Source organism: Salipiger bermudensis, assembly GCF_020171625.1.
GTDB lineage: Bacteria > Pseudomonadota > Alphaproteobacteria > Rhodobacterales > Rhodobacteraceae > Salipiger > Salipiger bermudensis_B.
Window position 1 is genome coordinate 1 of sequence record NZ_JAIUZY010000008.1, and the last position, 110,543, is coordinate 110,543.

The 110,543-nt window shown below is 68.3% G+C and carries 108 protein-coding genes and 1 tRNA gene (1 of these 109 running past the window's edge); 61 read left to right on the plus strand and 48 right to left on the minus strand.

Features of this window, described 5'->3' with window-relative positions; genetic code table 11:
- Positions 1 to 56: 56 nt before the first annotated feature.
- A complete protein-coding gene (locus LCM15_RS14685; RefSeq protein ID WP_224857692.1) occupies positions 57 to 668 on the minus strand; it encodes a thymidine kinase in 612 nt (203 codons plus the stop codon).
- Positions 669 to 1,082: 414 nt separating this feature from the next.
- Entirely contained in the window at positions 1,083 to 2,447 is a 1,365-nt protein-coding gene (gene rimO / locus LCM15_RS14690) for a 30S ribosomal protein S12 methylthiotransferase RimO (RefSeq protein WP_224857694.1), read from the minus strand.
- A gap of 202 nt (positions 2,448 to 2,649) precedes the next feature.
- On the opposite strand from rimO, the gene LCM15_RS14695 reads away from it, so the two are divergent.
- On the plus strand, positions 2,650 to 3,402 hold the full coding sequence (locus tag LCM15_RS14695; RefSeq protein WP_224857696.1) for a L,D-transpeptidase: 753 nt from the start codon (positions 2,650 to 2,652) through the stop codon (positions 3,400 to 3,402).
- A gap of 86 nt (positions 3,403 to 3,488) precedes the next feature.
- A complete protein-coding gene (locus LCM15_RS14700; protein ID WP_224857698.1) occupies positions 3,489 to 4,046 on the plus strand; it encodes a L,D-transpeptidase in 558 nt (185 codons plus the stop codon).
- A gap of 13 nt (positions 4,047 to 4,059) precedes the next feature.
- Here LCM15_RS14700 and arfB read toward each other — a convergent pair whose 3' ends face one another.
- The 6 genes from arfB to LCM15_RS14730 form a co-directional block, all read right to left on the minus strand.
- Entirely contained in the window at positions 4,060 to 4,482 is a 423-nt protein-coding gene (gene arfB, locus LCM15_RS14705; protein ID WP_224857700.1) for an alternative ribosome rescue aminoacyl-tRNA hydrolase ArfB, read from the minus strand.
- 340 nt (positions 4,483 to 4,822) lie between these two features.
- Entirely contained in the window at positions 4,823 to 5,464 is a 642-nt protein-coding gene (locus tag LCM15_RS14710; protein WP_224857702.1) for a queuosine precursor transporter, read from the minus strand.
- 67 nt (positions 5,465 to 5,531) lie between these two features.
- Positions 5,532 to 6,443: an esterase-like activity of phytase family protein gene (locus LCM15_RS14715; protein ID WP_224857704.1), complete on the minus strand. Its 912-nt coding sequence runs from the start codon at positions 6,441 to 6,443 to the stop codon at positions 5,532 to 5,534.
- Positions 6,416 to 7,336, minus strand: coding sequence for a penicillin-insensitive murein endopeptidase (gene mepA / locus LCM15_RS14720; RefSeq protein WP_224857706.1), 921 nt, complete (start codon positions 7,334 to 7,336; stop codon positions 6,416 to 6,418). The genes LCM15_RS14715 and mepA overlap by 28 nt, the downstream gene beginning before the upstream one ends.
- On the minus strand, positions 7,333 to 8,670 hold the full coding sequence (locus tag LCM15_RS14725) for an MFS transporter (protein ID WP_224857708.1): 1,338 nt from the start codon (positions 8,668 to 8,670) through the stop codon (positions 7,333 to 7,335). The genes mepA and LCM15_RS14725 overlap by 4 nt, the downstream gene beginning before the upstream one ends.
- A gap of 73 nt (positions 8,671 to 8,743) precedes the next feature.
- Positions 8,744 to 9,277, minus strand: coding sequence for a thioesterase family protein (locus LCM15_RS14730; protein WP_224857710.1), 534 nt, complete (start codon positions 9,275 to 9,277; stop codon positions 8,744 to 8,746).
- A gap of 134 nt (positions 9,278 to 9,411) precedes the next feature.
- Between LCM15_RS14730 and LCM15_RS14735 the strand changes: the two genes are divergently transcribed.
- The 3 genes from LCM15_RS14735 (at position 9,412) to yaaA (ending at position 12,690) form a co-directional block, all read left to right on the plus strand.
- Positions 9,412 to 9,696, plus strand: a complete 285-nt coding sequence (locus LCM15_RS14735; RefSeq protein WP_224857712.1) for a YggT family protein — start codon at positions 9,412 to 9,414, stop codon at positions 9,694 to 9,696.
- A gap of 90 nt (positions 9,697 to 9,786) precedes the next feature.
- Positions 9,787 to 11,841 carry a DNA helicase RecQ gene (gene recQ / locus LCM15_RS14740; protein ID WP_224857714.1) on the plus strand — a complete coding sequence of 685 codons (2,055 nt, stop codon included), beginning with the start codon at positions 9,787 to 9,789 and terminating at the stop codon, positions 11,839 to 11,841.
- 78 nt (positions 11,842 to 11,919) lie between these two features.
- Positions 11,920 to 12,690, plus strand: coding sequence for a peroxide stress protein YaaA (yaaA, locus tag LCM15_RS14745; RefSeq protein WP_224857716.1), 771 nt, complete (start codon positions 11,920 to 11,922; stop codon positions 12,688 to 12,690).
- Here yaaA and LCM15_RS14750 read toward each other — a convergent pair.
- Positions 12,678 to 15,254 (minus strand): response regulator, encoded by a 2,577-nt coding sequence (locus LCM15_RS14750; RefSeq protein ID WP_224857718.1) that lies wholly within the window; start codon positions 15,252 to 15,254, stop codon positions 12,678 to 12,680. The two genes, yaaA and LCM15_RS14750, sit on opposite strands and share 13 nt — an antisense overlap.
- A 169-nt stretch (positions 15,255 to 15,423) precedes the next feature.
- Here LCM15_RS14750 and LCM15_RS14755 point away from each other — a divergent pair, with 169 nt between their 5' ends.
- The 7 genes from LCM15_RS14755 to LCM15_RS14785 all read left to right on the plus strand — a co-directional run bounded on the left by LCM15_RS14755 (position 15,424) and on the right by LCM15_RS14785 (position 27,430).
- Positions 15,424 to 20,853 carry an alpha-2-macroglobulin family protein gene (locus LCM15_RS14755; protein ID WP_224857720.1) on the plus strand — a complete coding sequence of 1,810 codons (5,430 nt, stop codon included), beginning with the start codon at positions 15,424 to 15,426 and terminating at the stop codon, positions 20,851 to 20,853.
- Positions 20,850 to 21,401 (plus strand): putative glycolipid-binding domain-containing protein, encoded by a 552-nt coding sequence (locus tag LCM15_RS14760; RefSeq protein WP_224857723.1) that lies wholly within the window; start codon positions 20,850 to 20,852, stop codon positions 21,399 to 21,401. Before LCM15_RS14755 ends, LCM15_RS14760 begins: the two co-directional genes overlap by 4 nt.
- A complete protein-coding gene (gene pbpC / locus LCM15_RS14765; protein WP_224857725.1) occupies positions 21,394 to 23,412 on the plus strand; it encodes a penicillin-binding protein 1C in 2,019 nt (672 codons plus the stop codon). The genes LCM15_RS14760 and pbpC overlap by 8 nt, the downstream gene beginning before the upstream one ends.
- 117 nt (positions 23,413 to 23,529) lie before the next feature.
- Positions 23,530 to 24,702 carry a M24 family metallopeptidase gene (locus LCM15_RS14770; RefSeq protein ID WP_224857727.1) on the plus strand — a complete coding sequence of 391 codons (1,173 nt, stop codon included), beginning with the start codon at positions 23,530 to 23,532 and terminating at the stop codon, positions 24,700 to 24,702.
- 11 nt (positions 24,703 to 24,713) lie between these two features.
- Positions 24,714 to 26,507: a gamma-glutamyltransferase family protein gene (locus LCM15_RS14775; RefSeq protein WP_224857729.1), complete on the plus strand. Its 1,794-nt coding sequence runs from the start codon at positions 24,714 to 24,716 to the stop codon at positions 26,505 to 26,507.
- Between the two features lie 13 nt (positions 26,508 to 26,520).
- Positions 26,521 to 26,874, plus strand: coding sequence for a RidA family protein (locus LCM15_RS14780; RefSeq protein ID WP_224857731.1), 354 nt, complete (start codon positions 26,521 to 26,523; stop codon positions 26,872 to 26,874).
- 211 nt (positions 26,875 to 27,085) lie between these two features.
- Positions 27,086 to 27,430: a hypothetical protein gene (locus LCM15_RS14785; RefSeq protein WP_224857733.1), complete on the plus strand. Its 345-nt coding sequence runs from the start codon at positions 27,086 to 27,088 to the stop codon at positions 27,428 to 27,430.
- Between the two features lie 33 nt (positions 27,431 to 27,463).
- Here LCM15_RS14785 and LCM15_RS14790 read toward each other — a convergent pair whose 3' ends face one another.
- Genes LCM15_RS14790 through LCM15_RS14800 form a run of 3 tightly spaced genes read right to left on the minus strand, consistent with a single transcriptional unit; the run spans position 27,464 to position 29,491 of the window.
- Positions 27,464 to 28,123: an SOS response-associated peptidase gene (locus LCM15_RS14790; protein WP_224857735.1), complete on the minus strand. Its 660-nt coding sequence runs from the start codon at positions 28,121 to 28,123 to the stop codon at positions 27,464 to 27,466.
- Positions 28,124 to 28,136: 13 nt separating this feature from the next.
- Positions 28,137 to 28,745, minus strand: a complete 609-nt coding sequence (locus LCM15_RS14795) for an enoyl-CoA hydratase/isomerase family protein (protein WP_224857737.1) — start codon at positions 28,743 to 28,745, stop codon at positions 28,137 to 28,139.
- Complete coding sequence (locus LCM15_RS14800) at positions 28,742 to 29,491, minus strand: SDR family oxidoreductase (protein ID WP_224857738.1); 750 nt, start codon at positions 29,489 to 29,491, stop codon at positions 28,742 to 28,744. Before LCM15_RS14800 ends, LCM15_RS14795 begins: the two co-directional genes overlap by 4 nt.
- Positions 29,492 to 29,625: 134 nt before the next feature.
- On the opposite strand from LCM15_RS14800, the gene LCM15_RS14805 reads away from it, so the two are divergent.
- Positions 29,626 to 31,149 (plus strand): DUF2125 domain-containing protein, encoded by a 1,524-nt coding sequence (locus LCM15_RS14805; protein ID WP_224857739.1) that lies wholly within the window; start codon positions 29,626 to 29,628, stop codon positions 31,147 to 31,149.
- A gap of 303 nt (positions 31,150 to 31,452) precedes the next feature.
- On the opposite strand, the gene LCM15_RS14810 is transcribed toward LCM15_RS14805, so the two are convergent.
- Together LCM15_RS14810 and LCM15_RS14815 are read right to left on the minus strand one after the other, a co-directional pair.
- Complete coding sequence (locus LCM15_RS14810; protein WP_224857740.1) at positions 31,453 to 32,472, minus strand: LLM class flavin-dependent oxidoreductase; 1,020 nt, start codon at positions 32,470 to 32,472, stop codon at positions 31,453 to 31,455.
- Between the two features lie 180 nt (positions 32,473 to 32,652).
- Positions 32,653 to 33,906, minus strand: a complete 1,254-nt coding sequence (locus LCM15_RS14815) for a UbiH/UbiF/VisC/COQ6 family ubiquinone biosynthesis hydroxylase (RefSeq protein ID WP_224857741.1) — start codon at positions 33,904 to 33,906, stop codon at positions 32,653 to 32,655.
- Positions 33,907 to 33,957: 51 nt separating this feature from the next.
- Here LCM15_RS14815 and LCM15_RS14820 point away from each other — a divergent pair, with 51 nt between their 5' ends.
- On the plus strand, positions 33,958 to 35,286 hold the full coding sequence (locus LCM15_RS14820) for an amidase (RefSeq protein WP_224857742.1): 1,329 nt from the start codon (positions 33,958 to 33,960) through the stop codon (positions 35,284 to 35,286).
- 120 nt (positions 35,287 to 35,406) lie between these two features.
- Here the strand turns inward: LCM15_RS14820 and LCM15_RS14825 are convergent, their stop codons facing one another.
- Positions 35,407 to 36,285, minus strand: coding sequence for a mechanosensitive ion channel family protein (locus LCM15_RS14825; RefSeq protein ID WP_224857745.1), 879 nt, complete (start codon positions 36,283 to 36,285; stop codon positions 35,407 to 35,409).
- Between the two features lie 152 nt (positions 36,286 to 36,437).
- Here LCM15_RS14825 and map point away from each other — a divergent pair, with 152 nt between their 5' ends.
- A complete protein-coding gene (map, locus tag LCM15_RS14830; RefSeq protein WP_224857747.1) occupies positions 36,438 to 37,286 on the plus strand; it encodes a type I methionyl aminopeptidase in 849 nt (282 codons plus the stop codon).
- Positions 37,287 to 37,773: 487 nt separating this feature from the next.
- Here map and rsmD read toward each other — a convergent pair whose 3' ends face one another.
- Positions 37,774 to 38,331, minus strand: a complete 558-nt coding sequence (rsmD, locus tag LCM15_RS14835) for a 16S rRNA (guanine(966)-N(2))-methyltransferase RsmD (protein WP_224857749.1) — start codon at positions 38,329 to 38,331, stop codon at positions 37,774 to 37,776.
- Complete coding sequence (locus tag LCM15_RS14840) at positions 38,328 to 39,536, minus strand: NAD(P)/FAD-dependent oxidoreductase (protein ID WP_224857751.1); 1,209 nt, start codon at positions 39,534 to 39,536, stop codon at positions 38,328 to 38,330. Before LCM15_RS14840 ends, rsmD begins: the two co-directional genes overlap by 4 nt.
- 87 nt (positions 39,537 to 39,623) lie before the next feature.
- Between LCM15_RS14840 and LCM15_RS14845 the strand changes: the two genes are divergently transcribed.
- Positions 39,624 to 40,112 carry a peroxiredoxin gene (locus tag LCM15_RS14845; protein WP_224857753.1) on the plus strand — a complete coding sequence of 163 codons (489 nt, stop codon included), beginning with the start codon at positions 39,624 to 39,626 and terminating at the stop codon, positions 40,110 to 40,112.
- A gap of 19 nt (positions 40,113 to 40,131) precedes the next feature.
- The gene (locus LCM15_RS14850) at positions 40,132 to 40,668 is read left to right on the plus strand and encodes a hypothetical protein (RefSeq protein WP_224857755.1); all 537 of its coding nucleotides are present in this window, start codon (positions 40,132 to 40,134) and stop codon (positions 40,666 to 40,668) included.
- A gap of 25 nt (positions 40,669 to 40,693) precedes the next feature.
- Here the strand turns inward: LCM15_RS14850 and LCM15_RS14855 are convergent, their stop codons facing one another.
- Entirely contained in the window at positions 40,694 to 41,296 is a 603-nt protein-coding gene (locus LCM15_RS14855; RefSeq protein ID WP_224857756.1) for a phospholipid-binding protein MlaC, read from the minus strand.
- Entirely contained in the window at positions 41,296 to 42,048 is a 753-nt protein-coding gene (locus LCM15_RS14860) for a VacJ family lipoprotein (protein ID WP_224857758.1), read from the minus strand. Before LCM15_RS14860 ends, LCM15_RS14855 begins: the two co-directional genes overlap by 1 nt.
- A 199-nt stretch (positions 42,049 to 42,247) precedes the next feature.
- Here LCM15_RS14860 and LCM15_RS14865 point away from each other — a divergent pair, with 199 nt between their 5' ends.
- From LCM15_RS14865 to LCM15_RS14890, 6 genes are all read left to right on the plus strand, one after another.
- Positions 42,248 to 43,978: a type I secretion system permease/ATPase gene (locus LCM15_RS14865; RefSeq protein ID WP_224857760.1), complete on the plus strand. Its 1,731-nt coding sequence runs from the start codon at positions 42,248 to 42,250 to the stop codon at positions 43,976 to 43,978.
- Positions 43,975 to 45,282 (plus strand): HlyD family type I secretion periplasmic adaptor subunit, encoded by a 1,308-nt coding sequence (locus tag LCM15_RS14870; protein ID WP_224857762.1) that lies wholly within the window; start codon positions 43,975 to 43,977, stop codon positions 45,280 to 45,282. The genes LCM15_RS14865 and LCM15_RS14870 overlap by 4 nt, the downstream gene beginning before the upstream one ends.
- 75 nt (positions 45,283 to 45,357) lie before the next feature.
- Positions 45,358 to 45,819 (plus strand): RidA family protein, encoded by a 462-nt coding sequence (locus tag LCM15_RS14875; RefSeq protein WP_224857764.1) that lies wholly within the window; start codon positions 45,358 to 45,360, stop codon positions 45,817 to 45,819.
- A gap of 5 nt (positions 45,820 to 45,824) precedes the next feature.
- A complete protein-coding gene (locus tag LCM15_RS14880; protein WP_412103293.1) occupies positions 45,825 to 46,574 on the plus strand; it encodes a glycerophosphodiester phosphodiesterase family protein in 750 nt (249 codons plus the stop codon).
- A 46-nt stretch (positions 46,575 to 46,620) separates the two neighbouring features.
- On the plus strand, positions 46,621 to 47,820 hold the full coding sequence (locus LCM15_RS14885; protein WP_224857767.1) for a GNAT family N-acetyltransferase: 1,200 nt from the start codon (positions 46,621 to 46,623) through the stop codon (positions 47,818 to 47,820).
- Positions 47,817 to 48,107, plus strand: coding sequence for a 4a-hydroxytetrahydrobiopterin dehydratase (locus LCM15_RS14890; protein ID WP_224857769.1), 291 nt, complete (start codon positions 47,817 to 47,819; stop codon positions 48,105 to 48,107). Before LCM15_RS14885 ends, LCM15_RS14890 begins: the two co-directional genes overlap by 4 nt.
- A 51-nt stretch (positions 48,108 to 48,158) precedes the next feature.
- Here LCM15_RS14890 and LCM15_RS14895 read toward each other — a convergent pair whose 3' ends face one another.
- Genes LCM15_RS14895 through zigA form a run of 3 tightly spaced genes read right to left on the minus strand, consistent with a single transcriptional unit; the run spans position 48,159 to position 52,282 of the window.
- Positions 48,159 to 50,693: a cation:proton antiporter gene (locus LCM15_RS14895; protein ID WP_224857771.1), complete on the minus strand. Its 2,535-nt coding sequence runs from the start codon at positions 50,691 to 50,693 to the stop codon at positions 48,159 to 48,161.
- Between the two features lie 60 nt (positions 50,694 to 50,753).
- On the minus strand, positions 50,754 to 51,062 hold the full coding sequence (locus LCM15_RS14900) for a DUF6525 family protein (protein ID WP_224857773.1): 309 nt from the start codon (positions 51,060 to 51,062) through the stop codon (positions 50,754 to 50,756).
- Complete coding sequence (gene zigA, locus LCM15_RS14905; RefSeq protein WP_224857775.1) at positions 51,062 to 52,282, minus strand: zinc metallochaperone GTPase ZigA; 1,221 nt, start codon at positions 52,280 to 52,282, stop codon at positions 51,062 to 51,064. Before zigA ends, LCM15_RS14900 begins: the two co-directional genes overlap by 1 nt.
- A gap of 199 nt (positions 52,283 to 52,481) precedes the next feature.
- Here zigA and LCM15_RS14910 point away from each other — a divergent pair, with 199 nt between their 5' ends.
- Together LCM15_RS14910 and LCM15_RS14915 are read left to right on the plus strand one after the other, a co-directional pair.
- On the plus strand, positions 52,482 to 54,206 hold the full coding sequence (locus LCM15_RS14910) for a tetratricopeptide repeat protein (protein WP_224857777.1): 1,725 nt from the start codon (positions 52,482 to 52,484) through the stop codon (positions 54,204 to 54,206).
- Positions 54,196 to 55,077, plus strand: a complete 882-nt coding sequence (locus LCM15_RS14915) for a 4-(cytidine 5'-diphospho)-2-C-methyl-D-erythritol kinase (RefSeq protein WP_224857779.1) — start codon at positions 54,196 to 54,198, stop codon at positions 55,075 to 55,077. The genes LCM15_RS14910 and LCM15_RS14915 overlap by 11 nt, the downstream gene beginning before the upstream one ends.
- Here LCM15_RS14915 and LCM15_RS14920 read toward each other — a convergent pair.
- A complete protein-coding gene (locus tag LCM15_RS14920) occupies positions 55,071 to 56,072 on the minus strand; it encodes a polyprenyl synthetase family protein (RefSeq protein WP_224857781.1) in 1,002 nt (333 codons plus the stop codon). The genes LCM15_RS14915 and LCM15_RS14920 overlap by 7 nt on opposite strands.
- A 55-nt stretch (positions 56,073 to 56,127) precedes the next feature.
- Between LCM15_RS14920 and LCM15_RS14925 the strand changes: the two genes are divergently transcribed.
- The 3 genes from LCM15_RS14925 (at position 56,128) to LCM15_RS14935 (ending at position 57,393) form a co-directional block, all read left to right on the plus strand.
- Entirely contained in the window at positions 56,128 to 56,343 is a 216-nt protein-coding gene (locus tag LCM15_RS14925) for a DUF2007 domain-containing protein (protein WP_224857783.1), read from the plus strand.
- Complete coding sequence (locus LCM15_RS14930) at positions 56,333 to 57,106, plus strand: tRNA1(Val) (adenine(37)-N6)-methyltransferase (RefSeq protein WP_224857785.1); 774 nt, start codon at positions 56,333 to 56,335, stop codon at positions 57,104 to 57,106. Before LCM15_RS14925 ends, LCM15_RS14930 begins: the two co-directional genes overlap by 11 nt.
- Positions 57,107 to 57,219: 113 nt before the next feature.
- Positions 57,220 to 57,393, plus strand: a complete 174-nt coding sequence (locus LCM15_RS14935; protein WP_007794044.1) for a YdcH family protein — start codon at positions 57,220 to 57,222, stop codon at positions 57,391 to 57,393.
- A gap of 196 nt (positions 57,394 to 57,589) precedes the next feature.
- Here the strand turns inward: LCM15_RS14935 and LCM15_RS14940 are convergent, their stop codons facing one another.
- The 5 genes from LCM15_RS14940 to LCM15_RS14960 form a co-directional block, all read right to left on the minus strand.
- Positions 57,590 to 58,510: a VOC family protein gene (locus LCM15_RS14940; RefSeq protein WP_224857787.1), complete on the minus strand. Its 921-nt coding sequence runs from the start codon at positions 58,508 to 58,510 to the stop codon at positions 57,590 to 57,592.
- Positions 58,511 to 58,680: 170 nt separating this feature from the next.
- Positions 58,681 to 59,403, minus strand: a complete 723-nt coding sequence (phbB, locus tag LCM15_RS14945; RefSeq protein ID WP_224857789.1) for an acetoacetyl-CoA reductase — start codon at positions 59,401 to 59,403, stop codon at positions 58,681 to 58,683.
- Between the two features lie 84 nt (positions 59,404 to 59,487).
- Positions 59,488 to 60,318, minus strand: coding sequence for a patatin-like phospholipase family protein (locus tag LCM15_RS14950; RefSeq protein WP_224857791.1), 831 nt, complete (start codon positions 60,316 to 60,318; stop codon positions 59,488 to 59,490).
- A 44-nt stretch (positions 60,319 to 60,362) separates the two neighbouring features.
- Positions 60,363 to 61,538, minus strand: a complete 1,176-nt coding sequence (locus tag LCM15_RS14955) for an acetyl-CoA C-acetyltransferase (RefSeq protein ID WP_224857793.1) — start codon at positions 61,536 to 61,538, stop codon at positions 60,363 to 60,365.
- A 198-nt stretch (positions 61,539 to 61,736) separates the two neighbouring features.
- Positions 61,737 to 62,558, minus strand: coding sequence for an EAL domain-containing protein (locus LCM15_RS14960; protein ID WP_224857795.1), 822 nt, complete (start codon positions 62,556 to 62,558; stop codon positions 61,737 to 61,739).
- Between the two features lie 253 nt (positions 62,559 to 62,811).
- Between LCM15_RS14960 and rpsD the strand changes: the two genes are divergently transcribed.
- The 3 genes from rpsD (at position 62,812) to preA (ending at position 66,271) form a co-directional block, all read left to right on the plus strand.
- The gene (gene rpsD / locus LCM15_RS14965) at positions 62,812 to 63,432 is read left to right on the plus strand and encodes a 30S ribosomal protein S4 (RefSeq protein ID WP_224857797.1); all 621 of its coding nucleotides are present in this window, start codon (positions 62,812 to 62,814) and stop codon (positions 63,430 to 63,432) included.
- 197 nt (positions 63,433 to 63,629) lie between these two features.
- Positions 63,630 to 64,952: an NAD(P)-dependent oxidoreductase gene (locus LCM15_RS14970; RefSeq protein ID WP_412103294.1), complete on the plus strand. Its 1,323-nt coding sequence runs from the start codon at positions 63,630 to 63,632 to the stop codon at positions 64,950 to 64,952.
- A gap of 14 nt (positions 64,953 to 64,966) precedes the next feature.
- The gene (preA, locus tag LCM15_RS14975; RefSeq protein ID WP_224857801.1) at positions 64,967 to 66,271 is read left to right on the plus strand and encodes an NAD-dependent dihydropyrimidine dehydrogenase subunit PreA; all 1,305 of its coding nucleotides are present in this window, start codon (positions 64,967 to 64,969) and stop codon (positions 66,269 to 66,271) included.
- Between the two features lie 65 nt (positions 66,272 to 66,336).
- Here the strand turns inward: preA and LCM15_RS14980 are convergent, their stop codons facing one another.
- The gene (locus LCM15_RS14980) at positions 66,337 to 66,597 is read right to left on the minus strand and encodes a hypothetical protein (RefSeq protein WP_224857803.1); all 261 of its coding nucleotides are present in this window, start codon (positions 66,595 to 66,597) and stop codon (positions 66,337 to 66,339) included.
- 23 nt (positions 66,598 to 66,620) lie between these two features.
- The gene (locus LCM15_RS14985) at positions 66,621 to 67,253 is read right to left on the minus strand and encodes a TetR family transcriptional regulator C-terminal domain-containing protein (RefSeq protein WP_224857805.1); all 633 of its coding nucleotides are present in this window, start codon (positions 67,251 to 67,253) and stop codon (positions 66,621 to 66,623) included.
- 188 nt (positions 67,254 to 67,441) lie between these two features.
- On the opposite strand from LCM15_RS14985, the gene LCM15_RS14990 reads away from it, so the two are divergent.
- From LCM15_RS14990 to LCM15_RS15020, 7 genes are all read left to right on the plus strand, one after another.
- A complete protein-coding gene (locus tag LCM15_RS14990) occupies positions 67,442 to 68,692 on the plus strand; it encodes a Zn-dependent hydrolase (protein ID WP_224857807.1) in 1,251 nt (416 codons plus the stop codon).
- A 99-nt stretch (positions 68,693 to 68,791) separates the two neighbouring features.
- Positions 68,792 to 70,246 (plus strand): dihydropyrimidinase, encoded by a 1,455-nt coding sequence (hydA, locus tag LCM15_RS14995; protein ID WP_224857809.1) that lies wholly within the window; start codon positions 68,792 to 68,794, stop codon positions 70,244 to 70,246.
- Between the two features lie 207 nt (positions 70,247 to 70,453).
- Positions 70,454 to 71,245 carry an ABC transporter ATP-binding protein gene (locus LCM15_RS15000; protein WP_224858076.1) on the plus strand — a complete coding sequence of 264 codons (792 nt, stop codon included), beginning with the start codon at positions 70,454 to 70,456 and terminating at the stop codon, positions 71,243 to 71,245.
- Positions 71,238 to 71,675: a GNAT family N-acetyltransferase gene (locus LCM15_RS15005; RefSeq protein WP_224857811.1), complete on the plus strand. Its 438-nt coding sequence runs from the start codon at positions 71,238 to 71,240 to the stop codon at positions 71,673 to 71,675. The genes LCM15_RS15000 and LCM15_RS15005 overlap by 8 nt, the downstream gene beginning before the upstream one ends.
- A complete protein-coding gene (locus LCM15_RS15010) occupies positions 71,672 to 72,532 on the plus strand; it encodes an ABC transporter permease (protein WP_224857813.1) in 861 nt (286 codons plus the stop codon). Before LCM15_RS15005 ends, LCM15_RS15010 begins: the two co-directional genes overlap by 4 nt.
- The gene (locus LCM15_RS15015) at positions 72,529 to 73,368 is read left to right on the plus strand and encodes an ABC transporter permease (RefSeq protein WP_224857815.1); all 840 of its coding nucleotides are present in this window, start codon (positions 72,529 to 72,531) and stop codon (positions 73,366 to 73,368) included. The genes LCM15_RS15010 and LCM15_RS15015 overlap by 4 nt, the downstream gene beginning before the upstream one ends.
- 53 nt (positions 73,369 to 73,421) lie before the next feature.
- Positions 73,422 to 74,414, plus strand: coding sequence for an ABC transporter substrate-binding protein (locus LCM15_RS15020; RefSeq protein WP_224857817.1), 993 nt, complete (start codon positions 73,422 to 73,424; stop codon positions 74,412 to 74,414).
- A 316-nt stretch (positions 74,415 to 74,730) separates the two neighbouring features.
- Here the strand turns inward: LCM15_RS15020 and LCM15_RS15025 are convergent, their stop codons facing one another.
- Positions 74,731 to 75,093 carry a hypothetical protein gene (locus LCM15_RS15025; protein WP_224857818.1) on the minus strand — a complete coding sequence of 121 codons (363 nt, stop codon included), beginning with the start codon at positions 75,091 to 75,093 and terminating at the stop codon, positions 74,731 to 74,733.
- 92 nt (positions 75,094 to 75,185) lie between these two features.
- On the opposite strand from LCM15_RS15025, the gene LCM15_RS15030 reads away from it, so the two are divergent.
- Positions 75,186 to 75,920, plus strand: coding sequence for a Crp/Fnr family transcriptional regulator (locus LCM15_RS15030; protein ID WP_224857820.1), 735 nt, complete (start codon positions 75,186 to 75,188; stop codon positions 75,918 to 75,920).
- Between the two features lie 14 nt (positions 75,921 to 75,934).
- Here LCM15_RS15030 and LCM15_RS15035 read toward each other — a convergent pair whose 3' ends face one another.
- Entirely contained in the window at positions 75,935 to 76,957 is a 1,023-nt protein-coding gene (locus LCM15_RS15035; RefSeq protein ID WP_224857822.1) for a LacI family DNA-binding transcriptional regulator, read from the minus strand.
- A gap of 137 nt (positions 76,958 to 77,094) precedes the next feature.
- On the opposite strand from LCM15_RS15035, the gene LCM15_RS15040 reads away from it, so the two are divergent.
- From LCM15_RS15040 to LCM15_RS15050, 3 genes are all read left to right on the plus strand, one after another.
- Positions 77,095 to 77,171, plus strand: a tRNA-Arg gene (locus LCM15_RS15040).
- A 132-nt stretch (positions 77,172 to 77,303) separates the two neighbouring features.
- Positions 77,304 to 77,990 carry a YoaK family protein gene (locus tag LCM15_RS15045; RefSeq protein ID WP_224857824.1) on the plus strand — a complete coding sequence of 229 codons (687 nt, stop codon included), beginning with the start codon at positions 77,304 to 77,306 and terminating at the stop codon, positions 77,988 to 77,990.
- 131 nt (positions 77,991 to 78,121) lie between these two features.
- The gene (locus LCM15_RS15050; protein ID WP_224857826.1) at positions 78,122 to 79,372 is read left to right on the plus strand and encodes a lytic murein transglycosylase; all 1,251 of its coding nucleotides are present in this window, start codon (positions 78,122 to 78,124) and stop codon (positions 79,370 to 79,372) included.
- A gap of 23 nt (positions 79,373 to 79,395) precedes the next feature.
- Here LCM15_RS15050 and LCM15_RS15055 read toward each other — a convergent pair whose 3' ends face one another.
- From LCM15_RS15055 to def (LCM15_RS15070), 4 genes are all read right to left on the minus strand, one after another.
- Entirely contained in the window at positions 79,396 to 81,639 is a 2,244-nt protein-coding gene (locus LCM15_RS15055; RefSeq protein WP_224857827.1) for a hypothetical protein, read from the minus strand.
- A 165-nt stretch (positions 81,640 to 81,804) separates the two neighbouring features.
- Complete coding sequence (gene def / locus LCM15_RS15060; protein ID WP_224857828.1) at positions 81,805 to 82,299, minus strand: peptide deformylase; 495 nt, start codon at positions 82,297 to 82,299, stop codon at positions 81,805 to 81,807.
- Positions 82,296 to 82,793: a peptide deformylase gene (gene def / locus LCM15_RS15065; RefSeq protein WP_224857829.1), complete on the minus strand. Its 498-nt coding sequence runs from the start codon at positions 82,791 to 82,793 to the stop codon at positions 82,296 to 82,298. The genes def (LCM15_RS15060) and def (LCM15_RS15065) overlap by 4 nt, the downstream gene beginning before the upstream one ends.
- A 73-nt stretch (positions 82,794 to 82,866) precedes the next feature.
- The gene (gene def / locus LCM15_RS15070) at positions 82,867 to 83,388 is read right to left on the minus strand and encodes a peptide deformylase (protein ID WP_224857830.1); all 522 of its coding nucleotides are present in this window, start codon (positions 83,386 to 83,388) and stop codon (positions 82,867 to 82,869) included.
- Positions 83,389 to 83,513: 125 nt separating this feature from the next.
- On the opposite strand from def (LCM15_RS15070), the gene LCM15_RS15075 reads away from it, so the two are divergent.
- Positions 83,514 to 84,692 carry a MalY/PatB family protein gene (locus tag LCM15_RS15075; RefSeq protein ID WP_224857831.1) on the plus strand — a complete coding sequence of 393 codons (1,179 nt, stop codon included), beginning with the start codon at positions 83,514 to 83,516 and terminating at the stop codon, positions 84,690 to 84,692.
- 143 nt (positions 84,693 to 84,835) lie between these two features.
- Here the strand turns inward: LCM15_RS15075 and LCM15_RS15080 are convergent, their stop codons facing one another.
- From LCM15_RS15080 to ispH, 6 genes are all read right to left on the minus strand, one after another.
- The gene (locus tag LCM15_RS15080; RefSeq protein WP_224857832.1) at positions 84,836 to 85,456 is read right to left on the minus strand and encodes a trimeric intracellular cation channel family protein; all 621 of its coding nucleotides are present in this window, start codon (positions 85,454 to 85,456) and stop codon (positions 84,836 to 84,838) included.
- A 12-nt stretch (positions 85,457 to 85,468) separates the two neighbouring features.
- Positions 85,469 to 85,933, minus strand: coding sequence for a ribonuclease HI (gene rnhA / locus LCM15_RS15085; protein WP_224857834.1), 465 nt, complete (start codon positions 85,931 to 85,933; stop codon positions 85,469 to 85,471).
- Positions 85,926 to 86,222, minus strand: a complete 297-nt coding sequence (locus LCM15_RS15090; protein WP_224857837.1) for a hypothetical protein — start codon at positions 86,220 to 86,222, stop codon at positions 85,926 to 85,928. Before LCM15_RS15090 ends, rnhA begins: the two co-directional genes overlap by 8 nt.
- The gene (locus LCM15_RS15095) at positions 86,219 to 86,674 is read right to left on the minus strand and encodes a DUF3429 domain-containing protein (RefSeq protein ID WP_224857839.1); all 456 of its coding nucleotides are present in this window, start codon (positions 86,672 to 86,674) and stop codon (positions 86,219 to 86,221) included. Before LCM15_RS15095 ends, LCM15_RS15090 begins: the two co-directional genes overlap by 4 nt.
- A complete protein-coding gene (locus tag LCM15_RS15100; RefSeq protein WP_224857841.1) occupies positions 86,671 to 87,285 on the minus strand; it encodes a LysE family translocator in 615 nt (204 codons plus the stop codon). The genes LCM15_RS15095 and LCM15_RS15100 overlap by 4 nt, the downstream gene beginning before the upstream one ends.
- Positions 87,286 to 87,356: 71 nt before the next feature.
- Entirely contained in the window at positions 87,357 to 88,304 is a 948-nt protein-coding gene (ispH, locus tag LCM15_RS15105) for a 4-hydroxy-3-methylbut-2-enyl diphosphate reductase (RefSeq protein ID WP_007793926.1), read from the minus strand.
- Positions 88,305 to 88,437: 133 nt separating this feature from the next.
- On the opposite strand from ispH, the gene LCM15_RS15110 reads away from it, so the two are divergent.
- The gene (locus LCM15_RS15110) at positions 88,438 to 88,905 is read left to right on the plus strand and encodes a c-type cytochrome (protein WP_224857843.1); all 468 of its coding nucleotides are present in this window, start codon (positions 88,438 to 88,440) and stop codon (positions 88,903 to 88,905) included.
- A gap of 3 nt (positions 88,906 to 88,908) precedes the next feature.
- On the opposite strand, the gene LCM15_RS15115 is transcribed toward LCM15_RS15110, so the two are convergent.
- Positions 88,909 to 89,355 carry a YqaA family protein gene (locus LCM15_RS15115; protein ID WP_224857845.1) on the minus strand — a complete coding sequence of 149 codons (447 nt, stop codon included), beginning with the start codon at positions 89,353 to 89,355 and terminating at the stop codon, positions 88,909 to 88,911.
- A 42-nt stretch (positions 89,356 to 89,397) separates the two neighbouring features.
- Entirely contained in the window at positions 89,398 to 89,973 is a 576-nt protein-coding gene (locus LCM15_RS15120) for an NYN domain-containing protein (RefSeq protein WP_224857847.1), read from the minus strand.
- Between the two features lie 145 nt (positions 89,974 to 90,118).
- Here LCM15_RS15120 and folK point away from each other — a divergent pair, with 145 nt between their 5' ends.
- From folK to LCM15_RS15145, 5 genes are all read left to right on the plus strand, one after another.
- On the plus strand, positions 90,119 to 90,679 hold the full coding sequence (folK, locus tag LCM15_RS15125; RefSeq protein ID WP_224857849.1) for a 2-amino-4-hydroxy-6-hydroxymethyldihydropteridine diphosphokinase: 561 nt from the start codon (positions 90,119 to 90,121) through the stop codon (positions 90,677 to 90,679).
- Positions 90,680 to 90,758: 79 nt separating this feature from the next.
- Positions 90,759 to 91,112: a DNA-directed RNA polymerase subunit omega gene (gene rpoZ / locus LCM15_RS15130; protein WP_224857851.1), complete on the plus strand. Its 354-nt coding sequence runs from the start codon at positions 90,759 to 90,761 to the stop codon at positions 91,110 to 91,112.
- 37 nt (positions 91,113 to 91,149) lie between these two features.
- Positions 91,150 to 93,288: a RelA/SpoT family protein gene (locus tag LCM15_RS15135; RefSeq protein ID WP_224857853.1), complete on the plus strand. Its 2,139-nt coding sequence runs from the start codon at positions 91,150 to 91,152 to the stop codon at positions 93,286 to 93,288.
- Positions 93,289 to 93,367: 79 nt separating this feature from the next.
- On the plus strand, positions 93,368 to 94,021 hold the full coding sequence (locus LCM15_RS15140) for a DUF2062 domain-containing protein (RefSeq protein WP_224857855.1): 654 nt from the start codon (positions 93,368 to 93,370) through the stop codon (positions 94,019 to 94,021).
- A 47-nt stretch (positions 94,022 to 94,068) separates the two neighbouring features.
- On the plus strand, positions 94,069 to 94,920 hold the full coding sequence (locus LCM15_RS15145) for a DMT family transporter (RefSeq protein ID WP_224857857.1): 852 nt from the start codon (positions 94,069 to 94,071) through the stop codon (positions 94,918 to 94,920).
- A gap of 89 nt (positions 94,921 to 95,009) precedes the next feature.
- Here LCM15_RS15145 and LCM15_RS15150 read toward each other — a convergent pair whose 3' ends face one another.
- Positions 95,010 to 96,494: an ABC transporter substrate-binding protein gene (locus LCM15_RS15150; protein ID WP_224857859.1), complete on the minus strand. Its 1,485-nt coding sequence runs from the start codon at positions 96,492 to 96,494 to the stop codon at positions 95,010 to 95,012.
- A gap of 131 nt (positions 96,495 to 96,625) precedes the next feature.
- On the opposite strand from LCM15_RS15150, the gene panB reads away from it, so the two are divergent.
- Positions 96,626 to 97,459, plus strand: coding sequence for a 3-methyl-2-oxobutanoate hydroxymethyltransferase (panB, locus tag LCM15_RS15155; protein WP_224857861.1), 834 nt, complete (start codon positions 96,626 to 96,628; stop codon positions 97,457 to 97,459).
- Positions 97,456 to 98,298, plus strand: coding sequence for a pantoate--beta-alanine ligase (panC, locus tag LCM15_RS15160; protein ID WP_224857863.1), 843 nt, complete (start codon positions 97,456 to 97,458; stop codon positions 98,296 to 98,298). The genes panB and panC overlap by 4 nt, the downstream gene beginning before the upstream one ends.
- 14 nt (positions 98,299 to 98,312) lie before the next feature.
- Here panC and LCM15_RS15165 read toward each other — a convergent pair whose 3' ends face one another.
- Positions 98,313 to 99,452, minus strand: coding sequence for an alpha-D-ribose 1-methylphosphonate 5-triphosphate diphosphatase (locus LCM15_RS15165; protein ID WP_224857865.1), 1,140 nt, complete (start codon positions 99,450 to 99,452; stop codon positions 98,313 to 98,315).
- Between the two features lie 104 nt (positions 99,453 to 99,556).
- Between LCM15_RS15165 and LCM15_RS15170 the strand changes: the two genes are divergently transcribed.
- From LCM15_RS15170 to LCM15_RS15200, 7 genes are all read left to right on the plus strand, one after another.
- Positions 99,557 to 100,000, plus strand: coding sequence for an NUDIX domain-containing protein (locus tag LCM15_RS15170; RefSeq protein WP_224857867.1), 444 nt, complete (start codon positions 99,557 to 99,559; stop codon positions 99,998 to 100,000).
- 39 nt (positions 100,001 to 100,039) lie between these two features.
- Positions 100,040 to 100,984, plus strand: coding sequence for an ABC transporter permease (locus LCM15_RS15175; RefSeq protein WP_224857869.1), 945 nt, complete (start codon positions 100,040 to 100,042; stop codon positions 100,982 to 100,984).
- Positions 100,981 to 101,796: an ABC transporter permease gene (locus LCM15_RS15180; RefSeq protein WP_224857872.1), complete on the plus strand. Its 816-nt coding sequence runs from the start codon at positions 100,981 to 100,983 to the stop codon at positions 101,794 to 101,796. Before LCM15_RS15175 ends, LCM15_RS15180 begins: the two co-directional genes overlap by 4 nt.
- Positions 101,793 to 103,505 carry an ABC transporter ATP-binding protein gene (locus tag LCM15_RS15185; protein WP_224857874.1) on the plus strand — a complete coding sequence of 571 codons (1,713 nt, stop codon included), beginning with the start codon at positions 101,793 to 101,795 and terminating at the stop codon, positions 103,503 to 103,505. Before LCM15_RS15180 ends, LCM15_RS15185 begins: the two co-directional genes overlap by 4 nt.
- Positions 103,480 to 104,952: an aldehyde dehydrogenase family protein gene (locus tag LCM15_RS15190; protein ID WP_412103295.1), complete on the plus strand. Its 1,473-nt coding sequence runs from the start codon at positions 103,480 to 103,482 to the stop codon at positions 104,950 to 104,952. Before LCM15_RS15185 ends, LCM15_RS15190 begins: the two co-directional genes overlap by 26 nt.
- Positions 104,953 to 104,979: 27 nt before the next feature.
- The gene (locus tag LCM15_RS15195) at positions 104,980 to 105,720 is read left to right on the plus strand and encodes an SDR family oxidoreductase (protein WP_224857875.1); all 741 of its coding nucleotides are present in this window, start codon (positions 104,980 to 104,982) and stop codon (positions 105,718 to 105,720) included.
- A 543-nt stretch (positions 105,721 to 106,263) separates the two neighbouring features.
- Positions 106,264 to 107,265, plus strand: coding sequence for a P1 family peptidase (locus LCM15_RS15200; RefSeq protein ID WP_224857877.1), 1,002 nt, complete (start codon positions 106,264 to 106,266; stop codon positions 107,263 to 107,265).
- Here LCM15_RS15200 and LCM15_RS15205 read toward each other — a convergent pair.
- Complete coding sequence (locus LCM15_RS15205; protein WP_224857879.1) at positions 107,262 to 108,053, minus strand: SseB family protein; 792 nt, start codon at positions 108,051 to 108,053, stop codon at positions 107,262 to 107,264. The genes LCM15_RS15200 and LCM15_RS15205 overlap by 4 nt on opposite strands.
- On the minus strand, positions 108,050 to 108,646 hold the full coding sequence (locus tag LCM15_RS15210; protein ID WP_224857881.1) for a uracil-DNA glycosylase family protein: 597 nt from the start codon (positions 108,644 to 108,646) through the stop codon (positions 108,050 to 108,052). Before LCM15_RS15210 ends, LCM15_RS15205 begins: the two co-directional genes overlap by 4 nt.
- Positions 108,647 to 108,751: 105 nt before the next feature.
- Here LCM15_RS15210 and LCM15_RS15215 point away from each other — a divergent pair, with 105 nt between their 5' ends.
- From LCM15_RS15215 to LCM15_RS15225, 3 genes are all read left to right on the plus strand, one after another.
- Positions 108,752 to 109,102, plus strand: coding sequence for an ArsR/SmtB family transcription factor (locus tag LCM15_RS15215; protein ID WP_224857883.1), 351 nt, complete (start codon positions 108,752 to 108,754; stop codon positions 109,100 to 109,102).
- A complete protein-coding gene (locus LCM15_RS15220) occupies positions 109,095 to 110,117 on the plus strand; it encodes a permease (RefSeq protein WP_224857885.1) in 1,023 nt (340 codons plus the stop codon). Before LCM15_RS15215 ends, LCM15_RS15220 begins: the two co-directional genes overlap by 8 nt.
- A gap of 189 nt (positions 110,118 to 110,306) precedes the next feature.
- Positions 110,307 to 110,543, plus strand: the beginning of a protein-coding gene (locus tag LCM15_RS15225) for an ABC transporter ATP-binding protein (protein WP_007793709.1). Its footprint extends 423 nt past the window's final position; 237 of the gene's 660 nt are visible here — the first part of the coding sequence; its start codon is at positions 110,307 to 110,309; its stop codon lies off the right edge, out of view.

The following is a 110,543-nucleotide window of genomic DNA, read 5'->3' on the forward strand; positions in this document are numbered from 1 at the left end:
TCCCCTCATCTAAAGGCACCTCTGGTGTGACGGGGAGCAGCGCCCCGCGCGCGCACTTAGGCCGTGCCGGTGCCGGGTGCGTCCGTGCCGCGGTCGCCGACCGCCTCGCGCCAGTGCTTGCGGCAGAGCGAGATATAGGTCTCGTTGCCGCCGATCTGCACCTGATCGCCGGCCGTGACCACCCGACCGTCGCCATCTTGCCGGATCACCATGGTCGCCTTGCGACCGCAATGGCAGATCGTGCGGACCTCGCGCATGGTGTCGGCCAGCGCCAGAAGCACCGCCGAGCCGGGAAACAGATGGCCGCGGAAATCCACCCGCAGTCCGTAGGCCATCACCGGGATCTTCAGATCGTCCGCCACGCGGGCGAGCTGCCAGACCTGCGCCTCGGTGAGGAACTGCGCCTCGTCGACGAAGATGCAGGCCAGCGCGCGGGCCTCCTGCTGCGCCAAGATGCGGGCGAAGAGATCATCCTCGGGGGTGAAGGTATCCGCCTCGCGCCCGAGCCCGATGCGCGAGCCGATGCGGCCCTCGCCGGCACGGGTGTCGAGCCGCGCGGTCAGCAGGTAAACCTCCATGCCGCGCTCGCCGTAGTTATGCGCGGCCTGCAGCAGCAAGGTCGACTTGCCGGCATTCATGGTGGAGTAGTTGAAATAGAGCTTCGCCATGACGCAGAGCCATGCCGCAGCGGCGCGGGCGGCGCAAGCGGGCAGGGCGCGGAAACACCCCGCGACGGCGCGGAAAGGAATGCCCCCGCAGAACGAGGGCATTCTCGGCACTGAAATGGTCGCGCAAAATCAATTTCTGAACGCCCGGTCTTCGGGGGGCGCAAGGATCGGACGGATCCGGATCCCGAGCCTCCCGGGGCAGCATCCGGGCGGTCCATCTGTCACTTTAACAATGTCCTGATCTTAGCATCGTGGCCGGGTTTCCCCTAGCGCAATCCGCTGTCTCGCGCCGGCTGAACTGGCCGCCGCAAAAGGTCCGAGAACTCCGCCCCTTACCGTGATCCGGGGGTGGCAGGGGCGCTCGGTCTCTCGCTATGCGTGTAGTGAGCCCGCGAATCACGGGCCCTGTCGGCGTCAGGTCAGGCGACCCCAGAGATCGTACTCCCCGGCCTCGTCGACCTCGACCGTCACGATGTCCCCCGGGGAGAGTGTCTCGTGGCCCTCGTCGATGAACAGGTTGCCGTCGATCTCAGGGGCGTCGGCCTTGGTGCGGCAGGTGGCGGCGTCGTCCTCCACGAGGTCGACGATCACCTCCATGCGTTTGCCGACCTTGGCGGCGAGCTTGGCCTCGGAGATTGCCTGCGCCTTCTCCATGAAGCGATCCCAGCGCTCCTGCTTGACCTCGGCGGGCACGTGGTCCGGCAGCGCGTTCGAGCGCGCGCCGGCGACATTCTCGTATTGGAAGCAGCCGACGCGATCGAGCTGCGCCTCGTCCATCCAGTCGAGCAGGGTCTGGAACTCGGCCTCGGTCTCGCCGGGATAGCCGACGATGAAGGTCGAGCGCAGCACGATCTCGGGGCAGGCGGCGCGCCAGGCGGCGATCTCGTCGAGCGTGCGCGCGGCGGCGGCGGGCCGGGCCATGCGCTTCAGCGTGTCCGGGTGGGCGTGCTGGAAGGGGATGTCGAGATAGGGCAGGATGCCACCCTCGGCCATCAGCGGGATCATCTCGCGCACATGCGGGTAGGGGTAGACGTAGTGCATCCGCACCCACGCGCCGAGCGATCCCAGATCGCGTGCGAGGCTCTGGATCGGCGCCTTCTCGGGGCGGTCCTTCCAGTCGGTGCCGTAGGCGGAGGTGTCCTGGCTGATCACCAGCAGTTCCTTCACGCCGGCCTCGACCAGCTTCTCGGCCTCGCGCATCACCGCGCGGTGCGGCCGCGAGGCAAGCTTGCCGCGCATGTCGGGAATGATGCAGAACTTGCAGGCGTGATTGCAGCCCTCGGAGATCTTGAGGTAGCTGTAATGCCGCGGCGTGAGCTTGACGCCCGACGACGGCAGCAGGTCGACGAAGGGATCGGGCGCGGGCGGCACCGCGCCATGCACCGCGTCGAGCACCTGCTCGTACTGGTGCGGGCCGGTGACGGCCAGCACCTTGGGGTGCGCGCCGGTGATGTAGTCGGGCTCGGCGCCGAGGCAGCCGGTGACGATGACCTTGCCGTTCTCGTTCAGCGCCTCTCCGATGGCCTCGAGGCTTTCCGCCTTGGCGCTGTCGAGGAAGCCGCAGGTGTTGACGATCACCGCGTCGGCGCCGGCATAATCGGGCGAGATGCCATAACCCTCGGCGCGCAGCCGGGTCAGGATGCGTTCGCTGTCGACCAGCGCTTTCGGGCAGCCCAGGGAGACCATGCCGATCGTCGGCTGGCCGTCGCGTTTGGTCTCGGAGATGCGGGCGCGCGCCAGATCGGGGCGCAGGTCGGGAGGATTCTGCATGGCGCGCATATAAGCGAGGGATTGCTTCGTGGGAAGCCTGTTGCGGTGATTGCTTGACCTTGCCGCCAGACGGACGAGTTTAGGGGGAGAACATACAAAAAAGCACCCATGCCGTGCCGGGCCGGGCGGGACCGTTTCTTCCTGAGCGGGCAGACCGCGTCCCAAAGCGCGATCGGTCACGGCAACGGGACGAGAGGACGAAAGACCACCCATGATCCCCCTGAAAAGCCTGAGACTGAAATGCCTGGCCCTGCTGGCCCTTCCTGCCCTGCTGGGCGCCTGCGCCGTAACGCCGCCGCCGAACCAGCTTGGCGCGATCAGTGACGAGACGCGCGCGATGTACGCCGCGACCGTCGACAACGGCTTCGAGGTCCCGGCCATCGAAGACAAGTACCTGAGCGAGTTCCGTAAGCGGCAGCTGGTGCCGTATCACGCGCCCTACAAGGCCGGCACTATCGTGGTCGATCCGGGCGGGCGGTTCCTCTACCATCTGCAGGGCAACGAGACCGCCATGCGCTACCTGATCGCGGTCGGCGCGCAGGGCTACGGTTTCTCGGGCGAGGCGACGATCCCGTTCCAGCGCGACTGGCCGTACTGGACCCCCACCGCGAACATGCTGCGCCGCGAGCCCGAGGAATACGGCCCGGTCAGGAACGGCCTGCCCGGCGGGCTCGAGAACCCGCTCGGCGCGCGGGCGCTCTATCTCTACAAGAATGGCCGCGACACGCTCTACCGCATCCACGGCACTCCGAGCCCGTGGACGGTGGGGCACGGAACCTCCTCGGGCTGCATCCGCCTGTTCAACCAGGATGTGATCCATCTCGCCGAGCGGGTCGAGAATGGCACCAAGGTGGTGGTGCTGACCAAGGACCAGGCCGGCAAGTGGACTGACGGCTCCGAAACGCCCCCGCTGGTGGCGATGGCGGGCGAAGACGCGACCGGTACGGCCCCGACCGAGGGCTGAGCGCGCGGCTTAAGCTTGGCTTAAGGCAGGACTGCTGACTCGGCGCCGTGGCCCGCAGAGGCCACGGCAGAAAAGGAGCAGTCCCCATGTCCACCCGATTGACCCGGCGCGCGGCGCTGACGCTTGGCGCCGCCGCGACCGGATCGCTGATGGTTCCGGCCATGGCGCGCGCGCAGGACGGCGCGCGCCGCAACATCTCGAGCTTTTCCATGCAGGATTGGCGCGATCACTTCGATACGCTGGGAAAGGCCTGCATCGTCTGCGACACCACCTCGCGGGCGCTGCATTTCTGGAGCGGAGACGGCAGCGATTACCGGATCTACCCGACCTCGGTGCCGCTGACCGAGGAACTGACCAAGCGCGGCTATACCAAGATCGTGCGCAAGAAGGTGGGGCCGTCGTGGACGCCCACGCCCTCGCAGCTCGAACGCTACCCGGACTGGAAGCCCATCGGGCCGGGCCCGGACAATCCGCTTGGCACGCACGCGATGTATCTCGGCTGGCCGGCCTATATCATCCACGGCACGCACGACACGCGCAAGATCGGGCGGAGGTCGTCGGACGGGTGCATCGGCCTTTACAACGAGAAGATCGAAGAGCTGTTCGCGATTGCCCCGATCGGCACGCAGGTGCGGGTGATCTGAGGCCGGTTCGGGCTCAGGGGCCGGGGTCGACCTTGCCGCGCAGCGCCTTGACCTCGCCGCGCTGCTTCTTGCCCTCTAGGCGCCGGCGTTTCGAGCCCAGCGTGGGCCGCGTGGGAATGCGCCGCTTGGGCTTTTCCAGCGCCTTGCGGATCAGCTCGGCGAGGCGCTCGCGCGCGATCTCGCGGTTGCGCGCCTGGCTGCGGGTCTCGTCGACCTGCAGCACCACCGCGCCCTCCTTGGTCCAGCGCCGCCCGGCCAGCTTGCGCAGACGGCTCTTCACCGCCGGCGGCAGGTTGGGCGAGCGCTCGGCCTCGAACCGCAGCTCCACCGCGCTCGAGACCTTGTTGACGTTCTGTCCGCCCGGCCCGGAGGCGCGGATGAACTGTTCCGTCATTTCCCAGTCTTCGATGCTGATGCGGTCGTTGATCTCAAGCATGGGCAGGACCTAGCACAAAAAGCGGGGGCCGCCACGGTTCCCCGGGCGGCCCCTGCATCGCGCTGCGCCCGAGAGTGCCGGGCGAGGCGGTCTGAAATGGGAAATGGGCCACTCTGCCTGTCGAGTGACCCATTCGAGACGTCAAGGAGGCGGGCCGGTTAGGCAATGCCAACCTCGATCGGAAGTCTTGCCAGGGATTGCCCTAGCAGGTCATCCTCCGGGCTGTTCCGACACCTCTCTCCAATGTTTCTCTAGACACTGGATCACCTCCTTTCAGCTGTTAAAAAACGCATCTTCAGGGTGGCACGAGACCGCCCAATCTCAAAACGTTTTTTTCAGCTCAGGCCAGGGAGCGCGATGCAAGTGCCTTCGAAACGATCATCCGGAACGGCACCAGCGCGAGGATGGCGAGGCTGAGCTTCACCAGCCAGTCGGCGGTGCCCAGCGACACCCAGAGCGGCACCATCGGGCCCGCGCCCAGCAGCGGCAGGGTCTCACCGGCCCAGCTCACGTCGTTGCCGGGCTCGAGGAAGCTCAGCGCGCCGGAGAAGGCGATGGTGAAGAAGATCGCGGTGTCGAGGGCGGAGCCGACCAGCGTCGAGGCCAGCGGCGCGCGCCACCACGAGCCGGTGCGCAGGCGGTCGAAGATCGCCACGTCGATCATCTGCGCGGTGAGGAAGGCGAGGCCCGAGCCGATGGCGACGCGGAGGGTCACGGCGGGGTAGGTGTAGCCGTCGCCCTGCAGGGTGATCTGGGTGCCGATCAGCGAGCAGATCACGCCGACCACGAAGCCCGCGAACACCACCTTGCGGGCGGCCTGCGCTCCGTAAAGGCGATTCATCACGTCGGTGACAAGGAAGGCGAGCGGGTAGGTGAAGGCCCCCCAGGTCAGCCACTGGCCGAACAGGAACTGCACCAGGATGTTGGAGGCCAGCACGATGGCGGCCATGGCAAGAATGCCGGGAAGATGTTTGCGTGTCATGTCTCTTGACCCGTTTTGACAAGGTTGCGGGGAACTTGGCCGCGCCGGGCGCGGCGGATTGGTCCCCTTAAGGCCTGTCCGGGCTTGAGGCAAGAGATTCCGGCACGATGTACTCGACCAGCTGGGTGCGCTGGAAGAAGTTGAAATTGTCGTCCGAGATCATCGTCAGTCGGATCGCGCCGGCCTCGTCGCGCCACACCGCGATGCCCTCGAGGTTGTCGTGGCGCAGCAGGTGGCTCTCGAACAGCGTGGTTTCCCCGCTCAGCGCGTCTTCGGCCATGTCGAAGCGGCGCACCCGGCTGCGGAAGCCGACGCCGGTGAACTCGCGTTCGAGCAGGTAGAAGCGCCCGTCGGGGCCGATGTCGGCGCCCACCGCGAGAAAGCCGCCGCGGCGCGGGATCTCGAAGGGCTGGGTCCAGCCTCCGTCGTCGTAGCGCCAGACCGGGAACGGCCGGGTAAGCTCGCCCGAGCGCTCGGGCAGCGTATAGAGCCGCCCTTTCGCGTCGACGGCCAGCGCCTCGAGGCTGGAATTGTTCTGCAGGCGCTTGAACGCATCGGCGCGGGGCAGGGGCATGGCGCGCTCGGGCGTGTCGTAGGCCCAGACGCGGCTGACGCCCTCGTAGGACACGAAGATGCGCCCGGTCCCGTCGATCGCAAGCCCCTCGGAATCGCCTTCCGCATGGCTCTGCCGCTGCCCGTTTTCGTCCATCAGGGGCACGATCGGGCCGGCGTGCACCGCCACGATGCGCCCGTCCTGCCGCTCGAGCGTGCCCGTCACGATGCGCGCGCGGTCGCTGATCGCGGTGAAGCGGCGGCCGTCTTCGGACAGCTCGATGCCGGAGAACCCGCCGAAGGCCGGGTCGTCCATCCTCCAGGTGTAGCTTGCGGTAAAACGCGCTTCGCCGCCGCTGGCCGCGGCGGCGATTGCGAGCGCGCCCACCAGTGCAGCGCCTATTGCGCCGCGAGTACGGTTGCGCATTGGGCCGGAAGGTCCCCCATGATGAGATCGCGCTTGGGCTTGGGCGCCGGCGCGTTCGGGTCGGGCGGCGGCGGGTTGATGATGTTGTTCACCCAGGCCTGCGCGTCGGCGCAGCCGTCACCCGGCGGCGGCGGCGTCTGGTTGACGCAGCCGGTGGCGCCCGGCGGGCAGTTCAGCCGCACGTGGAAATGGTAATGGTGCCCGTACCAGGGCCGGATCTTGCGCAGCCACGCGCGATCGCCGGTTTCGTCGTTGCACATCTTCACCTTGGCACCGGGGAAGACAAAGATCCGGGCCACGCGCGGGTCGCTCGCCGCGGCCTTCAGCAACTCGTGATGCGAGCGGGTCCATTTGTCGTTTGTATAGGCCCCCGAGGCGCGGCGCAGCGAGATCGACGAGAGGTTCTCGCGTTCGGTGGGGCTGAGCCGGAGATTGGTGGCCGGCAGCATCCAGATATCGGCATCGAGCCCGATCTGGTGGCTGGCATGGCCCGAGGTCATCGGGCCGCCGCGCGGCTGGCTCATGTCGCCCACGTAAAGCCCGTTCCAGCCCGGCAGCTGCGCCGCCTTGCGGCTCAGGTCCTGCACGTAGTCGATGGTCTCGGGATGGGCCCAGTTGCGGTTGCGGCTGAGCCGCATCGCCTGCCATGTCGGGCCGGTCTCGGCCAGTTGCTGCGCGCCGGCAAGGCAGCCCTTCGAATAGGAGCCGTAGGCGGCGGGGCTCTGCGGCGAGCCGGCCTGCTGGGCGCCGAACAGGCTCTTGGCGCTCTTGGTCGAGAGCACCCCGGTCACGCGGGGCAGATCCTCTTCGGTCACGGTGGAGGCGGGGCGGTCGCCGCCGCAGGCCGCAAGGGTCAGTGCGGCCACGGCGATGGCGGTCAGGGTGCGGATCATTCTGCTCGGTCTCCGTCTGGTTGCACCCAGCGTAGCAGGAAAAGGCCGACGACGAAAAGCCCGATGATGGGGGTGACCCCGATGCGCTGACTGCCGCTCACCGTCGTTGCCACTCCGATGAGCAGCGGCGCGAGGAACGATGTGGCCTTGCCGGACAGCGCGTAGAGGCCAAAGGCCTCGGTCATGCGCGCGGGGTTGGCCTGCCGGCACATCATGGTGCGCGAGGCGGCCTGGATCACCCCGCCCGCCGCACCGATGACGGCCCCGAAGAGCCAGAAGGCATAATCGGCGGCGCGCGAGCCCTCGGGCAGGGCGATGCCGAACAGCGCCGTGCGATCGACCGAGACGATGCCGACCGCCACGGCGGTCAGCACGAGGATGCAGACGGCGATCACCGGCTTGGGCCCGAAGCGGGTGTCGGCTTTGCCTCCGAGCCAGGCGAACAGCGCGCCGGAGATGATCGCGATGATGCCGAACAAGCCGGTATCGACCACCGACCAGCCCAGCACCCCGGCGGCGTAGATGCCGCCGAACGCATACATCCCGTTCAGCGCGTCGCGGTAGAACATCGACGAGGCGAGGAAGGCGAAGAGAGAGGGGGTGTCGGGCAGCCGCCTCAGGGTACCCCCGAGGCCCGTCAGCGCCCGTTTCACCGCGCCCCTCGGGGCCTGATGGCTGCGCGGGTCCCGCACCCAGAGGAAGAACGGCACCATGAAGATTGCGTACCAGATCGCGGTCAGCGGCCCCACGAAGCGCGTGCCCTCGCGCAGCTCCGGGTCGAGCCCGAGCGCCGGGGCGAGGCCGAGGAAGGTGGTCCCGGTGGTGGCGCTCTCGGCGAAGAAGGCGAGCATCAGCACCAGCGCGATCAGCCCGCCCACGTAGCCGAAGGCCCAGCCATTGCCCGAAATCCGCCCGATCTCCTCCCGGGGGCCGAGGTCGGGGAGCATGGCGTTGGTGAAGATCGTCGCGAACTCCATCCCGACGAGGCCGAGGGCGAAGAAGAACAGCGTCGAGAACAGGTTGAAGTCGCCCGGCGCGGCGAACCACAGCATCCCGGACCCCAGCACGTAGAGCCCCGAGAAGCCGCAGATCCAGCGCAGCCGGTTGCCGCCGGTATCGGCCAGCGCGCCGAGGATTGGCGCAAGGAGGGCGATGGCGAAACCCGCCGCCGCGATGCCGAAGCCCCACGCCGCCTGCGCGCGGCTGCCGTCGCCCATCAGCTCCTTGACATAGGGCGCGAAGATGAAGGTCAGCAGCAAGGTGTTGTAAGGCTGGCTGGCCCAATCGAAGAAGAACCAGCCCCAGATGCGTTTGCGTGTCACGTTCCCGGCCATGCTGCCCTCCTGTCCGCGGCGCGATAGAACAGCCGGGCGGGGCAGGGGGCAAGGCGAAAACGGCCGACGCGCGCTACATCTGCGGCGGCCAGGGCCGCTGGTCCTCGGCGGCGAGCCAGCTCTGTACCCAGTCGGGCAGCTCCGGGGACTCGGCCTCGTGGCCGAGCGCCTGCATGATCCGGTCGGTGGGCACGATGCCGTTCCGGTTGGTCACAGCGCCGCGATAGACCGCGTGGTTGGCGCATTCGCCATCGGCCTTCCACATGCTCTGCTCGAGATACATGAAGCGGGCGTCCCAGCCGATCAGCCGCGAGCGCATCTCGACCTTCTCCATCAGCCGGACCCGGCGGCGGTAGCGCACCACCGCGCCCGCCATGGTCAGCCCCCAGCGCTCGCGCCGCAGCACCTCGATGAGACCCGAGCGCCGCGCCAGCGGGATGCGGCCGAGATCGTAGAGCGTCAGGGTGCGGCCGTTGTTGAGCTCCTTCCACAGGTCGAGATCCCACGGCCAGCAGATGTGATGCGAGATGTGGCTCTCGCCCAGCTCGAGCGGCGGCTGGTTGCGCGAGATCCAAAGCTCCTTGGCCATGCGGATGAAGGGATACATGCGGGCGACTCCTTGAATTTGCGCCCAAAGGGCCGCGCCGCGGCGGGAACGTCAACCACAACCCTGCGGCACTATTGCCCTTGTCTGCGGGGATGCTTACCTGTGTGCGCGGACAGGCAAAGGAAACACACCACATGATGGCAATCTACGGCCCGCTGAAGCTGATCCTCGACGTGATCTTCTTCATCATGATCGTCCACATCATCATGAGCTGGTTGATCAATTTCAACGTGCTCAATCTGCGCCAGCCGCTGGTGGCGAGCATCTGGACCGGGCTCAACCGCCTGCTCGAGCCGATCTATATGCCGATCCGCCGCATCCTGCCCAACACCCACCCACTGGATCTGGCGCCGCTGGTGGTGTTCATCATCGTGATCTCGCTGCGCGACTACATTCTGCCGACGCTTCTGTTCGGGTGATTTCCGCCACGGGCGGGCTTGTTCACCTATTCTTAGTATGAGACTGTGCGGAATAGAGCAGATATAGCGTTCATTCCGCAGGTCCCGCCCATGCCACGCGACATCGCGCCCGGAGAGGCGCTGCTGAAAGAGATCTTCGGCTTCGATGCCTTCCGTCCCGGACAGGGCGAGATCGTTGATGCCGTGGCGCAGGGCGAGAATGTCCTCGCCATCATGCCCACCGGCGGCGGCAAATCCCTGTGCTACCAGCTTCCCGCCCTGATGCGCGGCGGCGTGACCGTGGTGATCTCGCCGCTCATCGCCCTGATGCGCGATCAGGTGCGCGGATTGCGCGAGGCGGGCGTTGCCGCCGGCGCGCTGACCTCCGGCAACACGCAGGAAGAGACCGACGCGGTCTGGGACATGCTCTCGCAGGGCACACTCAAGCTCTTGTACCTCGCGCCCGAGCGTCTTGCCTCGGGCGGGGCGCAGCGGATGCTGTCGGAGGCCGGCGTCAGCCTGATCGCCGTCGACGAGGCCCATTGCGTCAGCCAGTGGGGGCATGATTTCCGCCCCGACTACCTGCGCATCGGCGAGTTGCGCCGCAGCCTCGGCGTGCCGCTCGCGGCTTTCACCGCCACCGCCGATCAGGAGACGCAGGAAGAGATCGTCCGCCGCCTGTTCGACGGCGAGACGCCGCAGACCTTCCTGCGCGGCTTCGACCGGCCCAACATCCACCTCGCATTCCGCCCCAAGGACAGCCCGCGCGCGCAGATCCTGCGCTTTGCCGCCGCCCGCAAGGGCCGCTCGGGCATCGTCTATTGCGGCACCCGCGCCAAGACCGAGAGCATCGCGCAGGCGCTGCGGCAGGAGGGGCACAGCGCCTGTTACTACCACGGCGGCATGGAGGCGGACGACCGCCGCGCCGTCGAAGAGCGCTTCGCCAAGGAAGACGGGCTGATCGTGGTCGCCACGGTGGCCTTCGGCATGGGGGTCGACAAGCCCGACATCCGCTGGGTCGCCCATGCCGACCTGCCGAAATCGATCGAGGCCTATTACCAGGAGATCGGCCGCGCCGGACGCGACGCGGCGCCGGCGGAAACGCTGACGCTTTATGGCGCCGACGACATCCGCCTGCGCCGCGCCCAGATCGACGAGGGCATGGCCCCGCCCGAGCGGCGCAGCGCCGATCACGGCCGGCTGAACGCGCTGCTGGGTCTGGCCGAGGCGCTGGGGTGCCGCCGGCAGCAGCTTCTGCGCTACTTCGGCGAAAGCTCGGAACCTTGCGGCAATTGCGACCTCTGTGACAAGCCGCCCGAGCTGTTCGATGGCACCGAGGCGGTGCGCAAGGCGCTGTCGGCGGCGCTGCGCACCGACGAGAGCTTCGGCGCCGGGCACCTGATCGACATCCTGATCGGCAACGAGACCGACAAGGTGCGCCAGCGCCGCCACGACCAGCTGCCGACCTTCGGGGTCGGGCGCGACCTCAAGAAAGGGCAGTGGCAGGCGGTGTTCCGTCAGATGATGGGCTTCGACCTCGTGCGCCCCGATCCCGAGCGTCACGGCGCGCTGGTGATGACCGACGCGGCGCTGCCGATCCTCAAGGGCGAACAGTCCATCACCCTGCGCCGCGACGTTATCGACCGCGCCGCCGAGCGCCGCCCGCAGGTCAAGACGCTGGTCGCCGAGGAAGACGCGCCGCTGCTGTCGGCACTCAAGGCCAAGCGCCGGGCGCTGGCCGAGACGGCCTCGCTGCCGGCCTACATGATCTTTCCCGACAAGACCCTGATCGAGATGGCCGAGACCCGTCCGCAAAGCCTCGACGACATGGCCCGGATCGGTGGCGTGGGCGCCAAGAAGCTCGAACGCTACGGCGCCGAGTTCCTGTCGGTGATCACCGGTGCGACCGAGGAGATGCACCCGACCCGGCGCAAGCTTGCCGGGCGCGAGGCCGGGTCGCTCTACGACACGCTGATGGCGGTGCAGGCGGATCTGGTGCGCGGCATCGACGGCACGGAAAAGCCGCTCTCCTGCTCGGCCTCGCTGCTGGCCAAGGTGGCGCAGGCCCGGCCCGACAACGGCGAGGCGATGGAGCGGCTGCTGGGCGACCGGCGCTATGAGCGCTTCGGTCCGGCGTTTCTGGACGTTCTGGCCCGGGCAGACTAGATCGGCCCGGGGATTTGAATTCCCGAATATCCCGATGACGGACGAGACCGGGCGCCGCCCGGCAAAGGAGGTTTCGCGATGCTGGTAGTGGTGTCCCCCGCCAAGAAGCTGGACTGGTCGGAGCGCGACGTGACGATGACCGAGCCGCGCCTGCAGGATGAGGCCAAACGCCTCGCCGCGGTAGCGCGCGAGCTGAGCGTCGATGACCTCAAGTCGCTGATGAAGATTTCCGACGATCTCGCGAAGCTCAACCGCGACCGCTTTCGCAACTTCCGCGATGCCCCCGACGCCGACGATCTGCGCCCGGCGGCGCTGGGGTTTGCCGGCGACACCTATCAGGGGCTCGAGGCGGCCTCTCTGGATGAAGATGAGATGGACTGGGCGCAGAATCACCTGCGCATCCTGTCGGGTCTTTACGGCGTGCTGCGCCCGCGCGACGGCTTCCAGCAATACCGGCTCGAGATGGGCTCGCGGCTGAAGACCGAGCGCGGCAAGAACCTCTACGACTATTGGGGCGACCGGATCTCGACCTTGCTGAACGCCGATGCCGGGGAGGTCGGCGCGCAGGTGCTGGTAAACTGCGCCAGTCAGGAATATTTCGGCGCCGTCGACCGCGAAGCGCTGAAGCTGCGGGTGATCACGCCGCAATTCATGGAAGACAAGGGCGGGAAGCCGAAGATCGTCAGCTTCTATGCCAAGAAGGCGCGCGGCGCGATGGCGCGCTACATCGTGCAGCACCGGCTCAGCGATCCCGACGCCCTGCTCGATTTCGACAGCGGCGGCTATGCCTTCTCGGAAGAGCTGTCGCAGCCCGATCAGCCGGTCTTCGTCCGCCCCTACGGCGGCTGAGCCACGCGCCCGGCCCATGTGTCGATCAGCCGGGCAAGCTCCTGCTTGCGCAGCGGCTTGGTGAGATAGTCATCCAGCCCGGCCTCGAGGATGCCGTCGCGATCGCCGGTCATGGCATGGGCGGTGACCGCGATGATCGGGACACGCGCGCCCGGCGGCTCCAGCGCGCGGATCTGCTGCGTGGCCTGCTTGCCGTCCATGCGCGGCATCGAAATATCCATGAAGATCAGGTCCGGGCGGCGCTTGCGATAGGCCTCGACCGCCTCGAACCCGTTTCCGGCAAGGCGCAGCGAGAGCGGCCGGCCCAGCCCCTCGGCCATCTTGCGAAACACCATCTGGTTGGTGCGGTTGTCCTCGGCAAGGATCACGTCGAGCGGGCGGGCCGGAGTGGCCGCGGGCGCCCCGGCGCCCCCGCGGCGGCTGCGGAAGGTCGGCAGCGCGCTTGGCGGCGCGGGCGGTTGCGGCTGCGGCTGTGGCTCGGCGGGAGGCGGATCGGTCTCCATCGTCTCGAGCGCCTGCAACAGGGCCCGGCGCGGCGCGGGCTTGGGCAGCACCGCACGCACCCCGCAGGCCTGCGCCGACGCTTTCAGTGTTTTTGGCTCCGGCGACAGCAGCATCACCGGTAGCCCGGGCTGCACGCGCGAAAGCTGCCGTGCCAGGTCCAGCCCGCTCATGTCCGGCAGGTCCTGCTCGGCGATGATCAGGTCGGGCGGCTCGTCCATGCGGTCGAGCGCCTCTTCGGCGGTCCTGCAGACGCTGACCGTGAGGCCCACGGTCTCCATCTGCCGGGTCAGGATGGCCCGGTTGAGCACGTGATCGTCGACCACCAGAACCTCGCGCAGGCTGTCGGGAAGCGCCGCCGCCTCGATCTGCGCCGGCTCCTCGACCGGCAGCTCCACGCGCAGCCCGAAGCACGACCCGCGCCCCGGCTCGGAGTCGACCCAGATCTCGCCGCCCATCAGGTCGGTCAGCCGCTTGGTGATCGCAAGGCCCAGTCCGGTGCCCTCGAACTGGCGATTGCGGTCATCCTCGACCTGATTGAACTCGCCGAAGATGTGCTCGATCTTGTCGGGCGGAATGCCGATGCCGGTATCCTCGACCGTGATATGCACCGCCGCCCGCCGGTCTTCGAGCGCGCGCCCGGTGATGCGGATCAGCACGTGCCCCTCGTTGGTGAACTTGACCGCGTTGCCGACGAGGTTGGTGAAGATCTGCCGCACCCGTCCGGGATCGCCGATGAAACGGGTGGGCAGGAACATGTCGTAGTCGACCAGCAGCTCGAGGCCTTTCTCGCGCGCCGTGGGCTGCAGCAGCAAGAGCACCTCGTGCACGGTGCGTTCCAGATCGAAGGGCTCGGGCTTGAGCTGCAGGCGCTCGGCCTCGATCTTGGAATAGTCGAGGATGTCGTTGATGATCACCAGCAGCGCCTCGCCGGAGTTGCGTATGGTGTCGACATAGAGCGCCTGTTCGTCGCTGAGGGCGGAGTCGCGCAGCAGCTCGGCCATGCCGACGACGCCGTTCATCGGGGTGCGGATCTCGTGGCTCATGTTGGCGAGGAAGGCGGACTTGGCGTGGCTCGCCTGCTCGGCGCGGCGCTTGGCCTCGACCAGCTCCTGCTGGGTGCGCTTGGCCTCGGTGATGTCGATGCGCAGGCCGACGCGGCCGCCGTCGGTGAGCGCGCGTTCGTAGATCCGCAGCCAGCGGCCATCGCCGAGCTGCTGTTCCATCTCCTGCTCGGCGCTGCGATGCGCGGCGAGACGCTCTTCGAGCCAAGCCTCCTCGCGCCCCACCGCCTCGGCATACTGGCCCTGCGACAGGCCATAGCGCAGGATGTCCTCGAAGCTGGCGCCGGGGATGATGGCCGGGGCGCTGTCGTTGTAGAGCGTGCGGTAAGGCTCGTTGCACATCAGCAGGCGGTCTTCGGCGTCGTAGATGACGAAGCCGTCCGGCAGTTCTTCGATCGCCGACCACATGCGCATCAATTCGGTGATGTCGACGCATAGAGAGACCACGCCGCCATCGGGCATCCGCCGATCCTGGATCTTGAAGAACTGGCCGGTCCACAGGCGGATGATCTCGGGCGGGATCGGGTCCATCTCCCAGCGCGCCTGCATCCGGGCGAGCCACTGCCGCCGGCGTTCGCCCTGCAGATCGACGATGCCCTCCTCGACGAGCATCTCGAGCACATGGCGATAGCTCGCGCCGGGGCCAACCGAATCGATCCCCTCGAACGGGGCAAGGAAGGCAGGATTGGCCAGCTCGAGCCGTGCGTCGGAATTGTACATCGCGAAGCCGTCGCGCATCGTCTGCAGCGCCTTCCAGAGCTGTCCTTCGACCAGCTCGATCTTTTCGTGCGCAAGGCCGAGCTGCGATTTCACCAGCCGGTACTCGGAGCGCACCTCGGTGATCTCGGCGCGGGTTTCATGGATTTCGTTGCTCAGGGCGCGGGCGTGTTTTCCGAGCTTGCGATTGGCGGCGAACAGCTCGGCCTGCTTGAGTTCGAGCAGACGTTCGGCTGCGAGCCGCGCGCGCCGTTCCTCTGCCAGTCTTGCCGAGAGATTCATGCCTGTGCCGCCTTGTGAAAACGGGGCGAGAGTGGCGCGGTGTTGGTGAAGATCGTCTTAAGGAAGAACTCTGAAAGACGTCCGGAAGACATCTTGAAGGCGTCGGAAAATATTGCCATTCCCGCCTCGCGGGTCCACCATGCCCCTGCTTCCAGAAGGAGATTGCACCATGCGCCGGCTGATGCTCGCTTTCATCGCGGCGGCCTGCGCCGCAACGTCGTCCCCGTCGCAGGAGGCCGGGCCGTTGATGCCCGAGCGCCGCCTCGTGGTGAGTCGCGACACGGACTTCTTCGGCGGCGATCTGCAGCCACTCTTCGACACCACGCTCGAGGCGTGCCAGACGCTGTGCCTTGGCGATCCGGCCTGCGCGGCCTTCACCTTCAACACCCGCTCCAACGCCTGCTTCCCCAAGACCGGCGTGACCGAGCGCAAATCCTATGACGGCGCGGTTTCGGCCGAGGTCATCGTCGCCGGCGCCGGGGCGCTGTCGCGGGCGGAGGCGCGCGTGCGCGATCTCGGCTTCCTCGAGGCCGGCGACCTTGCGGCCGCCCGCGAGGAGGCCGGGGCCATCGGCGCGCGGCATTCCGGCGGGCAGTGGAGCGTCGGGGAGCTGGGCGATGCAGCCCGCAGCGCCGAGGCGCAGGGCAACCTGCGTGACGCGCTGAGCTGGACCGGGGCCGCGCTGGCCCAGAGCGACACGGCGGCGCTCTGGCTCGATTACGCGCGGCTGTCGCGGGCCTATGCCGCGGCGAGCAGCAATGGCGGCGAGACGCAGACCCACGAGCGCCGGGCGCTGCTGGCCGCGATCAACGCCTACCTGCGGGCCGGGCCCGAGGCGCAGCGCGCCACGGCGCTCCTGCAACTGGCCGAGGGGCTCGAGGGCACCGGGCAGGGCCGGCTCATGGTGCCGGCGCTGCGGCTCGCCGAGCGGCTGGCGCCACGCGACGAGATCGCGCAGGCGCTCGACCGGGCCATCGCGCAATACGGCTTTCGCATCACCGAGCACGTGGTCGAGGCCGACAGCGCGGCCCCGCGGATCTGCGCGGAATTCTCCGAAGATCTGATCCGCGCCGGGCAGGATTACGCGCCCTTCGTGCGGCTGCCGGACCCGAAACTCGCCGTGGTGTCGGACGACAGGCGCATCTGCATCACCGGTGTGCAGCATGGCGAGCGCTATGACCTGACCTTCCGGGCGGGCCTGCCCTCTGCGCAGGGCGACGCGCTGGTCCGCGACGTCCCGATCACCGCCTATGTGCGCGACCGGGCGCCCGCGCTCTCCTTCCCGGGGCGGGCCTACGTGCTGCCCAAGAGCGCCGATGCCGGGCTGCCGATCGAGACGGTGAACCTTGCGGAGGTCGATCTGACGCTGCGCCGGGTCTCGGACCGCAACCTGATCCGCGCCATGCAGGACGAGTATTTTGGCCGTCCGCTCTCGACCTGGGCCGAGGAGCGTTTTGCCGGGGAACTGGCCGAAGAGATCTGGACCGGCACGGGCGAGGTCGAGAACCGGCTCAACGCCGACGTCACCACGCGGCTGCCGATTGGCGAGGTGGTGGGCGATCTTCCTGCGGGGATCTACGCGCTGACCGCGCGGGTGCCGGGGGCCGATCCCTCCGAGGAGGCGGGCGCGACGCAGTGGTTCGTGCTCTCGGATATCGGCCTGACGACGCTGGCCGGAACGGACGGGCTCACGGTGATCGCCCGGGGGCTCTCGGATGCGGCGCCGCTCGAGGGGCTCGAGGTGACGCTGCTGTCGCGGGCCAACCGCCCGCTTGGCACGGCCACGACCGACGACGAGGGCGTAGCGCGCTTTGCCGGCGGGCTGACGCGGGGCACCGGCGGGGCCGCTCCGGCGCTGCTGACCGCCACGCGCGGCGAGGAGGACATCGCCTTCCTGTCCCTCACCGATCCCGCCTTCGATCTTTCCGATCGCGGCGTCGAGGGCCGCGCGCCCTCGGGGCCGCTCGATGCCTTCCTAACCACCGACCGGGGCGCCTACCGCGCGGGCGAGACCATCCACGCCACCGCTCTGCTGCGCGATGCCAAGGTGCGCGCGGTCGGGGATGTGCCGCTGACCGCGGTGCTGACGCGGCCCGACGGGGTCGAGCACGCCCGCCTCGTGTCAAACGAGGGGGTGGCGGGGGGCCATGTCTTCACCTTGCCGCTCGCGCCCTCGGTGCCGCGCGGCACGTGGCGGCTGGCGCTCTTCGCCGACCCCGACGCCCCGGCGCTGGTCTCGGAGACGGTGCTGGTCGAGGACTTCGTGCCCGAGCGCATCGACGTCGACCTGTCGCTGCCCGAGGGGCCGATCGCGCGCAACGCGCCGCCGCGGCTCGAGGTCGAGGCGCGCTATCTCTTCGGCGCGCCGGGGGCGGACCTGCCCATCGAAGGCGAGCTGACCCTGATCCCGCAGACCACGCTGGAGGCGCTGCCGGGCTACCGCTTCGGGCGCCACGACGGCGAGGCCAACCCGCAGACCCAGTCGTTCCCGCCGGATCTGCGCAGCGATGGCGAGGGGCGCGCGCAGCTGGCGCTGCCCTTGCCCGAGGGCACGGCTGGGCAGCCGCAGGAGGCGCGGGTGACGCTGCGGGTCTCCGAAGGCTCGGGCCGCCCGGTGGAGCGCTCGCTGAGCCGACCGGTCGCGCCCTCGGGGCCGATGATCGGCATCCGCCCGGAGTTCGACGGCACCCTGCCGGAGGGCACGGAGGCCAGCTTCCTGTTGCAGGCGGTCGGGCCGGATCTGGGGCCGGTGCCGATGCAGGTGGAGTGGCGGGTGAACCGGGTCGAGACGCGCTACCAGTGGTACGAGCTTTACGGCAACTGGAACTGGGAGCCGGTGACCACGCGCAGCACCGTTGCCAGCGGGTCCGCGACGCTGGGGGGCGAGCCTGTCCGGGTGAGCGCGGGTCTCGACTGGGGCGCCTACGAGCTGGTGGTTGAGCGCACGGGCGGCGACTATGTCGCCTCGTCGGTCGGCTTCGAGGCGGGCTGGTACGCGCCGGTGGGCGCGGTCGCCACGCCGGACATGCTCGAGCTGTCGCTCGACCGCGAAAGCTATGCTCCGGGCGACACCGCGCAACTCCGCGTCGTGCCGCGTTACGCGGGCGAGGCGCTGGTGACGGTGCTCTCGGACCGGGTGATCTCGATGCAGGCGATGGAGCTGCCCGAGGGCGAGAGCGTCATCGACCTGCCGGTGACCGAAGAGTGGGGCGCGGGCGCCTATGTCACCGCGCAACTGGTGCGCCCGATGGATGTCGCGGCGGGGCAGGCCCCGGCGCGTAGCCTCGGCCTTGCCCATGCCGCCATCGCGCCGGGCGCGCGGCAGCTGTCGGTCAGCTTCGACGCCCCTGAGCAGAGCGCCCCGCGTGCGCCGCTGAGCGCGGCCGTGCAGCTTGACGGCGTGGCCGAGGGCGAGACCGCCCATGTCACCGTCGCGGCGGTGGATCTGGGCATTCTCAACCTCACCGGCTTCGACAGCCCCGATCCGTCGGCGCATTACTTCGGGCAGCGCCGGCTGGGGGTGGAGATCCGCGACCTCTATGGCCGCCTGATCGACGGCATGAGCGGCGCCATGGGCGAGATCCGCTCGGGCGGCGACGCGGGGGCCTCCCTGCGCCTGCAATCGCCGCCGCCGACCGAGGCGCTGGTGGCGTTCTTCTCCGGCCCGGTGACCGTGGGGCCGGATGGCCGCGCCGAGATCAGCTTCGACATGCCGGATTTCAACGGCACGGTGCGGCTTATGGCCGTGGCATGGTCCGACAGCGCCGTGGGGCAGGCCGCAACGGATGTGTTGGTGCGCGACCCGGTGGTGCTGAGCGCCTCGCTGCCGCGCTTCCTTGCGCCCGGCGACGAGACGCGCCTGCTGCTCGAGCTGACCCACGCCACCGGCCCGACCGGGCAGATGCCGCTCGAGATCACCGCCAATGGCGTCGCGCTGGGCGACGCGCCTGCCGAGGTGAGCCTCCGCGAGGGGGAAACCCAGCGCCTGAGCCTGCCGTTGCGGGCCGATCTGGTGGGCGATCATGAGATCACGCTGGTTCTGACCACGCCGGAGGGGGCGCGGCTGACCAAGACGCTGACCCTCGGGGTGCGTGCCAACGACCCGCAGGTGGGCACCACCCGCCGCTTCACCCTCGATCCCGGCCAGACCTTCACGCTGGATCGCGCGGCTCTGGAGGGGCTGCGGTCCGAGAGCGCCGAGGTGATGGTCTCGGCAGGGCCGCTGGCGCGGTTCGATGTGCCGGGGCTGCTCGCTTCGCTCGAGCGCTACCCGTATGGCTGCACCGAGCAGGTGACCTCGCAGACCCTGCCGCTGCTCGCGCTCTCGTCGCTGACCGAGCCGCTGGGGCTGGGCAACGCGGAACAGATCGACGAGCGCATCGCGCGGGGGATCACGCAGGTGCTGACCCGGCAGGACGCGAACGGCGCCTTCGGGCTCTGGCGCGCGGGCTCGGGCGATTTCTGGCTCGACGCCTATGTCAGCGATTTCCTGACCCGCGCCCGCGCCGCCGGGCAGGAGGTGCCCGAGACCGCCCTGACCGCCGCGCTCGACAACCTCGCCAACCGCGTCGCTTATGCGCCGGACTTCGAGGAGGGCGGCGAGGACATCGCCTATGCGCTGATGGTGCTGGCCCGCGAGGGCCGCGCGGCGATCGGGGAGCTGCGCTACTACGCCGACCAGCGCGCCGATGCCTTCGCCACGCCGCTGGCGCAGGCCCAGCTCGGTGCTGCGCTGGCCAGCTATGGCGAGCAGGCTCGCGCCGACCGGATGTTCGCCAAGGCGGCGGCGCGTCTCGCCGTGCAGAAGGAGGCAGGACAGGTCTGGCGCGACGATTACGGCTCGTCCCTGCGCGATGCGGCGGCGGTGCTGTCGCTGGCCGCCGATGCCGGCTCGGAGGCGGTGGATCGCGATGCGCTGATCGCGCGGGTCACCGGCGCCGACCGTCCGCTCTCGACGCAGGAGCAGGCGTGGTCGCTGATGGCCGCCCATGCGCTGGTGGCCGATCCCGGCGCCTCGGGCATCGCGGTGGACGGCACGCCGGTCTCCGGCCCGTTCCTGAGGCGCATTCCCGGCGACGCGCTCGACCCGACCGGGATCACCAACACCGGCAGCGGCCCGACCCCGATCACCGTCACCGCGCTAGGCGTGCCCGAGGGCGACACCGAGGCGCAGGGCTACGGCTACACGATCAGCCGGGAGTACTTCACCCTCGAGGGTGCGCCGGTCAGCGGGCCGGTGGCGCAGGGCGACCGCATGGTCGCGGTGCTCACCGTGCGCCCGGCGGAAGACGGCGGCGCGCGTCTGATGATCAACGATGCGCTGCCCGCGGGGCTCGAGATCGACAACCCCAACCTGCTGCGCGCCGGAGATATCCGTGGGCTCGACTGGCTCGAGCCGAGCGAGACCGAGCGTGTCGAGTTCCGCACCGACCGGTTCCTCGCCGCGGTCAACCAGTCGGGCAACGCGCCGATCCGGCTGGCCTATGTCGTGCGGGCGGTCTCGCCCGGCACGTTCCACCACCCGGCGGCCCTCGTCGAGGACATGTACCGCCCCGAATACCGGGCGACCACGGCGTCCGGCAGACTGGAGATCCGATGACCGAGACCATTGCGACCACCCGCTGGCGCGCGCTCGACCGCGACGGCGAAGACAAGTGCCGGCTGGCGCATCACGACGGCGGCTACATGCTGGTGGGCCACGCCCGCTTCCGCGACGGGGCCGGCTGGGCGGCGCTCGACTACGTGGTGCGGATCGACGGCGACTGGCAGACCTGCTCGGCAGATGTCACCGGCACCCATGGTGGGGACGAAGTGGCGGTGAAGCTGCTGCGGGAGGACGGGGTGTGGCGCCTGAACGGCGAGGCGCAGCCGCAGCTCGACGGCTGCGAGGACGTGGATTTCGCCTTCACCCCGGCGACCAACCTGATGCCGCTGCGCCGCCTGCCCGATGTCGGCCGGCTGACCACCCGCGCCGCGTGGCTGCGGCTGCCGGGGCCGCAGGTCTCTCCGCTGGATCAGAGCTACACCCGCGAGCGCGGCGCGCTGGTCTCCTACCACGCCGAACAGAGCGACTACAGCACGCAGCTGGTGATCGATCCGTCCGGCTTCGTGGCGACCTATCCGGGACTGTGGGAGTCCGATGCCTAGGCTTGCCACCCTCGTCGTCCTGCTCTGGGCGGTGGCGCTGGGGCGCGATGCCGCCGAGGACTGGATCGCGGGCACCGAGCTGCCGGTGCTGGTCCACGCCACCGCGCCCGAGGTCCGCGACCGCGACGGGCGGCTCTTGCGAGCCTACACGGTGGAGGACGGCCTCTGGCGCATGGAGGTGACGCCCGACCGGGTCGATCCGTTGTTCTTCGAGATGCTGATCGCCTACGAGGACCGGCGGTTCTACAGCCATCACGGCGTCGATCCGGTGGCCGCCCTGCGGGCTGCGGGTCAGGGGCTGCGGGCCGGGCACATCGTCTCGGGCGCCTCGACGCTGACCATGCAGGTGGCGCGGCTGCTCGAGGATGGCGGCACCGGCGCGTGGGCGGGCAAGCTGCGGCAGCTTCGGCTGGCGCTGGCGCTCGAGCGGCGGCTGGACAAGGCCGAGATCGTGCAGCTCTACCTGCGGCTCGCGCCCTATGGCGGCAACCTCGAGGGGCTGCGCGCCGCGACACTGGCATGGTTCGGCAAGGAGCCGGCGCGGCTTACCCCTGCCGAGGCGGCGCTGCTGGTGGCGCTGCCGCAATCTCCCGAGGCGCGCCGCCCGGATCGCCACCCCGAGGCCGCGCGCGCCGCCCGCGACCGGGTTCTGACGCGCATGGAACGCGCCGGCGTGATCGATGCCGGGACCGCCCGCGCGGCGCGGCGCGAGCCCGCACCGGACCGCCGCCACCCTTTTCCGCAGATCGCGCCGCATCTCGCCGACCGGGCGCTGGCCGAGGGCACCGGGCGGCACCGCCTGACCCTCGACCGCGACCTGCAGGAAAGCCTCGAGCGGCTTGCGGCCACCTACATGCAGGGGCGCGACAGCCGGTTGTCGCTGGCGCTGATCGTGGCCGACCACCAGAGCGGCGAGGTGCTGGCCAGCGTCGGCTCGCCCTCCTACGCCGCCACGCGCGGGCAGGGCTTCGTCGACATGACGCGGGCGCTGCGCTCGCCGGGCTCGACGCTGAAGCCCCTTGTCTACGGACTCGCCTTCGATCACGGGCTGGCGCATCCCGAGACGCTGATCTCGGACACGCCGGTGCAGTTCGGCACCTATGCGCCGCAGAACTTCGATGGCCAGTTCCGCGGCGAGCTGCGGGTGTCGCGGGCGCTGCAGCTGTCGCTCAACATCCCGGTGGTGCGGCTGACCGACGCCATGGGCCCGGCGCATGTGATGGCCGCGCTCGAGACCGCCGGCCTCTCGCCCGAGCTGCCCGGCGGACAGCCGGGGCTGGCGCTGAGCCTTGGCGGGGTGGGGCTGTCGCTGTGGGACATGGTGACGCTTTACGCAGCACTTGCCGAGGGCGGGGCGGCACGGCCGTTGCGCTGGCAGATGGACGAGGCGGTGCCCGCCGCGCGGCGGGTGATAAGCCCGCGCGCGGCGTGGCAGGTGGGGCACGTGCTGGCAGGGCTGGCGCCGCCGCCGCAGGCCGGGCCGCCGGGGCGGGTGGCCTACAAGACCGGCACCTCCTACGGTCATCGCGATGCCTGGGCGCTGGGCTATGACGGGCGCTACGTGGCGGGCGTCTGGATCGGACGGCCCGACGGCACGCCGGTGCCCGGCGCCTTCGGCGGCGAGCTGGCCGCGCCGCTGTTGTTCGAGGCACTGGGCCGCGCACGGGCCGAACCGGTGCCGCTGCCCGCGCCACCGCCGAACACGCTGCTTGTCAGCAACGCCAAGCTGCCCGCCCCGCTGCGCCGCTTCGGGGCCAGCGCGGCGCAGGCGCCCTCGCTGCAGGTCACCTTCCCGCCCGAGGGTGCGCGGCTGGCGGCGGATGCGCGTGGCGTGCCGCTGAAGCTGCGCGGCGGCGTGCCGCCGTTCACGCTGCTGGCCGACGGCGCGGTGCTGGCGACGCAGCAACGCGGGCCGGAGTTCCTCGTGCCGCTGCGGGGGCCGGGCTTCACGACGCTGTCGGTGATCGACGCGACCGGGCAGGCCGGGCGGGTCTCGATCGAGCTGCGCTGATCCACGCATCATGTCGTGGCCGAAGGCCGAAATCATGTGTGCAGAAACGAAAAATCGGTCGACAACGCGGCCCTTGCGCGGTTGTCTGGCACCGGACCCCGACCTCCGGAGACGCCGATGCCCCTGCTTTTCGATACCGACGAATACCGCGCCCGCGTGGCCCGGACACAGGCCGCCATGCGAAACCGGGGGATCGACGTGCTGCTGGTCTCGAACCCGGCGAACCAGTTCTACCTGACGGGCTATGACGGCTGGTCCTTCTACACGCCGCAGATGGTGGTGGTCTCGGTCGATGCCGAGGAGCCGTTCTGGTTCGGTCGCAAGATGGACGCGGTGGGCGCCAAGTTCACCGCCTACCTGCGCGAAGACAACGTCATCCCCTATCCCGACGAATATGTCGGCAGTGATGAGCTGCACCCGATGGACTACCTCGTCGAGTTGCTGAAGGAGAAGGGCTGGGACAAGGGCCGCATCGCCGCCGAGCAGGACGATTACTACTACACCGCCAAGTGGAACCGCATCCTGGTGCAGGGCCTTGGACAGGGCGAGTTCAAGGACGGCTTCCTGCTGGTCAACCGCGTGCGCATGGTGAAATCCCCGCGCGAGCTCGAGTACATGTCGCAGGCCGGTCAGATCGCCACGCTGGCGATGGACAGCGCCCGTCGGCTCTGCAGGCCCGGCGTGCGGCAATGCGACGTGATGGCCGAGCTCTACCGCGTCACCACATCCGGAACACCCGAGTTCGGCGGCACCTTCCCCTGCAAGCCGCCCAACGCCATGGTGGGCGAGATCGCCTCGGCCCCGCACCTTAGCTGGACCGACGCGCCGCTCGAAGAGGGCGAGGTCTTCTATATCGAGATGGGCGGCATCCGGCACCGCTATCATTCGCCGCTGTCGCGCTGCGTGCATGTGGGGGACCCGCCCGCCGCGCTGGTCGAGACCACCAAGGTGATCCGCGAGGGGCTCGAGGCGGCGCTCGACGTGGTGAGACCGGGCATCGAGTGTCAGGTGATGGCCCATGCCTGGGAGGCGGTGATCCGCCGCCACGGCATCGAGAAGGACAGCCGCATCGGCTATCCGGTTGGCATCGGTTTCCCGCCCACATGGGGCGAGCTGACCTGTTCGCTGCGCGCCGGCGACACCACGGTGATGGAGGAGAACATGACCTTTCACTGTATCCCGGCGCTGTGGCTCGAGAATTACGGCCTCGTGGTGAGCGAGACCTTCGCGGTGACCGAGGGCGGGGCGCGCTGCTTCGCCAACTGCCCGCGCGAACTTCTGACCGCCTGAGGAGGGCAGACATGGCAGGCTTCACGACACGGCCCGAGATCCGCGGCACCTTCGGCATGGTGACCTCGACCCACTGGATTGCCTCGGCGGTCGGCATGGCGATCCTCGAGAAGGGCGGCAACGCGTTCGACGCCGCGGTGGCCACGGGCTTCGTCCTGCAGGTGGTCGAGCCGCATCTCAACGGGCCGGCGGGCGATCTGCCGGTGCTGTTCCACTCGGCGCGCGACGGGAAGCCCGGCGTGCTTTGCGCGCAGGGGGTGGCACCCGCCGCCGCCAGCATCGAGGCGATGCGGGCCGCGGGCATCGATGGGCTGATCCCCGGCTCGGGGCTGCTCGCCACCGTGGTGCCCGGCGCCTTCGACGGCTGGCTCCTGCTCCTGCGCGATCACGGCAGCATGGAGCTGTCTGAGGTTCTGGCGCCGGCCATCGGCTATCTCTCTGACGGTCACCCGATGCTGGCATCGGTGGCCGGGGCCATCGCAGGGCTCGAGCGTTTCTTCGCGGCGCACTGGCCCAGCTCGCACGCCGTGTGGTGCCCGGACGGCGCCGCGCCCGGGGCGCTGGCGCTGTTCCGCAACCCCGACCTCGCCGCGACGTACCGGCGGCTTGTCGAGGCCGCCCGGGGCGACACCCGCGTCGCTCGGATCGACGCCGCCCGCGCCGCGTGGCGCGACGGCTTCGTGGCCGACGCCATCGCCGATTACCTCGGCGATGCAAAGGTGATGGACGTGACCGGGGAGCGCCACGGCGCGTTGCTCACGCGCGCGGACCTGGCCGGCTGGGAGGCCTCCTACGAGGCCCCGGCCAGCGTCGCGTACCACGGCTGGACGGTCTGCAAGACGGGCCCGTGGGGGCAGGGACCGGTGCTGTTGCAGGCGCTGCAGATCCTGAAGAATTTCGACCTTTCGGCGATGGACCCGCTGGGCGAGGAATTCGCCCACACGGTGATCGAGGCGATCAAGCTCGCCTGGGCCGACCGCGAGGCCTATTACGGCGACCCCGATCACTACGACATCCCGCTCGAGACCCTGCTCTCCGAACGCTACGGGCGCGAGCGCGCGGCGCTGATCACGGACGAGGCATCGCAGGAACAGCGACCGGGGCGCATTCCAGGGCACGAGGCGCTGGCCGACGCCGCCATCGCCCGCGCCGCGCGGCGCATCGACGTGATGACGGACCCGGCCACCGGCGAGCCGACCATGGCGCACCTGACCGACACGAGGGGCGACACGGTGCATCTCGACATCGTCGACCGCTGGGGCAACATGGTCTCGGCCACGCCTTCGGGCGGCTGGCTGCAGTCGAGCCCGGTGGTGCCGGGGCTGGGCTTCCCGCTCAACAGCCGGGCGCAGATGTTCTGGCTCGACGAAGGTCTGCCCGCGTCGCTGACACCGGGCGCCCGGCCACGCACCACGCTGACGCCCTCCATCGCCTACGGGCCGAAGGGCGAGATCCTGTCCTTCGGCACACCCGGTGGCGACCAGCAGGACCAGTGGCAGCTGGTCTGGTTCCTGCGCTTCGTGCATCACGGCTTCGACCTGCAGCAGGGCATCGACGCGCCGCTGTTCCATTCGCAGCATTTCCAGACCTCGTTCTACCCGCGCGAGGCCAAGCCGGGCACGATGATGATCGAGGCCAGCATCGGCCCGGTGGTGATCGAGGCGCTGAAGGCGCGCGGCCATGACGTGGTGGTGGCCGAGCCCAACAGCGTCGGGCGGCTCACTGTCGCGCTGCGCCACGGCGACGGGATGCTGCAGGCGGCGGCGACGCCGCGCCTGATGCAGGCCTATGCGATCGGACGTTGAGAGAGGACAAGCGATGAGCGACATTACCCGCGTGCGCGGCCCCTACACGGGGCGCAATTCCGGCACCGCCTTCAACGGCGTGGGCTGGGCGGTGGCGACCACCCAGATCGAGACCGACGGCGTGCACGACCAGACCGCCAGCACGCTGGCCCGGATCGACGAGATCCTGACCGAGATGGGCAGCGACAGGACCCGCATCCTCAGCGCCACGGTCTACCTCACCGACATCGCCACCAAGGATGAGATGGACCGCGCCTGGTGCGACTGGATCGGCGCGGACCCGCAGCACTGGCCGCAGCGCGCCTGTGTCGAGACCGGGCTGGCCGCCGGACACCGGGTCGAGATCGTGGTGGTCGCGGCGCTCTGATCCCTGCCCGAGGGGGGGAGAGGTGAAAGGCGCGTGGCAGAGCCGATTGCCCCGGCGCTGCCTGCGATGCCCGGAACCGCGTCCCGCCGCGCTGACCTGACCGCGGTCGCGCGGATTGTCGCGAACCGCCAAACTGTTGCCCGAATCCTCGCATAGCTCCGGCGTAGGCCACGCGGTGGGGCCGACATGGTGTGTGTGAAGGAGTGGTAACATGCTGCGCAAATCCGGACTTCTGGCCCTGACCCTGGGTCTTCTCGCGGCGCCTCTCTCGGCGAGGGAGCATTCCGTCCTTCTGATGGGGCAGGGCTATTTCCCCAGCGAGGTTTATCCGGTGATCGGAGACACCGTGACGTTCGAGAACAGCTCGATCGTGGCAATGTCGGCCACCGCCTCGGACGGCAGCTGGGACACCGGCGTGTTGGAACCCGGCGAGAGCTACACGCTCGAGGTGACCGAGGGCATGACCCAAAGCTTCGGCGACACCGTGAACGAGGGCAGCATCGCCACGGGCCTCATCGCCTATGAACCGGCGCAAGCGGGCGACGCTCAGAACTGAGGCCGCCATCGCGCCCTCAGGCGCGCGCCGGTCTCAGATCGGTTCAATGAGCTGCGGGCCGCTGGCACGGTTCGAGTTCACCTCCCGGTCGACCCGGTGAAAGCGCAGCGTGCCCTTGGGGGCGGGCTGCATCAGCGTGGCCGCGCCACGGCCATCCTCGCCCAGCCAGAGCGCCCAGTCCGAGGCCGCGAGGGTCACCGGCATCCGGTGGTGGATCTGCGTCATCTCGCCCGCGGCAGCGGTGGTGACGATGGCGCAGGTGCGCAGCATCTCGCCGTCGCGCTCCCAGTCCTGCCAGATGCCGGCGAAGGCCAGACAATCGTCCTTGGTGGGGTGGATGTACCACGGCAGACGGGCGTCGTCCTCGCCCTTGGTCCACTCGTAGAAGCCGCTTGCCGGGATCAGGCAGCGACGCTCGCGGCAGGCGGTGCGGAAGGCCGGCTTCTCGGCGATGGTCTCGGCGCGGGCGTTGATCAGCAGCGGCCCGTCGCTCGGCGTCTTGTACCAGTGCGGGATGAAGCCCCAGCGCATCGCGGAGAGGCTGCGGGTGCCGTCGCTGCTGCGTACCGTGTGCACGGTGTTGGTCGGGCAGACGTTGAAGTTGGGCACCTCCGGCAGGTCGTTGCCGGGCACCGCCTCGAAGATCTGCGCCATCGCCTCCTTGGCCAGCGTGATGGCGTAGCGCCCGCACATCGACGCGCGCCGCCTAGCGCACCAGCGCCTTGATGGCGCGGCTGTGCTCGGGCGTCTGGCCCAGCGTGTCCGCGGCCAGCGCGCGGGCCTCGGTCATCAGCGCGTCGGGCGCGACGATGCGGTCGATTAGGCCCCATTGCAGCGCCTCCTCCGCCGGGATCTTCTGTCCGGCCATGAGGATCATCTTGGCCCGCGACGGCCCCACCAGCGCTGCGAGGCGTGCGGGATCGGAGGGCTGCGGCAGAAAGCCCAGCTTCATCACCGGGTAGAAGAATTTTGCGCTCTCCACGGCGATGCGCAGGTCGCAGGCCAGCGCCATGCCCATGGCGCCGCCGGCCAGCGTGCCGTTGAGCGCGCAGATGGTCAGCCCGGGAAGCCGCGCGATGGCGCCGGACAGCCGCTCCCAGAGCGGCGAGGTGGCGAGCCCCGCGCGCGCCGCCTCGAGATCGGCTCCGGCGGAGAACACCTTGCCCACGCCGGTCAGCACCAGCACCTGCGCCTCGCGGGCGGCCTCGGCGATCTCGCAGAGCCGTTCGAGCATCTCGGGGGTGAGGGAGTTGGCCTTGTCGGGGCGGTCGATCACCGCGATCCAGTAGCCGTTATCCCTCTCGAGCGAAATCACGCCACGCCCACCTTGCGCCGGATCTCCTCGTCGCGCAGCGAGATCTCGTCGCCGAGGAAGCCGTCGGCCTCGGGGCCGCACATCCACAGAAGGGTCTTGGCGACCCATTCGGGCGGGATGTGATCGGACCAGTCGAGCTGGCTCACCGCGTTGATGCCGCTTCCCTTGATGGTGCGCTGCATCTCGGTCGCCACGGTGCCGGGCGACAGCGAGATCGCGCGGATGCCGCGGTTGCGGTATTCCTCGTCGGTGGCGCGGGTGACCATCAGCGCGCCGGCCTTGGAGGTGCAATAGGCCGACCAGCCCTCGAGCGGGCGGTGCGCCGCACCCGAGCCGATGGTCAGGATGGTGCCGCCACCGGCGGCAAGCATCCCCGGCAGCGCCGCGCGCATCCCGTGGAACACGCCCTTGAGGTTCACGTCGATGAGCGCGCCCCAGCTCTCGGGGTCGGCCTCGGCCAGAGGCGCGATGGGCTCGATCACGCCGGCGTTGTTGATCACGATGTCGAGAGATCCGAACGCTTTGTGGCAGTTTTCCACCGCCTGCTCGACCTCCCAGTAGCGCGAGATTTCGCAGGGAATGGCGACAGCCTTGGGGCCGATTTCGCCGGCCAGTTCGGCGATGGCGTCGCGGCTGCGCGCCACCAGAGCCACATTGGCGCCTGCCTCGGCGAAGGCGCGCACGGCGGCCGCGCCGATGCCGCGGCTGGCGCCGGTGATCAGGGCGGTTTTCCCCGTCAGATCCATGGGATGCCTCGTCATTTTCGATTCCACTCTTTGGTAAAGGCTGGAATACCCGCGGTCCAGCCTCTTGACCCCACGGACGACGGGGCAGAAGTAGGCTACATTGATTTGAAGAACTCGAACGAAAGGGTTGATCCATGCGTGTCTCCAATTTTGCCTTGGCCGCCGCGAGCGCGGCGATCCTCGCCGCTCCGCCGGCATGGGCCGATGTGACAGCCGATCAGGTTTGGGCCGACCTCGAGGCCTATCTCACCAGCTTTGGCTACGAGGTGACGGCAGAGGAAAGCCGCTCCGGGAATACGCTGACGCTAACCGAGATGACCCTGCGCAAGCCTCTCCCCGAGGACGAGGGCGAGGTGACCTTCGTGATCGAGCAGCTGGCGCTGCGCGATCAGGGCGACGGCACCGTGGCGCTCGATATGCCGACCACCATGCCCGTGCAGGTCAACGTCGCCCCGTCCGATGACAAGTCCGTCGACATGACCCTCGACTATACGCTCGAGGACATGGAGATGATCATCGCCGGCGAGCCCGACGACATGACCTATGTCTACAGCGCAAGCTCGCTGGCGCTGGTCCTGAGCGATCTGGTCATCGATGGCGAGGCGGTGTCGCGCGACGACATGGCAGGCCAGCTCAGCGCCGGCCCCGTCGATGGCGAGACCCGCGTTTCCCTGGCCGACGGGATGCGCGAGATCCACCAGCAGCTTTCGCTCGGTACGGTGAGCTACGACTTTACCGGCGGCGACCCCGAGGGCGACGACGAGGGGATGATCACCGGCACGCTGGAAGGCGTGAGCTCGGACGCCACCACCGAACTGCCGCAGGACGTGAGCACCGACAACCCCAGCGAACTGCTGCAAGCCGGCATGATGGTCGACGGGGCCATTCGCTACACCGCCGGGCAGTCGCGCTTCGCCATGACCGAGGGTGGCAACACCACCTCGGGCGAAACCTCGAGCAAGGGCGGCAGCTTCGCGATGAAGATGTCGCAGGAGTCCCTCGATTACGACGTGCGCTCGATGGGCGTGAACATCGATGTCACCTCGCCCGACATGCCCCTGCCGATCTCGGCCCAGATGGATGAAATGCGGCTGCATTTCCTGACGCCGGTCGGCGCATCCGAGGAGCCGGTCGATGCGGCGGTGAACCTGACCCTCGCGGGCTTCACCACCTCTGACATGATCTGGTCGATCTTCGATCCGAAGGGCATCCTGCCGCGCGACCCGGCGACGGTGGTGATCGATCTGGCCGGCAAGGTCACGCCCAAGGTCGATATCCTCGATCCCAAGCAGATGGAGTCGCTCGACGGGTCGACCCCTCCGGGTGAGCTGAACGCGCTGACGCTCAACAACCTCACCATCGATGCGGCGGGTGCGCAGATCACCGGTCAGGGCGACTTTACCTTCGACAACACCGATCTGCAGAGCTTTGACGGAATGCCGCGTCCCGAGGGCGTGCTGAACCTGCAGATGAGCGGCGCGAACGGCCTGATCGACAAGCTGATCGAGATGGGCTTCGTCAGCGAGCAGGACGCGATGGGCGCGCGGATGATGATGAGCATGTTCGCCGTGCCGGGATCCGAGCCCGACACGCTGACCTCGAAGATCGAGGTCAACGAGCAGGGCCACGTGCTCGCCAACGGCCAGCGCATCAAGTAAGCGGCTGCGCTCTCAAAAGGTCAAGGAGGCCGGTCCGCTTTGCGGGCCGGCCTTTGCTTTTGTGCAGGCAGGGCACGCGGCGCCACGCCCTGTGGGAAACGGTGCTGCAGGGGGTCTTCGGCAGGACCGTATGACGGGCCGGCGGTTGTGCGCCCTGAGCCTGTCCTGCCGCTTCTGCGGCGCAGGTCGGGCGCGCCAGTCCCTGCGCCGCGCGCGGCGCAGGTTTGCGGTTGAGGGACAGGCCCCTTTCCCCCGATTTTGCGCCGCGTTCAAACCGCGCACGGTCGAGTGCCGTCCCCCGGCTCAGCGCCAGCCAAGCGCCGGGGCCACCTCGGTCAGGATGGTCTCGATCACGTGGGCGTTGTAGTCGACACCCAGCATGTTCGGCACCGTGAGCAGCAGGGTGTCGGCCTCGGCAATCGCCTCGTCCCGCTTCAGCTGCTCGATGAGCCGGTCCGGCTCGTCGGCATAGCCGCGCCCGAAGATCGAGCGCTGCTGCTCGATGAAGCCTACCTGATCGGTCTCCTTGCCGCCGCGCCCGAAATACATGCGGTCGGTGTCGTTGGTGATGGCAAAGATCGACCGGCTCACCGAGGTGCGCGGGGTGTGGGTGTGCCCGGCCTCTTTCCACGCCGCCTTGTAGGCCCGCAGCTGATCGGCCTGCTGAACGTGGAACGGCTCGCCGGTCTCGTCATCCTTCAGCGTCGAGCTTTGCAGGTGCATCCCGAGCTTGGCCGCCCATTCCGCCGTGGCATTCGAGCCGGCGCCCCACCAGATCCGGTCGCGCAGACCCTCGGAGTGCGGCTCTAGCCGCAGCAGGCCCGGCGGGTTGGGGAACATCGGGCGCGGGTTCGGCTCGGCAAAGCCCTTGCCCTCGAGCAGGTCGAGGAAGACCTGCGTGTGGCGCCGCGCCATGTCGGCCGGGCTTTCGCCCTCGGCGGGGCGGTAGCCGAAATGCTTCCAGCCGTCGATCACCTGCTCCGGCGAGCCGCGCGACAGGCCAAGCTGCAGCCGCCCGCCGGCGATCAGGTCCGCCGCGCCGGCATCCTCGGCCATGTAGAAGGGGTTCTCGTAGCGCATGTCGATCACGCCGGTGCCGATCTCGATCTTCGAGGTGCGCGCGCCTACGGCGGCGAGAAGCGGGAAGGGCGAGGCGAGCTGCCGGGCGAAATGGTGCACTCGGAAATAGGCCCCGTCGAGCCCCAGCTCCTCGGCGGCCACGGCCAGCTCGATCGACTGGGTCAGCACGTCGGCGGCGGTCTTCACTTCGCTGCCCTGTGTGGGCGACCAGTGTCCGAAGGACAGAAATCCGATAGTCTTCATGGGAACGGCTCCTTGATCCGTCGCAGCGCGCTGCGCCAAAATGGGCTGGCAGGCTGCGCCTAAGTGGCGCGTCGGGCTCTGCCGCCCTTGTCGACGAGATAGGAACGCGGCCGCACGCCGCACAAGGGCGCCGAGGGTTCGCCTCGGCGCAGGATCTGTGCATCGCTGCGGGGTGCGCGCTCAGTCGCGCATCAGCTCCGGCAGGTCTCCGGTGATGCCGGCGGCCTCGCGGATGAAGCCCCGGCGCAGCCCGGGCACCGCATTGATCGCCGCCATGCCGAGATCGCGGCCAAGCCGCAGCAGCGCGTTGTCGTTCGAGAACAGCCGGTTGAACAGGTCCGTCGCCGCGGCCAGCGAGGCGGTGTCGAAGCGCCGCCATTGCTGGTAGCGCGCCAGCACCAGCGGCGAGGCGATGTCCTCTCCGCGCCGCTGCGCGTGGCTCAGCACATCCGCCAGCGCCGCCACGTCGCGCAGCCCGGCATTCAGGCCCTGTCCGGCGATCGGGTGCATTCCGTGCGCCGCATCCCCCACCAGCGCCAGCCGCTCGGCGATGAAGCTGTTGGCCAGCGTCAGGTTCAGCGGGTAGACGAAACGCTTGCCGGCGAGGGAGATCTCGCCGAGGAAGTCGCCGAACCGCGGACGCAGGACCTCGAGATAGTCCTCATCCGGCAGTGCGTTGATGGCGCGGGCCTGCGCGTCGGTCTCGCTCCAGACGATGGAACTGCGGTTGCCCGGCAGTGGCAGGATGGCCAGCGGCCCCGGCGGCATGAAGAACTGGTGCGCGACGCCGTGATGCGGGGCGTCATGGGCAATGGCGCAGACCAGCGCGGTCTGGCCGTAGCCCCAGCCGGTGCGCCGGATGCCGGCCCGAGCCGCCGTTCCGCTCTGCCGCCCGTCGGCGCCCACCAGCAGCCGCGCCCGCAGCGTTTCGCCGCTGGCCAGTGTGACGCTGATGCCGCCCGGGCCGGTGTGCTGCGCGATCACCGTCTCGCCGGCGCGCTGGTCGACGTGCGGGTTGGCCTCCATCGCCTCGAGCAGGGCGCGGCGCAGGTAGCGGTCCTCGACCATCTGGCCCATCGGGCCTTCCTCGATCTCGGCGCTGTCGAAATGCAGTCCGAGAAAAACCTGCGCATCGCCGACGCGCCCGTCGGTTACCTTGATCTCGCGCATCGGCTGGGCGTTGGGCTCCAGCCGCTCCCACAGCCCGAGATTGTCGAGCATCCGCACCGAGGACAGCGCCAGCGCATAGCCGCGCCCGTCGAAATCCTCCTGCGTGCGCGCCGCCTCGGGCAGGGCGTCGATGACGATGCTCTTCAGCCCGGCCGTCGCCGCCGCCAGAGCCAGGGCCGGGCCGTTCAGCCCTCCGCCCACGATGAGGATGTCGCAATCATGTTCCATGCCCGCAAATATGCGGCCCCGCGCGGGATTGTCCATGCGCTGCGCTGTCGCTACCACTGCCGCAACGGCAAAACAGGAGGGACGGAGATGAGCGATCTGACAGGCATGAGCGCGGCGGCGCTGGGGCAGGGTATCGGCGCGGGCGAGATCGACCCGGTGGCGCTCACGCAGGCGTTCCTCGACAAGATCGCCGCGCATCCGCTGTCGGACCGGATCTATGCCCGCCTGACACCCGAGCGGGCGCTGGCTGAGGCCCATGCCGCCCGCCGCCGCGCCGAACTCAAGCAGCGCCGCTCGCCGCTCGACGGGGTCCCGGTGAGCTGGAAGGATCTCTTCGACACCGCGGGCACCGCCACCGAGGCCGGCTCGAAGCTGCTCGAGGGCCGGGTGCCGGCGCGCGACGCCGCGGTGCTCGAGATGGCGACTGCGATGGGGCTGGTCTGCCTCGGCAAGACCCACATGTCCGAGCTGGCCTTCTCGGGCCTCGGCCTCAACCCGATGACCGCCACGGCGCCTTGCGTGAACGATCCCGAGGCCGTGGCCGGCGGGTCTTCCTCCGGCGCCGCCGCCTCGGTGGCCTTCGGGCTGGCCGCCGCCGCCATCGGCTCGGACACCGGCGGCTCAGTGCGCATCCCGGCCTGCTGGAACGATCTGGTGGGGCTCAAAACCACCGCGGGCCGGCTCTCCCTGCAAGGGGTGGTGCCCCTCGCGCAGACGTTCGACACTGTGGGCCCGCTCTGCCGGACCGTCGAGGATGCCGCGCTGACCCTCGCCGCGCTCGAGGGCCGCGCCGCCCCGGACCTGCGCGGCGCCTCGCTGAAGGGCCGGCGCTTCGCCCGGCTCACCACCATCGTGCTCGACGACATGAGCCCCGAACCCGCCGCCGCGCACGAAGACGCGCTCGACAGGCTCGCGGAGGCCGGTGCCGAGATCGTCGATCTCGACGTGCCCGAGGTCGCCATCCCGATGCAGGATGCGGGCATTCTCTACACCACCGAGGCCTGGGCCGCCTGGGGCGAGGCCATCGCGGCGGCGCCCGACAAAATGTTCGCGCCGATCCGCGAGCGCTTCGAGGGCGGCACGCCGGTCACCGGCGCCGCCTACCTGCGCGCGCTCGATCGCATGGAGGGCGCCCGCGCCGCCTATGCCCGCGCCACCGCCAGCTTCGACGCGGTGCTCTGCCCGACCGCGCCGATCCTGCCGCCGAACATCGACAAGCTGATGGAGCAGGGGGAGTATTACGTCACCGCCAACCTTCTGGCGCTGCGCAACACCCGCGTCGGCAACGTGATCGGCGGATGCGCGCTCAGCCTGCCCACCGGCACGCCCTCCTGTGGCCTGTCGCTGATGGCGCCGCCGATGCAGGAAGACCGCCTCCTGCGTCTCGGCATCGCCGTCGAGCGCGCCCTGGCCTGACATTTCCCGCCAGCAGACCGCGCCCGGCTCTTCTCTGGTTCGAAAATACCTCGGGGGAGGCGCGGCGCAGCCGCGTCGGGGGCAGCGCCCCCACCGCCATCTCCGCAAGAGTGCCGGGCGTTATTCCGCAGCGATGGCCCCGTCCTCGTCGCGCTCGACGACGAGCGTACGGGTCGGGAACGGGATGTCGACCCCGTGCTGGTCGAGCGCTTCCTTCACCTTGCGTTTCATGTCGGCCTGGTACTGGAAGAAATCGGCGCTATCGACCCAGACCCGGACGAGGAAATCGACCGAGCTGTCGCCAAGCCCGTTGACCTGGATGAACGGCTCGGGGTCGGATTTCGAGCGGTCGTCTGCCATGATGGTGCTCAGGATCACCTCTTCGGCGGTCTTGAGATTGGCCCCGTACCCGACCCCGAAGGTCCATTCGGCGCGACGGGTGGTGTAGACCGAGAAGTTCTCGATCACGTTGCCCCAGATCGAGGCGTTGGGCACGATCACCTGCGTATTGCTGAGGGAGGCCAGTTCGGTGGTGTTGAGGCTGATGTCCTTCACCGTGCCCATCTCGCCGGACACCTCGATGAAATCGCCCAGCTTGAAGGGGCGGAACATGATGATCATCACCCCGGCAGCGACGTTCGACAGGGTGCCCTGCAGCGCGAGACCGACCGCAAGACCGGCCGCGCCGAGGGCGGCAATGATCGAGGTCGTCTGGATGCCGAGCGTGTTGAGAACGATCAGTCCGGTGAAGATCAGCACGAGATAGCGGGCGATCTGGCCGAGGAAGCCGAACAGCGTGTCGTCGAGCCGCGGCCGGCGTTTCGAGATCGCGACCACGCGGCGCCGCACCCATCCGGCGATGACGAAGCCGATGATCAGGATCAGCAGGCCGCCGACGACGTTGCCGAGCAGCCCGGCGAGGAAATCCAGAGTCAGAACGTCCGACAGGGACGTGCCGTTGTAGATCTCGGTGTTCATGATGTCGTTGATGGGTTCCATGGTCCCTCGCGCATTGTTCCTGCAATAGGCCCCTTTCCTGACCCGCACACGGGCGGCGCGCAATAGCCTAGGGCGGTTCCGCCCGTCCCCTCTGGCAAAGCGGCGCGCGAGGGTTTAAGAAGAGGACTCGAATTCACACGGAGCGCGCAGCCTTGAGACATGACACTGGCGGCCGCCTCACCCGGGACGGCATCCGCATTTACGACCCCGAAGATTTCGCCGGCATGCAGGCCGCCGGCGCCGTCGCCGCGAAAATCCTCGACGACGTGGCGCCGCATGTGCGCCCGGGCCAGACCACGGGCGGGCTCGAAGAGGTGATCCGCGCCGCGGTCGAGGCCTCCGGCTCGACCTCTGCCACGATCGGCTACCGGGGCTATCAGCACGCCAGCTGCATCTCGGTCAACCACGTGGTCTGCCACGGCATTCCCGGCAGCAAGATCCCAAAGTGGAAGAACGACAGCCACGCCCGCAACGACGACACGCTGCTCGACGGGGACATTCTGAACATCGACGTGACGGTGATCGTGGATGGCTGGTACGGCGACACCAGCCGCATGTATGTGGCCGGCGAGCCCAAGCCCTACGCCCAGCGGCTGGTGCAGGTGACCCATGACGCGCTGATGATCGGCATCGAGCAGGTGAAGCCCGGCAACACCTTCGGCGACATCGGCCACGCGATCCAGAGCTACGTGGAAAGCCACCGCATGTCGGTGGTGCGGGATTTCTGCGGCCATGGGCTTGGGCGGGTGTTCCACGCGGCGCCCAACGTCCTGCATTACGGTCGCGCCGGCAGCGGCGCGCGGCTCGAGGAAGGCATGTTCTTCACCATCGAGCCGATGGTGAATCTCGGCCGCCCGGAAACCAAGGTGCTCAAGGACGAGTGGACCGCGATCACCCGCGACAAGTCGCTCTCGGCCCAGTTCGAGCACTCGGTGGGCGTCACCGCCGACGGGGTCGAGATCTTCACCCTGTCGCCCGGCGGCAAGTTCCACCCGACCTGAGAAGGGCGCTCTGTTTCCTGTGGCACCGGAATGAGTGCTTTAAATAGACAGAGGGGCTCTGTCCCCTGTCGCACCGGAGGTGCGCGCTTGAAATAGAGAGGGGGCGCTGCCCCCTCTTGGCCTGCGGCCAATTCACCCCAGAGGTATTTTTGAACCAAAGAAGCCATGAGCGCTGTGCCCCTGGCTTCTCTTCGTCGAAAATACTCCCGCCGGAGGCAGGCCGATCCGTGCCTCCCGCTCAGGTTGGCGGCAAGGGCGCGCCGGGGCCAGATCCCCGGCGGTTTCATGATGCCGCGAGTGGTGCCTGCGCTTGTGACACGGACGGTGCGCCAAGCGCGACGCGGACCGCAAGGGTTGGTGCGGCGCATGGCAGGTCGTTTGTCAGCCGGGAGTGACGCCTCTCCTGCGCAGCCGCGCTCTCACCAGGAAACAATGAGGCGACCAGGATGTCGGCGCGCGCGGTTTCCAAGCTGCCGGAGCTACTCGCTCAAGCGGCGCGGAGAACCGTGACGTGGGTGTCGCCGTAGCGGCGGGTGTCGAGGAGGGCGAAGCCTTCGGGGGCCGGTTGCGGTGCGCTTTCCTCCCAGACGATCAGGGCCTCGGGCGCGATCCAGCCGCCGGCGCGGGCGGCGCTCAGGGCACGGGCGCCCAGATCCTTGCCATAGGGCGGATCGAGGAAGACCAGATCGCAGGCAGCCTCGGCCGGGGGCAGGCGGGTGGCGTCCCGGGCGATGAGGCGCGCGCGATCGCCGCAGCCCAGCAGCCGGATGTTGTCGCGCAGCAGCGACTGCGCCTTGCGCCCGTCATCGACGAAGGTGCAGGTCTCGGCCCCGCGCGACAGGGCCTCGAGTCCCAGCGCCCCGGTGCCCGCGAAGAGATCGAGGACCCGAGCGCCCTCGAAAGGCTCGCCGAAGCGGCCCCCGCCCAGCATGTTGAACAGGCTCTCGCGCACGCGGTCGGTGGTCGGGCGCAGATGCGCCCGCGGGTCGCCCTTGCCGACCGAGGTGAGCGGCCGTCCGCGCCAGTCTCCGGCGATGATCCTCACGCTGTCAACAGGGCCTTGAGGTCGGTCCCGGGGTCGGTCACGGCCTCGGGGTCGGGGGATATTCCGGCCTCGATCAGGCGCTTGCCCACCATGTAGGCGCGCGGATCGTTCATCGCGTCGAGCGCCAGCAGCGTGGCACCGGCGTAATACCAGTGCGACACGGCATCGCCCGTCTTGCGCACCACCACCCGGTCGTAGCCCGCGTTGAGCCCGGCGATCTGCAGCTTGACGTCGTACTGATCCGACCAGAACCACGGCTTGGCCTCGTAGGCGCGCCCGACGCCCATGATGTTGTCGGCCACCGTCTCGGCCTGATCGATGGCGTTGCCGACGCTCTCGAGACGGATCTGTTCGCCGCGATAGGGGAAGGAGGCGCAGTCACCGGCGGCCCAGACGTTGGGCGCCGAGGTGCGACCCGTCGCGTCGGTGCGGATGCCGTTCTCGATGTCGATGCCGGCGGATTCCGCCAGCTCGAGCGCGGGCAGGATGCCGACGCCGGCGATCACGAAATCGACGTCGAGCGTGGTGCCGTCGGTGAGCTCGGCGGCGGAGACGTTGCCGTCCTCGCCGGTCAGCTTGCCGAGGCCCACGCCCTCGCGGATCTCGACGCCCTTCGCGCGGTGCAGCTCGCGGAAGTAATCGGCGGTCTCGGGGGCGGCGACGCGCTGCAGGATGCGCTCGGCCATCTCGACCAGCGTCACCCGGAGGCCGAGCTTGGCGGCCACCGCCGCCGCCTCGAGCCCGATATAGCCGCCGCCGACGATCAGCACGCTGGCGCCCTCGGTGAAGCGCGGCTTCATGGCATCGACATCGCCGATGCCGCGGACGCAGAACACGCCGTCGAGATCGCCGCCGATGGCATCGGGCAGGCGGCGCGGATGCGAGCCTGTGCAGAACACGAGGTCGTCATAGGAGATCTTGCGCCCGTCGGCGATGATCGCCTTGCCCTCGGTGTCGATGGCGGTGACCGGCGCGTTCAGGACCAGCTCGATGTTCTGCTCGTCGTAGAAGGCGCGGGGGCGCAGGAAGAGCCGCTCCTCCTCCATCTCGCCCAGCAGGTAGGCCTTGGACAGCGGCGGGCGCTGGTAGGGCGGCACCGGCTCCGCGCCGATCAGGGTGATTGCGCCCTCGAACCCCTTCGAGCGCAGCCGCGCCACCAGCGAGGCGCCTGCCTGGCCGCCCCCGATCACCACCACGTCGCCCATATGCCTGCCCCCGGATTTTGCATTTGCCTCTTCGCGCGCAGCCTATATCCCTGAGGCTGGAAAACGCAATCAAGGGAGACGCGCGACATGGCCATTTCCAAAGGGGATACGTTGCCGGACGCAACGCTGGTGCAGTTCGGCGAGAACGGACCGGAAGCGGTCGAGCTCGGTGAGAAGCTCAAGGGCCGCAAGGTGGTGATCTTCGCGGTGCCCGGCGCCTTCACCCCGACCTGCCACTCGGCGCATGTGCCGAGCTTCATCCGCACCAAGAACGACTTCGCCGAAAAGGGCGTCGACGAGATCATCTGCGTGTCGGTCAACGACCCCTTCGTGCTGAAGGCCTGGGGCGAGACGACCGGCGCCAGCGAGGCCGGCATCACCATGCTGGGCGATCCCGAGAGCGCCTTCACCAAGGCCATCGGCATGGACTTCACCGCGCCGCCCGCGGGCCTGATCGCCCGTTCGAAGCGCTATGCGATGCTGGTCGAGGACGGCACCGTCACGCTGCTGCACGCCGAGGCGAACCCCGGCGCGTGCGAGATTTCCGCCGGCGAGGGCCTGCTCGAGGCGATGTGATGCATGATGCGGGCGCAGTATGGCTGCGCCCGCACAGGCTGCTGGCGGGCGCAAAATGCGACGATACCCGAAAATAGCGCCCTATCACTGCGGCCCGTACCGCGTTGCTGGGATATTGCAGGATCCCGGAACGATCTACGGGGCGGGGTGCAACGCGGTCAGAACCGGGGAGATCGGAGTCCTAAACGGAGATCCCACGGCAAATCTCCTCAAGATCGCGCTGGAGGCCAACGGAATTCCGCTGGCTGAATATCTGCCAATGAATGCGGTGCCTTGGTACGATGCGCCGGCGAGCCGTGGTGCGGCTATCCTGAGAGAGGGGGCGCGGTTTAATCGGGATCTCTTGCTTGCGCACGAAGTGAAACTGGTGCTCCTGATGGGCACGCAGGCTCATCGGTGCGAACGCTACCTCGAGCTTCCGAGCGATGTGGTCACGCGGCGTCTACCCCACCCAGGACGGCTGGGGCTGATCAATTTCAGGGTGGACGGCGTGCGGATCGGTGCGGAACGGTCGCGAGAAGTTCTTATCTCGGGATTTCGCCCGGTCGAAACTTAGCGCGCTCCGCCCCGTTGCGCGCCGGTCAGCCGGCGCGCTTGAGGTCCGCGATCATCGCGTCGATGTCGCCGCGGCGGCGGTCGAGCATGGCGCCGATCTCGGTCCGTTCGGTGAGCAGCATGTTCACCCCCTCGACATACATGTTGTAGAAGCGCCCCGACGCCTCGCCGACGAAGAAGGTCACGTCGAAGGGCGACTCCCCGCGCAGCAGGGCAGTGGTCGACACCTGGTAGGCGTTCTTGACCTTCTTGGTGCCTTCGATCTCAAGCTGGCCGCCGATGAACTTGCGGAACTGCTTGCCGTACTTGCGGCTGGCATAGCCCGCGAAGGCATCGGTGAAGGCCTTCTTCTGCGCCGGGGAAGCGCGCCGGCCGTCTGCGCCCATCGCGTAGGCCGCGATGTAGGGCATGTCGCCATAGGTGCGGAAGATGCGTTCGAAATCGGCGATCATCGCGGCTTCGGATTTGCCCGAGTCGATCACCCGGTTGATATCCGCGAGCATGCGCTCGACCAGATCCGCGGCCTGCGCGCTGCTCACGGCCAGCGCGGCGCCGGGGAGCAGGGCGCAGAGCGCCGCCGCCCCGCCGCCCGCGACAAGATCCCTGCGGGTCAGAAAGTGCCGGGTCATCAAAAGCCCTCCGTGTCCAGTGCTTCGGGATCGATATAGCCCGCCGCGCCGGTCTCGGTATCTCCGATCTGGTGACGGCGGTAGGCGAGATAGCTGTTGCGGGTCTGGGCGTAGCTGTCGGCGCTGTCGTAGAGCAGCGTGTCGAGCGTGTCGCCATAGGCCACCCGGTCGGCCACCTTGCCGGCGGTACGGATGCCCACCGAATAGTAGCGCTCGGGGGCGGGCAGGGTGAAATAGCCCAGCGGGTTCAGGGCCAGATCGACGACCTTGCCCACGGCCTCGCGCTCGGTGGCGGGGCCGATGAGCGGCAGCTCGATATAGGCGCCTTCCGGCACGCCCCAGACATAGAGCGTCTCGCCGAAATCGCTCTTGTCCTCGGGCAGGCCGATCCGGCTCGCGACATCGAACAGCCCGGCCAGACCGACGGTGGCGTTCACCCCGAAGCGCGCGGTGTTCAGCGCGGCGCGACCGGGGCGGGCCTGCAGCAGCTGGTTCACCACGGTCTGCGGCGTGCGGACCGTGTCGGCCACGTTCGAGACCCCCGCGAGCACCGGCGCGGGGATGGCGCTGGCGCCACCTGCGCCACCGCCGCCAAGCGCGGAATCAACGCGCTTGTTGAAGGCGTGAACGCGGCGGTTGCCGGGTTCCTGGGGGTCGAAGATGCCATCCGGCGCGTCGCCCGGGCCCGGAACGGCACAAGCCGTGAGCAACAGGGCCGCGATGACCGGGGCGAGGGGCTTCAGTGTCGGCATACCGCACTCACCCGCAATTAAAGTGCATTGGAAATTTCCGTTCTTGCTATAGAAGGACCCATAATTGCAGATTGAGCCGGCGCCACAAGCAAGCGGCGCTCAGGGAATTTCCCTGTGTCGGATTGGCGACAGGATGAAGATTAAGACTTCTCCGCGTACACTGCGGTAAACAAGTCGACTTAAGGAGAGCGCATTCCAGATGCTACCGCGTTCGAAAGACGCCGGGCGGGACGAGCTGATCGCCGCGCGACGGCAGAGCAGGCCTTACTATTGGTTCGTGGCGATCTTCAGTTTCTTCGTGAACCTGCTGATGCTGACCGGCCCGCTCTACATGCTGCAGGTCTACGACCGGGTGCTGGGATCGCGCTCGATCGCGACGCTCATCGCGCTGTCGGCCCTCGTGGTCTTTCTCTACGGCATGATGGGCATCCTCGACTATGCCCGCGGGCGCGTCATGGCGCGGGTCGCCGCGCGGTTCCAGGCGGCGATGGACGTGCGCGTGTTCGACGCGGTGATGCGCCGCGCCGCGGTCAAGCCGGATGAGCTCTCCGCCACCGGCCTCAAGGATCTCGAGGCGATCCAGCGGCTGATGTCCTCGCCGGTGCTGATGGCCTTCTTCGACATGCCGTGGACCCCGTTCTTCATCGCCGGCATCTTCGTCTTCCATCCGTGGCTCGGCTACCTTGCGCTGGCCGGCGGGGTGATCCTGATCTTCGTGACCGTGCTGAACCAGACGTTCAGCCGCGCGCCGACGCTGAAATCGAACCACGCGCTGCTGGTCGCCGAACGCAACTCGGACGAGATCCGCAACGAGGCCGAGATGGTGCAGTCCCTCGGGATGCGTCAGGATGCCTTCCGGCGCTGGAACACCGCGCGCTCGGACGCGCTGCGCGGCCAGATCGGCACCAGCGACATCATTGGCACCTTCACCGTCGCCACCAAGACCTTCCGCCTGTTCCTGCAATCGGCGATGCTCGGGCTCGGCGCCTATCTCGTGCTGCAGGGCGAACTGACGCCCGGTGCGATGATCGCGGGCTCGATCCTGATGGGGCGGGCCCTCGCACCGATCGAGCTTGCCATCGGCCAGTGGCCCGCGGTGACCCGCGCCCGCAAGGGCTGGGACAGCCTGGCACAGCTTCTGACCGAAGAACCCCCCGAGGCGCAGCGCCTGCCGCTGCCCAAGCCCGAGGCGCGGCTCGAGGTCACGCAGCTGACCATCGTGCCACCGGGTGAGCATCAGGCGTCGCTGCGGCTGGTGAGCTTCGATCTCGAACCCGGGCACGCGCTTGGCGTGATTGGCTCGTCCGGGGCCGGCAAGTCGACGCTGGCGCGCGCCCTGACCGGCACCTGGGCGCCCGCCGGCGGCAAGATCCGGCTCGACGGGGCCGCGCTCGACCAGTACGGCCAGTCGCTGGGCGAGCATATCGGCTACCTGCCGCAGCGGGTGACCCTGTTCAATGGCACCATCGCCGAGAACATCGCACGCCTGTCCCACACGCCCGACCCCGCCAAGATCGTCGAGGCCGCGCGCAAGGCCGACGCTCACGAGATGATCCTCAAGATGCCGCAGGGCTACGACACCAAGGTGTCCTCCACCGGCGGTCGCCTTTCGGGCGGGCAGATGCAGCGCATCGGTCTGGCCCGGGCGATGTATGGCGATCCGGTGCTGCTGGTGCTCGACGAACCCAACTCGAACCTCGACAACGAGGGCTCCGAGGCGGTGAACCAGGCGATCCGCAAGATGAAGGCCGAGGGCAAGACGGTGATCATCATGGCGCACCGGCCCTCGGCGATCCGCGAATGCGATCTGCTCCTGATGCTCGAGCATGGCACCCGCGCGGCGTTCGGCCCGAAGGAAGAGGTGCTGCGCTCGCGGGTCAGGAACCACGAGCAGATTGCCACGGCCGCCGGCCCGGGAGGTGTGAGATGAGCGACCCTTCTGATAGCTTTTCGCTGCGCACGCCGATGACCTTCGGCCTGATGGCGCTGGTGGTCCTTGTCGCCGGCTTCGGCACATGGGCCGCCACCACCGAGATCTCGGGCGCGATCATCGCCGGGGGGCAGATCCAGGTCGATCAGAACCGCCAGGTGGTGCAGCATGTCGACGGCGGCATCGTCGAGGAAATCCTCGTGCAGGAGGGCGATACCGTCGAGCAGGGCGAGGTGATGATCCGGCTCGATCCGACGCTGCTGCGCTCGGAGCTGAAGATCGTCGAGGGGCAGTATTTCGAGCTGCTGGCACGCCGCGCGCGGCTCGAGGCCGAGCGCGACAACAGCGACGAAATCGTCTTTCCCGATCTCGTCCTGGCCCGGGCCGAGACCGACGACGAGGTGGCGGAACTGATCGAGGGCCAGCGCAACCTGTTTTTCGCCCGCCGCGATTCGCGCGACCGCGAGGTCGAGCAGCTCAACAAGCGCAGCGACCAGATCGGTAACCAGATCGAGGGGGTCGAGGCGCAGGTCGAGGCGCTGGCAGCGCAGCTCTCCTTCGTCGACGAAGAGCTCGAGAGCCAGAAGTCGCTTCTGGCCCGCGGGCTGGCGCAGGCCAGCCGGGTGCTGTCGCTGCAACGCGAGGCGGCGCGTCTCGCCGGCGAACGCGGTGAGCTGGTCTCCACCAAGGCGCAGGCCGAGGGCCAGATCACCGAGACCGAAATCGAGATCATCAAGCTCGACACCGCCCGTCGGGAAGAGGCGATCACCACGCTGCGCGACATGCAGTATCGCAGCCGCGAACTTGCCGAACAACGGCTGGCGCTTCTCGAGCAGCTCAAACGGCTCGAGATCACCGCGCCGGTGGCCGGGGTGGTCTATGGCATGACAGTCTTCGCGCCGCGCTCGGTGATCCGCGCCGCCGACCCGGTGCTGTACCTCGTGCCGCAGGATCGTCCGCTGGTGATCGCGGCGCAGATCGAGCCGATCCACATCGACCAGACCCATGTCGGGCAGGAGGTGACGCTGCGCTTCTCGGCCCTCGATCAGCGCACCACGCCCGAGCTGTTCGGCACCGTGACGCAGATCTCGGCCGACGCCTTCACCAACGAGGAAACCTCGGCAAGCTACTACCGCGCCGAGATCATTCTCAACGAAGGCGAGGCCGATAAGCTGCCCGAGGGGAGCACGCTGATCCCGGGAATGCCGGTCGAGGCCTTCCTGCGCACCGCCGACAGAACGCCGCTCGCCTACCTCGTGAAGCCCTTCACCGACTACTTCTCGAAGGCGTTCCGCGAAAGCTGAGCCACGGCCCATGCGGCTATTTCCATTGCGGCGCGGGGCGGATAGCCTCGCGCCGACTCACATCCGGAGGTTCCCATGAGCGATATCGATACCCGCCTGAACGAGCTTGGCCTGACCTTGCCCGAGGCGCCGGCCCCCGCCGCCAACTACGTGCCGTTCGTGCAGACCGGCAACCTCGTCTTCGTCTCGGGCCAGATCAGCCAGAACCCCGACGGGCTGATCCTCGGCAAGCTGGGCGCCGACATGGAGACCGAGGCCGGCGCCAAGGCCGCGGCCACCTGCGCGCTGGGTCTTCTGGCGCAGGTCAAGGCGGCCTGCGGCGGCGACCTGTCCAAGCTCAAGCGCGTGGTGAAACTCACCGGTTTCGTCAACTCCACGCTCGAGTTCACCGAGCAGCCCAAGGTGGTCAACGGCGCCTCCGACCTGCTGGTCGAGGTGCTGGGCGAGGCCGGGCGCCACTCGCGCTCGGCGGTCTCTGCCGCGTCGCTGCCGCTCGGCGTCGCAGTCGAGATCGAAGGCATCTTCGAGATCGCCTGAGCCACATGCTTCCTGCAAACTTCCTCGACCGGCCCATCGCGCACCGTGCCTATCACGACATCGCGGCGGGCCGGCCCGAGAACTCGGTCGAGGCGGTGATCGCCGCGATCGAGGCCGGCTATGGCATCGAGATCGACCTGCAGCTGTCCTCGGACGGCGTGGCGATGGTGTTCCACGATGACGACCTCGACCGCCTGACCGCCGAGACCGGCCCGCTGCGCGCCCGCAGCGCCGCCGCGCTTGGCGCGATCCCGCTCCGGCACGGCTCGAAAGGCATCCCGACCTTCGCCGAGGTGCTGGCGCTGGTGGCGGGGCAGGTGCCGCTACTGGTCGAGATCAAGGATCAGGATGGCGCCATGGGCCCCGATGTCGGCACGCTAGAGGCCGCCGCCGTCGAGGCGCTCAAGGGCTATGCCGGCCCGGTCGCGCTGATGTCGTTCAACCCGCATTCGGTGGCTGCGCTGGCGCGACTGGCGCCCGACATTCCGCGCGGGATCACCACCTGCGCCTATTGGGCCGCCGACGCCGGGACACTGCCCGAGGCCCGGCTGGAGGACCTTCGCGCCATCGCGGATTTCGACCGCACCGGCGCCTGCTTCATCAGCCATGACTGGCGCGACCTGACCGCGCCGCGCGTGACCGAGCTGCGTGCCGCCGGCGTGCCGGTGCTGTGCTGGACGGTGCGTTCGCCCGAAGACGAGGCCGCCGCGCGCGCGGTCGCTCACAACATCACGTTCGAGGGATACCCGGCTTGATCCCGTCGCTTTGCAGGCCAGATAGTGGCCGGCAGGGAAGACAGATATGACCGATCAAAGCCCCGACGGCAGCATCGCCGTCAACATCCTCACATCGCTGGACCAGATCGCGCCGGGCGACTGGGATGCCTGCGCCTGTCCCGAGGTCGCCGATGGCGGTCGGCCCAACGACCCGTTCACCACCCATCGCTTCCTGCACGCGCTCGAGGCGTCGGGCTCGGTCGGGCGCGGCACCGGCTGGGAGCCGCGCTATCTCAGCGCCGAGCTTGACGGCGAGATCATCGCCGTGGCGCCGCTCTACGCCAAGGGTCACAGCCAGGGCGAATACATCTTCGATCACAACTGGGCCCATGCCTACGAGAGCGCGGGGGGCGACTATTACCCCAAGCTGCAGATCGCCGTGCCCTTCACCCCGGCCACCGGTCGGCGCTTCCTCACCAAGCCGGGGCATGAGGCGACCGGCATCTCGGCGCTGGTGCAAGGCGCGGTGCAGTTCGCGGCGCAGAACGAGCTCAGCTCGCTGCACGCCACCTTCTGCACCGAGGCCGAGGCGATCGCCGGCGAGCGCATGGGGCTCTTGCGCAGGGTCACGCAGCAGTTCCACTGGGAGAACCACGGCTACGCCGATTTCGACGCCTTCCTCGCCAGCCTCAGCTCGCGCAAGCGCAAGAACATCCGCAAGGAACGCCGCACCGCGCAGGACTTCGGCGGCGAGATCCGGATGCTCACGGGCGACGAGATCGAGGCAGAGCACTGGGACAGCTTCTGGCGGTTCTATCAGGACACCGGCGCGCGCAAATGGGGCACGCCTTACCTGACCCGCGCGTTCTTCGAGATCGCCCACGAGACCCTGCGCGACGACATCGCCATGGTGATCGCCACGCGCGAGGGCCGCGACGTGGCCGGCGCGCTGAACTTCATCGGCCGCGACGCGCTTTACGGGCGCTACTGGGGCTGCGTCGAGGATCATCCCTGCCTGCATTTCGAGGCCTGCTACTATCAGGCCATCGACTTCGCCATCCAACACGGGCTCGGGCGGGTCGAGGCCGGGGCGCAGGGCGAGCACAAGCTGGCCCGCGGATACCTGCCGACCCAGACCCACTCGCTGCACTGGATCGCCGACCGGGGTTTCGCTGACGCCGTGGCGCGTTATCTGGAAGAGGAGCGGCGGGCCATCGGTCAGGATATCGAGATCCTGACAGCCTACGGCCCGTTCCGGAAGGAAATCAGGGAAGAACAGGAATGACCGAGAAACTCTCCGACACCGCCCGCGACACCGTGCTCGCACCGCTTTTCGAAAGCGGCTGGCACATGGTCGAGGGACGCGACGCAATCCACAAGACCTTCGAGTTCGCGGATTTCACCGAGGCGTTCTCGTGGATGACCCGCGCCGCGCTCTGGGCCGAGAAATGGGACCACCATCCGGAATGGAGCAATGTCTACAAGACCGTCGAGGTGACGCTCTCGACCCATGACGTAGGCGGGCTGTCCTCGCTCGACGCCAAGCTGGCGCGCAAGCTCGATACGCTCTGACCGCTGGCCGGCGCCGCCAGTCCGGTCACCCAAATCAGGACCCCGGCGCGCTCAGGCCGGGGTTCTCTTTTTCCGGGGCTTCGGCTCGGCGGCCGCAATGATCGTGTCAGGGTCGACGCCGCGCTTCTCGGCGCTGGCGCGGACCGCCTCGCGCAGGGTCTCGCTGCGCTTCAGCAGGCGCCGGAACCGCGCCTCGTCGAGCACCAGAAGCGTGCTCGGCACGATGGCGCGCGATTCGAAACGGCGCGGCTTCTCGGTCAGGACAGCCAGCTGTCCGAACATCTCGCCCCGGCCAAGGCGCCAGGACTGACCGCCGCGCTCGAGCTCCACCGCGCCGGTGGCGATGAAATATACGCTGCGCGCGGTGCTGTCGGGGCGCAGGATCACCTCGCCGGGGTTGACGTACCGCGTCGACAGCGCCTTGGCGAGCTGCTTGACCGAGGGGGCGTCGAGATCCGAGAACAGCGGGAATTGCCGTACCAGCTCGGAACGTTGCAGGGCCACGTCGAGGCGCGGGCGCTTTTCGCTGGCGGCGCGGCGGGCGGAGATGTCCTGCATCAGCGAGGTGTGCAGCTCCTCGCCGATCAGCCCGTCGGCCAGCATGTTGTCGTACTCGCGTTCCTCCAGCCGCAACTGGGTGCGGCGGATGAAGTGGCGCTCGAGCGTTTCGGCATAGCCCGGATATTGCAGCCGCAGCCCTTCGAGCGCGGTGTTGACCGTCTCGACGCGGCGGCTCAGCAACTCTGTCAGAAGCTCCGACACCCGGCGCCCGTGGATGCGGCGGATGCGGCCATGGATGAAGCCGTCGAGGTCGCGCAGGATCAGCTTCTGCGACAGCAGCAGCTCGAACCGGTCGGAGGTCAGCCGCGACAGCGGGGCCGAGAAGCCAACGCGGTTGTGCAGCAGCGCCGCCAGCCGGAAGCCCTTGCCATAGGCGACGACGCGGCGCGCGGCACGGCGGTAGCCACTGCGTCCGCCGGTGCGAGTGGCCTCGATCATCCGGTCGGCATCCGACAGCAGGATTTCCGACAGGCGCGAGGAGATCGAGTGGTCGCGCACGCGCTCGATGATGGTGTCGCGCTCGGCCCCGGCCAGCGCGATCAGGCCCAGCGTCACGCGGTCCTTGTCGAGGATCTCGGTGTCTTCCTCGGCCTGTTTCACCGCGTCTTCGAGGCGTTCGCCGAAATGCTTGGCCTCGCTGCGGATGATGCGCTGGTCGAGATCGTAGTTCGCGGTGGTGCGCGAGACATCCTCGCGCACGGTCTGCAGCGACACCGCCACCACCTGCTTCGACAGCGCCTGATCGAGCGGCGAAAGCTGGTCGAGCCCGAGCTTGCCGATCACCCAGCGCAGCGTGGTGCCCTGCACCAGCAGCGTGAACAGCGTGAAGCCGGTGGCGAGGATGCCGACCTGGCGCTTGATCTCGACCGGGACGCGGAAGTTCTCGGTCACTGCCAGTGCCAGCGCCAGCGTGACGGCGCCGCGCAGTCCGCCCCAGAGGATCGCGCTGCGATAGGGCGGCTCGACCGGTGGCGACAGGCGCAGCCGGCCCATGATCGGCAGCACGAGGAACAGGATGAAGGCGCGGGCGGCGATGGCGGCGAGCACGACCACGAGCACCAGCCCGGCATCGGAGAGGCGGAACTCTTCGAGCATCCGCGGGATCAGCAGGGCGGCGAGGATAAAGATCAGCGCCCCGGCCCAGTGCGCCAGCAGGTCCCAGACCTCGCGCAGGTTGGTCCAGGCCTCGGGCGGCAGCCGTCCGGGACCGACGATGTTGAGCGTGAGGCCCGCGGCCACCACGGCGATCACGCCAGAGGCCCCGATGCTCTGCTCGGCGGTGATGTAGGCGAGGTAGGGCAGGGCGACCGAGATCGACTGCTGCGCCAGCTCGTAGCGCGCGAACAGTCCCATCAGCCGCACGGCGATGCGGGCCAAGAGCCAGCCGCACAGCGCGCCGCCGACGATCAGCTGCGGGAACTGGCTCAGCGCGTCCTCGAGCGTCGGGTCCGGGAGGCCCAGCATGACGAAGCCGAGGAAGAAGCCGAAGAGCGCGATGGCCGCGGCGTCGTTGAGCAGGCTCTCGCCCTCGATGATGCGCGCCAGACGGCGCGGCGCCGAGAGCGAGCGGAAGATCGAGATCACCGCGGAGGGGTCCGTGGTCGACACGATCGCGCCGATCAGCAGGCAGGCCGCCAGCGGCAGGGTCGAGAACCACGACAGCGCGTAGCCGACACTGAGCGTGGCGACCACCACCGCGCCCACGGCCATCAGCAGGATCGGCACCCAATCGTCGAGCATCCGGCGGATGTTGAGCCCGAGCGTCGCCTGAAACAGCAGCGTCGGAAGGAAGACATAGAGGAACACGTTGGCGCGGATCGGCAGGCCGAGAATGGCCTCGGCCACCGGGTTGAGCGCATCGGTGAGCGTGGTGCGCAGGAAGAAGATCGCACCGGCCGCGATCAGGATGCCTAGCACGGCGAGGATCACGCTGTAGGGCAGCCGCAATCGCGCCGCGAGCGGCTCGGCCAGACCAATAACAAGAAACAGCGACGCGATGACGGTCGTGATGACAACGATGTCCATGGCCCTCGCAATAGCGGGAAACACCCGGTCTTCGGAAGGTCTGAAAACGCCGAAACCGCTTTATATCACGCAACTGCGAGGGGTTTTGGGCGATTGGCCGCCGCCCGGGAGCGGGCCGAGCGCGTCCCGGGCGAGCTGCTTGCGTTCGATCTCTGTCATCCGGGCAAGCGCCGCGTCGGGATCGCCGCCGCTCAGTGTCAGGCTGCGCTGCCACGCCCGCTGCGCCGAGCGCGGCGACCACGGCAGCGCCGCCTGCGCCAGCCAGCGCCGCAGCGCCGGCGGCAGGCGGTCGAAGCGCTGCATCGGGTCGCCGCTTTGCCGGCGGCGGGGCAGGGCGCTCTGGCCGTTATGGGCCCCGGCGCGCGCCATCAGGCCGCCTCGCCGGCGCGGCGCCAGCCGGGGAACGGATCCTCGAGCGTGGTCCAAAGCTCGGGGGTGAAGCCGGTATCGGCCTTCAGCAGCGCCGCATCGAGCGCCTCGGTGATCGCGGCGTGATCCATGCCCGCGCCGATGAACACCAGCTCCTGCCGCCGGTCGCCCCACGGCTCCTGCCAGTGCTGCGCCAGGTAGGCCTGCGCCTGAGGGTGATCGGGGCGCCGGGCCTCGGGCACGGTGGCCCACCACATGCCCATCGGTCGGATGCTGCTCAGTGCGCCCGCCAGCGAGAACTCCGCCAGCCACTCGGGCCGGGTGGCGATCCAGAAATGCCCCTTTGCGCGGATCACGCCGGGCAGCGGACCGTTCAGCACGTCGTTGATGCGCTGCGGATGAAACGGCCGCCGGGCCCGGTAGACGAAGGACGAGACGCCGTATTCCTCGGTTTCCGGCACGTGATCGGCGAAGCCGTAGAGCTCCTTGGCCCAGAGCGGATGCTCGTGCGCGGTGGCGAAGTCGAACAGGCCGGTATCGAAGATGCGGTCCTGGGGCACCTGCCCGAAATCGGCCTCGAGGATCTGCGCATCCGGGTTCAGCGCCATCACGATCAGCCGCGCCGCATCGGTGCGGTCCTTGCCGGCGGCGCCCACCTTGTTGAGCACGACGACGTCGGCGAATTCGATCTGGTCCACCAGCAGATCGACCAGCGTGCGCTCGTCGGCCTCGCCCAGGCTCTCTTCGCGATCCCTGAGGAAATCGTGGCTGGCGTAGTTCTGCAGCAGGTTCACCGTGTCGACCACCGTCACCATGGTGTCGAGCCGCGCCACGTCCGAGAGGCTTTGCCCCAGCTCGTCGCGGAACTCGAAGGTGGCGGCGACGGGCAGCGGCTCGGAGATGCCGGTGCTCTCGATCAGCAGATAATCGAAGCGGTTCTCGGCGGCGAGGCGGCGGACCTCCTGCAGCAGGTCATCGCGCAGCGTGCAGCAGATGCAGCCGTTCGACATCTCGACCAGCGTCTCCTCTGTCTGGCTCAGGTCGGCGCCGCCGTCGCGCACCAGATCGGCATCGATGTTCACTTCCGACATGTCGTTGACGATCACCGCGACCCGGCGGCCTTCGCGGTTGTTGAGCACCTGATTGAGCAGCGTCGTCTTTCCGGCCCCGAGGAAGCCGGACAGGACGGTGACGGGGAGGCGAGGGTCTGGGGCGGACATCGTGGATCCTTCGGGTTCGATTCTGGCATGTTATAACATATCAATTACGTCGCGCGGCGGATCGGTTTCAAGCCCAAATTTCCGCACGTCGCTCATCGGCAGGAAGATGCGCTCAGGTGACGCGGCCGTGAAGCGGCGGCGCATTGCGTGGCGGGGCCGGCAGGGATAGTCTTGCCGGAACGATACAGGAGGCATCGGCATGGCAGGCAAGGCTCTCGGGCTTCTTCGCAACACGGCGCTCGCGCTGACGATGGTCGTGGGCGTGGCCGGACCGCTGACCGCCGAGAGCCTCGCGGGGGGCTACCTCGCGGCACGTCAGGCCAGCTTCAACGGCGATTTCAAGGCCGCGGCCGAGTATTACGGGCGCGCGGTGGCCTTCGATCCCGGCAATCCCTCGCTGCTCGAACGCGCCACGCTCGCCAACCTGTCGCTCGGCGACGTGGAGACCGCGGTGGCGCTGGCCGATCGTCTGTCCGAGCAGGGCTTCCAGAGCCAGATCGGGCACATGGCCCAGATCGCCAATCTCGCCCAGAACGGGGAGTATGACGCGATTCTCGACCGGATCGAGGATGAGGCCGCGATCGGCCCGCTGGTCGACGGTCTGGTCAGGGCGTGGTCGATCCTTGGCGAAGGCGAGATGAGCGGCGCGCTCAAGGCGTTCGATGCGGTCTCGGGCGAGCGTGGCCTCGCGCCCTTCGCCTACTACCACAAAGCCATGGCGCTTGCCTCGGTCGGCGATTTCGAGGGCGCAGAGGCGATCTTTGCCGAAGAGCGCGCCGGCAGTATGCAATACACCCGCCGCGCGGTGATGGCCCGCTCCGAGATCCTCAGCCAGCTCGACCGTCAGGACGAGGCTGTGGCGATGATCGACGAGGGCTTCCCGCCGCCGATGGACCCGGGCCTTGCCGAGATGCGGCAGCGGCTGGTCGAAGGCGAGCGTCTGCCCTTCACCTATGTGAACTCGCCCAAGGACGGCATCGCCGAGGTGTTCTACACCCTCGCAGGCGCGCTCGCCAACGAGGCCGAGGACGATTTCACCCTGCTCTATGCGCGCATCGCGCAATACCTGCGCCCGGACCATTCCGGCGCCATCCTGATGACGGCCTCTCTGCTCGAGCAGCTCCAGCAGTTCGACCTCGCCGTGGCCGCTTACAAGCAGGTCCCGCGCGACGATTCCTCCTACTACGCCGCCGAGCTGGGCCGCGCCGAGGCGCTGCGCTCGAGCGGCAAGGTCGATGCGGCGGTCGAGGTTCTGGAGCAGCTGGCGGAAACCCATGGCAGCCAGGCGACGGTGCAATCGGCGCTGGGGGACATGATGCGCCAGCTCGAGCGCTACGACGAAGCGGTCGATGCCTATGACGCGGCGCTCGCCACCTTCGAAGACGAGAACCCCTCGCTCTGGTTCCTGCATTACGCCCGCGGCATCAGCAACGAGCGGCTCGAGAAGTGGGACGCCGCCGAAAGCGATTTCCGCAAGGCGCTCGAGCTGAACCCGGGACAGCCGCAGGTGCTCAACTATCTCGGCTACTCGCTGGTCGAGCAGCACGAGAAGCTCGACGAGGCGCTTTCGATGATCGAAGAGGCGGTCGCCGCGCAGCCGCAGAGCGGCTACATCATCGACAGCCTCGGCTGGGCGCTCTACAAGCTCGGCCGCTACGAGGAGTCGGTGGTGCACATGGAGCGCGCCGCCGAACTGATGGCCGTCGACCCGGTGGTCAACGACCACCTCGGGGATGCCTACTGGGCGGTGGGGCGCAAGCTCGAGGCCGAGTTCCAGTGGAAGCGCGCCCTGAGCTTCATCGGCTGGGACGAGGCCTCGGACGAGGTCGACCCGGACCGCATCCGCCAGAAGCTGAAGGATGGCCTCGACGCCGTGCTCGCGCAGGAAGGCAAGCCGCCGCTCAAGATGGCCAATGGCGACTGAGGTCTTCGCGCCGGCGAAGATCAACCTGACCCTGCATGTGACCGGGCGCCGCGAGGATGGCTACCACATGCTGGATTCGCTTGTGAGCTTCGCGCCGGTGGGCGATCTTCTGACGATCTCGGACGGTGACGGCCTGTCGCTTCGGGTGGATGGGCCCGAGGCCGAAGGTGTTCCCGAGGATGGCAGAAACCTCGTCATCAGGGCGGCGGCGCTGCTCGGCGGGGATGCGGCTCTGCACCTGCACAAGGCGCTTCCCGCGGCCTCCGGCATCGGCGGCGGCTCGTCCGATGCCGCGGCCGCGTTGCGCGGCCTGTCGGCGCTCGGCGGGGGCGATGCCTCTGCCGCGGCGCTGCTTGCCGCGCATGGTCAAGAGATCCTCGCACTAGGGGCCGACGTGCCGATGTGCCTGCACGCCCGACCGCTGCGGGCGCAAGGGGTGGGCGAGGCGATCACGCCGGTGTCGCTGCCGCAGGTCGCCGCCGTTTTGGTCAATCCGCGCCTGCAGGTCTCGACCCCGGCGGTGTTCCGTGCGCTCGAGCAGCGCGACAACACGCCGATGCCGCCCGAGCTGCCGCCGATGCGGGACGCGGTGGAGTTGATCGCCTTCCTGTCAGAGATGCGCAACGATCTGCAGGCGCCGGCCTGCGCGGTGCAGCCGGTGATCCACGACGTGCTCGCCCGGATCGCCGCGCAGCCGGGCTGCGCGCTGGCCCGCATGTCGGGCTCGGGGGCCACGTGCTTCGGGCTGTTCCTGTCAGAGACCGAGGCCGCCGCATCCGCCCGCGCCATCGCCGCGGCAGAGCCGGGCTGGTGGGTGGCCAGCGGCGTGCTCGGCGATTGTTCCGCGCTGGCGACGCCGCGGGCTCAGTAGATCCGCGCCACCACGAAATCGGCGAGGTCGATCAGCAGGTCGCGCAGCTCGGATTGCGGCAGCGCCTGCATCGAGGCCTTGGCCTTGTCGGTCCAGGCCTGCGCATCGGCCCGCGTCGCATCGAGCGCGCCGTGGGCGTTGAGCAGCGAAAGCGCGTGTTCGAGATCGCCGTCCTGCTGGTCGCCCTTCTCGATGGTGCGCTTCCAGAAGGCGCGCTCCTCGTCATTGGCGGCGGCGATGGCCTTGATCACCGGCAGGGTCAGCTTGCGCTCGCGGAAATCGTCGCCGACATTCTTGCCGGTGGCCGAGCTGTCGCCCTGATAGTCGAGCAGGTCGTCGACGATCTGGAAGGCGATCCCCAGCGCGTCGCCGTAATCGAACAGCGCCTGAACCTGCGCCTCCTCGACGCCCGCGATCACGCCGCCGACCTCGGTCGCCGCCGAGAACAGAGCCGCGGTCTTGCCGCGCACGACCTGCAAATAAATGTCTTCGTCGGTGCGCAGATCCTGCGCCGCGGTCAGCTGCAGCACCTCGCCCTCGGCGATGGTCGCGGCGGCGTTGGACAGGATGTTGAGCACCCGCAGGTTGCCCGGCTCGACCATCAGCTGGAAGGCGCGGGCAAAGAGGTAGTCGCCCACCAGAACGCTCGACTTGTTGTCCCAGAGCAGGTTCGCGGTCGGGCGGCCCCGGCGCTGCTTGCTCTCGTCGACCACGTCGTCATGCAGAAGCGTGGCGGTGTGGATGAACTCGACCGTCGCGGCAAGATGCACGTGGAACGGCCCCTCGTAGCCGCAGAGCCGGGCCGAGGCGAGCGTCAGAAGCGGCCGCAGGCGCTTGCCACCGGCCTCAACGAGATGCGCGGTGACCTCGGGGATGCGCGGCGCGTGTTTGGACGCCATGCGCTCGCGGATCAGGGCGTTGACCCCGTCCATGTCCCCGGAAAGCAGCGTGGCGAGCCGGTCGTGCGGCTTCTGCATCGGCGTGTCCAAACTCATCAAACCCTCGGTATCGGCCTCGACAAGGAGGCGCCCCTGTCCTTACATCCACGGCATGGAAGAGCTTCTGCGCACAAACGACATCACGCTGATCCCGCTGGTCAAAACCCTTCTCGACGGGGAGGGTATAGACAGCTTCGAGCTGGACGTAAACATGAGCGTGCTCGAGGGCAGCTTGGGCATTCTGCCGCGGCGGCTGATGGTTCGCGCCGACCAGATCGACGCCGCCCGGCGCATTCTGCGCATGAACGGGGTGCGCTTTGAGGGCTGACCCCTTCGCCGAGGAGGAGCTGCAGCGCAGCGATTTTCTTGGCGGGCGGGTACGGCTCTGGCAACCTCGCGAGGGCTACCGGGCGGGCATCGATCCGGTGCTTCTGGCCGCGACCGTGCCCGCAAGACCCGGTCAGAGCGTGCTGGAGCTGGGCTGCGGCGCCGGGCCGGCGCTGTGCTGCCTTGGCGCGCGGGTGACGGGGCTGCGTCTTACCGGGCTTGAGATCCAGCCTGCCTACGCGGCGCTGGCGCGGCGCAACTTCGCGGAAAACCAGCTTGCGGGAGAGATCATCGAGGGCGACATTGCCGACCCTCCGCTCGCGCTCAAGGCGCTCACGGTCGATCACGTGGTCGCCAACCCGCCCTACTTCGAGATCGAGAGCCGCAGCGTCGCCTCCGATGTCGGGCGCGAGATGGCGCTGGCCGGTCCGGCGCCGCTGGCCGACTGGGTGCGGCTCGCGGCGAAACGCCTGCGCGCAAAGGGCACCGCCACCTTCATCCAGCGTGCCGAGCGCCTGCCCGAGCTTCTGTCGGCGATGGGAGACGGACTCGGCTCGCTCGAGCTCTGGCCGCTGGCGCCGCGGGAGGGCAGGGCGCCTCGGCTGATTCTCGCCCGCGGTCGCAAGGGGGGACGCGCGGCATTCCGCCTTCACGCGCCGCTGATCCTGCATTCGGGACCGACCCACGTTGAAGATGGCGAGGACTATACCGATGTCATTCGTACGGTGCTGCGGGGAGGCGACGCGCTCAATTTCCCGCCGTGACCGGTCGGTGTTGACGCATCGTAAGGCAATGTTGAGGACGTTCGCACCTGCAGCGTGACTTGAATCGCCGGATGTGCTGCACTGAAGGCTCGTACCCAGCAAAGGAGGACACTATGAGCTTGAGTTCGCATCTGCAGGAACTGAAGAAAAAGCACCACCACCTCTCGACCGCTGTTGAAGAAATGCAACGCAGTCCAGGCGTTGACGACCTGCACGTCGCCGAACTGAAGAAGCAGAAACTCCGCCTCAAGGAACAGATCAACAAGCTGAGCACCCAGCCGCATTGATCGCCTGAACTTTGCAACGCACCGGTCTGGTGGTCGATGACTGCCGGGCCGGCCCGGGACGCAACCGGAAGGCCCCGCACGTCCGCGGGATACGCAGCTCGTATCGGAGCTGACAGAGACTAATCATCCGAATGTAAAATCAGAGTGACGGCGCGGAGGGAAACGCCTGCGCCGTCACGTCTCGGAACACCGACGCTCAGTCGCTGATCGGCTCGAGCGAGGCTTCCAGCCGCTCGCGCAGATGCGCGTGCTGGTCGGGCAACTTCAGCGCCTCGCCGAGCGTGTCGCGCTCTTCGTCCCGGTCGAAGCCCGGCTCACCGGTCGCCACCTCGAACAGCACCCCGCCGGGGCTGCGGAAGTAGATCGCCCAGAAATAATCGCGGTCGATCTGCTCGGTCACCTGAAAACCCTCGTCCTCGAGCCCCTGCTGCACGTCCTTTTGCGCCGCACGGTCTGCGACGGCGAAGGCGACATGGTGCACGCTCCCGGCGCCCTGTCCCGCCTCCGGAGCATCGCTTTGCCGCAGATCGACGATGTCGGCGCCGTTGCCGTTCGACAGGGCGAAGCGGGTCAGCGTGCCCTCGGTGCCGGCCTCCTCGTAGCCCATGAAGCGCAGTAGCTCGGCGGTGGGGGCGATGTCGGAGACCGCCAGTTCGACCGAGTGAAAGCCGCGAATGGCGGTCTCTGCGTCGATGCCGCTGCCAGTCCACGGGGTGCGGTCGTCGTCGCTCTCGACCAGCGTCAGATCATCGCGGTCCGGGCCATCGAACCGCAGCCGCGTCTCGCCGAAGCGCCCCTCCCGCAAGCTCGGGCTGCGGCCTGCGAGACGCTCTTCCCAGAACGGCAGGCTGCCCTTGGGCACCGAGAAGGCGGTGGTCGAGACCTCGCCGCTGCCGGGCGTGCGGCGGGTGGCGTTGGGGAAGGGGAAGTAGGTCATCACCGTGCCGGGGGTGCCGATCTCATCCCCGTAATACAGGTGGTAGACGTCGGGCCGGTCGAAGTTTACCGTTTTCTTGACCCGCCTGAGACCCAGTGTGCGCGTGAAGAACGCGTTGTTCTGCTGCGCGCCGCTGGCCAGCGACGTGACGTGGTGAAGGCCTTGAATCTGGCTGAGCATGGCGGGTCTCCTCTGGTCGGTGTCAGCCCAGATATAGGGCGCATGACGCAACTGGCACCTCGATGTCGGCGCGCCGTTTCTGTGCGGGTCCGCACGGGATCGCGCAGACCGCAACGCAAAGCCCCGGCGCGGGGCGCGCCGGGGCTTGAGGGGTCGTTCTGAGGGTGGGGTCAGACGAAGAACTGGCCGCCATTGGCCGAGATCGTCGAGCCGTTGATGAAGCCCGCGTCGTCGGAGGCGAGGAACACCACGCAGCGCGCGATCTCTTCCGGCTCGCCGAGGCGGCCGGTGGGGATCTGGGCGACGATCGAATCGCGCACCTTCTCGGGCACTGCCATCACCATCTCGGTGGCGATGTAGCCGGGGCAGATCGCGTTCGCGGTGATACCGGCGCGGGCGCCTTCCTGGGCCAAAGACTTGATGATGCCGAGATCGCCGGCCTTGGTCGCGGCATAGTTCACCTGCGCGAACTGGCCCTTCTGACCGTTGATCGACGAGATCACGATGACACGGCCGAACTTGCGCTCGCGCATTCCGGGCCAGATCGGGTGCACGGTGTTGAACACGCCGGTCAGGTTGGTGTCGATCACCTCTTTCCACTGATCCGGGGTCATCTTGTGGAACGGTGCATCGCGGGTGATGCCGGCATTGGCGACCACCACGTCGATCGGTCCGAGATCGGCTTCGACCTGCGCGAGACCCTGCTTGGAGGCCTCGTAATCGGCCACGTTCCACTTGTAGGTCTTGATCCCGGTCTCTTCGGTGAACTTCGCGGCCTTCTCGTCATTGCCGGCATAGGTCGCCGCAACCTCGTAGCCTTCGGCCTTCAGCGCCTTGGAGATCGCCTCTCCGATGCCGCGGCTTCCTCCCGTGACCAGTGCAACTTTTGCCATCTTCATCCTCCAGTCGTGGCTAATATCTTTAGAAACATCGTTACTCATCAAAATCTCCTTACGCAACAATGTTGCGCTAACTCTTTAATTTTGGTCAAGCAGGCGCTGCGCGTCCCGCTCTCCCTGAGCCCAGGTATCCCGCAATTTCTGCGGGTTCGTGAAATCGATCTTGTCGGCGGCGGTTTCCTGCGCGGGCGCGACGTAATGCCGTCCCTCGACCTCGGGCAGGCGCGAATAGTCGCGGGTGAGCAGCACCATCGTGGTCCCCTCGTCGGGCTCGGGCAATGGCGCCTGGCTGGCCATGCCACCGTCGACGACGCGCCGGTCGTTCCACAGCGGCGGCTCGAACACCGGCGGGATCACCGCCGCGGCGCTGATCAGCTCGACCAGCTTGCCCTCGCGCGCCGCCTGGTTCGCATCGACGAGATGCGAGGTCAGCCCGAGCTTCTCGGCCCAGCTGAAATGCGGCGAGTTCACCATGTGCAGTTCGGCCTCGTAGGCCAGAGCCATGGCGCTCCCGGTCAGCGTGTGCAGGCCGGTGTCGGGCGGGTGGGCGATGAGGATCTGGAACTGCGGGCCTTCGGCGATCTTGCCGGCGGCCTCGTCATCGATGACTCGGTCCACGACCTCGCAATACAGCTCCTGATGCGGGGTGATGCCGTTCTCGTCGGGCTGGAACAGGTCGAGATTGCTGTCCTGCTTTTCGAACGCGGCGCACATCTCGTCGAGCAGGCGGCGTTCGTTGCCGGAGAGGAAGGCCGCTCCGGCAAGCGCGCCGCCGCTGACGCCGGTGACACGCTCGGGCGCGAGGCTGCGGTGCCGGAGCAACGTGGTCATGAAGCCGCCCTGCCAGAAGCAGCGCAGGCCACCGCCGGAAAAGACGATCTGGGCGGGGTCTTGGGGAAGTGCTGTCATTGCGTGGGCGACCGGGGGGCAGACCGCCCCCCGGCCTGTGCCTGTCAGTCGCGCTCGACGCAGAGGGCGACACCCATGCCGCCGCCGATGCAGAGCGTGGCGAGGCCTTTCTTGGCGTCGCGACGCTGCATCTCGAACAGCAGGGTGTTGAGGATGCGCGCACCGGAGGCGCCGATCGGGTGGCCGATTGCGATGGCGCCGCCGTTCACGTTCACGATCGACGGATCCCAGCCCATGTCCTTGTTCACGGCGCAGGCCTGCGCCGCGAAGGCTTCGTTGGCTTCCACGAGGTCGAGGTCGGACGGGCTCCAGCCGGCCTTTTCCAGCGCCTTGCGCGACGCGTAGATCGGGCCCACGCCCATGATCGACGGGTCGAGACCGGCGGTGGCGTAGGAGGCGATGCGTGCCAGCGGCTTGATGCCGCGCTTCTCGGCGTTCTCGGCCGACATCAGTAGCACGCCGGCCGCGCCGTCGTTGATGCCCGAGGCGTTGCCCGCGGTGACCGAGCCGTCCTTGGTGAAGGCCGGGCGCAGCTTCTGCATGTTCTCGAGGACCGCGCCGTGACGGATGTACTCGTCCTTGTCGACCACGGTCTCGCCCTTGCGGGACTTGATGGTGAAGGGGATCACCTCGTCATCGAACTTGCCGGCATTCTGCGCCGCCTCGGCCTTGTTCTGCGAGGCCACGGCGAACTCGTCCTGCTGCTCGCGGCTGATCTGCCACTTCTCGGCGACGTTCTCGGCGGTCTGGCCCATGTGGTATCCGTTGAACGCGTCCCACAGGCCGTCCTTGATCATGGTGTCGATGTATTGCACATCGCCCATCTTGTGAGCCACGCGCAGGTTCTGGGCATGGGGGCTCATCGACATGTTCTCCTGGCCGCCGGCGCAGACGATGTCGGCATCGCCGAGCATGATGTGCTGGGCCGCGAGCGCCACGGTGCGCAGGCCCGAGCCGCAGACCTGGTTGATGCTCCAGGCGGCGCTTTCCTGCGGGAGGCCGGCATTGATATGCGCCTGACGGGCGGGGTTCTGGCCCTGAGCCGCGGTCAGCACCTGGCCGAGGATGGTCTCGGAGACCTCCCCTTTCTCGATACCGGCGCGGGCAACCAGCGCTTCGAGCACGGCAGCGCCGAGATCGTGCGCGGGCGTGTTGGCGAACGAACCGCCGAAGCTGCCGACGGCGGTACGGGCCGCGGATGCGATGACGACATTGGTCATGGATGACTCCTCCAAGCAGAGCGTAAGGCGGGAGGCCGTGCCATCCGGCAAGACCCCCCTCATTGATCTTGCGCCTTGTTGATAACGTGCCGCTGCGGCGTGGGACAGGGGGAGTCTGCGGAATTCCTCGCATGGTAGCGCAAATGGTCGCGGAAATTTCGGGCAGTAGGGGCAACTTGCGCCGCGGCGCGGGGCGGCTTAGCCGTGGGCGCGCTTTGATGGCGGCGCGCGCCAGGCGGGCGTGACGGTTGGCGCGCCGAAGTAATAGCCCTGCAGGCAGTCGACCCCGATGCCGGTGAGCACCTGCGCGTCCTTAGCGCGCTCGACCGATTCTGCGACGGTGAACATGTCGAACTGGCGCGCGATCTCGACCATGGCGGTGGTCATCACCTGATTGTCAGGGTCCTGCGCGATGCCGCGGATGAACTGACCGTCGATCTTGAGGATGTCGAAGCTGAACTGCTTGAAGTGCCGAAGCGCCGTGTAGCCGGCGCCGAAATCGTCGATCGCGAAGGCGACGCCCCGGGCCTGCAGGTCCTCCATGAAGCCGATCACCAGCTCGGGCACCAGCATGGCGGAGGATTCGGTGATCTCGAGGATCAGGCGCTCGGCCACGGTGGGGCCGGCGCGCAGGCCGCGGGTCAGGGTGTCGAGCCAGTCGCCGTAGCCGATGGACCGGGCCGACATGTTGACCGAGAGCCGCAGGCCGGGCTCGCGCTCGAGCTCGCGCAGGCCCTGCTCGAGCGCGAGGCAGTCGAGAATCCGGCCATCCTCGGTTTCCTCCACGGTCGTGATGAAGTCGCGGGCAGGGACGACGCGCCCCGTCTCGTCGAGCACCCGGACAAGCCCCTCGTGAAAGGCGATGGCCGCGTGCATGCGGGCCTGCACCACGGGCTGGAAGGCCAGCATCACCTGGCGGTGGCGGATCGCCTCGCGCACCGTGCGCAGGATGGTGCTGTCGCGCTTGGCCAGCGCCAGCTCCAGCGCGTTTTGACCCTGTTCTGGCGGTGTCCCCGTCATGCGCCGGTGTCCTTCTGCTGTGTGCGCCCCGCGGCCCGGGCACTCTGGCGCAGGGCCTTTAATTGCAGGTAAACGCGACCCGGGGGCGGGGAACCGGCGGTTTCGCCTCCGCAGGGTGTTGACACGGGCGCAAAGGCGCATATAAGCGCCGCTTCATTGGTGTTGGTGGCCCCCGCAAGGGGATGCCCTGTCGCTTCGGCCACATCCGGAGAGAGGACAACGCCCTTCGAAACCTGACCGAAGGAGATCAGCCGTGACCAAACGCACGTCTGCCAAGTACAAAATCGACCGCCGTATGGGCGAAAACATCTGGGGCCGCGCAAAGTCCCCGGTCAATCGCCGCGAATACGGCCCCGGCCAGCACGGCCAGCGCCGCAAGGGCAAGCTGTCCGACTTCGGTCTTCAGCTCCGCGCCAAGCAGAAGCTCAAGGGCTACTACGGCGACCTGACCGAAAAGCAGTTCCGTCGCATCTTCAGCGACGCCGAGCGCCTCAAGGGCGACACCGGTGAGCTGCTCATCGGCCTGCTCGAGCGCCGCCTCGACGCCGTCGTCTACCGCGCCAAGTTCGTGCCGACCGTCTTCGCCGCCCGCCAGTTCGTCAACCACGGCCACGTGACGGTGAACGGCAAGCGCGTCAACATCCCCTCCTACCGTGTGAAAGAGGGTGACGTGATCGAGGTCCGCGAGAAGTCCAAGCAGCTCGCAGTGGTTCTCGAAGCCGCCCAGCTGCCCGAGCGCGACGTGCCCGACTACCTCGAGGTCGACCACTCCAAGATGACCGCATCCTTCGTGCGCACCCCCGGCCTTGCCGACGTGCCGTACCCGGTCCAGATGGAACCGAATCTCGTCATCGAATTCTACGCGCAGAACTGATCCGGTTCAGCGCTTCCGATTTGGAAAAGGCCGCTCCTTCGGGGCGGCCTTTTTCGTGGCGTGGTGCCTCTTCGGGCGGGGCGCCTCAAATTTGGGCGCCGGGCTTTTGCCGGGCTGGCCGCAGATATTTTACCGATTGATAAAAAAATCGACCTGTGGAACGCTTCTGTCAGACATCAGGCAGCGGGAGGCGACCCATGGACCCAAAGGCACTTGTTTCCGGCATAATGCCGGGACGGATGGACACGGCAGCGATCGAGGCGGCGTTTGGCGACCTTCACCCGCCGCTCGACGATCACGAGGCGCTGGTGGCCGCGGACCGCTGTTACTTCTGCCACGACGCGCCGTGCCAGACGGCCTGTCCCACCGAGATCGACATCCCGCTCTTCATCCGGCAAATCGCCACCGGCACGCCCGAGGCCGCGGCCCGGACCATCCTGTCGCAGAACATTCTCGGCGGCATGTGCGCCCGGGTCTGCCCGACAGAGACCCTTTGCGAAGAGGTCTGCGTACGCGAGGTGGCCGAGGGCAAACCCGTCGAGATCGGCCGCCTGCAGCGCTATGCCACCGACACGGTGATGGCGCAGAACGTGCATCCGTTCGAGCGTGACGCCGCGACCGGCAAGCGCATCGCGGTGGTGGGGGCGGGGCCTGCGGGGCTGGCCTGCGCGCACCGGCTGGCAATGATGGGCCATGACGTGGTGCTGATGGATGCGCGGCCGAAGCCGGGCGGGCTCAACGAGTACGGCATCGCCGCCTACAAGAGCACCGAGGATTTTGCCGCGCGCGAGGTCGCGTGGCTGATGCAGATCGGCGGCATCGAGCTGCGAAACGGCGTGGCGCTGGGGCGCGACGTGACGCTCGAGGCGCTGAAGGCCGAGTATGATGCGGTGTTCCTCGGGCTCGGGCTTGGCGGCGTGAACGCCCTGGGCGTCGATGGCGACGACCGCGAGGGCGTGGCCGACGCGGTATCGTTCATTGCCGACCTGCGGCAGGCCTCGGATCTCGCGACGCTGCCGGTGGGGCGGGACGTTGTGGTGATCGGCGGCGGCATGACCGCGGTCGACGCGGCGGTGCAGTCGAAGCTTCTGGGCGCGCTCAATGTCACCATCGTCTACCGCCGCTCGCAGGCGCGCATGGCCGCGTCTGTTTACGAGCAGGAGCTGGCGCAGTCCAAGGGCGTGCGGATCATCTGCAGCGCCTCGCCGGTTTCGGTGCATGGCAACGGCGCGGTGCGCGAGATCGAGTTCGAGTTCACCGACGACGCATTGGCGCGGACCGGCGAGCGGTTCCGCCTGCCCGCCGATCAGGTCTTCCGTGCCATCGGCCAGACGCTGACCGGAGAGGGGCTTCCGGCGCTCGAGGGGCGCAAGATCGCGGTGGACGGCACCGGTCGCACCTCGCTCGAGGGGGTCTGGGCCGGCGGAGACTGCGCCAGCGGCGGCGACGATCTGACGGTGACCGCCGTGGCCGAGGGCCGCGACGCCGCCGAGGACATCCACATGAGCCTGATGGGCTGAGGGAGGACGAGAACATGGCTGATCTGACGAGCAACTTCATCGGGATCAAATCTCCGAACCCGTTCTGGCTCGCCTCGGCGCCGCCGACCGACAAGGAGTACAACGTCCGCCGCGCCTTCGAGGCCGGCTGGGGCGGCGTGGTGTGGAAGACGCTGGGCGAGCAGGGCCCGCCGGTGGTCAACGTGAACGGCCCGCGCTACGGGGCGATCTGGGGGGCTGACCGGCGGCTCCTCGGGTTGAACAATATCGAACTCATCACCGACCGCCCGCTCGAGGTGAACCTGCGCGAGATGAAATCGGTGAAGCGGGACTATCCGGACCGCGCGCTCATCGCCTCGATCATGGTGCCCTGCACCGAGGAGGCGTGGAAGGCGATCCTGCCGCTGGTCGAGGAGACCGGCGCCGACGGGGTCGAGCTGAACTTCGGCTGCCCGCACGGCATGTCCGAGCGCGGCATGGGCTCGGCGGTGGGGCAGGTGCCCGAGTATATCGAGATGGTGACCCGCTGGGTGAAGCAGTACACGCGTATGCCCTGCATCGTGAAGCTGACACCCAACATCACCGACATTCGCAAGCCCGCCATGGCGGCCCACGCGGGCGGGGCGGATGCGGTGTCGCTGATCAACACGATCAATTCGATCACCTCGGTGGATCTCGACCTGTTCGCGCCGGAGCCGACGATCGACGGCAAGGGCGCGCATGGCGGCTATTGCGGCCCGGCGGTGAAGCCGATCGCGCTGAACATGGTGGCCGAGATCGCCCGCTCCCCGGAGATGCGCGGCCTGCCGATTTCTGGCATCGGTGGCGTGACCACGTGGAAGGACGCGGCCGAGTTCATGGCGCTCGGCGCGGGCAACGTGCAGGTGTGCACGGCAGCGATGACCTATGGCTTCAAGATCGTGCAGGAGATGATCTCGGGGCTGGCGCAGTATCTCGACGAGAAGGAGATCACGCTGCCGGATCTGGTGGGGCGCGCCGTCCCGAACGTGTCGGACTGGCAGAACCTGAACCTCAACTACATCAGCAAGGCGAAGATCGATCAGGACCTCTGTATCTCCTGCGGGCGTTGCTACGCGGCCTGCGAGGATACGTCTCATCAAGCGATCGACATGTCGGACGATCGTGTGTTCACCGTGAAGGACGACGAATGCGTGGCGTGCAACCTCTGCGTCAATGTGTGCCCGGTCGAAGATTGCATCACGATGGAGCAGATGGCGCCGGGGTCCGTGGATCCCCGGACCGGGAAGGTGGTCGAGGCGGCGCCTGCGGACTGGACGTCGCATCCGAACAACCCGATGTGCGCGACCGCAGCTGACTAAGATTTTTCGTACGAAAAATCTTGTCCGAAGAAAATTCGTACGGATTTTCTTCGGACACACGGCGCTCAGCAATGCACGCGCATCTGCCCGGCATTGCAGATGATCACGTACTGATTGCCGCATTCGATGAGGTGAAAGCCGCGCGCTTTCACTTCCGCCAGAAGTGCCTCGTATCCCACTTCCCGATGAACGTCCCGCTTCTTCCGCCGAACGATGCCGCCGCGTCCGACGGCCTTGGCAGAGAACAGCTGCGCCTGCCATGCCGGGTTGCGCGGCGCTGGCGCGTCTTCTTTCTTGGGCGGAGGGCGAATGGACACGTACTGCATACCTCACCCTGACGTGATTCTAGTTAACCAAGCGTTCCCGGGGACGCGAGCAATGTCCGGAACACCGACTCGACATGGGCATTGGCCGCGTCCCAGCCGGCCTCTTCATCGGCAACCAGAACCCGCACCTGCGCTTCGAAATCCGCGTAGTGCTGGGTGATTGCCCAGATCGTGAAGATGAGCTGCTGCGGATCGGTCGGCGGCAGACGCCCTTCCTCGATCCAGCGCCGGATCAGTTGGCATTTCTCGTCGAAAAGCGGCTTCAGCCCGGATTGCAGATGTGGCCCGATGCGCGGCGCGCCCTGGATGATCTCGTTGGCGAAGAGCCGGCTTTCGCGCGGGTACCTGCGGCTCATGTCCATCTTGCGCCGGACGTAGGTGAGGATCTCGTCAAGCGGCTCGCCGCTCTCGTCCAGCGCGGCGAGCGGCGCGAGCCACTCCTCCATCAGCGCGTTGAGAAGCGCCACGTGGATCGCCTCCTTGCCGTCGAAATAGTAGATCAGGTTCGGCTTCGACATGCCCGCCGCGTCCGCGATCTGGTCCAGCGTCGCGCCGCGATATCCGTGCTGAGAGAAGACTTCGAGCGCGGCATCCATGATGCGTCGGCGGTTGCGAATCTGGATCCGACTCGGCTTCTTCGCGGGCTTCCCGGCCATACACGCGTCTCCCCGCTCATTTTTCGGGCACAGGCGCCCGGACCATGCCAATTATCCGGGAGGGGCCCGGAACACAATTCTTGACTCGTTCCGGGGCGGTTGCAATCGTGCCTTTACCAAATGGTAAAAAACGAACGGCGCCCCGGACAGGGAACGCGCAACGAACCAGCGGCAGAGGGAGCGGACGAATGGCGGCACCGGGAGAGAACCTCCGGATCAATGGCGACCGGTTGTGGGACAGCCTGATGGAGATGGCCAGGATCGGCCCGGGCATCGCGGGCGGCAACAACCGCCAGACCCTCACCGACGAAGACGCCGAAGGCCGCGAACTTTTCAAGTCGTGGTGCGACGAGGCCGGGCTCGGCATGGGGGTCGACCGGATGGGCACGATGTTCATGACCCGCGAGGGCACCGATCCCGACGCGCTGCCGGTCTACGTGGGCAGCCACCTCGATACGCAGCCGACGGGCGGCAAGTATGACGGCGTGCTGGGCGTGCTCGGCGCGCTCGAGGCGGTGCGCACGATGAACGATCTGGGCATCCGGACCAGGCACCCGATCGTGGTGGTGAACTGGGCCAACGAGGAGGGTGCGCGCTTTGCCCCCGCCATGCTGGCGTCGGGGGTCTTCGCGGGCGTGCACAGCCTGGATTACGCCTACGGGCGCACGGACCTCGAGGGCAAGAGCTACGGTGAGGAACTGGCGCGCATCGGCTGGACCGGTGACGAGGAGCCCGGCGCCCGCGAGATGCACGCCTATTACGAGCTGCATATCGAGCAGGGGCCGATCCTCGAGGCCGAGGGCAAGGAGATCGGCGTCGTCACCCATTGCCAGGGGCTGTGGTGGCTCGAGTTCACCCTGACCGGGCGCGAGGCGCATACCGGCTCCACGCCGATGGAGATGCGGGTCAATGCCGGCCTCGCCATGGCGCGCATTCTGGAGATGGTGCAGGAAGTGGCGATGGCCGCCCAGCCCGGCGCCGTGGGCGGTGTCGGCCAGATGCAGTTCTCACCCAACTCGCGCAACGTGCTGCCGGGCACCGTGACCTTCACCGTCGATCTCCGCTCTCCGGATCAGGACAAGCTCGACGGGATGCGCGCCGAGGTCGAGAGACGCGCCGCGGCGATCTGCGAGGAGATCGGGGTCGGCTGCTCGGTCGAGCCAGTCGGGCATTTCGATCCGGTCACCTTCGCCCCCGAGCTCGTCGAGGCGGTGCGCAGGGCGGCCGAGACGCTGGGCCATTCGCATATGGATCTGATTTCCGGGGCCGGGCACGATGCCTGCTGGGCCGCCAAGGTGGCCCCGGCCACGATGGTGATGTGCCCCTGCGTGAACGGTCTGTCGCACAACGAGGCCGAGGACATCTCGAAGGACTGGGCCACCGCCGGGGCCGAGGTGTTGCTGCATGCCGTGCTCGAGACGGCGGAGATCGTCGAGTAGCCTCAGACGCAAGGACGTGGGGGCGCTGCCCCCACACCCCCGGGATATTTCCGGCCAGAAGAAGACCAGGGGGACCCCCTGGGACAGGGAGCAAGAGACATGACCACAGTCATCAAGAACGGAACCATCGTCACCGCGGATCTGACCTACGAGGCGGACGTGCTGGTCGAGGGCGGCAAGATCGTCGAGATCGGTCCGGACCTCGCGGGCGACGAGGTGCTCGACGCCACCGGCTGCTACGTGATGCCGGGCGGGATCGACCCGCACACCCATCTCGAGATGCCCTTCATGGGCACCTACAGCGCCGACGATTTCGAAAGCGGCACCCGCGCGGCTCTGGCGGGCGGCACCACCATGGTGGTGGATTTCGCCCTGCCGAGCCCGGGGCAGGGGCTGCTCGATGCGCTGCAGATGTGGGACAACAAGTCCACCCGGGCGCATTGCGACTATTCCTTCCACATGGCGATCACCTGGTGGTCGGAGCAGGTCTTCAACGAGATGGAGACCGTGGTGAAGGAGCGGGGCATCACCACCTTCAAGCACTTCATGGCCTACAAGGGCGCGCTGATGGTCAATGATGACGAGCTCTACGCGAGCTTTCAGCGCTGCGCGGAACTGGGCGCCATCCCGCTGGTCCATGCCGAGAACGGCGATGTCGTCGCGGAGCTTTCGGCCAAGCTTCTGGCGGCCGGCAACACCGGCCCCGAGGGCCATGCCTATTCGCGCCCGCCGCAGGTCGAGGGCGAGGCCACCAACCGCGCCATCATGATCGCGGACATGGCCGGCGTGCCGCTCTACGTGGTGCACGTCTCCTGCGAGGACAGCCACGAGGCCATCCGCCGCGCCCGGATGCTGGGCAAGCGGGTCTGGGGCGAGCCGCTGATTCAGCACCTGACCCTCGACGAGGGCGAGTATTTCGACAAGGACTGGGACCACGCCGCGCGTCGGGTGATGTCGCCGCCGTTCCGCAACAAGCAGCACCAGGACAGCCTGTGGAACGGGCTCGCCTCGGGCTCGCTGTCCTGCGTGGCCACCGATCACTGCGCCTTCACCACCGACCAGAAGCGCTTCGGCGTGGGCGATTTCACCAAGATCCCCAACGGCACCGGCGGTCTCGAGGATCGCATCCCGATGCTCTGGACCCATGGCGTCGCCACGGGCCGGCTGACGCCCAACGAGTTCGTCGCGGTGACCTCGACCAACATCGCCAAGATCCTCAACTGCTACCCGCAGAAAGGCGCGATCCTGGTGGGGGCGGATGCCGATATCCTGGTGCTCGACCCCGAGAAGTCCAAGACGATCAGCGCCGCCACCCAGCAATCGGCGATCGATTACAACGTCTTCGAGGGCAAGGAGGTCAAGGGCCTGCCGCGCTACGTGCTGACCCGCGGCCGCGTTGCGGTGAGCGATGGCGAGCTGCGGCCCGAGCCGGGACACGGCAAATACGTCCAGCGCACGCCCTCGGGATCGGTGAACAAGGCGCTGTCCTCGTGGAAGGAGCTGACCGCGCCGCGCCCGGTCGAGCGCAGCGGGATCCCCGCCAGCGGCGTCTGAGCGCCGCAGGCCGATGCGCAGGTCCGGCCTCATCCCCAAGCCGGGGCAGGGCCGGTCGATCTGCCGCATCGGCGGTGAAAGGTCCCACGTCAGGGTTGCCCCGGCATGTGCCGCCGGGCGATCCTGCGGGACATATCTGCGCAGCGTCGGGCCGTTTCCCGGCGCCGCGCCGGACATATCTGAGGAACTTCTCGTGTGACCAACGCCATGCCCCAGCCCGCCGAACCACCGGTGATCTCCGCCAAGGCACTCAACCTGATCTTCCAGACCAATGACGGGCCGGTGCACGCGCTGCGCGACGTGGACCTCGAGGTCGGGAAGGGCGATTTCGTCTCCTTCATCGGTCCCTCGGGCTGCGGCAAGACCACCTTCCTGCGGGTCATGGCCGATCTCGAACAGCCCACCTCCGGCGAGGTGCTGGTCAACGGCGTGAGCCCGGAGGCGGCGCGCAAGGCCCGTGCCTATGGCTACGTCTTCCAGGCGGCGGGGCTCTACCCGTGGCGCACCATCGGCGGCAACATCCGCCTGCCGCTCGAGATCATGGGCTATGACAAGGCCGCGCAGGCCGAGCGGGTGCGCGAGGTGCTCGAGCTGGTCGAGCTGGCGGGCTTCGAGAAAAAGTACCCTTGGCAGCTTTCAGGCGGGATGCAGCAGCGCGCCTCGATCGCGCGGGCGCTGGCCTTCGAGGCCGATCTTTTGCTGATGGACGAGCCCTTCGGCGCGCTCGACGAGATCGTGCGAGACCACCTCAACGAGCAGCTTCTGGCGCTCTGGGCGCGGACGCGAAAGACCATCTGCTTCGTCACCCACTCGATCCCCGAGGCGGTCTATCTCTCGACCAAGATCGTCGTGATGTCGCCGCGTCCGGGTCGGATCACCGACGTGATCGAGAGCCCGCTGCCGAAGGAGCGCCCGCTCGACATCCGCGACACGCCGGAGTTCCTCGAGATCGCGCACCGGGTGCGCGAGGGGCTGCGCGCGGGCCATGCCTATGACTGAGGTCTTCCCCCCGCGCCGCGCCGGTCCCGGGGACGTGCCGGGCATCGCCGCCGTGCTCAACGGCTGGATCGACGAGACCGACTGGATGCCGCGCCTCTACAGCCCCGACGAGCTCGCAGGCCTCATCGGCGCGGCCCTGCCTGACCGCATCATCTGGGTCGTGGGCGCGCCGATCGAGGGCTACCTGTCCCTCGACCCCGAGACCGCCAAGATCGGGGCGCTCTACTGTTCGCGCACCGGCGAAGGCTGCGGCAAGGCGCTGATCGGGGCCGCCAAGGAGGGGCGCGATTTTCTCTGGCTGCACACCCATGTGACGAACACCCGCGCGCAGGCCTTCTACCGCCGCGAGGGCTTTGTCGCGGTGGGCGGCGAGATCGCGCCCGAGCCGCCCGAGACCGTGCCCGAGCTGCGGATGGAGTGGCACCGATGAGAAACCTGATCCCCGTGCTGACCGTCGTCGCCGTGATCGTGGCGATCTGGTACGCCGCCGCGGTCTGGCTCAACGCGCAGTGGGTGCTGGACACCGCCGCGCGGCAGGACCGCGAGATTGGCACCTCCGAGCTGGTGCTCGAGACCTGGAGCCAGGACAAGCCGCGGCTGCCGGCGCCGCATCAGGTGGTGACCGAGCTGTGGGAGACCACGGTGGAAAAGAACATCACCTCCAAGCGCAGCCTGGTCTACCATGCCTGGGTCACGCTGAGCGCCACGCTGGCGGGCTTTGCCATGGGCACGGCGCTTGGCGTCGCGCTGGCGGTGGGCATCGTCTATGTCCGGGTCATGGACATGAGCGTGATGCCGTGGGTGATCGCGAGCCAGACCATCCCCATTCTCGCCATCGCGCCGATGATCATCGTGGTGCTGAACGCGATGGGGCTGTCGGGGCTGCTGCCCAAGGCGATGATCTCGATGTACCTGTCGTTCTTCCCGGTGGTCGTGGGCATGGTGAAGGGGCTGCGGGCGCCCTCGCGGATGCAGCTCGACCAGATGCGCACGTGGAATGCCACGCAGGGGCAGGAGTTCCTGCGGCTGCGGCTGCCCTCGTCAATGCCCTATCTCTTCGCCTCGCTGAAGATCGCCATGGCGGCGAGCCTCGTGGGCGCCATCGTCGGCGAGTTGCCGACCGGGGCCGTGGCGGGGCTTGGCGCCCGGCTTCTGGCGGGCAGCTACTATGGCCAGACCATTCAGATCTGGTCGGCGCTGTTCATGGCCGCGATCGTGGCCGCCACCATGGTCGGGCTGATCGGGCTGGTGCAGCGGCTCACGCTCAAGCGGATGGGGATGGCATGATGTGGATCCTGCTTGGCCTCGTCGCGTGGATCGCCGGCTCGGCGCTGAACGTCTGGCTCGCGCGGAGGCCGCGCAGCCGGGCCACCAGCCTCGCCGTGCCGGTGGTCTTCGGCGTCACCATCATCGTCGTCTGGGAGGCGGCGGTGCGCGGCTTCGGCATCTCGCCGGTGCTGCTGCCGGCGCCCTCGGTGATCGCGGCGCGCATGGCAAGCTCGGGATCGGTGCTGTGGGAGGATTTCGTGCAGACCGTGGTGAAGGGCGCGCTGACCGGCTACGTCATGGGCTGCCTTGCGGCCTTCGTCACCGCCATCGTGGTCGATCGCTTCGACTTCCTACGCCGAGGGTTGCTGCCGGTGGGCAATTTCGTCGCCGCCCTGCCGATCATCGGCACCGCGCCGATCCTCGTCATGTGGTTCGGTTTCGACTGGCAGTCGAAGGCGGCGGTGGTGGTCATCATGGTGTACTTCCCGATGCTGGTGAACACCGTCGAGGGGCTGCGTGACACCTCGGCGATGCAGCGTGACCTGATGCGGACCTATGCCGCCGGCTACTGGACGACGCTGCTCAAGCTGCGGCTGCCCGCCGCGATGCCGTTCATCTTCAACGGCCTCAAGATCGCCACGACGCTGGCGCTGATCGGGGCCATCGTGGCCGAGTTCTTCGGCTCGCCGATCCGGGGCATGGGGTTCCGGATCTCCACCAGCGTCGGGCTGCTGCAGCTCGATCTCGTCTGGGCCGAGATCGTCGTTGCGGCGATCGCGGGATCGGCCTTCTATGGAGGCATGGCGCTTCTCGAGAAGGCGATCACCTTCTGGCACCCGTCACAGCGGGGCTGACCAAAAATAACAAAGACCCAACAGGACCAACAAAGGCCAACAAGGAGGTTACGATGAAATCACTCACCAGACTGGGCACCGCCGCCGCGCTGACGCTGGCCGCCGGCACCGCCCACGCGACCGACGAGCTGTCGCTGCAGCTCAAATGGGTCACGCAGGCGCAGTTCGCGGGCTACTACGTGGCCGCCGACAAGGGCTTCTACGAGGAGGAAGACCTCGACGTGACGATCAAGCCGGGCGGCCCCGACATTGCGCCGGTGCAGGTGCTGCTGGGCGGTGGCGCCGATGTCATGGTTGACTGGCTCCCCTCGGCGCTGGCCGCGCGCGAGAACGGCGCGCCGATCGTCAACATCGCGCAGCCCTTCAAGTCGTCTGGCCTGATGCTGACCTGTCTCAAGGAACACGGCATCGAGAGCCCCGAGGACTTCCCCGGCCACACGCTCGGCACGTGGTTCTTCGGCAATGAGCTGCCGCTCTATTCGTGGATGTCCAAGCTCGGCTACGAGACCGACGGCTCCGAGGGCGGTGTGACGATCCAGAAGATCAACTTCAACGTCGATCCGCTGCTGCAGAAGCAGGTCGAGTGCGCCACCACCATGACCTACAACGAGTATTGGCAGGTGATCGACGCGGGCCTCGCACCCGAGGATCTGGTGGTCTTCAAGTACGAGGACGAGGGCATCTCGACGCTCGAGGATGGTCTCTACACCACCGAGGCCAACCTCGAAGACCCCGAGATGGTCGACAAGCTGACCCGCTTCGTGCGGGCCTCGATGAAGGGCTGGAAATACGCCGAGGAGAACCCGGACGAAGCTGCCGAGATCGTGCTTGAGAACGATGCCACCGGCGCCCAGACCGAGGAGCACCAGAAGCGGATGATGGGCGAGGTTGCCAAGCTCACCGCCGGTTCGAACGGCGCGCTGGACCCGGCGGATTTCGAGCGTACCGTGGAGGTGCTGCTCTCGGCCGGCGCAGAGCCGGTGATCACCGAGAACCCGGGCGACGCCGCGTGGACCCACGCGATCACCGACGAGGCGCTGCAGTAAGCCCCGGACCGGATCGCACCTTCGAGAGCGCGTCTTCGGGCGCGCTCTTTTGCGTTCGCGGCAATCCGATTCGCTTAACTGGCTGACCGGGACCGGTCTGCGGGCTTTGCAGAGCGGCTCTGTCGCTGATCGCCATGCCACGACGAAAAAGGGTGGCCGTGGCGACCAGCCTCACTCAACTCAAATGACTTGCAGGCATGACCGGGGCGCACCGATCTTCTGGGGGCAGGTCTGGTGGCGCGCAGGCAGCCTTCTGGAATGGCCCGAGTCCTAAGCCGTGCCTGTGACAGCCGCGTGACGCCCCCGCGAAACCCGCCTAGCGGGCGATCAATGCCAGCAGGTCGCGGGTTCGGAACGGGCGGTGCAGCACCTCGAACCCGTCCGCCTCGCCGTGCAGCTCGGCCTCGTGCCCCATCAGAACGATGCGGGCGCCGAGGTCGCGCAGCTTCTGCCCGAGGGGCGACGAGACCGCCTCCTTCGGGCTGAGCGACACCACCGCGATCTTCGGAGCCGGACCCTCCTCCAGCAACGCGAGCGCAGCTTCCCGGTCCGGCGCCGTGATCACTACGGCGTCGGGATGCGCGTCGCGCAGGATCGTCGAGATGTCGATGCCGACAAGCTGGTCGGTGACCGCGACGAAAAACGAGGGGGCTGGCAGGGTGCCGGTGGGAATGTTCATGTCATCCTTTGGGGGGTCCAGTTGTCCCGTCTATGGAACAAAGCGGAGCGTCGTGCATTAAACTGCGACATACTGAACCCGCGAGTTGCCCGATGAAAATGATTTCCTGCCGCAACTGCCCTCTTCAGGATTGCGGGCCGTTTCTTCCGCATACCGAAGAGGAAATGGAATTCCTTGAAGGGTTCAAGGCCGGTGAGATGGCCGTCGCGGCGGGTACGCAGATCCTCATGGAGGGGGCAAAGACGCCACAGCTTTTCACCGTGCTCGACGGGATGGGGCTACGTGAAAAGACGCTTGAGGACGGGCGCCGGCAGGTCATCAACTTCGTCCTGCCCGGCGATTTCATCGGCCTTCAGGCCGGCATCATGAATGAGATGAGCCACTCGGTCGAGGCGGTAACGCCGATGCGCTGCTGCGTGTTCCGCCGCGAGGATCTTTGGCTGCTCTACCGCAACCGCCCGGAACTGGCTTTCGACCTGACATGGATCGCCGCCGCAGAGGAGTATTTCCTTGGCGAGACGGTGGCGACGCTGGGCCAGCGCGACGGTACAGAGCGCATCGCCTGGGCGCTGGTCAAGCTCTTCGTGCGACTGCGGGGGCTGGGGCTCGAGAGCGAGCCCGGAATCGTGCCGCTGCCTTACCGCCAGCAGGACCTCGCGGATGCGCTCGGCCTGTCGCTGGTACATACCAACAAGACGCTGTCGCGCCTGCGGACCAAGAACGTGGTGGATTGGTCGGAGGGCAAACTCCGCGTGCCCGACCTCGAGGCACTGGCCGATCTGGCGATGACCGAGGTCGAGGCGCTGCCGCGCCGCCCGTTCCTGTAAGCGGCGCCAGACGGTCAGCGGCGCAGCGTGTCGCCGTAGCTGATCTTGGGCGTCATTTCGATGATCTTATCGAACGCTGCGGTCGGATCGTTGACCCGCGTCGCAATGACCTCCGCCGCCTTCCTGCCGATCTCGGCCCGGCAGGCATCCATGGTGGCAAGCTTGCGCGGCAGGCCCTGCAGCAGCTCGACCCCGTTGAAGCCGGCAAGACCGATCTCGCTGGGAATGTCGCGCCCCTGCTCAAGCAGGTAGAGCAGACCGCCGGCGCCAATCATGTCGTTCGAATAGTAGAGGAAATCCAGTTCCGGCTCGCGCTCCAGAATGGCCTGCGTCATCTCGCGCCCCTTGGCCAGCGCCGAGCCGCCGGAATAGAACTCCTGCTCGACCACCTCGACGCCGCCCTTGGCGAGCGCCTCGGTAAAGCCCTCGAAGCGTTTGCGCGCGCGGTAATCGAGCGGCATCTTGGTGCCGAGGAAGCCGATCTTCTGATAGCCCGCCCGCAGGATCGCCTTGGCCATTTCGCGCCCGGCGCGCCGGTGCGAGATACCGACCGCGGTGTCGATCGGGTTGCCGTCGGTGTCCATGATCTCGACCACCGGGATGCCGCTGGCCTGCATCATCGCCTTCGAGGCCTCGGTGTGCTCGATGCCGGCGATGATCACCCCCGAGGGGCGCCATGACAGCATCTCGTAGAGCACGCGCTCTTCCTTCTCCGGCTCGTAATCGGTGACGCCGACCACCGGCTGCAGCTCGGTATCCTCGAGCACCGCCGAAATCCCGGCCATCACCTCGGGGAACACCATGTTGCGCATCGAGGGGATGATGACGGCGACGAGGTTGACCCGCTGGCTGGCCAGCGCCCCGGCGATCTTGTTGGGCACGTAGCCGAGCGTCTTGGCCGCTTCGAGCACCTTGACGCGGGTGGCCTCGGACACATCGCCGCGATTTCGCAGGACGCGGCTGACGGTCATCTCGGAAACGCCGGAGGCCTCGGACACATCTCGCAGGGTGAGAGGGCGGGTATCATCATTTGCCACGGAAATGGCCTCCTAAACGCATTAATTGTCTGCGATGTTATCGTTTCTTCTGGGACAGGCAAGACGCGCGTGCCGGGTGTGCAAATTTCGCGCAGGTGGATGACAAAGCCAGCGGCAGGCGATAATGGGGGGCCAGCGGTCCCGTGGCTCAACTGGATAGAGCAGCCCCCTCCTAAGGGGCAGGTTGCAGGTTCGAATCCTGCCGGGATCGCCAGCGGCCTATTGAGCGCGCCAAATCCCCCCGGACAGACCCAGCCCAAGACCGGTCGGCGGCACAGAACGTGCCGCTTGCAAGCCCGCTGTCGCCGTTCAATGAAGGGGCGAGTGCAAACCGAAAGGGGCCGATGTGCTGATCCGGGAAGGCAACGAGCGCAACCAGAGCATCGATCTGCGCCTTGCGGCGATGCTCTCGCTGGTGGCCGGTGCGCTGAACGCCGCCGGCTTCGAGCTGGCGGGGCTGTTCTCGGCCAACATGACCGGCAACATCTCGGCGATGGCGGACAACCTTGCCAAGGGCGGCTGGGGGGCGGCTCTGCTGTTCGGGCTGATCGTCGTCGTGTTCATCTTCGGGGCGCTGATCGCGGGATTGCTGATCGAGGCCGGGCGGCAGCGGGGAAAGCGCCGGATCTACGCGGCGGTGGTTGCGCTCGAGGCGGGTCTGCTGATCCTCACCGGCCTTGCCGCCCTCGCGGGCCTGACCGGCGCGGACGGGGTCGAGGTCATCTGCCTGCTGGCGGTGGCGCTCGGGATGCAGAACGCCGTGAGCACGCGGATCTCGCGGGCGCGGGTGCGCACCACGCATGTGTCGGGGATGGCGACGGATATCGGCCTGTCGCTGGCGGGCCTGTGGCTGCGCAGCGCCGAGAGCGCGCGATATCGCGGGCTGCTGGCACTGCATGTCACCACGATCCTCGCGTTTCTCGGGGGCGGCGTGCTGGGCGTCGTGCTGCATCGCATCGCGGGGCCGGTGACCTTCCTGTGCTGCGGCCTCCTTCTGGCGCTGATCGCGCTGCCCGAGGTGTTCCGGCGGTAGCGGGCACACGATTCCGGTCAACCATGCGCCGGTGCCTCTGCTGTTGTCCGCCGATTGCTGCGAGCCGCCTTGTGGTCACGCCGCCGACACGACACAGTGAGCGCAAAGACAACACAGGGAGGAGCAGTCCCATGCAGGTTTCACGACGTCATCTTCTGGTCAGCGGCGGTGCGCTGGCGCTGCTTTCGGCTTGCGGCGGAGGCGCGATGGTCTCGTCCCCGTCCGGCGGGGGGCTGGATCCCGACCTGCTGCCGCAGCCGAACCCCGGCTATGACGCATGGGTCGCCGCCTTTCGGGGCCGGGCCGCGGCGCGCGGGATCAGTGCGGGCACGCTCGATGCCGCCTTCCGCAACGCGGGCTACCTTCCCGGGGTGGTCACCCGCGACCGCAGCCAGACCGAGTTTACCCGCACGCTCGAGGATTACCTCGCCATCGCGGCCTCGGAGAAGAAGGTCTCGGCCGGCCGCGCCGAGCTGAGCCGCAACATGTCGCTGCTGCGCGAGATCGAGGGCCGGTACGGCGTGCCGCCCGAGGTGGTCACCGCGGTCTGGGGCATGGAGAGCAACTACGGCACCCGCCGGGGCGACATCCCGGTGGTCTCGGCCACCTCGACGCTGGCCTATGACGGACGGCGGGGCGAGTTCTTCGAGTCACAGCTTATGTCGGCCCTGCGCATCCTCGAGCGCGGCGACACCACGCCCGCGCGCCTCACCGGAAGCTGGGCCGGGGCGATGGGCCATACCCAGTTCATCCCGACCACCTACCAGGAATACGCGGTGGATTTCCGCGGCGACGGGCGGCGCGACATCTGGTCCGACGATCCCACCGACGGGCTGGCATCGACGGCCAACTACCTCTCGCGCAGCGGCTGGCGCCGGGGCGAGCCCTGGGGCCTCGAGGTGCGCCTGCCGGCGGGCTTCAGCAGCGGACTAACCGGGCGCGGAGTGCGCAAGGCGTCGTCGGAATGGGCGGCCATGGGCGTGACCAACGCCAATGGCGGCGCGCTGCCGGGGGGCACAGGCTCGATCCTGGCGCTCTCGGGCGTGTCCGGGCCTGCCTTTCTTGTCTTCCAGAACTTCAACGTCATCCTGCGCTACAACAACGCCGAGAAATACGGCGTCGGCGTCGGGCACCTGTCGGACCGGCTGGCCGGGGCGGGTCCGGTGCGCGGCAGCTTCCCGCCCGACCGCTACGGCTTCACCATCGACGAGCGCAAGGAGCTGCAGGCGCTGCTCAACCGCGCGGGCTATGATGTCGGCACGCCGGACGGTGTGTTCGGCAGCAAGACCGAGGAGGGGATCCGCGGCTATCAGGCGCGGATGGGCCTTGCGGTGACCGGCGAGCCGTCGCAGTCGCTGCTCCAGCAGCTGCGACGGGGCTAGGGGCACGGCGCCGGCGGGCCGGTCTAGAAGAGCCAGCCGAAGAAGAACTTCCAGACCTCGGTGAACGCGCCGTCGTGCTCTGGGTCGTCGGTCTCTTCGTCCCCGTCCGGTTCCGGGCCTGTCTCGAAGAACCGGGCAAGGAAGTCGGCCAGCGACTCGTGGTCGCTGGCGTGACCATCGCCCTCCGCCGGCGCATCGTCGGGCGCCTCGTCCTCGGGCTCTTCGGTGTCGGGCGTGTCCCCGGGGCCGCTGGGTTCGGAGGGCGTGTCCTCCGGAGTGTCGTCGGGGGTGTCGTCAGGCCCCGCGTCGTCCTCCTCCCCGGCATCGGGCGTATCATCAGGGCCGGTCGGCTCGGAGGGGATGTCTTCCGGTGTGCCGTCGGGGGCATCGCCGGGCGCGCCGTCCTCCGGTTCCCCGGCATCGGGAAGATCCTCAGGGCCGGTCGGTTCGGCAGGGGTGTCCTCCGAGGTGCCGCCGTCGTCGTCGGGCGTGTCCTCAGGCGTGTCGCCGGGTGTCTCGTCCCCGAACCAGACCGTGTCGCCTTGAGCGAGGCTGACGTCGCCAATCTCTCCGCCCAAGGCGTTGCGCGTGTCGAGGACCGAGTCGCCAAGCAGAGCCGGGAGCCGGTCGACATCCGCCGGGACGACGCCGTCGCCCTCCACAAGGTTGAGGCCGTTCTTGTCGATATACATCTGCCCGGTCTCGTCGATCCCGACGCTCCAGGTCGCGGTTTCGCCGGCGACCAGCGACTCCTCGGCGACGATGTAATGCGTCTCGCCGTCCTGCACGATCTCGAAGATCATCGCCGAGCTCGGGCCGAGCTGGCCGAAGGTGATGGCGTTCGCGCCTCCGCCGCCATACTCGAACACCGTCTGGCCATTGCCCGAGAGGTCATCGACCCGGACAGTCGCCTCGAACTCGAAGGCGCCGTCGATCTGCGGTAGATCGGCGGTGTCCGCCGGGGGCGGCGCGTCGCTGTCTTCTCCGGTGTCGCCGTCGGTTCCGGTGCCGTCGTCGCGATCGTCGGGAGACTCGGGAACCGGCTCTTCCGGCGGCTCGGTGACGGGAGCCTCGGCGCTTGCGGCGGGAATGCCCAGGGCTTCGAGCTGCGCGGCAGTCTTCACCGCCTCGGCGCTCACCCCCAGCAGGGTGATCGCCTCGCCGCCGGGGAAGCTCAGCACCGCATCGCCGCTGCCGTCGCCGACCGTGTCGCTCACGATCACGTCGTCGGTGTCGACGGGCAGGCCGTCGAGATCGGTGAGGGCGGAGACGTCGAGCACATCATGCGCCAGATAGCTGCCATCGGGCTGCAGTTCGGGCGCGGCAAAGCCGCTGACGCTGTCGAGCCCGCCGAAATCGGCCAGCGCGATGGTGTCGTCGCCGGCGCCCAGAAGGATCTCTTCGACCTGCGTGAAAACCAGCGTCGAGCTGCCGTCGCTCACGCTGCCGCTTTCCGGGTCGGTCGCGGTCAGGTCGAGACGCAGCCCGTCGGTGACCGCCGTGAGGTCGAGCGTGTCGCCGTTGGTCTCGTCGACATCCTCGGCATCGACCGTGTCGTTGCCGAAGCCGTTCTCGATGTGGAAGGTGTCGTCGCCATACCCGCCCCAGAGGTAGTCGTCGCCGGCCCCGCCCCAGAGCGCGTCATTGTCGTAGGAGCCGCGCATCCAGTCGTTGCCGTCGCCCCCGATCAGGGTGTCCTTGCCTTCGTTGCCCTCGAGATGGTCGTCGCCGGCGCCGCCTTCGACGTAGTCGTCGCCATACTCGCCATAGATCTCGTCCGCGCCATCGCCTCCGAGCAGCGAATCGCCGCCCTCGTTGCCGTAGATCACGTCATCGCCGTCATCGCCGGTGACCGTGTCGGCGCCGCCGCCGCCGCGCAGCGTGTCGTCGCCCAGGCCCCCGGTCAGCACGTCGTCGCCGCCATAGCCCAGCACGCTGTCATCGCCCGCGCGGCCGTCGATCAGGTCGATCTCGTCGTTGCCGTCGATCACGTCGCCGCCGTCGCTGCCGGTCACCACCTCGAAGAGCCCGAAATCGCCGGGCGCGCCAAGGTAGGCATCGGCCCCGGCGCCGACGCTGTTGTCGCCGATCACGTAGCTCTCAGTGCCGTCAGAGACCGACAGGAAGGCGCCGTCGCGGGCGAAGCTGATGGTGAAGCTGTCGGGGAGGGCCGAGAAATCGAGCGCGTTCGACCCGGGAGCGGTGGTCACCATGGCCCAGAAGTCCGGGTCGTGCCATGTTTCGGTGGTTACATTGAAAATCGTCATCTGACCGCTCACTCACACACAAGACATGTCGCATCGACATGCGCACGCATTCTGAACACCGTTCTGGGTCGCGAATGAGCGCGAATGAGGGAGGAATTGCGCGGCAATTAAGGCAATATTAAGAGGGCATTGCCGGGTGCGTCCCGATGCCGCAGGGCAGGGGGCTCAGCGGGCCTTCTTCGCGCGGCGCAGCAGGATGTCGCGCTTCACCTTGCTCAGGTGGTCGAAGTACATCTTGCCGTTCAGGTGGTCGATCTGGTGCTGCACCGAGGTCGCCCAGAGGCCGACGAAATCGCGCTCCTCGATCTCGCCCGCCTCGTTCAGGAAGCGCACGGTGACGGCGCGCGGGCGCTCGATCTTGGCCCAGACGCCGGGCAGGTTGGGGCTGGCCTCGTCATGGCTGCGCAGCTTGACGCTGGCGTGCAGGATCTCGGGATTGGCCATGCGAACCGGCTGGCTGCGCTCCTCCGAGGCATCGACCACCGCGAGGCGCAGCATCACGCCGATCTGCGGCGCCCCGAGGCCGACGCCGGGCATCGCTTCCATCGTGTCGATCATGTCGGTCCAGATGGCGCGGATCTCGTCGGTGATCGCCTCGACCGGCGCGGCGGGGCTGCGCAGGCGCTTGTCGGGCCACGGGATGCAGGGGCGGGCGGTCATGCGCCGCGCTCGTAGGCGTGCATCAGGTCGGCGGCAGTGGCCGGGTCGAGCCGGTCGAAATGCACCAGACCGTCGAGATGGTCGTATTCGTGCTGCGCCACGATCGCCTCGTTGCCCTCGAACCGGCGCTCCTGCCGGTCGCCGTTGAGATCGGTATAGGCCATGCGCACCCAGACCGGGCGCCGCACGGACGCGGTGACCCCGGGGATCGACAGGCAGCCCTCGTCGCCGGAGGCGGTCTCGTTCGCCACGGCGAGGATCTGCGGATCGATGCAGACCACGGGAGTCATGTCGCCGTCCTTCCAGCCCGCATCCATCACGAAGACGCGCTTGAGCACGCCGACCTGAGGCGCCGCAAGGCCCCGACCGGGGGCATCGTACATGGTCTCGAGCATGTCGGTGACCAGCTCCGAGACCGCAGCCGGGTCGCCGACCTCGGCGCAGGGCTGCTTGAGCTTGGGGTCGGGCCAGAGAAGGATCTCGCGCAGGGCCATCGGGGTCTCCGCTTCGGGGGAATGTCTCAGAGGTAGGCGGAACCGGCGCGCCGGCCAGCGCGCGGCGCCGCGCTCATGCGCGGGCGCGGTCGCGCTTGAGCTTGACCATCTTGCGGGTGATCATCTGGCGCTTCAGCGGCTTGAGGTAGTCGATGAAGAGCTTGCCGTCGAGATGGTCGATCTCGTGCTGCACGCAGGTCGCCCAGAGCCCGTCGAAGGTGTCGCGCTGGAGATTCCCGTCGCGGTCGAGCCACTCGACATCGACGACCTTGGGGCGCTCGACCTCGGCATACTGGTCGGGGATCGACAGGCAGCCTTCCTCGTAGACGTTGCGCTCGTCCGAAGAGGCCACCACCTGCGGGTTGAACATCACCAGCGGACGCGGCGCCTCGCCATCGTCGGCCTTGGCGCAGTCGAGCACGATGAGCCGGTCGAGCACGCCGATCTGCGGCGCCGCCAGCCCGATACCGGGCGCGTCATACATGGTTTCGAGCATGTCGTCGGCGAGCACGCGGAGCTTGTCCGAAAGATCGGGCACCGGCGCGCAGGCCTTCTTGAGGCGCGGATCGGGGTGGATGAGGATCGGGCGTTTCATGCGCCTCATCTATGCACAACGGCGTGAGCGCGCAAGTCGGGCAAAAGCGCACACGTGCGGGGGGTTGCGCTCGGGGCCGGGCGCGGTAGCGTGCGGCGCGCCACCAAGAGCAAGGACCAAGCCGCATGACCAGCCCCTTCGACGAAGTGATCGACCGCGTCGGCACCCATTCCGCCAAATGGGACAAGATGGAAGACATCTATGGCGTCTCGCCCGAGGGCGGGCTTGCCATGTGGGTCGCGGACATGGATTTCCGCCCGCCGGCCTGCGTTCAGGAGGCGCTGCAGGGGATGCTCGATCACGGCATCTACGGCTATTTCGGCGACGAGAGCGATTATCTCGCCGCGATCCGCTGGTGGATGGCCGAGCGTCACGGCTGGGCGGTCGAGGACGATTGGATCACCACCACGCACGGTCTGGTCAACGGCACCGCGCTCTGCATCGACGCCTATACCGCGCCGGGCGACGGGGTGGTGCTGTTCACGCCGGTCTACCACGCCTTTCACCGGGTCATAAAATCCGCCGGGCGCGAGGTGGTCGAGTGCCCCCTGGTGTTGACCGACGGGCGTTACGAGATGGATTTTGCCGCCTATGACGCGCAGATGACCGGGCGCGAGAAGCTGGTGGTGCTGTGCTCGCCGCACAACCCCGGCGGCCGGGTCTGGAGCCGCGAGGAGCTGCAGCAGGTGGCCGATTTCGTCAAGCGCCACGACCTGATCCTGGTCTCGGACGAGATCCACCACGACCTCGTGATGCCGGGCCAGAAACATGTGCCGATGGCGCTGGTCGATGACAGCATCTCGGACCGGCTGGTGATGCTGAGCGCCACCACCAAGACCTTCAACATCGCGGGCTCGCATACCGGCAACGTGATCATTCCCGACCCGGACCTGCGCAAGCGCTTTACCCAACGCCTCGCCGCGCTGGGCCTGTCGCCGAACAGCTTCGGGCTAGTGATGGCGACCGCGGCCTATTCCCCCGAGGGCGCGGCCTGGGTCGACGAGCTCTGCGCCTATCTCGACGGCAACCGCAAGATCTTCGACGCGGCGGTGGCTGAGATCCCGGGGCTGCGCTCGATGCCGCTCGAGGCGACCTATCTGGCCTGGGTGGATTTCTCGGGCACCGGCATGACGACGGCGGAGTTCACCGCGCGTGTCGAGCGCGAGGCGCGCATCGCCGCCAATCACGGGCCGGTCTTCGGCACCGGGGGCGAGAGCTGGCTGCGCTTCAATCTCGCCACCCCGCGTGCGCGGGTGGAGGAGGCCTGCGACCGGCTCAAGGCAGCCTTTGCCGACCTGCAGTGAGGGATGGCTCGGGGAGAGGAGGGGCGCTGCCCCTCTGGCGCGCAGGCGCGCCATTCACCCCGAGGTATTTTTGAACCAGAGAAGGAGCGGGGGCGGCCTGGCGGTCTCTGCCCGTCTCAGGATAGCGTTCGCGTGGGGCCGGGTCAGCGCCGCGGCGGGCGGCCCTTGTAGATCGGGATGTGCCAGCCGAAGGCCAGCGCGGTGCCGCGCAGCACGAAGGTGAAGATCGCGCCGATCAGCGCCGCCTTGCCGGGCTCGATGCCCGACGCGTGGGCGGCGAGCAGGGCGCCGGCACCGCCGAGCGCGCAGGTCGCGTAGGGCTCGCCCTGTTTGAGCACCAGCGGCACCTCGTTGGCGACGACGTCGCGCATCAGCCCGCCGAAGCAGCCGGTCATCACCCCCATGACGAGGATCACCGGGACCGGGGCGCCCTCGGAAAGCGCGATGCCGGCGCCGGCGGGAACTGCCACCGACAGCGCCACGGCATCGAGCCAGAGAATGGCGCTCTGGCGACTTTCGAGCCGGTGGGCGGTGAAGAACACCGCGATCGCTGCCCCGCAGGCGACGGCGAGATAGGTCGGATCGGCGATCCACAGCACTTCGCGCCGCAGCAGCAGGTCGCGCAGCGTGCCGCCACCGACCCCGGTCAGGCAGGCGAGAAAGGCAAAGCCCACCACGTCGAGCTGGGCGCGGCTTGCGACCAGCGCGCCGGTCAGCGCGAAGATCAGGACGGAGGCGTAATCGAGGAGTTCGAGCGGGCTCATCGCGGCCCGCCCTCAGGCGCCCTTACCGGGCTTGAACGGCGCCATGCCGGCGCGGGCGAGCTCGTCGGCGCGCTCGTTCTCGGGGTGGCCGGCGTGGCCCTTGACCCATTGCCAGGTCACGTCGTGGCGGCGCTGCGCCTCGTCGAGGCGCTGCCACAGCTCGGCGTTCTTCACCGGCTTCTTGGCGGCGGTCTTCCAGCCGTTGCGCTTCCAGCCGTGGATCCAGCCGGTGACGCCGTTCTTCACGTAGGCGCTGTCGGTCACCACGGTGATGCGCGAGGCGCGGGTCAGCGATTCCAGCGCGTTGATCGCCGCCAGAAGCTCCATCCGGTTGTTGGTGGTGTCGGCCTCGCCGCCCTTCAGCTCGCGTTCCTTGACGATCTCCTCGCCATTTTTCGCGCGCATCAGGACGCCCCAGCCGCCGGGGCCGGGATTGCCGGAGCAGGCTCCGTCGGTATATGCAAAAAGATCAGTCATGGGCGAGGACCGATATCCATGTCGAGGCGCTGCCGTCAAGGCCTCGTCCCGTGCCGCGGGTCACGTCACGGAGGGTAAGGCCGACATCGGCCAGAAGGGCGTGCAGGTCGTCCTCGGTGCGGAAGCCGTGGCACCGGCCCGGCTGGTTGCGGCCTGCGCAGGTGGCGTGCTTCGGCGACGGGCCGAGCCGCCCGCCCGGTGCGAGGACGATGTCGGTCGAGAGGGGCTTGAGTTTCGCGTTTGGCGGAGGCTTGGCGCCGTCCCGGGCGCGCGTCTGGTGGTCGCTCACACGAGCACGCCCACCAGCAGGCAGGCGACCACGGCGGCGGTGACCGGCAGGCGCAGGTGCATCCACCATCGTGGCGCGAGCCCCCAGCGCCAGAACTGCCAGTCAAGCGCCAGCAAGCCGAGAAAGCCGAAGATCAGGTTCATCCCGGCAGAGACCGGTCCGCCGCCGGCCATGAAGAAGGCCCAGAGCGCCGGGATTACCGACAGCGCGTAGCACACCGGCGCCTGCCGCGGGTCGGCCTTGGTGGCGAAGCCCCAGAGCACGCCGGACATGAAGGCGAGGATCACCGTGCCGTAGGCCAGCTGCACGTAGGGGCCGACGAAGCGGCCGCCGATGGTGGTGAAGGCAAGCTGGTAGGCGCTGTCGGAGAGCAGGGTCAGCACGCCCCAGAGGAACGGCAGCACGCCCGCCGCGGTCAGCAGGGCGGCGCTGCGGGGGACGGGACCGATCATGCGCGCTCCATCGCGAGGCGCCCGGCGAGCAGGGCGAAGATCGCCGCGAAGGAACGGTTGAGCCAGCGCATGGCGCGTTCGCTGCCCAGCAGCCAGTCGCGGGCGCGGGCGGCGAAGAGGCCGTAGACCACGAAGACCGCGAAGGTCATCGCCATGAACACGCCGCCGAGCAGCATCATCTCGGCCTGCGCGGTGTCGGGCGCCCCGGACAGGAACGGCGGCAACAGCGCGAGGAAGAACAGTGAGAGCTTGGGGTTGAGGATGTTGAGCAGTGCGCCGCGGCGGGCGGTGCGGGGGCCGCTTTCGCGCGTGGGGGCGGCGGTGACCGACAGCGCTCCGGTGGCGCGCAGCGCCTGAAACGCCAGCCACAGCAGGTAGAGCGCGCCGGCGAGCTTGACGGTGGTGAAAAGCACGGTGGAGGTGTGCAGCAGGGCGGAGAGCCCGAGCATCGCGGCGGCGAGGTGCGGCACGATTCCGAAGGTGCAGCCGAGCGCCGCCCAGATCGCGGCGCGACGGCCCTGACCGAGCCCGATCGCGAGCATGTAGATCACCCCGGCACCGGGGGCGAGCACCACGACCAGCGCGGTGAGCAGGAATTGCAGGCTCAGCATGGGATCCTCCCTTGGACGGCGGAAGGGTTTCCCATTCGGGCCGGGCTGTCAACGCCCTGAAAACGCGCGGCTCAGGCCGGCTGCCGCAGCACGCGCGGCACCTTGAACTCGACATTCTCCTGCGCCGTCTCGACCATCTGCACGGTCACGTCGAACCGGTCGCGGAAGGCATCGATGACCTCGTCGATCAGCACCTCGGGGGCCGAGGCGCCCGCGGTGACGCCGACGGACGCGATGCCCTCGAGCGCGCGCCAGTCGATGTTCTCGGCCCGCTGGACCAGCTGGGCGTAGGAGCAGCCGGCCTTGCGGGCGACCTCGACCAGCCGCTTGGAGTTCGACGAGTTCGGCGCGCCCACCACGAGCAGCGCGTCGCAGTCAGGGGCGATGGCCTTGACCGCTTCCTGCCGGTTGGTGGTGGCGTAGCAGATGTCTTCCTTGTGCGGGCCGACGATGGCCGGGAAGCGCGCCTTCAGCGCCGCGACGATGTCGATCGTATCGTCGACCGACAGCGTGGTCTGGGTGACGAAGGCCAGCTGCTCGGGGTCGCGCACCTGCACATGGGCGACGTCCTCGACGGTTTCGACCAGAAGCACCTCGCCCTCGGGCAGCTGGCCCATGGTGCCGATGGTCTCGGGGTGGCCGGCATGGCCGATCATGATCATCTGCAGGCCGTTCTCGTGGTGCCGCGCGGCCTCGATATGGACCTTGGAGACCAGCGGGCAGGTGGCGTCGACATAGACCATCTCGCGCTGCGCGGCCTCGGCCGGGACCGCCTTGGGCACACCGTGGGCGGAGAAGATCACCGGCCGGTCCGGCGGGCAGTCCTCGAGCTCCTCGACGAAGACGGCGCCCTTGTCGCGCAGCCCGTCGACCACGAACTTGTTGTGCACGATCTCGTGCCGCACGTAGACCGGCGCGCCCCATTTCTCGAGCGCCATCTCGACGATCTTGATCGCCCGGTCGACACCGGCGCAAAAGCCGCGCGGGGCGGCGAGGTAGAGGGTGAGCGGATTCTTCATGGGCGTCTCCTGTTCCTCCCGAGGTAATGCCTGCAGGCGCCAACGTCGACCCCTTCGGCACGGCTGACGACGCTGTGACTTGATGCCGACCCGCACGGGTGGAAGAGTTGCGCGGCGTGACGGGGAGGATGAGATGAAGCGGATTGCAATCGGCGCGGGGGCGGTGGCGCTGCTGGCAGGCGGCTGGGCGTGGGCGCAGATGGCGGCAGAGCCGGCGGTCGGGCTGTTCCCCTACACCGACGCTGCGCGCGTCGCGAATGGCGAGCAGCTCTACGCCGAACACTGCGCCGCCTGTCACGGAACGCAGCTCGAGGGGCAACCTGACTGGACCGAGCGCGATGCCGACGGGTTCCTGCCGGCGCCGCCGCACGACGCCACCGGCCATACCTGGCACCACCCCGACGCACAGCTTCTGGCCATCGTCACGCATGGCTCCGAGGCGATGGTGGGCGGCGACTACCGCTCGAACATGATGGGGTTCGGAGACATCCTCAGCGAGACCGAGATCCTCGACGTGATGGCCTACATCAAGAGCACCTGGCCGGAGGAAGTGGTCGAGATCCACAACGACATCAACACCCGCGCCTCGGTTGACCGGTGACGCTCAGCCGCCGCCCATGGTCGCGGCGGTGGCCCATGCCAGCACGATGTAGCGCCCGGTCTTGGCAATGGTCACGAGCGTGAGAAACACCGCCCAGTTGGTCCGCATGACCCCGGCAATCACTGTAAAGGCGTCTCCCAGAGGGGCCCAGCTCAGCAGCAGGGTCCAGACCCCCCAGCGGGCATAGGCCCGCTGCGCCCGAGCCAGCTGCGCCTCGCTGACCGGAAACCAGCGGCGGTGGCGGTAATGTTCGAGCCAGATGCCGAGCACGTAGTTGAGCACCGCGCCGAGGACATTTCCGACGCTTGCGACAAGCACGATGAGCAGCACCGGCGCGGCGTTGCCGAGCTGCAGCCCGACAAAGACGACCTCGGACTGGAAGGGCAGGATCGTGGCGGCGCCGAAGGCCGCCAGAAACAGACCGCCGAGTGCGGCGGCGTCAGTCAGCATGATCGCGGGGCCTCATCCCCATCAGGTCCCGCGCTCACGCTGTCAGGTGCCGCTGCTTGCGACCTCGAAGTTGCGCTCCGCCTGCTGCTCGCGCGGCGGGCGGCCGATGACTTCGCGCAGTTCGTCAAGCTCGATGAAATTGTCGGCTTGGCGGCGAAGCTCGTCGGCGATCATCGGCGGCTGGCTGCGGATGGTCGAAACCACCGACACGCGCACACCCTGCCGTTGAAGGCTTTCCACCAGCGGGCGGAAATCACCGTCCCCCGAGAACAGCACGATATGGTCGACGCGCGGTGCCAGCTCCATGGCATCGACTGTCAGCTCGATATCCATGTTGCCCTTGACCTTCCGGCGGCCCTGGCTGTCGGTGTATTCCTTCGCCGGCTTGGTCACCATGGTGAAGCCGTTGTAGTGCAGCCAGTCCACCAGCGGGCGGATCGGCGAATATTCATCGTTTTCGAGAAGCGCGGTATAATAGAACGCGCGAACCATCTTGCCACGGCGTACAAATTCCTGTCGGAGGAGCTTGTAGTCGATGTCGAAGCCAAGCGCTTTCGCGGCGGCGTAGAGGTTCGACCCATCTATGAACAGCGCGAGCCGTTCGTCCTTGTAAAACATCAAATGTCCTTTCAGCAATGGAACGCACCAATGTCCGTGAGTGTGAATGTGAGTGGTCTGGCGCGCTCGGTCGTCAAAGATTAGGATATTTCGCAGTCAGTACAAGCCGTAACACATAATCCAAAAGGATAGCCCAAACGTGCGAATGGGACAAGAAAAGTTGATTGCCCTCGGCGCGAACCTATCGTCCGCGATTGGCTCTCCTGCGGAAACATTGCGTGCGGCGATCGAGGCACTGTCGGCCTCCGGCGAACGCGTCCTGCGGGTCAGCCGGTTCTTCGCAACGCCGTGCTTTCCGGCGGGGGCCGGGCCGGATTACGTCAACGCCTGCATCGCCGCGTCCGGAGAGGCCTCCGCCGCCGAGCTTCTCGCGCGGATGCATAGAATTGAACATGATTTTGGCCGGGAGCGCGAGCAGAGATGGGGCAGCCGCAGCCTCGACCTCGACCTGTTGGCGCACGGACAGGAGATCGCGCCTGACGCGGCATCGCAGTCGCAATGGCGCGGGCTGAGCCTCGACGAGCAGAAGGTGAGTGCGCCGGAGGAGTTGATACTGCCGCATCCGCGGATGCACGAGCGGGCCTTCGTGCTCGTCCCGTTGTGCGATATCGCACCGGACTGGCGCCATCCCCTGCTCGGGCAAACCGTGCGCGAGCTCTGCGCGGCATTGCCCCAGCAGGCCCGCGATGAGGTCAAGCCTTTATGACCGATCGCCGCTTGTCTTTTGGCCGATGACGCGATAGGGGTTCCCTTTCTGACGGCTAACCCGAATAGGTGATACGCATATGGCCCGCGTGACGGTAGAAGATTGCGTCGACAAGGTCCCGAATCGGTTCGAGCTGGTGATGCTCGCTGCGCACCGTGCGCGCGAAGTTGCATCCGGCAGCCCGATCACGGTCGACCGCGACAACGACAAGAACCCGGTGGTTGCCCTCCGCGAAATCGCCGAGGAAACCCAGTCGGCTGACGAGCTGCGTGAGCGTCTGATCGAGAGCCACCAGACCCAGATCGAGGTCGACGAGCCCGAGGATGACAGCATGGCGCTGCTCATGGGTGCCGAACAGGACAAGCCGGTCGAGGACGACATGTCCGAAGAAAAGCTCCTGCGCGCGCTCATGGAGGCCCAGGGCGAGGGCTGAGGCCCCTGGATGCGGGCCAGGTGAAGGATAGGCGCCCATGATCGCGGCGGAAGACCTGATTGCACTGGTCCGCAACTACAATCCCAAGACCAACGAAAAGCTCATCCGCGCGGCCTACGAGTTTGGCCGCGCGATGCATGACGGGCAGATGCGCCATTCCGGCGAGCCCTATTTCACGCATCCCGTCGCCGTTGCCGCGATTCTGACCGAGCAACAGCTCGACGATGCGACCATCATCACCGCCCTGCTGCACGACACCATCGAGGACACCCGCGCCTCGTGGTCCGACATCGCCGAGCGCTTCGGCGAGGATGTCGCCGATCTGGTCGACGGCGTCACCAAGCTGACCAACCTGCAGCTGTCCAGCTCCGAGACCAAGCAGGCCGAGAACTTCCGCAAGCTGTTCATGGCGATGTCCAAGGACCTGCGGGTGATCCTCGTGAAGCTCGCCGACCGACTGCACAACATGCGAACCATCAAGGCGATGCGCGCCGAGAAGCAGATCCAGAAGGCGCGCGAGACGATGGATATCTATGCGCCGCTGGCCGGTCGCATGGGGATGCAGTGGATGCGCGAGGAACTCGAGGATCTTGCGTTCCGGGTGCTCAACCCCGAGGGCCGCGCCTCGATCATCCGCCGCTTCATCACGCTGCAGAAAGAGGCCGGCGACGTGATCCACCGGATCACCGGCGACATGCGCCACGAGCTCGAGGAGGCCGGCATCGACGCCGAGGTTTTTGGCCGCGCCAAGAAGCCCTACTCGATCTGGCGCAAGATGCAGGAAAAAGGCATGGGCTTCTCCCGCCTGTCCGACATCTACGGCTTTCGCGTCATCACCCGCAACGACATGGACTGCTACGGCGCGCTCGGGGTGATCCACCAGCGCTGGCGCGCAGTGCCGGGGCGGTTCAAGGACTATGTCAGCCAGCCCAAGTCGAACGGCTACCGCTCGATCCACACCACCGTGTCGGGCCGCGACGGCAAGCGCGTCGAGGTGCAGATCCGCACCCGCCAGATGCACGAGGTCGCCGAGACCGGCGTCGCCGCGCACTGGTCCTATCGCGACGGTCAGCGCGCCGAGAACCCGTTCGCCGTCGATCCGGCTCGCTGGATCGCTTCGTTGACCGAACAGTTCGACAGCGAACAGGATCACGACGAGTTCCTCGAGGCGGTCAAGCTCGAGATGTACTCGGACAAGGTGTTCTGCTTCACGCCCAAGGGCGACGTGGTGAAGCTGCCGCGCGGCGCTACGCCGCTTGATTACGCCTATGCCATCCACACCCGCATCGGCTCGGCCTGCGTCGGCGCCAAGGTCGACGGCATCCGCGTGCCGCTCTGGACCCGGCTGAAGAACGGCCAGTCGGTCGAGATCATCACCGCCGAGGGTCAGACCCCGCAGGCGACATGGCTCGACATCGCCACCACCGGCAAGGCGCGCACCGCGATCCGCCGCGCCCTGCGCGAGGCCGGGCGCGAGCGCTTCGTGCGGCTCGGGCACGAGCTGGCGCGTTCGGCCTTCGAGCATGTCGGCAAGAAGGCCACCGACAAGGTGCTCGAGAAGGCGGCCCAGACCCTGCGGCTTGAGGACACGGACGAGCTTCTGGCCCGGCTGGGCAGCGCCGAGCTGACCTCGCGCGAGGTGGTGCACGCGGTCTATCCCGATCTCGGGCCGGCGGACGATGTCGAGGTCGACGCGCATCGCGCTGTGATCGGGCTCGAGCCCGGCACCGGCTTCACCCGGGCGCGCTGCTGCCAGCCCCTGCCCGGCGAGCGCATCATCGGCATCACGCAGCGCGGCAAGGGCGTGTTCGTGCACGCCATCGATTGCGAATCCCTTGCCGCCTACGAGGACCAGCCCGACCGCTGGGTCGATCTGCGCTGGGAGGAGGGCACGCACCCGGCCGCCTATGATGTGAGCCTCGAGCTGACCATCGGCAACGACGCCGGGGTATTGGGTCGGGTTTGCACCTTGATTGGCGAGCGGTTGGCCAATATCTCGGATCTTGTCTTCGTGGACCGGAAGCCGGATTACTTCCGTATCCGGATGGACGTGGAATTCCGCGATGCGGAGCACCTTCACTCGGTGATCTCCGCCCTCGAAGCCGAAAGCGATGTCGCCTCCGTGCACCGCCGGCGAGATTCCTCGCTGACGGCGCTTCCGACGGCGGCGCAGTAAGGGGACGCAACCGGCATCGGTTGTGACTGTAAGGAAACGCGGCCCCACGGGGCTGCGGAGGATTGGACGGGACGGGCCTTTGGTCTTCAAGCGCCGTGACAGACGACCTGTCTGGAGGATACTGGTCGAATTCTTCTGGCCGCGTGGCGGCTGGGGACGTGCGGCGCGGTATATCCAGTACCGCCTGCACCGGCTTCCAGATCCCCCGGAACGCATCGCGCGCGGCGTGTTCGCCGGCGTCTTCACCTCGTTTACCCCGTTCTACGGAATGCACTTCGTCGTCGCGGCGCTGATCGCCAAGACGCTGCGTGGCAACATCATCGCCTCGCTGCTGGGGACGTTCTTCGGCAACCCGCTGACATACGTGCCCATCGCCTTCAGCTCGCTCCAGACAGGCTACTGGTTTCTCGGCATCGACCGGCACGAACCCGACCACAAGTCGGTGCTCGACCGGTTTGCCTATGCCGCCGGCGACCTGTGGCACAACCTCGTGGCGTGGTTCACCGGGGAACCGACCAACTGGACCGAGTTGATCCTGTTCTACGACAAGGTGTTCTATCCCTACCTGATCGGATGCATCCTGCCGGGCATCGTCTCCGGGCTGGTCTGCTACTACCTCACGGTGCCGGTGATCCGCGCCTACCAGAGCCGGCGGCGCGGCGCGCTCAAGGCCAAGCTGGCGGCGCTGAAGAAGAAACAGGGCGACGCGGCGGGCGGCAGCCCCGAGGAGTGAGGCGCGCCCGAAAGACGGCGTGCAGCGGGAGGGGAGGCCCGTGGCCGATGCGACTGTTCCTGCTTGTGGCGCTCACCATGACCGCCTTCGCCGCCAATTCCGTGCTCAACCGCGCAGCTCTCGCCTCGGGCGGCATCGACGCGGTGAGCTTCGGCACGCTGCGTCTGCTCTCGGGCGCGCTGATGCTGGCGGCGCTGGTGTTGGCGCGTGAGGGGCGCCTTCAGCTGGGCGGCGCTGGACGGTTGGCCGGCGTGGCGGGGCTGTTTCTCTACATCTATGGGTTCTCGGCGGCCTATGCGGCGATGCCCGCAGGCCTCGGGGCGTTGCTGCTCTTCGGCATGGTGCAGGTGACGATGTTCGGCGGCAGCGTGGCCGGGGGCGAGCGGGTGCCCGCGCGGCGCTGGCTGGGGGCGGGGCTGGCCTTTGGTGGGCTGGTCTGGCTGCTCTGGCCGGGCGGTCAGGCGGCGCCCAGCCTGCCGCACGCGCTGGCCATGCTGCTCGCGGGCGTCGGCTGGGGCGTCTATTCGCTGGCCGGTCGCAAGGCCGAGGTGGCGCTGGTCTCGACCGCGGCCAATTTCGTGCTCGCGGCGGGGCTGGGGCTCGTGGTGTGGCTGGCGCTTCAGCTTGCGGGGGCGGGCGGCCCGTGGAGCCTTGGCGCGGTGGCGCTGGCAGTGCTCTCGGGCGCGGTGACCTCGGGTCTGGGCTACGCGCTCTGGTACGCGGTGCTGCCGCAGTTGCCGGGCTCGGTCGCCGCCGTGGCGCAGCTCACCGTGCCGGTGATCGCGATGGCGGGCGGCATGGTGTTTCTGGGCGAGGCGCTCACCACCCGCTTCGCGCTCGCCGCCCTGCTGGTGCTGGGCGGCGTGGCGGTCTCGGTGGCGCCGCTGCGGCGGGAGTGAGCGGCGCCGCGACGCCGCTCCGGGGCGGTCTCATGCCTTCCACCAAGCTCCCGCCCCACTGCAACATGTGAACCCGTGGCAACGCGCGCTCACTCCGTCCAGCGCACGCCGGTCAGGTCGGTGGCCTGTGTCGGCTGGTTCTGCCACAGCCCCTCGAGCCGGGCATCGGCCACCGTCGGGAAGGCGAGCTGGAACAGGTAGGCGTTGACGTGGTCTTCGGCGATCACCGTCTGCGCCTGCTTGATCAGCTCCGAGCGCTCTGCCGGGTCCGTGGTCGCGGAGAGGGTGCGCATCAGCTCCTGGAAGGCCGGGTTGTCGTACTGGAAGTAGTAATCGGGCCGGGCATAGATCCCGATGTCGAAGGGCTCGGTATGCGACACGATGGTCAGGCCGAAATCCTTGCCACGGAACACCTCCTCAAGCCACTGCGCCCATTCGAGGTTGGTGATCTGGGTCTCGATCCCCACCTCGCGCAGCTGCGCCGCGATGATCTCGCCGCCGCGCCGGGCATAGGAGGGCGGCGGCAGCTTCAGCGTGGTGGTGAAGCCCTCGGGATAGCCCGCATCCGCCAGCAGCGTCTTGGCAAGCTCCGGGTCGTAGGTCGAAAGCTCGGTGAGGTCTACGTAATCGGGATTGTGCGGCGCGAAGTGAGTGCCGATCGGCGTGCCGTAGCCGAACATCGCCCCGTCGATGATCGCCTGCCGGTCGATGGCGTGGGACAGCGCCTCGCGCACCTTGGGGTCGGAGAAATGCGTGTCGCCGTGGTTCATCGCGAGGATGGTCTCGCCCTCGGTCGAGCCGACAAGCACCTGAAAGCGCGGGTCGGCCTCGAACATCTCGAGGTTCTCGGGGGCCGGGAAGCCGGCAAAGGCGTCGATATCCTGCGCCATCATCGCCGCGAACGCCGCAGTCGGGTCCGAGATGAAGCGGAAGGTCACCGCCTCGAGCGACGGGGCCTCGCCCCAGTAGTCGGGGTTGCGGCTCATCTCGATGCGATCGCCGGTGACCCAGCGCTCGAAGGTGAAGGGGCCGGTGCCCACCGGGGTCTGCTGGATGCCCTCGATGCTCTCGGGGGCCACGATCACCGCGTCGCCCCAGGCCATGTTGGACAGGAACATGCCGTCGGGTTTCGACAGCGTCACCTCGACGGTGCGCGGATCGCCTACCGTCACCTCCGCGATGCCCTCGAACAGCGCTTTCTGGGCGTTGAGGCTGTCTTCCCCGCGCGCCCGGTCGAGGCTGAACTTCACGTCCTCGGCGTCCATCGTGGTGCCGTCATGGAAGGTGACACCGTCGCGCAGCCGGAAGGTGTAGGTCAGCCCGTCCTCCGAGATCTCCCAGCTTTCGGCAAGGCCCGGCACGACCTCGCCGGTCTCGGTGAACCGCGTCAGCCCTTCGAAGACATTGGCATAGAGCACGCTGTCAATGGCGCCGGCGGCGGCCGAGGTCGGGTCGAGATGCGGCGGCTCGAGCTGCAGCGCGATGGTCAGGTCGGTTTGCTGGGCCATCAGCGCCTGCGCCGACAGCAGCAACGCGGCGGCGGCCGGGGCGAGGTAGGACATGGGACGGGACATCTGGCTCTCCGTTGGCGGGCATCGTGTCGAAGTGTGCCCGAATTCCCCGGCGGTGCAAGCACATGCACACTGGAATATAGGGGGGCAGGCTGCTAGACCACGCCAGCCTTGTTGACGAGGAGGAGACGCCAATGAGCGCGACCGCGCGAAAGTCGGCCCCGCTGCCGGACGATATCCGCGCCCGCAAGGGCGGAGCGCCGCTGGTCAGCCTGACCGCCTACACCACGCCGATGGCGCAGATGATGGACGCGCATTGCGATTTCGTCCTCGTCGGTGACAGCGTCGGGATGGTGCTGCACGGGCTTCCCTCGACCCTCGGCGTGACGATGGAGATGATGATCCTGCACGCACAGGCGGTGAAACGCGGCCTCGACCGCGCCATGATGGTCGTCGACATGCCCTTCGGCTCCTACGAGGAAGGCCCCCAGCAGGCGTTCCGCAACGCCGCGCGGCTGATGGCCGAGACCGGCGCCGGGGCGGTGAAGCTCGAGGGCGGCGAGAGCATGGCCGAGACCATCGCCTTCCTGACCGCGCGCGGCATCCCGGTGATGGCGCATGTCGGTCTCACGCCGCAATCGATCAACACGCTCGGCGGCTACAAGGTGCAGGGGCGTGGCGCGGCTGGCGATCGGCTGATGGCGGATGCCCATGCGGTGGCCGGGGCAGGGGCCTTTGCCGTGGTGCTCGAGAAGGTGCCGCAGGGCCTGGCCGATCGGGTGACCGGGGAGCTGCCGATCCCGACCATCGGCATCGGCGCCTCGGCGGGCTGCGACGGGCAGATCCTCGTGGTCGACGACATGCTGGGGCTCTTCACCGCGTTCAAGCCGAAATTCGTCAAGCGCTACGCGAGTCTCGGCGAACAGGCTGAAGCCGCCATCGCGGCCTATGCTGCCGAGGTGCGCGCCCGGACCTTTCCCGCGGACGAGCACGTGTTTGCCGACACTGCCCCGGGAGCAAAGCCATGACCGAGATGCTGCGCACCAAGGCCGAGCTGCGCGACCGGCTCGCGGGCTGGAAGCGCGCCGGCGAGACGGTGGGCGTTGTGCCCACCATGGGCGCGCTTCACGCCGGGCACCTGAGCCTCGTCGAGGCCGCCAAGGCCGAGTGCGACCGGGTGATCGTGACGATCTTCGTGAACCCCAAGCAGTTCAACAGCGCCGCCGATCTCGAGAACTACCCGCGCACCGAGCACGCCGATGCCGAGAAGCTCGCGCCCCATGCGGTCGACGTGATCTACGTGCCCGGGCCCGAGCAGATCTATCCCGAGGGCTTTGCCACCTCGGTGGCGGTGTCGGGCCTGACCGAGGGGCTTTGCGGCGCCTTCCGCCCGGGCCATTTCGACGGCGTGACCACGGTGGTCTCGAAGCTCTTCCTGCAGACCGGCGCGGACCGCGCCTATTTCGGCGAGAAGGACTACCAGCAGCTTCAGGTGGTGCGCCGCATGGCCCGCGACCTCGACATCCCCGTCGAGGTGATCGGCTGCGAGACGGTGCGAGAACCAGACGGGCTGGCGCTGTCCTCGCGCAACGTGCTGCTGCCCGAGGCCACCCGCGCCGCCGCCCCGGTGCTCAACCGCGCCATGGTGGCGATGGCCGAGGGGCTGCGGGCCGGTGCCGATCTCGCGACGCTGACAGCGCAGGCCGAGGCGGCGATCCTCGAAGGTGGCTTCGAGCGGGTCGAGTATCTCGAGCTGCGCGCCGCCGACGGGCTTGCGCCGATGACCACGCTCGACCGCCCGGCGCGGCTGCTGGCCGCCGCATGGCTGGGCGGGGTGCGCCTGATCGACAATATCCCGGTGGGTTGAGGGGCGCCCGGCGCCTAGAGCAGCCGCTCGGCGATCTCGCCCGAGAGCCACGCGATGCGCCCGCCCGCCATGGTCAATACGATGCGGCGGCTGGCGCGATCCATCACCACCAGATCGGCGCGCAGGCCGGGCTCCAGCCTGCCGCGATCCTCGAGCCCCAGGAGCCGCGCCGGCCCCTCAGAGACCATCCGCCACGCCTGCGCCTCGTCGAGCAGGCCCAGCTCGACGCAGCGCCACGCGGCGCGCGCCGGGGCGGGGTAGTGGTAATCCGAGGCCAGCGCATCGCAGAGCCCGAGCCCGATGAGCGCGCTCGCCGCCACGTTGCCGGCATGGCTCGCGCCGCGCACCACGTTGGGCGCGCCGAGCACCACCGCGTCGCCGCCATCGTGCGCCGCCTGCGCCGCCTCCACCGTCTCGGGGAACTCCGACACGCGCACCCCGCGTGCCCGCCACGCCGCGCGCCCCTCGGCGCTGCGGTCGTCGTGGCTGCCCATCCGGCAGGCTCTGGCGGCGAGCCGCGCGCAGAGCGCGTCGAGCGCCTCGGGCACCTCGTCGCCGCGGGCGTGCAGCGCTTGCATCAGCGCCAAGTGCGTCTCGGGCGAGCGACCGGATTTCAGCGCCTGACCGGTGAGCCGCGGCGGCTTGCGCCCCTCGGCGAGCCGCGCGTGCGGCAGGTGGTCGTTGAACACCACGTAGCCGATGCCCCAGCGGTCGATCGCCGCCTCGGCTTGCGCGAAGGCGTCGAGAAAGTGGGTCTCGAGCCGCAGCTGCAGGCGCAGGTCCACCGGCACGGTCGGCGCCACCTCGGCCACCGAGGCGAACACCTCCTCGGCAAACTCCGGCCCGCGCATTCCGCCTTCCCACGACCAGAACTGGGCCAGCATCGCCGTGGTGATGCCGTTCGCGGCCAGCTCGGCGGCGCAGGCCACCATGCCGGCGTCGCGCTCGCGCAGCGCCCCGCGCCGCGGCGCCATGTGGCGCTCGAAGCCGTCGCCATGTGCGTCGACGATGCCCGGCAGGATGTCGTAGCCGCCAAGATCCACCCGCCGCCCCTCGGGCGCATCGCAGATCACGCCCGCGGCCACCGACAGGGGCGCATCACTCCAGCCGCCCGGGCGCATCACGCGGGCATTCTCGAATGTCAGCTCGATCATCGGCAGGCCCTCGTGGCGGGGCAGGGTGGCGGAACGGGTACGCGGGTCATGTGGCGGGGAATACGGCCTTCCCCCGCCGCGCGAAAGGTGCAAATCTCCGCCCCATGTCGACCTCACCCCGCCTCGCCACCCGCGCCGTCATCCTGCACGAAAACCGCCTGCTGCTGGTCAACGCCTGGCCGGGGCAGAAGAGCAATCTGTGGTGCGCCCCCGGTGGCGGTGTCGAGAAGGGCGCCTCGCTGCACGACAACCTCGCCCGCGAGGTGCATGAGGAGACCGGCCTTACCGTGCGCGTGGGCCTGCCCTGTCTCGTCAACGAGTACCATGCCCCCGAGGCCGGCTTTCACCAGGTCGAGCTGTTCTTCCGCTGCGAGATCACCGACGGCGCGCTGTCGGATGACTGGCGTGACCCGGAGGGCGTGGTGCACACCCGCCGCTTCGTCACCCGCGCCGAGATGGCGGGGCTGCGCTACAAGCCAGACAGCCTGCCGAAGGTGGCGTGGGAGACCGGCCCCGGCTACGATCCGCTGGAGCTTCTGGCCTCATGAGCGGCGCGCCCCGACCCGCCGCGGCGCCGTAGGCGCGCCATGCTGGCCTACGCCCTGAAACGGCTGCTCATCCTTGCGATCAGCCTCGCCATCGCCTCGCTGGTGATCTTCCTCGTGGTCGAGGTCGCGCCGGGCGATCCGGCGAGTTTCATGCTGGGGATCAATGCGCGGCCCGACACCGTCGCCGCGCTGCGCGCCGAGCTCGGGCTCGATCTGCCGGTGCACGAGCGCTACCTCGCGTGGGTCTCGGGCATGGTGCAGGGCGATTTCGGCACCTCCTACACCTACCGCGCGCCAGTGGCGCAGATGGTGGCCGAGCGGGTGCAGGTCTCGCTGCCGCTGGCGCTCTACGCGCTGCTGCTCTCGACGCTGATCGCCTTCCCGGCGGGCATCTTCGCCGCCGCACGGCGCGGCAGGGCCGGAGACATGGCGGTGATGGGGGCGACGCAGCTCGGCGTCGCGGTGCCGAATTTCTGGTTCGCCATGCTCCTCGTGCTGCTTTTCGCGCTGAAATTGCGCTGGTTCAGCGCCGGCGGCTTTCCCGGCTGGGAGGAGCCGCTGCAGGGGCTGAAGGCGCTGACCCTGCCGGCGGTGGCGCTGGCCCTGCCACAGGCGGCGATCCTCGCGCGCGTCATGCGCTCGGCGCTGATCGACATCCTGCATGAGGATTTCATCCGCACCGCCCGCGCCAAGGGGCTGTCGCGCCGGCAGGCGCTGTGGCGGCACGGGGTGCGCAACGCGCTCATCCCGGTGCTGACCATCATCGGGCTGCAATTCTCCTTCCTGCTCGCCGGGGCGATCATCATCGAACAGGTGTTCTTCCTGCCCGGCCTCGGGCGGCTAATCTTCCAGGCCATCACCCAGCGCGACCTGATCGTGGTCGAGTCGGTGGTGATGCTGCTGGTCTTCGCGGTGATCGTGGTCACCTTCCTCACCGATCTCGCCTACGCGGCGGTCGACCCGCGCCTGAGGCACCGCCGATGACCCGCAACCTGATCCTTGGCACGCTGCTCACCGCGTTCCTCGTCGGCGCCGCGCTGCTGTCCTTCGTCTGGACCCCGTACCCGACCGACACCGTCGCCATCGCCGAGCGCCTGCAGCCACCCTCGGCGTCGCACTGGCTCGGCACCGACCATTTCGGCCGCGACATGCTGAGCCTCGTGATGGTCGGCGCCCGCACCTCGATCGCCGTGGCGCTGGTGGCGGTGGGCATCGGGCTGGGGCTGGGCGTGCCTCTGGGCCTTGCCGCCGCGGCGCGTTCGGGGGGCTGGCTCGACGAGGCGATCATGCGGATGAACGACCTGATCTTCGCCTTCCCGAGCCTCGTCATCGCGATCCTGATCACGGCCATCTTCGGCCCCGGCGCCACCAACGCCATCATCGCCATCGGCATCTTCAACATCCCGGTCTTCGCCCGTCTGTCGCGCGGCGCCGCGCTGAGCCTGTGGCGGCGCGATTTCATCCTCGCCGCCCGCACTGCCGGCAAGTCGGCACCGCGGATCAGCGCCGAGCACATCCTGCCCAACATCGCCAACCTGCTGATCGTGCAGGGCACTATCCAGTTCTCGCTCGGCATCCTCGCCGAGGCCGGCCTCTCCTACGTGGGCCTCGGCGCGCAGCCCCCGATCCCCTCCTGGGGCCGGATGCTGGCCGACGCCCAGACCATGGTGGCGCTCGCCCCGCATGTGGCCATCATCCCGGGCCTCGCCATCGTCCTGAGCGTGCTCGGCCTCAACCTGCTGGGCGATGGCCTGCGCGACCGGCTCGACCCGAGGCTGGGAGCGGTGCGCAGATGACCCCTTCTCTGGTTTCCAAATACCTCGGGGAGCGCGAGGGGCAGCGCCCCTCGCCCCTGTCGGACCGGACGCAGTCCGGTTCGAAACCCCTGCTCGAACTCGACGCCCTCTCGGTCGCGATTCACGGCCAGCCCATCCTCCGGAACCTCGACCTAACCATCGCGCCCGGCGAGATCGTGGCGCTGACCGGCGAATCGGGCTCCGGCAAGTCGATGACCGCGCTCGCCGCCATGGGCCTGCTGCCACATGGCGCAGAGATGTCGGGCGCGCTGCGCCTCGACGGTCGCGATCACGGCCAGCTCTCCGAGCGCCGGCTCTGTGCCATCCGCGGTCGCGAGATCGGCATGATCTTCCAAGAGCCAATGACCGCGCTCAACCCGGTGCAGCGCATCGGACAGCAGGTGGCCGAGACCATCCTCGTGCACAGGGCCATGCCGCGCGCCGCCGCCCGCGCCCGCGCCGCCGAGGTGCTCGCCCGCGTCGGCCTGCCGCCCGATCGCGTGCCGCCCAGCCGCTACCCGCACGAGCTTTCGGGCGGGCAGCGCCAGCGCGTCGTCATCGCCATGGCCATCGCCCTGCGCCCGAAGCTCCTGATCGCCGACGAGCCCACCACCGCGCTCGACGTGACCACGCAGGCGCAGATCCTCGCGCTGCTGCGCGACCTCGTGCGCGAGGAGGGCATGGCGCTGATGATGATCACCCACGATCTCGCAGTGGTCGCCGAGATGGCCGACCGCATCGCGGTGATGAAGTCGGGCGAGATCGTCGAGCAGGGCGAAACCGCGCGCCTCTTCGCAGAGATGCGCCATCCCTACACCCGCCAGCTCTTCGAGGCCTCGCGCCACCGCGCCGATCTGCCCGCGCCGCGGCCCGACGGGCCGCTGCTGCGGGTCGAGGCCGTCACGCGCCACTATCCCGGCCCGCGCGCCGGGCTGTTCCGCCCCGGTCCGCCGCACGTCGCGGTGAACGGCGTCAGCTTCGAGGTCGCCCGGGGCGAGCGGGTCGGGCTGGTGGGCGAGTCGGGCTGCGGCAAGTCCACGTTGGCACGCACCATTCTCGGGCTCGAGCCGGTGCAGGCGGGCGCCATCACCCTCGACGGGGCGCCGGTCTATCGCCACGGCAAGCCCGACCGCGCCGTGCGCCGCCGGGTGCAGGTGGTGTTTCAGGACCCCTACGGCTCGTTCAACCCGCGCCACCGCGTGGGGCGCCTGATCGCCGAGCCGTTCCACCTGCTCGACGACCCGCCGCGCGGCCCGGAGCGCGCCGACGCCGTCGCGCGCGCGCTCATCGACGTTGGGCTGAAGCCCGAACATGCCGAGCAGCACATCCATGCCTTCTCGGGCGGCCAGCGCCAGCGCATCGCCATCGCCCGCGCCCTGATCATCCGACCCGAGCTGGTGATCTTCGACGAAGCGGTCTCGGCGCTCGACGTGCGGGTGCGGGCGCAGATCCTCGACCTGATCGCGGATCTGTCGCGGCAATATGGGCTGACCTACCTGTTCATCTCTCACGATCTCAGCGTGGTGCGCGGCATCACCGACCGGGTGCTCGTCATGCGCAATGGCGAGATCGTCGAGGCCGGGGCAACCGAGACGGTGTTTGACACCCCCGCTCACGGGTATACCAAATCCTTGCTGGCTGCCGCACCATCCCTGCCGCAGCCACCGGGAGGAGGACATGCGGATGACCGGGAGCCTGACGCGCGGTGACGCGCATCTGAACCTTGCGCGCGACAGCGCGCAGATGTTGATCGGCGGCGAGTGGCGCGACAGCGCCGGCACGCTGCCCATCGTGAACCCCTCGACCGGAGAGGAGATCGGCCGCATCGCCCGCGGCACTGCGACGGATATCGACGCGGCGGTCGCGGCTGCGCAGGCGGCGCTCGAGGGCGACTGGGGCCGCATGACGGCGCTCGAGCGCGGGCGGATCCTGACCCGGCTCTCGGCGCTGGTGCTCGAGCACGTGGACGCGCTGGCCGCGCTCGAGGCGATGGATGTCGGCAAGCCGCTGACGCAGGCCCGCGCCGACGCCGTGGCGCTGGCACGGTACTGCGAGTTCTACGGTGGTGCTGCCGACAAGGTACACGGCGCCACCATCCCCTATCTCGACGGCTACACGGTCTATACCCTGCGCGAGCCGCACGGGGTGACCGGCCATATCGTGCCGTGGAACTACCCGATGCAGATCATCGGGCGCTCGGTCGGGGCGGCGCTGACCATGGGCAACGCCTGCGTGCTGAAACCGGCCGAGGATGCCTGCCTCACGGCGCTGGCCTTTGCCCGGCTGGCGCAGCAGGCGGGGCTGCCGCCGGGTGCGCTCAACGTGGTGCCGGGGCTGGGGTCCGAGGCCGGTGCGGCGCTCTCGGCCCATCCCGGCATTCAGCATCTGAGCTTCACCGGCTCCGTCGGCACCGGCGCCGCCGTGCAACAGGCGGCGGGCGCCAACGTGGTGCCGGTCACGCTCGAGCTTGGCGGCAAGTCGCCGCAGCTCGTCTTCGCCGATGCCGACCTCGATGCCGCGCTGCCCTTCCTCGTCAATGCCGGGCTTCAGAACGCCGGGCAGACCTGTTCGGCCGCGTCGCGCATCCTTGTCGAGCGCCCGGTTCTTTCCGAGGTCAGCCGCCGCATGGCCGAGGCCTACGCGGGGAAACTAGTCGGCCCGGCGCTGGACGATCCCGATGTCGGCCCGCTGATCAACGCCACCCAGAAGGCGCGGGTCGAGGGCTATCTGGCGCAAGGCGCCGACCTGCCGCTGCTGGCCCGCGCCCGGCTCGCCGAGGGCCTGCCCGAGGGCGGCACCTACGTGCAGCCGGCGCTGTTCGGCCCGGTGCCCGCGGATCACGTTCTGGCGCAGGTCGAGGTGTTTGGCCCCGTGCAGGTCATCGTGCCCTTCGACAGCGAGGACGAGGCGGTGCGGATCGCCAACGGCACCGATTACGGCCTCGTGGCCAGCGTCTGGACCCGCGACGGAGCACGACAGATGCAGCTCGCCAAGAAGCTGCGCGCCGGGCAGGTGTTTCTCAACAATTACGGTGCGGGGGGCGGGGTGGAGCTGCCGTTCGGCGGCGTCGGCAAGTCGGGGCACGGGCGCGAGAAAGGCTTCGAGGCGCTCTACGGTTTCTCAGTGCTCAAGACCGTCGCCGCGCATCACGGCTGAGCGCGATTTTCAGGGAGGAGACAGGACATGAGACTTGAAGGCAAACGCGCCATCGTGACGGGCGCCGGATCGGGCTTTGGCGAGGGCATCGCCACGCGCTTCGCGGCCGAGGGCGCGCAGGTGATGGTGGCCGATATCAACGCAGAAGGCGCCGAGCGCGTGGCGGCGGCCTGCGGTGGCATCGCGCAGCGCGTCGACGTCGCGGATGGCGACAGCGTGGAGGAGATGGTCGCCCGCGCAATGGCCGAGATGGGTCGGGTCGACATCCTCGTGAACAACGCCGGCATCACTCACCTGCCGGCGCCGATGGAGGAGGTCTCGGAGGCGGATTTCGACCGCGTCTTCGCGGTGAACTGCAAGTCGGTCTACCTCACGGCGCGGGCGCTGGTGGGGCACATGAAGGAGCTGGGCGCGGGCGCGATCCTGAACGTGGCCTCGACCGCGGGCGTCTCGCCGCGACCACGGCTCAACTGGTACAACGCCTCGAAGGGCTGGATGAACACCGCCACCAAGGCGATGGCGATCGAGCTGGCGCCGGCGGGGGTGCGGGTCAACGCGCTGAACCCGGTGGCGGGCGACACGCCGCTGCTGGCGCGCTTCATGGGCGAGGATACGCCCGAGATGCGGGCCAAGTTCCTCTCCACCATTCCCATCGGGCGGTTCTCGACGCCGGAGGATCTGGCCAATGCGGCGCTGTTCCTGTGTTCGGACGAGGCGTCGATGGTCACCGGGGTCTGCATGGAAGTGGATGGCGGGCGCTGCATCTAGGAATGCGGTCGCGGGTGTCATAGCGGTGCGCGAGCGGAGAGGGGGCTGGGGGCGCTGCCCCCGTCCGCACTTCGCGCGTCCTCCCCCGGAGTATTTTTGACGAAGAGAAGGGCTGGGTTGGGCTGGTCTTGGTCGTATGGACCTGAGGCCGGGCCCTGTGTGATGCGCCGGGCCGGGTGGGGGCGCTGCCCCCGTTTGCACTTCGCGCGTCCTCCCCCGGAGTATTTTTGACGAAGAGAAGGGCGGGGGTGGGCTGGCTGGTCGTCCGGACCTGAGGTCGGGCGCTCTGTGACACGCCGGGGTTTTGGGGCACTGCGCGCGTCCTCCCCAAGTGGTTTTTGACGAAGAGATGGGTAGGGGCTGGCTGGTCTCGGGAGTCCGGTCTGATGTCGGCCCTTTTGTGATGCGCAGGGCGCTTGGGGGCGCTGCCCCCGGCCGCGCTGCGCGCGTCCTTCCCCGAGGTATTTTTGAACCAGAGAAGGGTGGGGGATTGCGCCTGGAGTGGCGGTTGGCGAGGGTGGCGGAGAGCAAGGGAGGGGCGCGATGCGGCCGGGCGAGAGAAACCTGATCACCGATGTCGAGGGGCTGCGGGTCGGCCATGCCGAGGATGCGGCCCTGAAATCGGGTGTCAGCGTGGTCACCGCGGAGGCGCCCTTCGTGGCCTCGGTGGCGGTGATGGGCGGGGCGCCCGGCACGCGCGAGACCGATCTGCTGGCGCCGGACAAGTCGGCGCCGGGGGTGGATGCGCTGGTGCTGTCCGGGGGCAGCGCCTTCGGGCTGGCGGCGGCGCAGGGCGTGATGGATATGCTGCACGAGGCCGGGCGCGGGTTCGAGGTGCTCTCGGCGCGGGTGCCGCTGGTGCCGGCGGCGATCCTCTTCGATCTGCTTAATGGCGGCGACAAGGACTGGGGCGTGAACCCGTACCCGGCGCTCGGGCGCACCGCGCTGGCGGCGGCCGGTCCGCGCTTTGCGCTTGGCAGCGTCGGGGCGGGCTGCGGGGCGCAGACCGCTATGCACAAGGGCGGGCTGGGCTCTGCGAGCCTCGTGCTCGAGGATGGCGTCACGGTAGGGGCACTTGTCGCGGTGAACCCGCTGGGCAGCGTCACCACGCCCTCGGGGCGGCATTTCTGGGCCGCGCCGCACGAGATCGACGGCGAGTTCGGCGCGCTGGGCGTCGACCCGACCAGCGGCGCGGCGCTGCCGCAGAGCCGCAAGAGCGCGGCGATGGCGGCGCAGGGCAACACCACCATCGCGGTGGTGGCGACCGATGCGGCCCTCGACAAGGCACAGTGTCACCGCGTCGCGGTGGCGGCGCATGACGGCATCGCCCGGGCCATCGTACCCGCGCACACGCCGATGGACGGCGATCTCGTGTTCTCGGCCGCCACGGGGCGTCGCGCGCTGGAGGCGCCGGCGCTGCAACTGGCGCAGATCGGCCACGCCGCCAGCGTCTGCCTCGCCCGGGCCATCGCCCGCGCGGTCTGGGAGGCGACGCCCGCGCCGGGAGACACGCTGCCGACGCTGCGCGGCGAGCTGGGGCTCTAGCGCAGGATCGGCGGGCTGTCCGGGTCGGAGCCGGGCGCGGCGCGCTCGGCGCGCTGCGGTTCGTGCAGCTCGGGCAGGTCGAAGCGCAGGCCGACCCGGGCCAGCAGCGCCGCCAGCGGCTCGTCATCGCGCACGAAGCTCACATCCAGAGACCCGGCCTCGATGCCGGAGAACACCAGCGCCTCGTTCACCGCACGGGCCAGAGCGTCCTCGGCGCCGGGGGTGGCCCCGCCGAAGGCCAGAAGATGGCTGCGGCTGCCATCGGCGTAGTGCACGCCCGCAAGCCAAGCGCAGCGCGCCAGCCCGGCGGCGGTGGCAAGCTTGGTGTCGAGCGCGGTGATCAGAACCTCGGGCAGGCCGCCCGGCGCGGTGACCTCCTCGATCCCGGCCTCGGCCTCCTGCGGGCCGTGGCCCAGCGTCTCCGAGAGCCAGTCCACCGCCTGTGGCGGCAGCAGGATCGAGGACGGCGCGACCTCGAGATTGACCGCCAGACCGATGCCCTGACCGGCCAGCATCGCGGCCACGTTGCGCCCCGAGAGCGCGGCGTAGGGCACCGGCTGGCCGACGAACTGCGACAGCCGCTCCTCGCGGTCGAAGACCAGCACGAAGCTGGCATCGGCGAGCTCGAACAGCTCGGGCTCGATCTGGTCGCCCTCGGCTTCCTTGGTCAGCAGGAGGAACAGCTCGCTGTCGGCGAGCCGTTCGTAGAAGCGCAGGCGCGCGGCATCATCCAGCGGCGCGGCCTCCATCGCCGCGTGGGCGGCGTCGAGCGGGGTCGTTTCGGTCATTCCATCACCTCGCGGACACGGGCGCGCAGAACGGGCAGCAGCTCGTCCTCGAACCACGGGTTGCGTTTCAACCATGCCGTATTGCGCCAGGACGGGTGCGGCAAGGGGATAGCGTCGGGAAGATGGTCGCGCCAGTTGCGCACCGTCTCGGTCACGCCGGTCTTCACGCCCAGATGGTAGCGGTGGGCGTAGCCGCCGATATAGAGCCGCAGACGGACCTCGCCGAGCGCCGCGAACAGGCGGTCATGCCAGGTGTGGCGGCAGATCGGCGGCGGCGGCAGGTCGCCCCCCTGCGCGTCGTAGCCCGGAAAGCAGAACGCCATCGGCATGATGGCCACGCGCGAGCGGTCCCAGAAGGTGGCCTCGTCCAGCCCGAGCCACGCCCGCAGCCGGACGCCGGAGGGGTCGTCGAAGGGGCGGGCGGCGTTGTGGGCGCGCATTCCGGGTGCCTGGCTGGCGATCAGAAGACGGGCGCCGGGGGCGAACCAGACCACCGGGCGCGGCGAATGCCGGGTGGCGGTGGCGGCGAACCGTTCGGCGCAGAGTCGGCAGCGCGACAACTCGTCGGCGAGGGCGGGGAGGGACTCGGTCATGCCCCTGAGCTAGGGCGCGGAGGGTCGGGAGGCCAGCCCCGCCATATTTCTAAAATTCTCGAAATAAAACTTGCCCGACTCAGTAATTTCGATAACTCTAGAAATATGAAAACAGATACCTCATCGCTCCGCACCGAAGAGATGGCGCTCGAAGTCGCTGCCTCGAAATTCGCCGCCCTCGGGTCCGAGCAGCGGCTCAACGTGCTGAAGGTGCTGGTGCGCTCCGGGCCTGCGGGGCTCAGCATCGGGGAGCTTGGCCAGCGGGCCGGGGTCACCGGCTCCACGCTGACGCATCACCTGCGCATCCTGACCCAGGCCGGGCTGGTGCAACAGGCCCGCGAGGGGCGCAGCATCATCTGCGCCGCCGCCGCCTATGGCGAGGTCCGGGCGCTGTCGGATTTCCTTCTCACCCAATGCTGCGCCGATTGCGGCGACACGGAGCACCATCATGGCTGACACCACCACCCCCACACGCCGCCTGCCAAAGATCGACAAGGCGTGGGCCGCGAGCGCCATGGTCCTTGCGGGCGTCGCGCTGGCAGAGCCGGCGCAGCTCTGGCCAACCGCGACCTTCGCGGGTGAGGCGCTTCTGGGCACCGCGCCGTTCATCCTCTTCGCGGTGCTGGCGGTGGCCTATGTGAAGGCCGCCGGGGCCGAGACGCTGCTGTCGCGCGCCTTCGAGGGGCGCGAGACCCGGATGATCGTGCTGGCGGCGCTGCTGGGCGGGCTCTCGCCCTTCTGCTCCTGCCAGGTGATCCCGTTCATCGCGGCGCTGCTGGCGGTGGGGGCACCGCTGAGTGCCGTGATGGCGTTCTGGCTGGCCTCGCCGCTGATGGACCCGGCGATGTTCCTGATCACCTCGGGCACGCTGGGCTGGGATTTTGCCATCGGCAAGACGCTGGCGGCGGTGGGCATCGGCCTTCTGGGCGGTGTCGGAACGATGGTGCTCAAGAACAGCCCGGTCTTTGCCGATCCGCTGCGCGAGAAGCCGCAGGTCGGCGGCTGCTGCGGCGTCAAGAAGCCGTTCCAGGGCAAGCCGGTCTGGCGCTTCTGGAACGAGGCCGGGCGCCGCGAGACCTTCCGCACCGAGGCCGCGACGAACCTTGTCTTCCTGCTCAAGTGGTTGCTGCTGGCCTACCTGCTCGAGGCGGTGATGCTGCGCCATATCCCCGCCGAGATGATCGCGACCCTGCTCGGCGGGTCGGGGATCGGGCCGGTGCTGCTCGGAGCCTTCGTCGGGGCGCCGGCCTATCTCAACGGCTATGCCGCGGTGCCGCTGGTCGACGCGCTGCTGACACAGGGCATGGCACCGGGGGCGGCGATGAGCTTCGTGGTTGCCGGCGGAGTGAGCTGCATTCCCGCCGCGGTCGCGGTCTGGGCACTGGTCAAGCCGCGGGTCTTCGTGGCCTACCTGGGCTACGCCATTCTGGGGGCGATGATCGCCGGGCTGCTCTGGGGCGCCTACGCCTGAGGCGGAGTCACGCGCGCGCCTTCATGGCATGGGTGAGGGCGCCTGAACTGAGGACAATCCACGCGCTATCTCGGCGGTGGATTGTTCTTTGTTTCCCATTCGGGACATACTATCACCTGATTTTGCACCTAGGGCATGATTAATGCGCCAACGGTGCAAAGAGTGGCGCCGGTGAGCCGAGGCACGGTGATGTTAGAGTTTGATATGGTCAGTAAGTCCTTTTGGACCGGCGTGCAGCGCAAGGTGATCCTTGACCGCGTGTCGTTCCGGGTGGAGCTCGGCCAGTCTCTCGGCATCCTCGCTCCCAACGGCACCGGCAAGACCACCCTCATCCGCATGATGGCCGGTCTCGAGAAACCCGATGAGGGCGAGATCCGGCAGAACTGCCGGGTGTCGTTTCCGCTGGGCTTCATGGGCGGGGTGGTG

Bases quoted from the DNA above. Each gene is read 5' to 3' on its own strand.
- mepA (WP_224857706.1), bottom strand. From the start codon at position 7,336: ATGATCCGCACCCTGACCGCCATCGCCGTGGCCGCACTGACCCTTGCG.
- LCM15_RS14855 (WP_224857756.1), bottom strand. From the start codon at position 41,296: ATGACCCGGCACTTTCTGACCCGCAGGGATCTTGTCGCGGGCGGCGGG.
- LCM15_RS14860 (WP_224857758.1), bottom strand. From the start codon at position 42,048: ATGCCGACACTGAAGCCCCTCGCCCCGGTCATCGCGGCCCTGTTGCTC.
- LCM15_RS14820 (WP_224857742.1), top strand. From the start codon at position 33,958: ATGAGCGATCTGACAGGCATGAGCGCGGCGGCGCTGGGGCAGGGTATC.
- LCM15_RS14775 (WP_224857729.1), top strand. From the start codon at position 24,714: ATGGCAGGCTTCACGACACGGCCCGAGATCCGCGGCACCTTCGGCATG.
- LCM15_RS14730 (WP_224857710.1), bottom strand. From the start codon at position 9,277: ATGTATCCCTTCATCCGCATGGCCAAGGAGCTTTGGATCTCGCGCAAC.
- LCM15_RS15100 (WP_224857841.1), bottom strand. From the start codon at position 87,285: ATGCTGAGCCTGCAATTCCTGCTCACCGCGCTGGTCGTGGTGCTCGCC.
- LCM15_RS14990 (WP_224857807.1), top strand. From the start codon at position 67,442: ATGGCGGCACCGGGAGAGAACCTCCGGATCAATGGCGACCGGTTGTGG.
- LCM15_RS14800 (WP_224857738.1), bottom strand. From the start codon at position 29,491: ATGGATCTGACGGGGAAAACCGCCCTGATCACCGGCGCCAGCCGCGGC.
- LCM15_RS14725 (WP_224857708.1), bottom strand. From the start codon at position 8,670: ATGGCCGGGAACGTGACACGCAAACGCATCTGGGGCTGGTTCTTCTTC.
- LCM15_RS14850 (WP_224857755.1), top strand. From the start codon at position 40,132: ATGGCTGCGCCCGCACAGGCTGCTGGCGGGCGCAAAATGCGACGATAC.
- LCM15_RS14960 (WP_224857795.1), bottom strand. From the start codon at position 62,558: ATGACGGGGACACCGCCAGAACAGGGTCAAAACGCGCTGGAGCTGGCG.
- LCM15_RS14985 (WP_224857805.1), bottom strand. From the start codon at position 67,253: ATGGCCGGGAAGCCCGCGAAGAAGCCGAGTCGGATCCAGATTCGCAAC.
- LCM15_RS14840 (WP_224857751.1), bottom strand. From the start codon at position 39,536: ATGGGCGACGTGGTGGTGATCGGGGGCGGCCAGGCAGGCGCCTCGCTG.
- LCM15_RS14845 (WP_224857753.1), top strand. From the start codon at position 39,624: ATGGCCATTTCCAAAGGGGATACGTTGCCGGACGCAACGCTGGTGCAG.
- LCM15_RS15080 (WP_224857832.1), bottom strand. From the start codon at position 85,456: ATGAGCCCGCTCGAACTCCTCGATTACGCCTCCGTCCTGATCTTCGCG.
- LCM15_RS15000 (WP_224858076.1), top strand. From the start codon at position 70,454: ATGCCCCAGCCCGCCGAACCACCGGTGATCTCCGCCAAGGCACTCAAC.
- LCM15_RS14900 (WP_224857773.1), bottom strand. From the start codon at position 51,062: ATGGCGCGCGCCGGGGCCCATAACGGCCAGAGCGCCCTGCCCCGCCGC.
- LCM15_RS14940 (WP_224857787.1), bottom strand. From the start codon at position 58,510: ATGCTCAGCCAGATTCAAGGCCTTCACCACGTCACGTCGCTGGCCAGC.
- LCM15_RS15180 (WP_224857872.1), top strand. From the start codon at position 100,981: ATGACCCGCAACCTGATCCTTGGCACGCTGCTCACCGCGTTCCTCGTC.
- LCM15_RS15175 (WP_224857869.1), top strand. From the start codon at position 100,040: ATGCTGGCCTACGCCCTGAAACGGCTGCTCATCCTTGCGATCAGCCTC.
- LCM15_RS14815 (WP_224857741.1), bottom strand. From the start codon at position 33,906: ATGGACAATCCCGCGCGGGGCCGCATATTTGCGGGCATGGAACATGAT.
- LCM15_RS14980 (WP_224857803.1), bottom strand. From the start codon at position 66,597: ATGCAGTACGTGTCCATTCGCCCTCCGCCCAAGAAAGAAGACGCGCCA.
- LCM15_RS15135 (WP_224857853.1), top strand. From the start codon at position 91,150: ATGATCGCGGCGGAAGACCTGATTGCACTGGTCCGCAACTACAATCCC.
- hydA (WP_224857809.1), top strand. From the start codon at position 68,792: ATGACCACAGTCATCAAGAACGGAACCATCGTCACCGCGGATCTGACC.
- folK (WP_224857849.1), top strand. From the start codon at position 90,119: ATGGGACAAGAAAAGTTGATTGCCCTCGGCGCGAACCTATCGTCCGCG.
- LCM15_RS14935 (WP_007794044.1), top strand. From the start codon at position 57,220: ATGAGCTTGAGTTCGCATCTGCAGGAACTGAAGAAAAAGCACCACCAC.
- LCM15_RS15005 (WP_224857811.1), top strand. From the start codon at position 71,238: ATGACTGAGGTCTTCCCCCCGCGCCGCGCCGGTCCCGGGGACGTGCCG.
- LCM15_RS14880 (WP_412103293.1), top strand. From the start codon at position 45,825: ATGCTTCCTGCAAACTTCCTCGACCGGCCCATCGCGCACCGTGCCTAT.
- phbB (WP_224857789.1), bottom strand. From the start codon at position 59,403: ATGGCAAAAGTTGCACTGGTCACGGGAGGAAGCCGCGGCATCGGAGAG.
- LCM15_RS15185 (WP_224857874.1), top strand. From the start codon at position 101,793: ATGACCCCTTCTCTGGTTTCCAAATACCTCGGGGAGCGCGAGGGGCAG.
- LCM15_RS14685 (WP_224857692.1), bottom strand. From the start codon at position 668: ATGGCGAAGCTCTATTTCAACTACTCCACCATGAATGCCGGCAAGTCG.
- panB (WP_224857861.1), top strand. From the start codon at position 96,626: ATGAGCGCGACCGCGCGAAAGTCGGCCCCGCTGCCGGACGATATCCGC.
- LCM15_RS14805 (WP_224857739.1), top strand. From the start codon at position 29,626: ATGCGTGTCTCCAATTTTGCCTTGGCCGCCGCGAGCGCGGCGATCCTC.
- LCM15_RS15145 (WP_224857857.1), top strand. From the start codon at position 94,069: ATGCGACTGTTCCTGCTTGTGGCGCTCACCATGACCGCCTTCGCCGCC.
- rnhA (WP_224857834.1), bottom strand. From the start codon at position 85,933: ATGACTGATCTTTTTGCATATACCGACGGAGCCTGCTCCGGCAATCCC.
- LCM15_RS14785 (WP_224857733.1), top strand. From the start codon at position 27,086: ATGCTGCGCAAATCCGGACTTCTGGCCCTGACCCTGGGTCTTCTCGCG.
- pbpC (WP_224857725.1), top strand. From the start codon at position 21,394: ATGCCTAGGCTTGCCACCCTCGTCGTCCTGCTCTGGGCGGTGGCGCTG.
- LCM15_RS15210 (WP_224857881.1), bottom strand. From the start codon at position 108,646: ATGACCGAGTCCCTCCCCGCCCTCGCCGACGAGTTGTCGCGCTGCCGA.
- LCM15_RS15025 (WP_224857818.1), bottom strand. From the start codon at position 75,093: ATGAACATTCCCACCGGCACCCTGCCAGCCCCCTCGTTTTTCGTCGCG.
- LCM15_RS14910 (WP_224857777.1), top strand. From the start codon at position 52,482: ATGGCAGGCAAGGCTCTCGGGCTTCTTCGCAACACGGCGCTCGCGCTG.
- preA (WP_224857801.1), top strand. From the start codon at position 64,967: ATGGCTGATCTGACGAGCAACTTCATCGGGATCAAATCTCCGAACCCG.
- LCM15_RS15195 (WP_224857875.1), top strand. From the start codon at position 104,980: ATGAGACTTGAAGGCAAACGCGCCATCGTGACGGGCGCCGGATCGGGC.
- LCM15_RS15015 (WP_224857815.1), top strand. From the start codon at position 72,529: ATGATGTGGATCCTGCTTGGCCTCGTCGCGTGGATCGCCGGCTCGGCG.
- LCM15_RS15150 (WP_224857859.1), bottom strand. From the start codon at position 96,494: ATGTCCCGTCCCATGTCCTACCTCGCCCCGGCCGCCGCCGCGTTGCTG.
- LCM15_RS14770 (WP_224857727.1), top strand. From the start codon at position 23,530: ATGCCCCTGCTTTTCGATACCGACGAATACCGCGCCCGCGTGGCCCGG.
- LCM15_RS15165 (WP_224857865.1), bottom strand. From the start codon at position 99,452: ATGATCGAGCTGACATTCGAGAATGCCCGCGTGATGCGCCCGGGCGGC.
- LCM15_RS14700 (WP_224857698.1), top strand. From the start codon at position 3,489: ATGTCCACCCGATTGACCCGGCGCGCGGCGCTGACGCTTGGCGCCGCC.
- LCM15_RS14760 (WP_224857723.1), top strand. From the start codon at position 20,850: ATGACCGAGACCATTGCGACCACCCGCTGGCGCGCGCTCGACCGCGAC.
- LCM15_RS15030 (WP_224857820.1), top strand. From the start codon at position 75,186: ATGAAAATGATTTCCTGCCGCAACTGCCCTCTTCAGGATTGCGGGCCG.
- LCM15_RS14810 (WP_224857740.1), bottom strand. From the start codon at position 32,472: ATGAAGACTATCGGATTTCTGTCCTTCGGACACTGGTCGCCCACACAG.
- LCM15_RS15200 (WP_224857877.1), top strand. From the start codon at position 106,264: ATGCGGCCGGGCGAGAGAAACCTGATCACCGATGTCGAGGGGCTGCGG.
- LCM15_RS14755 (WP_224857720.1), top strand. From the start codon at position 15,424: ATGCGCCGGCTGATGCTCGCTTTCATCGCGGCGGCCTGCGCCGCAACG.
- def (WP_224857830.1), bottom strand. From the start codon at position 83,388: ATGAAACGCCCGATCCTCATCCACCCCGATCCGCGCCTCAAGAAGGCC.
- LCM15_RS15190 (WP_412103295.1), top strand. From the start codon at position 103,480: ATGACCGGGAGCCTGACGCGCGGTGACGCGCATCTGAACCTTGCGCGC.
- LCM15_RS15010 (WP_224857813.1), top strand. From the start codon at position 71,672: ATGAGAAACCTGATCCCCGTGCTGACCGTCGTCGCCGTGATCGTGGCG.
- LCM15_RS14875 (WP_224857764.1), top strand. From the start codon at position 45,358: ATGAGCGATATCGATACCCGCCTGAACGAGCTTGGCCTGACCTTGCCC.
- recQ (WP_224857714.1), top strand. From the start codon at position 9,787: ATGCCACGCGACATCGCGCCCGGAGAGGCGCTGCTGAAAGAGATCTTC.
- LCM15_RS15215 (WP_224857883.1), top strand. From the start codon at position 108,752: ATGAAAACAGATACCTCATCGCTCCGCACCGAAGAGATGGCGCTCGAA.
- LCM15_RS14750 (WP_224857718.1), bottom strand. From the start codon at position 15,254: ATGAATCTCTCGGCAAGACTGGCAGAGGAACGGCGCGCGCGGCTCGCA.
- yaaA (WP_224857716.1), top strand. From the start codon at position 11,920: ATGCTGGTAGTGGTGTCCCCCGCCAAGAAGCTGGACTGGTCGGAGCGC.
- arfB (WP_224857700.1), bottom strand. From the start codon at position 4,482: ATGCTTGAGATCAACGACCGCATCAGCATCGAAGACTGGGAAATGACG.
- LCM15_RS15050 (WP_224857826.1), top strand. From the start codon at position 78,122: ATGCAGGTTTCACGACGTCATCTTCTGGTCAGCGGCGGTGCGCTGGCG.
- LCM15_RS15075 (WP_224857831.1), top strand. From the start codon at position 83,514: ATGACCAGCCCCTTCGACGAAGTGATCGACCGCGTCGGCACCCATTCC.
- LCM15_RS14735 (WP_224857712.1), top strand. From the start codon at position 9,412: ATGATGGCAATCTACGGCCCGCTGAAGCTGATCCTCGACGTGATCTTC.
- LCM15_RS14790 (WP_224857735.1), bottom strand. From the start codon at position 28,123: ATGTGCGGGCGCTACGCCATCACGCTGGCCAAGGAGGCGATGGCGCAG.
- ispH (WP_007793926.1), bottom strand. From the start codon at position 88,304: ATGAAGAATCCGCTCACCCTCTACCTCGCCGCCCCGCGCGGCTTTTGC.
- def (WP_224857829.1), bottom strand. From the start codon at position 82,793: ATGGCCCTGCGCGAGATCCTTCTCTGGCCCGACCCCAAGCTCAAGCAG.
- LCM15_RS15020 (WP_224857817.1), top strand. From the start codon at position 73,422: ATGAAATCACTCACCAGACTGGGCACCGCCGCCGCGCTGACGCTGGCC.
- LCM15_RS15120 (WP_224857847.1), bottom strand. From the start codon at position 89,973: ATGTTTTACAAGGACGAACGGCTCGCGCTGTTCATAGATGGGTCGAAC.
- LCM15_RS15170 (WP_224857867.1), top strand. From the start codon at position 99,557: ATGTCGACCTCACCCCGCCTCGCCACCCGCGCCGTCATCCTGCACGAA.
- LCM15_RS15220 (WP_224857885.1), top strand. From the start codon at position 109,095: ATGGCTGACACCACCACCCCCACACGCCGCCTGCCAAAGATCGACAAG.
- rpoZ (WP_224857851.1), top strand. From the start codon at position 90,759: ATGGCCCGCGTGACGGTAGAAGATTGCGTCGACAAGGTCCCGAATCGG.
- LCM15_RS14890 (WP_224857769.1), top strand. From the start codon at position 47,817: ATGACCGAGAAACTCTCCGACACCGCCCGCGACACCGTGCTCGCACCG.
- LCM15_RS14885 (WP_224857767.1), top strand. From the start codon at position 46,621: ATGACCGATCAAAGCCCCGACGGCAGCATCGCCGTCAACATCCTCACA.
- zigA (WP_224857775.1), bottom strand. From the start codon at position 52,282: ATGTCCGCCCCAGACCCTCGCCTCCCCGTCACCGTCCTGTCCGGCTTC.
- LCM15_RS14715 (WP_224857704.1), bottom strand. From the start codon at position 6,443: ATGCGCAACCGTACTCGCGGCGCAATAGGCGCTGCACTGGTGGGCGCG.
- LCM15_RS14925 (WP_224857783.1), top strand. From the start codon at position 56,128: ATGGAAGAGCTTCTGCGCACAAACGACATCACGCTGATCCCGCTGGTC.
- LCM15_RS14870 (WP_224857762.1), top strand. From the start codon at position 43,975: ATGAGCGACCCTTCTGATAGCTTTTCGCTGCGCACGCCGATGACCTTC.
- LCM15_RS15055 (WP_224857827.1), bottom strand. From the start codon at position 81,639: ATGACGATTTTCAATGTAACCACCGAAACATGGCACGACCCGGACTTC.
- LCM15_RS14970 (WP_412103294.1), top strand. From the start codon at position 63,630: ATGGACCCAAAGGCACTTGTTTCCGGCATAATGCCGGGACGGATGGAC.
- LCM15_RS15110 (WP_224857843.1), top strand. From the start codon at position 88,438: ATGAAGCGGATTGCAATCGGCGCGGGGGCGGTGGCGCTGCTGGCAGGC.
- LCM15_RS14825 (WP_224857745.1), bottom strand. From the start codon at position 36,285: ATGGAACCCATCAACGACATCATGAACACCGAGATCTACAACGGCACG.
- LCM15_RS14865 (WP_224857760.1), top strand. From the start codon at position 42,248: ATGCTACCGCGTTCGAAAGACGCCGGGCGGGACGAGCTGATCGCCGCG.
- rimO (WP_224857694.1), bottom strand. From the start codon at position 2,447: ATGCGCGCCATGCAGAATCCTCCCGACCTGCGCCCCGATCTGGCGCGC.
- panC (WP_224857863.1), top strand. From the start codon at position 97,456: ATGACCGAGATGCTGCGCACCAAGGCCGAGCTGCGCGACCGGCTCGCG.
- LCM15_RS14920 (WP_224857781.1), bottom strand. From the start codon at position 56,072: ATGAGTTTGGACACGCCGATGCAGAAGCCGCACGACCGGCTCGCCACG.
- LCM15_RS14895 (WP_224857771.1), bottom strand. From the start codon at position 50,693: ATGGACATCGTTGTCATCACGACCGTCATCGCGTCGCTGTTTCTTGTT.
- LCM15_RS14695 (WP_224857696.1), top strand. From the start codon at position 2,650: ATGATCCCCCTGAAAAGCCTGAGACTGAAATGCCTGGCCCTGCTGGCC.
- def (WP_224857828.1), bottom strand. From the start codon at position 82,299: ATGACCGCCCGCCCCTGCATCCCGTGGCCCGACAAGCGCCTGCGCAGC.
- LCM15_RS15095 (WP_224857839.1), bottom strand. From the start codon at position 86,674: ATGATCGGTCCCGTCCCCCGCAGCGCCGCCCTGCTGACCGCGGCGGGC.
- LCM15_RS14780 (WP_224857731.1), top strand. From the start codon at position 26,521: ATGAGCGACATTACCCGCGTGCGCGGCCCCTACACGGGGCGCAATTCC.
- LCM15_RS15115 (WP_224857845.1), bottom strand. From the start codon at position 89,355: ATGCTGACTGACGCCGCCGCACTCGGCGGTCTGTTTCTGGCGGCCTTC.
- LCM15_RS14915 (WP_224857779.1), top strand. From the start codon at position 54,196: ATGGCGACTGAGGTCTTCGCGCCGGCGAAGATCAACCTGACCCTGCAT.
- LCM15_RS14955 (WP_224857793.1), bottom strand. From the start codon at position 61,538: ATGACCAATGTCGTCATCGCATCCGCGGCCCGTACCGCCGTCGGCAGC.
- LCM15_RS14710 (WP_224857702.1), bottom strand. From the start codon at position 5,464: ATGACACGCAAACATCTTCCCGGCATTCTTGCCATGGCCGCCATCGTG.
- LCM15_RS14950 (WP_224857791.1), bottom strand. From the start codon at position 60,318: ATGACAGCACTTCCCCAAGACCCCGCCCAGATCGTCTTTTCCGGCGGT.
- LCM15_RS15205 (WP_224857879.1), bottom strand. From the start codon at position 108,053: ATGACCGAAACGACCCCGCTCGACGCCGCCCACGCGGCGATGGAGGCC.